Source organism: Streptomyces sp. NPDC038707 (assembly GCF_040636485.1).
In the GTDB taxonomy this organism is placed as follows: Bacteria; Actinomycetota; Actinomycetes; order Streptomycetales; family Streptomycetaceae; genus Streptomyces.
In genome coordinates, this window is record NZ_JBEZUP010000002.1 from 57,672 (window position 1) to 171,522 (window position 113,851).

99 protein-coding genes, 9 tRNA genes, 1 other RNA gene, 3 pseudogenes and 1 riboswitch (2 of these 113 only partly in view) are annotated in these 113,851 nt (G+C 72.6%); of the genes and pseudogenes, 60 read left to right on the forward strand and 52 right to left on the reverse strand.

Annotation, left to right across the window (positions count from 1 at the left end):
- The 3 genes in view from purL to purS are tightly spaced (each overlapping or abutting the next) and all read right to left on the reverse strand, a layout consistent with a single transcriptional unit that may run on beyond the window.
- On the reverse strand, positions 1–902 hold the beginning of the coding sequence (gene purL / locus AB0E62_RS02825; RefSeq protein ID WP_362187081.1) for a phosphoribosylformylglycinamidine synthase subunit PurL. 1,357 nt of this gene lie to the left of the window's left edge; the window shows 902 of its 2,259 coding nt (coding positions 1–902); it begins with the start codon at positions 900–902; its stop codon lies beyond the left edge, outside the window.
- Entirely contained in the window at positions 899–1,579 is a 681-nt protein-coding gene (purQ, locus tag AB0E62_RS02830) for a phosphoribosylformylglycinamidine synthase subunit PurQ (protein WP_362187084.1), read from the reverse strand. The genes purL and purQ overlap by 4 nt, the downstream gene beginning before the upstream one ends.
- Complete coding sequence (gene purS, locus AB0E62_RS02835; protein ID WP_014673609.1) at positions 1,576–1,839, reverse strand: phosphoribosylformylglycinamidine synthase subunit PurS; 264 nt, start codon at positions 1,837–1,839, stop codon at positions 1,576–1,578. Before purS ends, purQ begins: the two co-directional genes overlap by 4 nt.
- Positions 1,840–2,150: 311 nt before the next feature.
- Here purS and AB0E62_RS02840 point away from each other — a divergent pair, with 311 nt between their 5' ends.
- The 8 genes from AB0E62_RS02840 to AB0E62_RS02875 all read left to right on the forward strand — a co-directional run bounded on the left by AB0E62_RS02840 (position 2,151) and on the right by AB0E62_RS02875 (position 6,680).
- Complete coding sequence (locus AB0E62_RS02840) at positions 2,151–2,468, forward strand: Lsr2 family protein (protein WP_030619653.1); 318 nt, start codon at positions 2,151–2,153, stop codon at positions 2,466–2,468.
- A 165-nt stretch (positions 2,469–2,633) separates the two neighbouring features.
- Positions 2,634–2,705 (forward strand) — tRNA-Gly (locus tag AB0E62_RS02845).
- A gap of 80 nt (positions 2,706–2,785) precedes the next feature.
- Positions 2,786–2,861, forward strand: a tRNA-Gly gene (locus AB0E62_RS02850).
- Positions 2,862–2,985: 124 nt separating this feature from the next.
- Positions 2,986–3,930, forward strand: a complete 945-nt coding sequence (locus AB0E62_RS02855; protein ID WP_362187088.1) for an ABC transporter ATP-binding protein — start codon at positions 2,986–2,988, stop codon at positions 3,928–3,930.
- Positions 3,927–4,706, forward strand: coding sequence for an ABC transporter permease (locus AB0E62_RS02860; protein ID WP_362187091.1), 780 nt, complete (start codon positions 3,927–3,929; stop codon positions 4,704–4,706). The genes AB0E62_RS02855 and AB0E62_RS02860 overlap by 4 nt, the downstream gene beginning before the upstream one ends.
- A gap of 16 nt (positions 4,707–4,722) precedes the next feature.
- Positions 4,723–5,970, forward strand: a complete 1,248-nt coding sequence (locus AB0E62_RS02865) for a histidine kinase (protein ID WP_362187094.1) — start codon at positions 4,723–4,725, stop codon at positions 5,968–5,970.
- Entirely contained in the window at positions 5,967–6,581 is a 615-nt protein-coding gene (locus AB0E62_RS02870; RefSeq protein ID WP_362187097.1) for a response regulator transcription factor, read from the forward strand. The genes AB0E62_RS02865 and AB0E62_RS02870 overlap by 4 nt, the downstream gene beginning before the upstream one ends.
- A gap of 23 nt (positions 6,582–6,604) precedes the next feature.
- Positions 6,605–6,680: transfer RNA gene (locus tag AB0E62_RS02875), tRNA-Gly, on the forward strand.
- A gap of 67 nt (positions 6,681–6,747) precedes the next feature.
- Here AB0E62_RS02875 and AB0E62_RS02880 read toward each other — a convergent pair.
- The 6 genes from AB0E62_RS02880 to ffs form a co-directional block, all read right to left on the reverse strand.
- A complete protein-coding gene (locus AB0E62_RS02880) occupies positions 6,748–7,647 on the reverse strand; it encodes a phosphoribosylaminoimidazolesuccinocarboxamide synthase (RefSeq protein ID WP_362187100.1) in 900 nt (299 codons plus the stop codon).
- A gap of 70 nt (positions 7,648–7,717) precedes the next feature.
- Positions 7,718–9,214: a N,N-dimethylformamidase beta subunit family domain-containing protein gene (locus AB0E62_RS02885; protein WP_362187103.1), complete on the reverse strand. Its 1,497-nt coding sequence runs from the start codon at positions 9,212–9,214 to the stop codon at positions 7,718–7,720.
- Positions 9,215–9,506: 292 nt separating this feature from the next.
- Positions 9,507–11,450: a hypothetical protein gene (locus tag AB0E62_RS02890; protein WP_362187106.1), complete on the reverse strand. Its 1,944-nt coding sequence runs from the start codon at positions 11,448–11,450 to the stop codon at positions 9,507–9,509.
- A 279-nt stretch (positions 11,451–11,729) separates the two neighbouring features.
- A complete protein-coding gene (gene purD, locus AB0E62_RS02895) occupies positions 11,730–12,989 on the reverse strand; it encodes a phosphoribosylamine--glycine ligase (RefSeq protein WP_362187109.1) in 1,260 nt (419 codons plus the stop codon).
- Between the two features lie 175 nt (positions 12,990–13,164).
- Positions 13,165–15,453 carry a DNA polymerase III subunit gamma and tau gene (locus AB0E62_RS02900; protein WP_362187112.1) on the reverse strand — a complete coding sequence of 763 codons (2,289 nt, stop codon included), beginning with the start codon at positions 15,451–15,453 and terminating at the stop codon, positions 13,165–13,167.
- A gap of 66 nt (positions 15,454–15,519) precedes the next feature.
- An RNA gene (gene ffs / locus AB0E62_RS02905) (signal recognition particle sRNA small type) lies at positions 15,520–15,618 on the reverse strand.
- A 119-nt stretch (positions 15,619–15,737) separates the two neighbouring features.
- Here ffs and AB0E62_RS02910 point away from each other — a divergent pair.
- A tRNA-Ser gene (locus AB0E62_RS02910) sits at positions 15,738–15,825 on the forward strand.
- A gap of 74 nt (positions 15,826–15,899) precedes the next feature.
- On the opposite strand, the gene AB0E62_RS02915 is transcribed toward AB0E62_RS02910, so the two are convergent.
- Genes AB0E62_RS02915 through AB0E62_RS02935 form a run of 5 tightly spaced genes read right to left on the reverse strand, consistent with a single transcriptional unit; the run spans position 15,900 to position 21,068 of the window.
- Complete coding sequence (locus AB0E62_RS02915) at positions 15,900–16,559, reverse strand: hypothetical protein (protein ID WP_362187115.1); 660 nt, start codon at positions 16,557–16,559, stop codon at positions 15,900–15,902.
- Entirely contained in the window at positions 16,556–16,831 is a 276-nt protein-coding gene (locus AB0E62_RS02920) for a hypothetical protein (protein WP_362187118.1), read from the reverse strand. Before AB0E62_RS02920 ends, AB0E62_RS02915 begins: the two co-directional genes overlap by 4 nt.
- Before the next feature lie 45 nt (positions 16,832–16,876).
- Complete coding sequence (locus AB0E62_RS02925; protein WP_362187121.1) at positions 16,877–17,656, reverse strand: SDR family NAD(P)-dependent oxidoreductase; 780 nt, start codon at positions 17,654–17,656, stop codon at positions 16,877–16,879.
- The gene (locus AB0E62_RS02930; protein WP_362187124.1) at positions 17,653–18,129 is read right to left on the reverse strand and encodes a cupin domain-containing protein; all 477 of its coding nucleotides are present in this window, start codon (positions 18,127–18,129) and stop codon (positions 17,653–17,655) included. The genes AB0E62_RS02925 and AB0E62_RS02930 overlap by 4 nt, the downstream gene beginning before the upstream one ends.
- Entirely contained in the window at positions 18,126–21,068 is a 2,943-nt protein-coding gene (locus AB0E62_RS02935) for a GNAT family N-acetyltransferase (RefSeq protein WP_362187126.1), read from the reverse strand. Before AB0E62_RS02935 ends, AB0E62_RS02930 begins: the two co-directional genes overlap by 4 nt.
- 81 nt (positions 21,069–21,149) lie before the next feature.
- Here AB0E62_RS02935 and AB0E62_RS02940 point away from each other — a divergent pair, with 81 nt between their 5' ends.
- From AB0E62_RS02940 to AB0E62_RS02960, 5 genes are all read left to right on the forward strand, one after another.
- Positions 21,150–21,893, forward strand: coding sequence for a siderophore-interacting protein (locus AB0E62_RS02940; protein WP_362187129.1), 744 nt, complete (start codon positions 21,150–21,152; stop codon positions 21,891–21,893).
- Positions 21,894–21,930: 37 nt separating this feature from the next.
- Positions 21,931–22,530 (forward strand): HhH-GPD-type base excision DNA repair protein, encoded by a 600-nt coding sequence (locus AB0E62_RS02945; protein ID WP_362187132.1) that lies wholly within the window; start codon positions 21,931–21,933, stop codon positions 22,528–22,530.
- A gap of 109 nt (positions 22,531–22,639) precedes the next feature.
- The gene (locus AB0E62_RS02950; RefSeq protein ID WP_362187134.1) at positions 22,640–23,335 is read left to right on the forward strand and encodes an HdeD family acid-resistance protein; all 696 of its coding nucleotides are present in this window, start codon (positions 22,640–22,642) and stop codon (positions 23,333–23,335) included.
- Between the two features lie 325 nt (positions 23,336–23,660).
- Complete coding sequence (locus AB0E62_RS02955) at positions 23,661–23,957, forward strand: type II toxin-antitoxin system VapB family antitoxin (RefSeq protein WP_004943146.1); 297 nt, start codon at positions 23,661–23,663, stop codon at positions 23,955–23,957.
- A gap of 97 nt (positions 23,958–24,054) precedes the next feature.
- Positions 24,055–24,699: a LytR C-terminal domain-containing protein gene (locus tag AB0E62_RS02960; RefSeq protein ID WP_362187136.1), complete on the forward strand. Its 645-nt coding sequence runs from the start codon at positions 24,055–24,057 to the stop codon at positions 24,697–24,699.
- A gap of 94 nt (positions 24,700–24,793) precedes the next feature.
- Here the strand turns inward: AB0E62_RS02960 and upp are convergent, their stop codons facing one another.
- Positions 24,794–25,429, reverse strand: coding sequence for a uracil phosphoribosyltransferase (gene upp, locus AB0E62_RS02965; RefSeq protein WP_030786066.1), 636 nt, complete (start codon positions 25,427–25,429; stop codon positions 24,794–24,796).
- An 80-nt stretch (positions 25,430–25,509) separates the two neighbouring features.
- Here upp and AB0E62_RS02970 point away from each other — a divergent pair, with 80 nt between their 5' ends.
- The 8 genes from AB0E62_RS02970 (at position 25,510) to AB0E62_RS03005 (ending at position 30,239) form a co-directional block, all read left to right on the forward strand.
- Positions 25,510–25,710: a hypothetical protein gene (locus AB0E62_RS02970; protein WP_362187139.1), complete on the forward strand. Its 201-nt coding sequence runs from the start codon at positions 25,510–25,512 to the stop codon at positions 25,708–25,710.
- 302 nt (positions 25,711–26,012) lie between these two features.
- Positions 26,013–26,546 (forward strand): hypothetical protein, encoded by a 534-nt coding sequence (locus tag AB0E62_RS02975; RefSeq protein WP_362188073.1) that lies wholly within the window; start codon positions 26,013–26,015, stop codon positions 26,544–26,546.
- Between the two features lie 89 nt (positions 26,547–26,635).
- The gene (tadA, locus tag AB0E62_RS02980) at positions 26,636–27,097 is read left to right on the forward strand and encodes a tRNA adenosine(34) deaminase TadA (RefSeq protein WP_362187142.1); all 462 of its coding nucleotides are present in this window, start codon (positions 26,636–26,638) and stop codon (positions 27,095–27,097) included.
- 68 nt (positions 27,098–27,165) lie between these two features.
- Positions 27,166–27,250 (forward strand) — tRNA-Ser (locus AB0E62_RS02985).
- Between the two features lie 156 nt (positions 27,251–27,406).
- Positions 27,407–27,586, forward strand: coding sequence for a hypothetical protein (locus AB0E62_RS02990; protein ID WP_362187144.1), 180 nt, complete (start codon positions 27,407–27,409; stop codon positions 27,584–27,586).
- Positions 27,587–27,595: 9 nt separating this feature from the next.
- Positions 27,596–27,889: a Dabb family protein gene (locus AB0E62_RS02995; RefSeq protein ID WP_362187147.1), complete on the forward strand. Its 294-nt coding sequence runs from the start codon at positions 27,596–27,598 to the stop codon at positions 27,887–27,889.
- Positions 27,890–28,073: 184 nt separating this feature from the next.
- Positions 28,074–28,910, forward strand: coding sequence for an RNA polymerase sigma factor SigF (locus tag AB0E62_RS03000; protein ID WP_362188076.1), 837 nt, complete (start codon positions 28,074–28,076; stop codon positions 28,908–28,910).
- A gap of 369 nt (positions 28,911–29,279) precedes the next feature.
- Positions 29,280–30,239: an RNA polymerase sigma factor SigF gene (locus AB0E62_RS03005; protein WP_362187150.1), complete on the forward strand. Its 960-nt coding sequence runs from the start codon at positions 29,280–29,282 to the stop codon at positions 30,237–30,239.
- A 452-nt stretch (positions 30,240–30,691) separates the two neighbouring features.
- Here the strand turns inward: AB0E62_RS03005 and AB0E62_RS03010 are convergent, their stop codons facing one another.
- On the reverse strand, positions 30,692–30,886 hold the full coding sequence (locus tag AB0E62_RS03010) for a hypothetical protein (protein WP_362187153.1): 195 nt from the start codon (positions 30,884–30,886) through the stop codon (positions 30,692–30,694).
- Between the two features lie 205 nt (positions 30,887–31,091).
- Here AB0E62_RS03010 and AB0E62_RS03015 point away from each other — a divergent pair, with 205 nt between their 5' ends.
- The 4 genes from AB0E62_RS03015 to AB0E62_RS03030 all read left to right on the forward strand — a co-directional run bounded on the left by AB0E62_RS03015 (position 31,092) and on the right by AB0E62_RS03030 (position 35,582).
- The gene (locus tag AB0E62_RS03015) at positions 31,092–31,586 is read left to right on the forward strand and encodes a MarR family transcriptional regulator (protein ID WP_030618503.1); all 495 of its coding nucleotides are present in this window, start codon (positions 31,092–31,094) and stop codon (positions 31,584–31,586) included.
- A 13-nt stretch (positions 31,587–31,599) separates the two neighbouring features.
- A complete protein-coding gene (locus AB0E62_RS03020) occupies positions 31,600–34,137 on the forward strand; it encodes an MFS transporter (protein WP_362187156.1) in 2,538 nt (845 codons plus the stop codon).
- 103 nt (positions 34,138–34,240) lie between these two features.
- On the forward strand, positions 34,241–35,062 hold the full coding sequence (locus tag AB0E62_RS03025; protein WP_362187159.1) for a YceI family protein: 822 nt from the start codon (positions 34,241–34,243) through the stop codon (positions 35,060–35,062).
- 49 nt (positions 35,063–35,111) lie between these two features.
- Entirely contained in the window at positions 35,112–35,582 is a 471-nt protein-coding gene (locus tag AB0E62_RS03030) for a PPOX class F420-dependent oxidoreductase (protein WP_362187161.1), read from the forward strand.
- Here the strand turns inward: AB0E62_RS03030 and AB0E62_RS03035 are convergent, their stop codons facing one another.
- The 11 genes and pseudogenes from AB0E62_RS03035 to AB0E62_RS03085 all read right to left on the reverse strand — a co-directional run bounded on the left by AB0E62_RS03035 (position 35,583) and on the right by AB0E62_RS03085 (position 48,064).
- On the reverse strand, positions 35,583–36,341 hold the full coding sequence (locus AB0E62_RS03035; protein ID WP_362187163.1) for a TetR/AcrR family transcriptional regulator: 759 nt from the start codon (positions 36,339–36,341) through the stop codon (positions 35,583–35,585).
- Positions 36,342–37,186: 845 nt separating this feature from the next.
- On the reverse strand, positions 37,187–38,572 hold the full coding sequence (locus tag AB0E62_RS03040) for an MFS transporter (RefSeq protein WP_362187166.1): 1,386 nt from the start codon (positions 38,570–38,572) through the stop codon (positions 37,187–37,189).
- A gap of 62 nt (positions 38,573–38,634) precedes the next feature.
- The gene (locus AB0E62_RS03045; protein WP_362187169.1) at positions 38,635–40,800 is read right to left on the reverse strand and encodes a glycosyltransferase family 39 protein; all 2,166 of its coding nucleotides are present in this window, start codon (positions 40,798–40,800) and stop codon (positions 38,635–38,637) included.
- A complete protein-coding gene (locus tag AB0E62_RS03050; RefSeq protein ID WP_362187171.1) occupies positions 40,797–42,248 on the reverse strand; it encodes a bifunctional glycosyltransferase family 2/GtrA family protein in 1,452 nt (483 codons plus the stop codon). Before AB0E62_RS03050 ends, AB0E62_RS03045 begins: the two co-directional genes overlap by 4 nt.
- Before the next feature lie 56 nt (positions 42,249–42,304).
- A complete protein-coding gene (locus tag AB0E62_RS03055; protein WP_362187174.1) occupies positions 42,305–43,930 on the reverse strand; it encodes a HAMP domain-containing sensor histidine kinase in 1,626 nt (541 codons plus the stop codon).
- Positions 43,927–44,667 carry a response regulator transcription factor gene (locus AB0E62_RS03060; protein WP_362187176.1) on the reverse strand — a complete coding sequence of 247 codons (741 nt, stop codon included), beginning with the start codon at positions 44,665–44,667 and terminating at the stop codon, positions 43,927–43,929. The genes AB0E62_RS03055 and AB0E62_RS03060 overlap by 4 nt, the downstream gene beginning before the upstream one ends.
- Before the next feature lie 122 nt (positions 44,668–44,789).
- On the reverse strand, positions 44,790–45,662 hold the full coding sequence (locus AB0E62_RS03065; RefSeq protein ID WP_362187179.1) for a DUF2797 domain-containing protein: 873 nt from the start codon (positions 45,660–45,662) through the stop codon (positions 44,790–44,792).
- Complete coding sequence (locus AB0E62_RS03070; RefSeq protein WP_362187181.1) at positions 45,662–46,156, reverse strand: NUDIX domain-containing protein; 495 nt, start codon at positions 46,154–46,156, stop codon at positions 45,662–45,664. Before AB0E62_RS03070 ends, AB0E62_RS03065 begins: the two co-directional genes overlap by 1 nt.
- An 11-nt stretch (positions 46,157–46,167) precedes the next feature.
- Positions 46,168–46,302: pseudogene (locus AB0E62_RS03075) on the reverse strand (SAM-dependent methyltransferase); the annotation flags it as partial.
- A 542-nt stretch (positions 46,303–46,844) separates the two neighbouring features.
- Positions 46,845–47,315: an NUDIX domain-containing protein gene (locus AB0E62_RS03080; RefSeq protein WP_362187183.1), complete on the reverse strand. Its 471-nt coding sequence runs from the start codon at positions 47,313–47,315 to the stop codon at positions 46,845–46,847.
- A gap of 2 nt (positions 47,316–47,317) precedes the next feature.
- Positions 47,318–48,064 (reverse strand): XRE family transcriptional regulator, encoded by a 747-nt coding sequence (locus tag AB0E62_RS03085; protein WP_362187186.1) that lies wholly within the window; start codon positions 48,062–48,064, stop codon positions 47,318–47,320.
- Positions 48,065–48,183: 119 nt separating this feature from the next.
- Between AB0E62_RS03085 and AB0E62_RS03090 the strand changes: the two genes are divergently transcribed.
- The 6 genes and pseudogenes from AB0E62_RS03090 to AB0E62_RS03115 all read left to right on the forward strand — a co-directional run bounded on the left by AB0E62_RS03090 (position 48,184) and on the right by AB0E62_RS03115 (position 52,310).
- Positions 48,184–48,414 (forward strand): hypothetical protein, encoded by a 231-nt coding sequence (locus AB0E62_RS03090; protein ID WP_362187189.1) that lies wholly within the window; start codon positions 48,184–48,186, stop codon positions 48,412–48,414.
- Between the two features lie 249 nt (positions 48,415–48,663).
- Positions 48,664–49,107, forward strand: a complete 444-nt coding sequence (locus AB0E62_RS03095) for a hypothetical protein (protein WP_164395672.1) — start codon at positions 48,664–48,666, stop codon at positions 49,105–49,107.
- A 71-nt stretch (positions 49,108–49,178) separates the two neighbouring features.
- Entirely contained in the window at positions 49,179–50,015 is an 837-nt protein-coding gene (locus AB0E62_RS03100) for a protein kinase (RefSeq protein WP_362187192.1), read from the forward strand.
- 735 nt (positions 50,016–50,750) lie between these two features.
- Positions 50,751–51,308 (forward strand): hypothetical protein, encoded by a 558-nt coding sequence (locus tag AB0E62_RS03105; RefSeq protein ID WP_362187194.1) that lies wholly within the window; start codon positions 50,751–50,753, stop codon positions 51,306–51,308.
- A gap of 50 nt (positions 51,309–51,358) precedes the next feature.
- Positions 51,359–51,667, forward strand: a pseudogene (locus AB0E62_RS03110) (DUF2637 domain-containing protein); the annotation flags it as partial.
- A 40-nt stretch (positions 51,668–51,707) separates the two neighbouring features.
- Positions 51,708–52,310: a site-specific integrase gene (locus AB0E62_RS03115; RefSeq protein ID WP_362187197.1), complete on the forward strand. Its 603-nt coding sequence runs from the start codon at positions 51,708–51,710 to the stop codon at positions 52,308–52,310.
- A gap of 107 nt (positions 52,311–52,417) precedes the next feature.
- Here the strand turns inward: AB0E62_RS03115 and AB0E62_RS03120 are convergent, their stop codons facing one another.
- The 4 genes from AB0E62_RS03120 to AB0E62_RS03135 all read right to left on the reverse strand — a co-directional run bounded on the left by AB0E62_RS03120 (position 52,418) and on the right by AB0E62_RS03135 (position 53,731).
- Positions 52,418–52,594, reverse strand: coding sequence for a hypothetical protein (locus AB0E62_RS03120; RefSeq protein WP_344351473.1), 177 nt, complete (start codon positions 52,592–52,594; stop codon positions 52,418–52,420).
- 5 nt (positions 52,595–52,599) lie between these two features.
- Entirely contained in the window at positions 52,600–52,812 is a 213-nt protein-coding gene (locus AB0E62_RS03125; RefSeq protein ID WP_229924281.1) for a DUF2188 domain-containing protein, read from the reverse strand.
- Positions 52,813–53,361: 549 nt separating this feature from the next.
- A tRNA-Arg gene (locus AB0E62_RS03130) sits at positions 53,362–53,434 on the reverse strand.
- A 206-nt stretch (positions 53,435–53,640) separates the two neighbouring features.
- A tRNA-Ser gene (locus AB0E62_RS03135) sits at positions 53,641–53,731 on the reverse strand.
- A gap of 274 nt (positions 53,732–54,005) precedes the next feature.
- Here AB0E62_RS03135 and AB0E62_RS03140 point away from each other — a divergent pair.
- Positions 54,006–54,503, forward strand: a complete 498-nt coding sequence (locus tag AB0E62_RS03140) for an SSI family serine proteinase inhibitor (protein WP_362187200.1) — start codon at positions 54,006–54,008, stop codon at positions 54,501–54,503.
- 243 nt (positions 54,504–54,746) lie between these two features.
- Entirely contained in the window at positions 54,747–59,789 is a 5,043-nt protein-coding gene (locus AB0E62_RS03145) for a PAS domain-containing protein (protein ID WP_362187203.1), read from the forward strand.
- Between the two features lie 16 nt (positions 59,790–59,805).
- On the opposite strand, the gene AB0E62_RS03150 is transcribed toward AB0E62_RS03145, so the two are convergent.
- The gene (locus AB0E62_RS03150) at positions 59,806–60,387 is read right to left on the reverse strand and encodes a TetR family transcriptional regulator (protein WP_362187205.1); all 582 of its coding nucleotides are present in this window, start codon (positions 60,385–60,387) and stop codon (positions 59,806–59,808) included.
- 135 nt (positions 60,388–60,522) lie between these two features.
- Between AB0E62_RS03150 and AB0E62_RS03155 the strand changes: the two genes are divergently transcribed.
- Complete coding sequence (locus tag AB0E62_RS03155) at positions 60,523–61,734, forward strand: MFS transporter (protein ID WP_362187208.1); 1,212 nt, start codon at positions 60,523–60,525, stop codon at positions 61,732–61,734.
- Between the two features lie 364 nt (positions 61,735–62,098).
- Here AB0E62_RS03155 and AB0E62_RS03160 read toward each other — a convergent pair whose 3' ends face one another.
- A complete protein-coding gene (locus tag AB0E62_RS03160; protein ID WP_362187211.1) occupies positions 62,099–63,754 on the reverse strand; it encodes a long-chain fatty acid--CoA ligase in 1,656 nt (551 codons plus the stop codon).
- Between the two features lie 227 nt (positions 63,755–63,981).
- Entirely contained in the window at positions 63,982–64,539 is a 558-nt protein-coding gene (locus AB0E62_RS03165) for a SigE family RNA polymerase sigma factor (RefSeq protein WP_362187214.1), read from the reverse strand.
- Between the two features lie 847 nt (positions 64,540–65,386).
- On the opposite strand from AB0E62_RS03165, the gene AB0E62_RS03170 reads away from it, so the two are divergent.
- Positions 65,387–66,277 (forward strand): bifunctional DNA primase/polymerase, encoded by an 891-nt coding sequence (locus AB0E62_RS03170; RefSeq protein WP_362187217.1) that lies wholly within the window; start codon positions 65,387–65,389, stop codon positions 66,275–66,277.
- A gap of 58 nt (positions 66,278–66,335) precedes the next feature.
- Positions 66,336–66,578: a hypothetical protein gene (locus tag AB0E62_RS03175; protein WP_362187220.1), complete on the forward strand. Its 243-nt coding sequence runs from the start codon at positions 66,336–66,338 to the stop codon at positions 66,576–66,578.
- Between the two features lie 12 nt (positions 66,579–66,590).
- On the opposite strand, the gene AB0E62_RS03180 is transcribed toward AB0E62_RS03175, so the two are convergent.
- The 5 genes from AB0E62_RS03180 to AB0E62_RS03200 form a co-directional block, all read right to left on the reverse strand.
- Positions 66,591–66,995: a hypothetical protein gene (locus AB0E62_RS03180; RefSeq protein WP_362187223.1), complete on the reverse strand. Its 405-nt coding sequence runs from the start codon at positions 66,993–66,995 to the stop codon at positions 66,591–66,593.
- Positions 66,996–67,540: 545 nt separating this feature from the next.
- Complete coding sequence (locus AB0E62_RS03185) at positions 67,541–67,957, reverse strand: hypothetical protein (RefSeq protein ID WP_362187225.1); 417 nt, start codon at positions 67,955–67,957, stop codon at positions 67,541–67,543.
- Between the two features lie 9 nt (positions 67,958–67,966).
- Entirely contained in the window at positions 67,967–68,497 is a 531-nt protein-coding gene (locus AB0E62_RS03190) for a hypothetical protein (protein ID WP_362187228.1), read from the reverse strand.
- Between the two features lie 461 nt (positions 68,498–68,958).
- Positions 68,959–69,045: transfer RNA gene (locus AB0E62_RS03195), tRNA-Ser, on the reverse strand.
- 67 nt (positions 69,046–69,112) lie between these two features.
- Positions 69,113–70,717 (reverse strand): trypsin-like peptidase domain-containing protein, encoded by a 1,605-nt coding sequence (locus AB0E62_RS03200; RefSeq protein ID WP_362187231.1) that lies wholly within the window; start codon positions 70,715–70,717, stop codon positions 69,113–69,115.
- Positions 70,718–70,955: 238 nt separating this feature from the next.
- Here AB0E62_RS03200 and AB0E62_RS03205 point away from each other — a divergent pair, with 238 nt between their 5' ends.
- The 3 genes and pseudogenes from AB0E62_RS03205 (at position 70,956) to AB0E62_RS03215 (ending at position 74,051) form a co-directional block, all read left to right on the forward strand.
- A complete protein-coding gene (locus AB0E62_RS03205) occupies positions 70,956–71,783 on the forward strand; it encodes a glycerophosphodiester phosphodiesterase (RefSeq protein WP_362187234.1) in 828 nt (275 codons plus the stop codon).
- A 90-nt stretch (positions 71,784–71,873) separates the two neighbouring features.
- Positions 71,874–72,449, forward strand: a pseudogene (locus AB0E62_RS03210) (ATP-binding protein); the annotation flags it as partial.
- Positions 72,450–73,088: 639 nt separating this feature from the next.
- Positions 73,089–74,051, forward strand: a complete 963-nt coding sequence (locus AB0E62_RS03215; RefSeq protein ID WP_362187237.1) for a DUF5926 family protein — start codon at positions 73,089–73,091, stop codon at positions 74,049–74,051.
- 295 nt (positions 74,052–74,346) lie between these two features.
- Here AB0E62_RS03215 and AB0E62_RS03220 read toward each other — a convergent pair whose 3' ends face one another.
- Together AB0E62_RS03220 and AB0E62_RS03225 are read right to left on the reverse strand one after the other, a co-directional pair.
- A complete protein-coding gene (locus AB0E62_RS03220) occupies positions 74,347–74,946 on the reverse strand; it encodes a hypothetical protein (RefSeq protein ID WP_362187240.1) in 600 nt (199 codons plus the stop codon).
- 55 nt (positions 74,947–75,001) lie between these two features.
- Complete coding sequence (locus AB0E62_RS03225; RefSeq protein WP_362187243.1) at positions 75,002–75,667, reverse strand: bifunctional DNA primase/polymerase; 666 nt, start codon at positions 75,665–75,667, stop codon at positions 75,002–75,004.
- Between the two features lie 492 nt (positions 75,668–76,159).
- Here AB0E62_RS03225 and AB0E62_RS03230 point away from each other — a divergent pair, with 492 nt between their 5' ends.
- Both AB0E62_RS03230 and AB0E62_RS03235 read left to right on the forward strand, forming a co-directional pair.
- Entirely contained in the window at positions 76,160–77,677 is a 1,518-nt protein-coding gene (locus AB0E62_RS03230; protein ID WP_362187246.1) for a SpoIIE family protein phosphatase, read from the forward strand.
- A 162-nt stretch (positions 77,678–77,839) separates the two neighbouring features.
- Positions 77,840–79,324 carry an aminopeptidase P family protein gene (locus AB0E62_RS03235; protein WP_362187249.1) on the forward strand — a complete coding sequence of 495 codons (1,485 nt, stop codon included), beginning with the start codon at positions 77,840–77,842 and terminating at the stop codon, positions 79,322–79,324.
- A gap of 24 nt (positions 79,325–79,348) precedes the next feature.
- Here the strand turns inward: AB0E62_RS03235 and AB0E62_RS03240 are convergent, their stop codons facing one another.
- A complete protein-coding gene (locus tag AB0E62_RS03240; RefSeq protein ID WP_362187252.1) occupies positions 79,349–79,792 on the reverse strand; it encodes an ATP-binding protein in 444 nt (147 codons plus the stop codon).
- Between the two features lie 206 nt (positions 79,793–79,998).
- Here AB0E62_RS03240 and AB0E62_RS03245 point away from each other — a divergent pair, with 206 nt between their 5' ends.
- The 9 genes from AB0E62_RS03245 to AB0E62_RS03285 all read left to right on the forward strand — a co-directional run bounded on the left by AB0E62_RS03245 (position 79,999) and on the right by AB0E62_RS03285 (position 90,113).
- Positions 79,999–80,850 carry a hypothetical protein gene (locus AB0E62_RS03245; RefSeq protein WP_362187255.1) on the forward strand — a complete coding sequence of 284 codons (852 nt, stop codon included), beginning with the start codon at positions 79,999–80,001 and terminating at the stop codon, positions 80,848–80,850.
- 175 nt (positions 80,851–81,025) lie between these two features.
- The gene (locus tag AB0E62_RS03250; RefSeq protein WP_362187258.1) at positions 81,026–81,781 is read left to right on the forward strand and encodes a YcnI family protein; all 756 of its coding nucleotides are present in this window, start codon (positions 81,026–81,028) and stop codon (positions 81,779–81,781) included.
- Between the two features lie 102 nt (positions 81,782–81,883).
- The gene (locus AB0E62_RS03255) at positions 81,884–82,537 is read left to right on the forward strand and encodes an SCO family protein (RefSeq protein ID WP_362187261.1); all 654 of its coding nucleotides are present in this window, start codon (positions 81,884–81,886) and stop codon (positions 82,535–82,537) included.
- The gene (locus tag AB0E62_RS03260) at positions 82,534–82,998 is read left to right on the forward strand and encodes a copper chaperone PCu(A)C (protein ID WP_362187263.1); all 465 of its coding nucleotides are present in this window, start codon (positions 82,534–82,536) and stop codon (positions 82,996–82,998) included. Before AB0E62_RS03255 ends, AB0E62_RS03260 begins: the two co-directional genes overlap by 4 nt.
- A gap of 13 nt (positions 82,999–83,011) precedes the next feature.
- A complete protein-coding gene (locus AB0E62_RS03265; protein ID WP_362187266.1) occupies positions 83,012–85,084 on the forward strand; it encodes a copper resistance protein CopC in 2,073 nt (690 codons plus the stop codon).
- Between the two features lie 8 nt (positions 85,085–85,092).
- Positions 85,093–86,373, forward strand: a complete 1,281-nt coding sequence (gene efeB, locus AB0E62_RS03270; RefSeq protein ID WP_362187269.1) for an iron uptake transporter deferrochelatase/peroxidase subunit — start codon at positions 85,093–85,095, stop codon at positions 86,371–86,373.
- 183 nt (positions 86,374–86,556) lie between these two features.
- Entirely contained in the window at positions 86,557–87,489 is a 933-nt protein-coding gene (gene pheA / locus AB0E62_RS03275; protein WP_362187272.1) for a prephenate dehydratase, read from the forward strand.
- A gap of 552 nt (positions 87,490–88,041) precedes the next feature.
- On the forward strand, positions 88,042–89,319 hold the full coding sequence (serS, locus tag AB0E62_RS03280; RefSeq protein ID WP_362187275.1) for a serine--tRNA ligase: 1,278 nt from the start codon (positions 88,042–88,044) through the stop codon (positions 89,317–89,319).
- Positions 89,316–90,113 (forward strand): HAD family hydrolase, encoded by a 798-nt coding sequence (locus AB0E62_RS03285; protein WP_362187278.1) that lies wholly within the window; start codon positions 89,316–89,318, stop codon positions 90,111–90,113. The genes serS and AB0E62_RS03285 overlap by 4 nt, the downstream gene beginning before the upstream one ends.
- A 102-nt stretch (positions 90,114–90,215) precedes the next feature.
- On the opposite strand, the gene AB0E62_RS03290 is transcribed toward AB0E62_RS03285, so the two are convergent.
- The 5 genes from AB0E62_RS03290 to AB0E62_RS03310 all read right to left on the reverse strand — a co-directional run bounded on the left by AB0E62_RS03290 (position 90,216) and on the right by AB0E62_RS03310 (position 94,094).
- A tRNA-Ser gene (locus AB0E62_RS03290) sits at positions 90,216–90,302 on the reverse strand.
- 290 nt (positions 90,303–90,592) lie between these two features.
- Positions 90,593–91,312, reverse strand: coding sequence for an ABC transporter permease (locus tag AB0E62_RS03295; RefSeq protein WP_362187281.1), 720 nt, complete (start codon positions 91,310–91,312; stop codon positions 90,593–90,595).
- A gap of 10 nt (positions 91,313–91,322) precedes the next feature.
- Positions 91,323–92,234, reverse strand: coding sequence for an ABC transporter ATP-binding protein (locus AB0E62_RS03300; protein WP_362187284.1), 912 nt, complete (start codon positions 92,232–92,234; stop codon positions 91,323–91,325).
- Positions 92,231–93,139, reverse strand: a complete 909-nt coding sequence (locus tag AB0E62_RS03305) for an ABC transporter permease (protein ID WP_362187287.1) — start codon at positions 93,137–93,139, stop codon at positions 92,231–92,233. Before AB0E62_RS03305 ends, AB0E62_RS03300 begins: the two co-directional genes overlap by 4 nt.
- Complete coding sequence (locus AB0E62_RS03310) at positions 93,129–94,094, reverse strand: ABC transporter ATP-binding protein (RefSeq protein WP_362188079.1); 966 nt, start codon at positions 94,092–94,094, stop codon at positions 93,129–93,131. Before AB0E62_RS03310 ends, AB0E62_RS03305 begins: the two co-directional genes overlap by 11 nt.
- 240 nt (positions 94,095–94,334) lie before the next feature.
- On the opposite strand from AB0E62_RS03310, the gene AB0E62_RS03315 reads away from it, so the two are divergent.
- The 4 genes from AB0E62_RS03315 (at position 94,335) to AB0E62_RS03330 (ending at position 98,990) form a co-directional block, all read left to right on the forward strand.
- Positions 94,335–95,177 carry a M24 family metallopeptidase gene (locus tag AB0E62_RS03315; protein WP_362187290.1) on the forward strand — a complete coding sequence of 281 codons (843 nt, stop codon included), beginning with the start codon at positions 94,335–94,337 and terminating at the stop codon, positions 95,175–95,177.
- On the forward strand, positions 95,174–96,928 hold the full coding sequence (locus AB0E62_RS03320; protein ID WP_362187293.1) for an SDR family oxidoreductase: 1,755 nt from the start codon (positions 95,174–95,176) through the stop codon (positions 96,926–96,928). Before AB0E62_RS03315 ends, AB0E62_RS03320 begins: the two co-directional genes overlap by 4 nt.
- Positions 96,929–97,117: 189 nt before the next feature.
- The gene (locus AB0E62_RS03325; RefSeq protein ID WP_362187296.1) at positions 97,118–98,020 is read left to right on the forward strand and encodes an LLM class flavin-dependent oxidoreductase; all 903 of its coding nucleotides are present in this window, start codon (positions 97,118–97,120) and stop codon (positions 98,018–98,020) included.
- Between the two features lie 100 nt (positions 98,021–98,120).
- Positions 98,121–98,990: an HAD-IIB family hydrolase gene (locus AB0E62_RS03330; protein WP_362187299.1), complete on the forward strand. Its 870-nt coding sequence runs from the start codon at positions 98,121–98,123 to the stop codon at positions 98,988–98,990.
- A gap of 64 nt (positions 98,991–99,054) precedes the next feature.
- Here AB0E62_RS03330 and cydD read toward each other — a convergent pair whose 3' ends face one another.
- Genes cydD through AB0E62_RS03345 form a run of 3 tightly spaced genes read right to left on the reverse strand, consistent with a single transcriptional unit; the run spans position 99,055 to position 105,176 of the window.
- Positions 99,055–102,573 carry a thiol reductant ABC exporter subunit CydD gene (cydD, locus tag AB0E62_RS03335; RefSeq protein WP_362187301.1) on the reverse strand — a complete coding sequence of 1,173 codons (3,519 nt, stop codon included), beginning with the start codon at positions 102,571–102,573 and terminating at the stop codon, positions 99,055–99,057.
- 59 nt (positions 102,574–102,632) lie between these two features.
- Positions 102,633–103,652: a cytochrome d ubiquinol oxidase subunit II gene (gene cydB / locus AB0E62_RS03340; RefSeq protein ID WP_362187304.1), complete on the reverse strand. Its 1,020-nt coding sequence runs from the start codon at positions 103,650–103,652 to the stop codon at positions 102,633–102,635.
- 15 nt (positions 103,653–103,667) lie between these two features.
- A complete protein-coding gene (locus AB0E62_RS03345) occupies positions 103,668–105,176 on the reverse strand; it encodes a cytochrome ubiquinol oxidase subunit I (protein ID WP_362187306.1) in 1,509 nt (502 codons plus the stop codon).
- Between the two features lie 210 nt (positions 105,177–105,386).
- Here AB0E62_RS03345 and AB0E62_RS03350 point away from each other — a divergent pair, with 210 nt between their 5' ends.
- On the forward strand, positions 105,387–105,764 hold the full coding sequence (locus tag AB0E62_RS03350) for a cyclophilin-like fold protein (protein ID WP_362187309.1): 378 nt from the start codon (positions 105,387–105,389) through the stop codon (positions 105,762–105,764).
- 87 nt (positions 105,765–105,851) lie between these two features.
- Here the strand turns inward: AB0E62_RS03350 and hisC are convergent, their stop codons facing one another.
- The gene (hisC, locus tag AB0E62_RS03355) at positions 105,852–106,931 is read right to left on the reverse strand and encodes a histidinol-phosphate transaminase (protein WP_362187311.1); all 1,080 of its coding nucleotides are present in this window, start codon (positions 106,929–106,931) and stop codon (positions 105,852–105,854) included.
- 454 nt (positions 106,932–107,385) lie between these two features.
- Between hisC and AB0E62_RS03360 the strand changes: the two genes are divergently transcribed.
- The 3 genes from AB0E62_RS03360 (at position 107,386) to AB0E62_RS03370 (ending at position 110,961) form a co-directional block, all read left to right on the forward strand.
- On the forward strand, positions 107,386–108,498 hold the full coding sequence (locus AB0E62_RS03360) for a LacI family DNA-binding transcriptional regulator (protein WP_362187314.1): 1,113 nt from the start codon (positions 107,386–107,388) through the stop codon (positions 108,496–108,498).
- A 318-nt stretch (positions 108,499–108,816) separates the two neighbouring features.
- On the forward strand, positions 108,817–109,896 hold the full coding sequence (locus AB0E62_RS03365; RefSeq protein WP_362187316.1) for a metallophosphoesterase: 1,080 nt from the start codon (positions 108,817–108,819) through the stop codon (positions 109,894–109,896).
- Positions 109,897–110,079: 183 nt separating this feature from the next.
- Entirely contained in the window at positions 110,080–110,961 is an 882-nt protein-coding gene (locus AB0E62_RS03370) for a hypothetical protein (RefSeq protein WP_362187319.1), read from the forward strand.
- Between the two features lie 91 nt (positions 110,962–111,052).
- On the opposite strand, the gene thiC is transcribed toward AB0E62_RS03370, so the two are convergent.
- Positions 111,053–112,837: a phosphomethylpyrimidine synthase ThiC gene (thiC, locus tag AB0E62_RS03375; protein ID WP_362187322.1), complete on the reverse strand. Its 1,785-nt coding sequence runs from the start codon at positions 112,835–112,837 to the stop codon at positions 111,053–111,055.
- Positions 112,830–113,007: riboswitch (TPP riboswitch) on the reverse strand. It overlaps the preceding gene by 8 nt.
- A 71-nt stretch (positions 113,008–113,078) precedes the next feature.
- On the opposite strand from thiC, the gene AB0E62_RS03380 reads away from it, so the two are divergent.
- Positions 113,079–113,851, forward strand: partial view of a YibE/F family protein gene (locus AB0E62_RS03380; RefSeq protein ID WP_362187325.1) — the 5' portion only. 673 nt of this gene lie beyond the right edge of the window; only the first 773 of its 1,446 coding nucleotides appear in the window; the start codon lies at positions 113,079–113,081; its stop codon lies beyond the right edge, outside the window.

Sequence of the window (113,851 nt, forward strand, 5' to 3'; positions counted from 1 at the left end):
CCGCCGGAGCCGTTGGACGCCAGCTCGCTCGTCGCGCAGGACAGGCCGGCCGCGCCGAGGTCCTGGATGCCGACGACCAGCTTCTCCCTGAACGCCTCCAGGGTGCACTCGATGAGGAGCTTCTCCTGGAAGGGGTCGCCGACCTGGACGGCGGGACGCTTGGAGGGCTTGGCGTCGTCGAAGGTCTCGGAGGCCAGGATGGAGGCGCCGCCGATGCCGTCGCCGCCGGTCCGGGCGCCGTAGAGGATGACCTTGTTGCCCGCGCCGGACGCCTTGGCGAGGTGGATGTCCTCGTGCCGCATCACACCGATGGCACCGGCGTTGACCAGCGGGTTGCCCTGGTAGCAGGCGTCGAAGACGACCTCGCCGCCGATGTTGGGCAGGCCCAGGCAGTTGCCGTAGCCGCCGATGCCCGCGACCACGCCCGGCAGGACGCGCTTGGTGTCGGGGTGGTCGGCGGCGCCGAAGCGCAGCGGGTCCACGACCGCGACCGGGCGGGCGCCCATCGCGATGATGTCGCGGACGATGCCGCCGACACCGGTGGCCGCGCCCTGGTAGGGCTCGACGTACGACGGGTGGTTGTGCGACTCGACCTTGAAGGTCACGGCGTAGCCCTGGCCGACGTCGACCACGCCGGCGTTCTCGCCGATGCCGACGAGCAGCGCGTCCGACTGGGGCGCCTTCTCGCCGAACTGGCGCAGGTGGACCTTGGAGGACTTGTACGAGCAGTGCTCGGACCACATGACCGAGTACATGGCGAGTTCGGCGCCGGTCGGGCGGCGGCCGAGGATCTCCACCACCCGCTCGTACTCGTCCTTCTTCAGGCCGAGTTCGGCCCAGGGCAGCTCGACGTCGGGGGTCGCGGCCGCGTGCTCGACCGTGTCCAGAGGCGTCCGGCTCATGCGTTGACCAGCTTCTTGAGGATCGAGGTGAAGAACGGGAGCCCGTCGGTACGGCCGGTACCGATCAGCGGCTCGACGGCGTGCTCGGGGTGCGGCATGAGGCCGACGACGTTCCCGGCCTCGTTGGTGATGCCGGCGATGTCCCGCAGCGAGCCGTTCGGATTGAAGTCCAGGTAACGGAAGACGACGCGGCCCTCCGCCTCCAGCTTGTCGAGCGTGTACGCGTCGGCGACGTACCGGCCGTCCATGTTCTTCAGCGGGATGTGGATCTCCTGCCCGGCGCGGTAGTCGCCGGTCCAGGCCGTCTCCGCGTTCTCCACCCGCAGCTTCTGGTCGCGGCAGATGAAGTGGAGGTGGTCGTTGCCGAGCATGCCGCCCGGGAGGAGGTGGGCCTCGGTGAGGATCTGGAAGCCGTTGCAGATGCCGAGGACCGGCAGCCCGGCCTTCGCCTGCTCGATCACGGAGTCCATCACCGGCGAGAACCGTGAGATGGCGCCGGCCCGCAGATAGTCGCCGTAGGAGAAGCCGCCGGGCAGGACCACGGCGTCGACCTGCTTGAGGTCCTTGTCCTTGTGCCACAGGGCGACCGGCTCGGCGCCCGCGAGGCGGATCGCGCGCTGGGTGTCCCGGTCGTCCAGGCTGCCCGGGAAAGTGACGACGCCAATACGAGCGGTCACTTGGCCGCCTCCGCGACTTCGTCGACCCGGACCGTGAAGTCCTCGATCACGGTGTTGGCGAGGAAGGATTCCGCAAGATCGCGGATGCGGGCGAGGGCGGCCTCGTCGACCGGCCCGTCAACTTCCAGTTCGAAACGCTTTCCCTGACGTACGTCCGAGATCCCTTCGAATCCCAGGCGGGGCAGCGCACGCTGGACCGCCTGGCCCTGGGGGTCGAGGATCTCCGGCTTGAGCATGACGTCGACTACGACGCGTGCCACTGGCACTCCCGGTGTGTGGTGCTGAGCAGGTTCCTTCAGACTACCCGCACAAAATTTCTACGCGGGTAGAGTTGGAGGAAAGTACGTGAGGCGCATCACGATCGGGTGTCGAAGCCGCGTGCCCGCGAAAAGTTCTGGGAAAGTTCCACAGTCCGCCCGCCCGCCCCTATTGCGCCCGGACACGCGGACGGATTTAGTCGGGCTTCACATTTCATTGCCGGGCACTGTACAAATGAATTGGCAATAGCCGATACTCGGCACGTCATCGGCGTTGAGCTGTAACGACGTGCCGCACGAAGGGACCGATATTCGTGGCGCAAAAGGTCGTGGTCACTCTCTTTGACGACATCGACGGCTCGGAAGCGGCGGAAACGATCGCCTTCGGACTCGACGGCAAGTCGTACGAGATCGACCTGAACGAAACCAACGCCAAGAAACTGCGCAAGGCGCTCGCGCCGTACGTCGAGGCCGGCCGCAAGCGGTCGCGGTCCGGCAAGGCGTACAAGCAGACGGAGGTCGCCCCCGACCCGGCGGCCGTCCGCGCCTGGGCCCAGGCCAACAAGATGGACGTCCCGGCCCGGGGACGCATCCCGAAGAAGGTCTACGAGGCGTTCACCGCCGCGCAGTGAGCCCGCGAAGGGGCGGTTCTCAGGGCCCGTCAGGGGGCCCTGAGAACCGTGCACTTGGGACATGACGGGCCCGGGAGGGAGCCGACTTGCGCTACCCCCCCGCTGATCGGCTAATGTCTGGGACACGCCGAGGGGCGAGGCCGACAGGCCGGATCCCGAGGACACGCGGGTGTAGTTCAGTAGCAGAACATCCCCCTTCCAGGGGGAAGGCGCAGTGTGCAATTCCTGTCACCCGCTCTGCACCGCCGACATGACCACTCTGGTGGATCAGGTAGGCTGGTGCTCGCACCGGTCGGTGAGAGCCGATCGGGAGCAGTGCGGACGTAGCTCAGTTGGTAGAGCGCAACCTTGCCAAGGTTGAGGTCGCGAGTTCGAGCCTCGTCGTCCGCTCCATGCAGAAGACCCCGGTCCGTTGGACCGGGGTCTTTTCGTGCTCCGGCACGGTGCTGACATTTGTCATGCGCGGCGATGACATCGCGCACTGCCGACGGGCGCGCGCCACCGGGACGCTGGTGTCATGAACATCGACGGACACGAGCACGTGATCGAGGTCACCGACCTCAGGCGTGTCTACGGGGGCGGGTTCGAGGCCGTACGCGGAATCACCTTCGCCGTGGAGCGCGGGGAGATCTTCGCCCTGCTGGGCACCAACGGCGCCGGGAAGACGTCGACGGTCGAACTGCTGGAGGGGCTGGCCGCACCGGCCGGCGGCCGGGTCCGGGTGCTCGGCCACGACCCCTTTCGCGAGCGGGCCGCCGTACGGCCCCGCACCGGCGTGATGCTCCAGGAGGGCGGCTTCCCCGCCGAGCTGACCGTCGCGGAGACCGCCCGGATGTGGGCCGGCTGCACCACCGGAGCCCGGCCGGAGGCCGAGGTGCTGGAACGGGTGGGGCTCGCGGACAAGCACGGCGTACGGGTCAAGCAGCTGTCCGGCGGGGAGCGCCGGCGCCTCGACCTCGCGCTCGCCCTGCTCGGCGACCCGGAGGTGCTGTTCCTCGACGAGCCGACCAGCGGCCTGGACGCCGAAGGCCGCCGGGACACCTGGGAGCTGGTGCGCGCACTGCGCGACCAGGGCACCACCGTGCTGCTCACCACGCACTACCTGGAGGAGGCCGAGGACCTGGCCGACCGGCTCGCCATCCTGCACGAGGGCCGGATCGCCGCCTCCGGCACACCGGCCGAGGTCACCGCCGGCCGCCCCTCCCGGATGTCCTTCGAACTGCCCCCGGGCTTCCTCCCCGGCGACCTGCCGCCGCTCGCCGCCCTCGGCGTCCTGGACCACGAGTACGACGGCCGGACCGTCCTGCTGCGCACCCGCGAACTCCAGCGGACCGCCACCGCCGTCCTGACCTGGGCCGAGCGGGCCGGTGTCGAACTGCGCGCGCTGGACGTGCGCTCGGCCTCGCTGGAGGAGGCCTTCCTCGGGATCGCCCGGGAGCGGGAGGAGGTGGCGGCCGCATGAGCACGGTCCTCACCGCGCCCTCCGTGCGCCGGCTGCGGGCACTGGCCCGGGCCGAGCTGACCCTGCTCGGCCGCAACCGCGGGGTCGTCGTCACCGCGCTCGTGGTGCCGCTCCTGCTGCCGTTCAGCGTGCGGCCGGCCCTGGACCACGTGGACCTGGAGAAGCAGGGCATCAGCGTCGGGGCGGCCATGCTCACCGCCGGGATCGGCTTCTCGTTCCTCTTCGCCGTCTACAGCGCGCTCGTCAACGCCTACGTGGCCCGCCGCGAGGAACTGGTCCTGAAGCGGCTGCGCACCGGCGAGCTGTCCGACACGGAGATCCTCGCCGGAACCGCCCTGCCCACCATGACCGTGGGCTTCGCCCAGGCACTGGTGCTGTGCGCCGGGTGCGCGGCCCTGCTCGGCACCGGGGCCCCCGAGGCGCCGTACCTGACCGTGCTGGGGCTGGTGGCCGGGCTGGTGCTGAGCGCCGCGCTGGCCGCGCTCACCGCGTCCGTCACCCGGACCGTGGAGAGCGGTCAGGTCACCGCGCTGCCCATGGTGTTCGGTTCGATGATCGGCTCAGGGATCATGGTCCCCACCGAGGTCATGCCGGAACCGCTCGCCTCCGTCTGCGAGCTGCTCCCGCTGTCCCCCGCCATCCGGCTCGTCCGGGGCGGCTGGACCGGCCAGTTGAGCGCCTACGAGGCACTGGGCGCGCTCGCGACCGCGCTGGCCTGGACCGTGGTGGCGGTGGTCGCGGTACAGCGGTGGTTCCGGTGGGAGCCCCGGCGCTGAGGAACGGGGGACGCACGTGGTGGGGCCGATACGGCGGTGGCAGCAGCGGCACTGGCGGGAGCGCGCGAAGGCGGACCGGGTGGAGCTGTACACGGTCGTCACCTGGTACGTCACCACCTGGTTCTTCAGCCTGAGCTGGCTGGTGCTGCCGCTGACCGCCCAGCTCGTCCACGGCCGGCCCGCGACGCTCCTCGTCGGCGTCCCGCTGCTCCTCGTCGCCGCCCTGCAGTGCGTCGCCGCCAACCGGCTCACCCGGCCCGCCCTCGACCACTATCTGGGGCGCGCCCGGCTGCCGGCCGGCGCCCACCGCGTCCCGGCCGTCCTGCTGGGCCTCGCCCTGGCGACGGTCGTGGCCCTCGCCGCCGTACGCGGAGCCGACCGGGGAACGATCCGGCTGGCGCTCGGCGCCACCCTGCTGCCGTTCGGGATGCTCTACGGCGTCACCGTCCCGGTACGGGTGTACCTGCGGAACGCGGCGGTGCTCGCGGCACTGCTCGTGGCCGCCCTGGGGATCGCCGACCGGTCCGTCGCCGGACTGGTCGGCACCGCCGCGGTCACCGCCTTCATGGCGGTGTTCGCGCTGCTCGCCTACCGGTGCGGTTCCTGGACCCTGTCCGTGCTGTGGGAGGCGGAGCGCGCCCGTGAGGTGGAGGCCCGGCTCGCCGTCGCCGAGGAGCGGCTGCGGTTCGGCCGGGACCTGCACGACGTCCTGGGCCGGAACCTGTCGGTGATCTCCCTCAAGAGCGAGCTGGCCGTCCAGCTGGCCCGGCGCGGGCGGCCGGAGGCGGTGGAGCAGATGATCGAGGTGCAGCGCATCGCGCAGGAGACCCAGCGGGAGGTGCGGGCCGTCGTGCGCGGCTACCGGGAGGCCGACCTCGGCGCCGAACTCGCGGGGGCCCAGGGCGTGCTGGAAGCGGCCGGGATCGACTGCGAGGTCCGCGCGGAGACCGGCGGACTGCCCGCCGAGGTGCGGTCCGCGCTCGGCTGGGTGGTGCGCGAGGCGGCCACCAACGTGCTGCGGCACGGGGACGCGAACCGGTGTCAGGTGGGGCTGACGGTGTCCGAGGGGCGGGCGGTACTGACGGTGGAGAACGACGGAGCCGCGGCGGCCGGCGGGAGCGGCGGCTCGGGGCTGGCCGGGCTGCGGGAACGGCTGGCCGCCGTCGGCGGAACCCTGGAGGCGGGCCGCACCGGCTCCGGCGGGGACCGGTTCCGGCTGGTCGCGGACATACCCCTGACCACTGTGAGAGGAGTCACCTCGTGAGCACACCGGTACGGCTGTTGCTGGCGGACGACGAGCATCTGATCCGGGGCGCCCTGGCCGCGCTGCTGTCCCTGGAGGACGACCTGCTGGTCGTCGCGGAGGCGGCGAGCGGACCCGAGGCACTGGCCATGGCCCGGGCCCACGCACCCGATGTCGCCGTCCTGGATCTGCAGATGCCGGGTGCCGACGGTGTGAAGGTCGCCACATCGCTGCGCACCGAACTGCCCGGCTGCCGGGTGCTGATCGTCACCGGGCACGGCCGCCCCGGGCATCTGAAACGGGCGCTGGCGGCCGGTGTGCGCGGGTTCGTCCCGAAGACGGTCAGCGCCCAGCGGCTCGCCGAGATCATCCGCACCGTGCACGCGGGAAACCGTTACGTGGATCCGGAGTTGGCCGCCGACGCGATCTCCGCCGGGGACTCGCCGCTGACCGCGCGCGAGGCGGAGGTGCTGGAGCTGGCCGCCGACGGGGCGCCGGTCACGGAGATCGCCGAGCGGGCCGGGCTGTCGCCGGGGACCGTGCGGAACTACCTCTCCTCGGCCGTCACCAAGCTCGGTGCCGAGAACCGTCACACGGCGGTGCGTCTCGCCCGCGAGCGAGGTTGGGTATAGTTGCTCTCGCGCCACGGCGCAACGCGGACGTAGCTCAGTTGGTAGAGCGCAACCTTGCCAAGGTTGAGGTCGCGAGTTCGAGCCTCGTCGTCCGCTCCATGCAGAAGCCCCCGGTTCCGGCCGGGGGCTTCTTCCGTACCCCCGGCTCTCGCCGGGGGTACGCGGGCTACGACCAACTGGTGCCGGTCAGCCGCTCGTACGCCTCCACGTACTTCTGCCGGGTCGCGGCCACGACCTCCTCGGGCAGCGGCGGCGGGGGCTGCTCGCTCCGGCGGTCCCAGCCGGAGGCCGGCGAGGTCAGCCAGTCCCGCACGAACTGCTTGTCGTACGACGGCTGGGCGCGGCCCGGCTGCCAGGTGTCGGCCGGCCAGAAGCGGGAGGAGTCCGGGGTGAGGACCTCGTCGGCGAGGACGAGCGTGTCACCGTCGAAGCCGAACTCGAACTTGGTGTCGGCCAGGATGATCCCCCGATCCCGGGCGATGTCCCGGGCCCGCGAGTACACGGCGAGCGTGGCCTGGCGCAGCTGGGCGGCGGTCTCCGCGCCGACCTGGCGGGCCACCTCCTCGTAGGAGACGTTCTCGTCGTGCTCGCCGACCTCCGCCTTGGCGGCCGGGGTGAAGATCGGGGCGGGCAGCTCGGAGCCGTCGACGAGGCCTTCGGGGAGGGCGAGGCCGCAGACCGTACGGGACTCCCGGTACTCGGCGAGGCCGGAGCCGGTCAGATAGCCCCGGGCCACGCACTCCACCGGGACCATCTTCAGGGACTTGCACACCAGCGTCCGGCCCGCCCAGTCGGCCGGGGCGCCCTCGGGCACCTCGGTGCCGATGACATGGTTCACGGCGAGGTCGCGGAGCTGGTCGAACCACCACAGGGAGAGCTGGGTGAGCACGCGGCCCTTGTCGGGGATCTCGGTGGGCAGGACCCAGTCGTAGGCGGACATGCGGTCGCTGGCGACCATCACGAGGTCGCCCGCCTCGTTCTGGTACAGATCGCGCACCTTTCCGGTGTGCAGGTGCACCAGGCCCGGGACCTCGATCGGCTCGGGCTTTTCTACGAATCCGGACACGGTTCCTCCCCGTGGCTCTGTCCAATGCCCCCGATTCTCCCGTACGGGGCCGATCGGGCGCGCCCGGGGGTCAGTCGCGTTTGCAGATGCGGTCCAGCAGGTTCGCCGTGGCGCGCTGGATCCGGGTGTCCACGTGGCCGGGGCGGTCCAGCGCCGGGGACCAGGCGAAGGTCCCGGAGGCGAACACCCAGGCGCCGGAGGGGGCGCGGTAGAGGGACGTCTCCTGGTGGCGCTGGACGCCGTCGGCGTCGGGGTAGGGGGAGTGGGCGAGCAGGATGCGCTCGTCGTGCTCGGGCAGCGCGGTGCGCGGGAAGTAGCGATCCGCCTCGCCGGCGACCAGGCCCTTGATCTCGTCGCCCTCGTGCGCGCCGGTCGCCTCCCACAGCCAGTGGCCGCCGTTGCGGACGATCAGCGGGCACGGCTCGGGCACCCGGCCCGCGTACTGGATGCCGATCAGCTCCTGTTCCGGCCGGTCGATCTCGCGCCACAGCACCGGCCGGCCCGGGCCCTTGCGCTTGCGGCAGGTCAGCAGCCGGTCCGGGACACCGGACGGGGACGGCGCCAGCTCCACCTGCCAGTACATGGTGTTGGCGGAGAGGAAGACCAGCGAGGTGCCCCGGTCCCGGGCGTCCTCGACGGCCCGGCGCATCGGCCCCGACCAGTACTCGTCGTGGCCCGGGAAGACCAGGCCCCGGTAGCGGGTCGGGTCGATCCGGCCGGCGTGCAGGTCGCGGGCGTCGGCGTAGGCGAGGTCGTAGCCGTAGCGCTCGGCCCAGCGGATGAAGTCGTAGGCGTGGCCGACGTGCAGGGGCAGGCCCGCGCCCGCGTACGGCCGGTCGAAGGAGATGGTGGTGGCGGCGTCGGCCTCGCCGAGGAGGCGGCCGTCCTCGTCCCAGGCGTGGTAGAGGCTGGCACCGGTGTGGCCGTCCTCCGGGTAGAGGTTGTACGCCTGCCAGGTGACGTCGGGCAGCAGCAGGAGCAGATCGGCGGGGTGGCTGTCGCGGACCGTGAAGGGCACGTGGGAGCGGTAGCCGTCGTGCGTGGTCAGGACGGCCACATAGGCGCCGATGCTCCAGTAGGAGGGCACCTGGAGGCGCCAGGACAGCCACCAGTGGTGGCAGGAGACCGTGCGGTCGGCGGTCAGCGGCGGGGGCTGGACGATGCCGGAGAGGCGGGGGCTGGTGGTGATCTTCGCCGCGCCGTCGCCGCCGTAGTGGCCGATGCGGTAGATGTCCACGACGAACTCCTGCGGCGGGTCGACCGTGATGTGGAAGTCGATCGCCTCGCCGGGCGCGACGGCGCCGGTGGAGGTGAAGCCCTTGATCTGGCGGTGCACGTCGTCGGCGGAGCGCGGGCCGGCCAGGGCAGTGCGCGGCGCCGAGGCGCGGCGTCCGGAGCCCTCGGCCACCTGCGGGCAGGCGTCGACGTACCAGGGCATCACCTTGCCGAAGTCGTCGATGTACGGCTCACTGCCGCGCAGCCAGGGCACCGGTCCCTGGCCGAAGGGATCCGTGACGCCATGCGCGAGTGCACCGGACTCCCAGCGGCGAATGCGGTCCGAGGCCATGTCGCTCCCCTCCCTCATCCCCCCGTGCTCAGTGCTCGCTGTGCGGTGTGCTCCGCCGTGTCCGGCCGCGCTGTCGTATGTCGCGCGCCCTTGCCAAAGGCGTGGTCGGTCCCAGCACATCACATTACGCACGGGGCCAGTCACTACTCGTTGCGAATTGACCTGAAGTGGAAACCGCCTTTCCGTTACGGGAGTGACCTTCGGGGGTAGCGCGGCGGCCCGCGGGACCGGGCGCCGGCGCGGGCTCGGCGGCCGCGGCGCCCGGCACGGGCCGCGGGCGGGCCCAGCGGGGTCACACGAGCCGTACGGGCTTCTCCGGGCGTATGCCGAAGGCGGTCAGCCAGTCGCGCAGCGGACCGGGGTCTCCGGCCTCGATCAGGGTGAGCACCTTGGGCGCCAGGTCGGCGGCCCGTTCGCCGTCCAGCAGCAGGGACGGGCCGTCCAGCCAGTCCAGCGCGGGGACCGCGCCGGCGGTGTCGACGGCCGCGCAGCACACCATCGCCGTGACGTGGTCGGCGAGGAGTTCCCGGGCGGTGCGCTGGGGCTGGAGCGGGAAGGGGGGCAGGCCGTAGTCGCCGGGGGCCCACACCACGCCGCCGGGACCCTGGGGGGCGTCGGCGGCGCCTTTGCGGGCCGTGTGGGCGCGGGCCTCCTCGCGGGCCAGCTCGGCGGTCAGGCGGGCGGCCAGGGCGGCGCTGCGGGGCGTACCGGGCTCCGTCTCGGCCTCGCCCTCGGCGTCCACCTCGTGCCCGTCCGAACCACCTGCACGGGTGACGTCGCCGGACACGGGTGGCCCCTCGGGGGAGGAGTACCCGTCGCCGGCGGGGTGGGCGGGGGTGGCCGGCGCAGGGGCCGCTCCGGCAGCGGCCGGTGCGGCGGACTCGCCGTCGGCTGACCGCGGGGCGTCCTCGGACCGGGGCCGGGGCCCGGCGGGGGCGCCCGGTGCCGCGCTTCCGCCGCTGCCGGTGGTGAGGTGGTCCAGGACCCGGGCCAGGGTGGGACCGCCCTGGTCGGAGGTGCCGGGGTGGCGGGCGGGGCGGACGCCCAGCGCGTCCAGGGCCCGGTGCAGGCGGGCCGCGTCGACGCGCCAGGTGCGGTCCACGACCTCCTCCGGGTACGCCTGCCAGTCCACCGGCGCCCAGTCGGAACACGGCAGCGCCGGGCCGCCGTGGAAAAGCCGGGCGGCGAGCAGGGACGCGGCCTCGTCCACCGCGCCGGGCTCCTCCAGCAGGTCGCAGGCCGGCCGCTCACCGAGCCGGGAGGCGAACCCCTCGGCGAGCCGGTCGCGGCGGGACAGCTCGGTGAGCGCCGCCACCACACCCGCGTCCAGCCGGGACGGCCAGCGGCCCATGCGCCAGGCGGGCAGCGCGACCCTGGTCAGCAGCCGGTCCCAGCCGGCGTAGGCGAGCCCGACCTGCTCCTGGGCGACGATCCGCAGGCCGTAGTCGACCGCCTGGGCGCGCTCGGCCGCCGCCGCCGCGACCCCGCGCTCCATCTGGACCGCGTGCTCCCGGCAGCCGCGCAGCAGCAGCCGCGCCACCCAGCCGACGGCCGCGCACAGTCCGCGGGCCGGCAGGCCCCGGCCCGGCGCCGAGGCGACGGCCACGGCCGCGTCCAGCCCGCGCACGAAGCGGCGGGCGGCCGCTATGTCCGGGTGCGCCGAGGGGCCCGTACCCGCGATGACCGGGGCGAGGACCGCGCGCAGCTCGCCGACCCGCATCCACCACAGGAACGGCGAACCGATGACGAGGACCGGCGGCGTCGGCGTCCGGGGGCGGGCCGGGTCCGCCGGCCGGCCGGGTGCCGGACGCGGGGGCGGGCCGTGCGCGGAGTGCGCCCGGTCCTCCAGCCAGCTGTCGCAGTCCGGGGTGAGCGCTATGGCCGACGGGGCCGGCACGTCCAGGCGGTCGGCGAGGTCGCGCACCATCCGGTACAGATCCGGGGCGGACTCTTCCGGGATCGGCACCGTGGGGCTGGTGGCGGGGCGGGCCCGGGCCACGACCAGGCCGACAGCGGCCGCGGCCAGCAGCACCAGCACCGCGAGGACGCCCACGGCCCAGCGGGCAACGTCCCAGCCCGGGCCGGCGAGGAGGCCGGTGGAGGCACCGGTCAGCAGGATCACCGCGGCACCCGCGGGCAGCAGCGCCACGGCCAGCGCCCGGCCCCGGACCCGCAGCACGGCGAGGGCCCGGGAGCGCGCGGCCCGCGCGCCCGCCTCCACATCCGTTCCGGTCACGTGCCGTCCTCGCCCCCTCCCTGCCGCTCGCGTACTGCCCTGCTGTTGCTCACTCCCCCACTGTGGCACCCGCCACTGACATCGCAATGCCGGTGGGCCAAGTGCCGGAACGCTTGCGCGGCACCCTAGTTGGGGCCCGGGCCCCCGTCAGCCGGATAGCCGATCGCTCACTCGATGGAATGGCTTTGGTCAAAGCTGGGTGACAGACAGCAAAGATCAGGCCCCGGATTACGCATCCGGGGCCTGAAGGGCATGAGGGCAGGTCAGAAGGCCATGGGCTCAGGCGCCCGCGGACTGTGCCACCTTCGCCGCGATGTCGGTGCGGTGCTGCGAGCCGTCCAGTCCGATCCGGCCCACCGCCCGGTACGCCCGCTCGCGCGCCTCGGTCAGGTCCTTGCCGGTGGCCGTGACGGACAGCACGCGTCCGCCGGCGCTCACGACCGCGTCGCCCTCCCGCTTCGTGCCGGCGTGCAGCACGTACGCGTGCGGGGCGTCCTCGGCGGCCACCGCGTCCAGGCCGGTGATCGCATCGCCGGTGCGCGGGGTGCCGGGGTAGTTGTGCGAGGCGACGACGACGGTGACCGCCGCGTCCTCGCTCCAGCGCAGCGGCGCCAGGTCGGCCAGGTTCCCGGTGGCGGCGGCCATCAGCACCCCGGCCAGCGGGGTCTTCAGGCGCGCCAGCACGACCTGGGTCTCGGGGTCGCCGAAGCGGGCGTTGAACTCGATGACCCGGACTCCGCGCGAGGTGATCGCGAGGCCGGCGTACAGCAGCCCGGAGAAGGGCGTGCCCCGGCGGCGCATCTCGTCCACCGTCGGCTGGAGCACGGTCTCCAGCACCTCGTCGACCAGCTTGGGGTCGGCCCACGGCAGCGGGGAGTACGCGCCCATGCCGCCGGTGTTGGGGCCCTCGTCGCCGTCCAGGGCGCGCTTGAAGTCCTGGGCGGGCTGGAGCGGTACGACGGTCTCGCCGTCGGTGACGGCGAAGAGGGACACCTCGGGGCCGTCGAGGAACTCCTCGATCACCACGCGCTCGCAGCCGGCGGCGTGCGCCTTGGCGGCCTCGAGGTCGGAGGTGACGACCACGCCCTTGCCGGCGGCGAGGCCGTCGTCCTTGACGACGTAGGGGGCGCCGAAGGCGTCCAGGGCCTCGGCGACCTCCGCCTCGCCGGTGCAGACGTAGGAGCGGGCGGTCGGCACCCCGGCCGCCGCCATGACGTCCTTGGCGAAGGCCTTGGACCCCTCCAGCCGGGCGGCCTCCCCGGAGGGGCCGAACACCGGGATGCCGGCCGCGCGGACGGCGTCGGCCACACCGGCGACCAGCGGGGCCTCCGGGCCGACGACGACCAGCTCGGCACCGAGACGGGTGGCCAGTCCGGCCACGGCGGCACCGTCGAGCGCGTCGACCGGGTGCAGCTCGGCCACCTCGGCGATGCCGGCGTTGCCGGGGGCGCAGTGCAGCGCGGTGACGTCGGGGTCGAGGGACAGGGAGCGGCACAGGGCGTGTTCGCGGGCGCCGCCGCCGATGACAAGGACCTTCACGGGGGTCAGCCTAATGGCAAGGTCGCCGAAGTCCGGGGGCCGGGTTTGTCGGAGCTTCGTCCAAAGAGGGCCGGGAGTGGGTTCCCGGCAGCCGGCTGCAAGGTTCCCGGCCTGGGTGTGGACGGTCAGCCGTGGTCCTCGCTGCATCGGCGGCGGGCCGCACGGCCCCCGCGGGCTACTCGTTGGAGAACTCCTCCACGACCGTCGCGCCCAGCTCGCGCACGATCAGCTCGTGGCCGGAGAGAGCGGACTCGTCCAGATCCGGGTCGTCGTCCTCGGGGATGTCGTCCTCGGGGGCGACGGGCGGCGGCTCGGGGGCGGGGGCCGGCTGCGCCGCCGGTACGGGCCCGGACGAGGCCGGAGCGGTGGGCCGGGCCGGGGCCTGCGCGGAGGTCTGGGGAGCCGCCGGGCGAGGCGCGGCCGGGGCGCCGTAGCCACCGGCGGGGGTGCCGCCGTAGCCGCCGCCTCCGCCGGCCGGGGCCTGCGGGGCACCGCCGCCGGACGGGTCGACGACCGCCTCGATCTTCCACTGCACGTTGAACTGCTCGGCCAGCGCCTGCCGCAGCACGTCCTCGCTGCCGCTGCCCGCGAAGTTGTCCCGGGCGCCGGCGTTCACGAAGCCGAGCTGGAGCGTGGTGCCGTCGAAGCCGGTCACCTGGGCGTTCTGGCTGAGCAGGATCCAGGTGAAGCGGCGGCGGTTCTTGACGGCCTCCAGGATGTTCGGCCAGAGCGCACGGGGGTCGAGGCCTCCGGTGGGAGCGGGCGCCGGGGCCTGCGGCGCGGGCGCGGGCGCGGGTGCCGGCCGCCCGGGCTGCTGCGGCCGGCCCGGGGCCTGTCCCTGGCTTCCCTGCCCGCTCGCCGGCGCGGCGGCCGTGGGCCAGCCACCGGGACGCCGGCCACTGCCGGCGGGAGCGGCGGTGGGCCAGGCACCGGCGGGGGCGGGGGCGGCCGGGGGCTGGGCCGCGGGTACCGGGGCCGCCGGGGCCGGTGCTTCCGGCGCGGCGGGGGCAGGGGCGGGCGCAGGAGCAGGGGCAGGAGCAGGAGCAGGCGCCGCCACGACAGGCGCCGCGGGCTCGACCGGCCCACCGGGACCCGCCGGACCACCCACGACTCCCGGCCCGGCGGGAACGCCGGCACCCGCGCTCGGCCCAGCCGGACCGCCCCCGGACCGGACGGCCGCGCGGGCCGCGGCGGGCCCCCCGCCGGGCGGCAGCGCGCCCGCGGCGGCGCCCGCGGCGGCACCGCCGTGGGCCTCCGGCCCCGGGACGTAGCCCATGGCGGGCGCGCCGCCCCCGCCCGAGAAGCCGATGCCGCGCTCCAGGCGGTCGAGGCGGGCCATGAGGGAACGCTCGTCGCCGTAGGCGGCCGGGAGCAGGACGCGGGCGCAGATCAGTTCCAGCTGGAGGCGGGGCGAGGTGGCGCCGCGCATCTCGGTCAGGCCCTCGTTGACCAGGTCGGCGGCGCGGCTCAGCTCGGCGGCGCCGAACGTCTCGGCCTGGGCCTGCATCCGCTCCAGCACGTCGGCCGGGGCGTCGATGAGGCCCTTCTCCACGGCGTCCGGCACGGCGGCGAGGATCACCAGGTCGCGCAGCCGCTCCAGCAGGTCGGCGACGAAGCGGCGCGGGTCGTTGCCGCCCTCGATGACCCGGTCGACGACCTCGAAGGCGGCGGCCCCGTCACCGGTGGCGAAGGCCTCCACGACGGAGTCGAGCAGGGAGCCGTCGGTGTACCCGAGGAGGGAGGTCGCCATGGCGTACGTCACACCGTCCTCGCCGGCGCCGGCGAGGAGCTGGTCCATCACGGACATGGAGTCACGCACGGAACCGGCGCCGGCGCGCACGACGAGCGGCAGCACGCCGTCCTCGACCGGGATGTCCTCCTTCTGGCACACCTCGCCCAGGTACTCGCGCAGGGTGCCGGGGGGGACGAGCCGGAACGGGTAGTGGTGGGTGCGCGACCGGATGGTCCCGATGACCTTCTCGGGCTCGGTGGTCGCGAAGATGAACTTCAGGTGCTCCGGCGGCTCCTCGACGACCTTCAGCAGCGCGTTGAAGCCGGCCGACGTGACCATGTGGGCCTCGTCGATGATGTAGATCTTGTAGCGGCTGCCCGCGGGGCCGAAGAAGGCCTTCTCGCGCAGCTCACGGGCGTCGTCCACACCACCGTGAGAGGCCGCGTCGATCTCGATGACGTCGATGGACCCCGGTCCGTTCCGGGCGAGGTCACGGCACGACTGGCACTCCCCGCAGGGGGTCGGCGTGGGACCCTGCTCACAGTTCAGACAGCGGGCGAGGATGCGCGCGCTGGTCGTCTTGCCGCATCCGCGGGGGCCGCTGAACAGGTACGCGTGATTGACCCGGTTGTTCCGCAGCGCCTGCTGCAGCGGGTCGGTGACATGCTCCTGCCCGATGACCTCGGCAAAGGTCTCCGGGCGATAGCGGCGGTACAGCGCGAGAGACGACACGCATACGAGGTTAATGGGGCGCACTGACAACGGGCCCCGCCCGCGGTTCCGGACCCCGGCCCCGGGAACGCAAGCGCCCCCCACGCACCCGCCAGAGCCGACCTACCCTTGCTGCCTTCCGGCCCTGGGGGAGTTCAGTCAGATAGCGCCGCGTGAGGGGCTGTGCCCCACAGTACCCGATGACGGCCCGCGGTCCGAACCCGGTCGGCCCGCCGTCCGTACCCGGGGACGGCCTGCGGGAACGGGTTCGCGAGCACTCCCCTCGGTCATGTAATGTTCTCGGCGGAGGATTCGCCTAGAGGCCTAGGGCGCACGCTTGGAAAGCGTGTTGGGGGCAACCCCTCACGAGTTCGAATCTCGTATCCTCCGCCAGCCCGAAGGGCCGGACCGCAGCAGCGGTCCGGCCCTTCGGCGTATGTCCGTCCGAGAGGGCCCGTGGGGAGGGGTCAGCGGGTCGGGGAGGAAGCGGGTGGGGTTGGCGGGAGGGGGCTGATGCCCGGCTCGTAGTGGTCGCGGAGGTAGATGCGGGTGCGGTCCGGGGCGTAGTCGTGGGCGTAGAGGCTGACGCAGCCGGTGTCCGAGGTGCCGTTCGGGTCGGCGAGCGGGTCCGGGCTCGCGGTGGGCCCGGGGTCGGCGCCGGGGCAGAGGGAGCCGTAGCGCATGCCCTTCTTGAACGTCTCCGGTTCCGGCACGCCCAGGTGTCCGAAGTCGTGGGTCCGCACGTCGGTCACGGCGGCCGTGGGCTCCAGCAGCTCACCGGCCGGCGCACAGGCGGCCGGGAAGGCCCGTGCCCGGGATCTGGTCAGGGTGAAGGTGAGCACACCGGTGTCGAAGCGGGGGGTCACCTGATAGCCGGCCCGCGCGTCCTGGGCCGCCGCCGGGATGTCGACGCCCATGTGCCCGCTCATCCACCCCGGCGTGACGCCCTCGACCCACCTGTCGTCCGCGGTCCGCCCGGCGGCGCGGTCACCGGCCGGGCCGGTACCGGAGTCGGGTGCGGAGCAGCCTGTCGCCGTCAGGGCGCCCAGGAGGGCCAGCGTGCCGAGGGCCGCCCCGGCGGCGCGCGTCCGGCGGTGGCCGCCTGTGGTGCCGTGGGCGTCGTTCATCGGACGGCCGCCCTCCCGGGTGACCTGTGCGGCTTGGCCATCCGGCCGTCGGGGATCTTCAACGGTCCCACGTTGGCACCCTTGCCCTCGTCCCAGTTGCAGCGGTCCCGGACGTTCGCCCGGTAGTCGACGGAGACCTCGTTGATGTCCTTGCTGAAGCAGAAGCCGTCGGGCAGCCTCACCTCCACCGGGACGACGGCCGGTTCGCCGCCGTTCCCCCGGAACTGCCGCAGGGCCTGCCGGCGCCGGCTGTTCCGGTGGGGCCGGGCCACGTCAGCTGGTGCGGCCCTCTGGCGTTTGTCCGGCCCCTCGTGTGCTCACCAGGTCGGGCGGGAGGTCACCCCGCCGTCCACCACCAGGTCGTGGCCGGTGATCCAGGAGGCGAGCGGGGAGGCGAGGAAGGCGCAGGCGTCGGCCACGTCCTCGGGGCGGCCCAGGCGCCCGGCCGGGGCGGCGGCGAGCCAGCGGCGCACGCCGTCCGGCCAGGACCCGGCCAGGCCGGGCCGGTCGATCAGGCCGGGCGAGACCGTGTTGACCCGGATGCCGTCGGGGCCGTACTCCAGGGCCGCCGCGCGGGCGTGCATGACCACCGCCGCCTTGGCCGCGCCGTAGTGGGCGTGGCCGGGGGCCGGGTGGGCGGCCTCGATGGAGGCGATGTGGGTGATGGTGCCGCCGCCGTGGGCGCGCATATGGGCGGCGGCGGCCTGGGTGCAGGCGAAGACGCTGGTGAGGTTGGTGTCGACGACCGTGCGCCAGTCCTCTGCCGTCAGCTCCGGGAGCGGCTGGACGGGCTGGACGGCCGCGTTGTTGACGAGCGCGGTGAGGTGTCCGCCGGACCAGGCCGTCGTCTCCTCGACCAAACGCCGGCAGGCGGTCTCGTCGGTCAGGTCGGCCTGGAGCACGACCGCCCTGCCGCCCGCCGCCCGGATCCGGCCGGCGATCTCGGTGGCGGCGGTGAGGGCGGTACGGCAGTGCACGGCGACCGCCGCGCCGTGCTCCGCGAAGCGCAGGGCGATGGCGCGGCCGATGCCGCCGCCCGCGCCGGTCACCAGCGCGGTCTGTCCGTCGAGCAGGCGCGTGGACGGGGGTGCGGTCATGGGCGGCACAGTTCCGTGATCAGGGCGGCCTCGGCCGGGTAACGCGCCGTGAGGTCGTCCGGGTTCCCGTGTTCGTAGTCCGCGTAGGTGAATCCGGGGGCCATCGTGCAGCCGAAGAAGGTCCACGCGCCGCCGGCCACGACCCGCGCGCCCATCCAGGTGCGGGCCGGCACGGTCAGCTGGAGGTGCTGGCCCGCGCCGGGGTCCGGGCCCAGGACGGGGTGCCGGGTGGTGCCGTCGGGGGCGAGGAGGAGCAGCTGGAGGGGGTCGCCGAGGTAGAAGTGCCAGGTCTCGGCGAACGGCAGGCGGTGCAGGGCGGAGAAGTCGTCGGCGGTGAGCAGGGCCACGATGGCCGACCCCTCGGGGCGGCCGTCCGGGCGTTCGGGCCCGGCCCAGGTACGCCGGAACAGGCCGCCTTCGCGGGGGATGGGTTCGAGGCCGTAACGGGCGGTCAGCTCTGCGGGCGTCGTCACCCGGGGAAGGCTACCGCTCGCTCCAGGAACGCGAGTTGGGCGTGCTTCTCGGGCAGGTGCACGTCGGGCAGGTCGACCTCGGGCAGGACGACGGCCGGGCCGCGGGTGAAGCCCTGGCGTTCGAAGCGGGCGATCGCCTTGGCGTTGCGCACGTCCGGGTCGATCACGATGCGCGGGCGGTCCAGGACCCGCAGCACGTACGTCGTCATCGCCTTCAGCAGCCCGGACGTCCAGCCGGGGTGCGGGCCGTCGGGGCCGGCGGGGGCGAGGAGGAGGTGGACGCCGAGGTCGCCGGGGCGGACGTCGTAGCACTCGCCGACCCGGTCGGCGGACGGCTCGTAGGTCTGGAGGAGCGCGGCCGGTTCGCCGTCCTTGGTGACCAGGTGGGCGTGGTGGGTGTCGAGGGTGGCCAGGTGGGCGTAGACCTCGGCGACCTGGTCCCTGGTGAGGCCGTTCATGCCCCAGAACACGGCGCGTTCGTCGCTCACCCAGGCGTGGATCAGCTCCGCGTCGCCCTCCGGGTCGACGGGGCGGATGCGGACGGTGCCGTAGCCGTCGATGTGCTGGACGTGCAGGTCGTTCATCGGGTTCCTCGGGGTGTCGGGGAGGGTCCGCTCGGGGGTGAGCCGGGCCCAGTCGGTGACCACCGGGGCGAGTTCGCCCCGGAGCCACAGGGGGAGCTGGTCGTGGTGGTGGGGGCTGCCGGGGACGCCGTCGGCGCCGAAGGGCACCACCCAGCGGCTGTCCTCCCGGTCGGCCAGGTCCCAGACGTAGCGGGCGGCCGGACCGCGGGCGGCGCGGTCGGTGACGCCGGGGACGGCCGAGGTGCACAGCACGCAGTCGTGGTCGCCGCCGAGACCCGGCTCGTCGGCGCCGGCGGCCGGCTGCCCGGGCAGCGCCCGCCAGGGGGCCAAGCGGTGGGTGGCGGACCAGGGGCGGGCGGGGGGTGCGGCGGCGACCTCTTCGAGGGCCGCGCGGACGGTCTCCGCGCGGTCGATGCCGTACAGCTCCTTCGCCTCCAGGAGATGTTCGAGGGCGAGGCCGATGCGGGGGACGAGGGCCAGCCAGGGGCGCAGGACGTCCGGGCAGGCCGGGGGCTCGGCGAGCGGGGCGAAGACGGGGTGCGCGGCGAGCCGCCGTACGACGGCGTGGCGCAGCGCCGCGAACGCCGCCGCGTCGGTGCTGTCCGCGTCCATCCGGCGGTCCCAGTCGAGCAGCCGGTCGCGGAGGGCCGCGGCGGCGGGGCTGAGGCCGGTCAGATCGGTGAGGCGGGCCAGCAGCGGGGCGGCCGAGCCGAGGTGGGTGTCGGTGTGGATCGCGGCCATGTCGTCGGCCGTCCAGGTGTGGCGGGTGTCGAGCAGGGCGGCGATGCGGGCGGCGCGGTGGGGCGGGGCGAACTCGACGCCGAGGGGGGTGGCGAGACCGCGGGCGTTGGCCATCACCGCGATGCCGTCGGTGGTGGGCGGGTCGGCGTACGGCGTCTCGTGCGTGCCGTGCCAGTCGTGGCCGGGGTGCCAGGCGGGCACCGGGTGGTGGCGGTTGGCCTCGGCGCGCAGGGGGACCTTTCCGGCGACGCGGTGCAGGGTGCCGCCGGCGGTGTCGGCGGCCTGGACGACGTTGACCGGCTCGGTCCAGGCGTCCAGGGCGCGGTCGACGTCGGTGACGGTGCGGGCGCGGAGGAGGGGGAGGAGGGCGCTGAAGCCGAGGTCTTCCGTGACGCGCGGCGGGTAGCGCAAGGCGAGCGCCCCGACTCCGCCGTCGCCCGGGATCTCCTGCCCGCGCGCGTCACCCGGGCGGCTGTCGTCCCCGGCCGCGGGTGGCCCCGGCCGCTCGTCCCCGCCGACGGCCGCGGACGCGTGCGGCGGCTTCTCCCCCGGCCTCCCCGGTTCCCGCCCGGCCTCCGCACCCGCCGGTCCCCGGTCCCCGCCCGGCCCCGGCCCCGCCGAGCCCCGCCCGGACCCCGCCGGCCCCTGCGGAGGCCGCACGGAGTCCGCCCGTACCGCATCGGCGCCCAGCCCCTCCGGGGCTCCGGCTATCACCGGTCCCCGGGGTGTCTCGATCAGCTCTAGCTCCAGGGGCGGTGCGGAGGCGATGTGGACGGTCTCCGTGTGGCGGGTGACGCGACGCCAGGTGCCGTCCGGGCCGAGGGCTTCGACGCCCGCGCCGGTGCGGCGGAGCCGTTCGCGGTAGAGGTCCTGGTAGTCGGCCATGGCGTTGGTGATGGCCCAGGCGACCGTGCCGGTGTGGCCGAAGTGCGGGATGCCGGGCACACCGGGGACGGCCAGGCCGACGACGTCGAACTCGGGGCAGGCGAGACGGATCTGCTGGTAGACACCGGGATCCTCGATGAACCGGTGCGGATCGCCGGCGAGCAGCGCCCGCCCGGTGGCGGTGCGTTCGCCGGTGACCAGCCAGCCGTTGCTGCCCGCGGTGCCCGTCCCGTCGGTGGCGAACAGGCCGACGGCCTCCGGGCCGAGGTGCCGTATCGCCTGCTCGCGCCAGAGTTTGGCGGGGAACCCGGCGAACAGGATGTGCGTGCCGAGCCAGACCGCGAGGGGCGTCCAGGGCTCCCAGCGGCCCGGGGTCAGCGCGGCGCGGGCGAACTCGGGGGCGCGGCGGGCGCCTTCGGCCAGGCCCTCGTTGACGCCGGCGACGTACGCCCGTACCCAGTCGGCCGTCTCGGGGTCCCGGCGCTCCAGCGCGGTGAAGCAGCGCCGGGCGGTGTCCGCCAGTCTGGCCCGGCGGGCGAAGACGTCCCAGGACACGGCCTCGGCGCCGAGGAAGGACGCGGACGTGCCCTGCGCCCGGTGCCGCTCGACCTCCAGTTGCCAAGCCCGGTCGTGCGCGGTCACCAGGCCCTGGGCGCGGGCGAGTTCACGGGTGTCGGACGCGCGCAGGTGGGGGACGCCCCAGGCGTCGCGGTAGATCTCGATGGCCACGAGGGACCCCCTAGGGAATTTTAGGTTAGCCTTGCCTAAGTTTTTTCTGTGGCGGAATCGTACGCGAACGATGGAGGGGGCATGGGACAGGGGCGAGGCTGGGAGGGCGCGGTCCTACGACTGCTGCGCGCCAAGGACTTCGTACTGACCGTCCTCGAGGCGGAGGACGTGACCCCGCACTACCGGCGGCTGCGGCTGAGCGACGGCGGGCTGCTCGCCGCGACCGGCGTCCACCCGACGATGTGGGTCCGGCTGTGGTTCTCCGGCCACGGCCGGCCGCACCAGCGGGCCTACACCCTGGTCGACCCCGACCCGGCCACCGGGACCTTCGGCCTCGAGTTCGCCCTGCACGCGGGCGTGGCCTCCGACTGGGCCCGGACCGCGCGGCCCGGCGACACCGTCGAGGCCACCGTCCAGGGCACCGGCTTCCAGGACCCCGACCCCGTGCCGTCCCACCTCGCCGCGATCGGCGACCCGGCCTCGCTGCCCGCCGTCAACTCCCTCCTCGGCGCCCTGGGTCCGGTACCGGCGACCGTCTGGTTCGAGGGCGACCCGGCGGGCCTGCCCTGCCGGACCGAGCCCGGCCGGCACGAGATCCGGCCGGTGCCCCGCCGGGACGCGGGCGCCCATCTGGTGGACCGGGTGCGCGCCGAGCTGCCCTCCGTCCTCGCCGGCACCCCGCACCCGTACGTCTGGATCGCCTGCGACACCGCGACCACCCGTACCCTCGCGGCTTACGTGCGCAAGGAACTGGGCGTGCCGAAACAGCGGGTGCACGCGCTCGGGTACTGGCGCGCGGAGCCCGCGGCCCTGGGTGCGGACTGAGCGGGCGGGGCGGGCGGGGGCGCGGGATCATCGACGCATGGACGTCACCCTGCACCTCGCCCAGGACCCCGCGGCCGACGCGCTGCTCGGGCGCTCCCCGCTCGCCGCGCTGACCGGGATGCTGCTGGACCAGCAGATTCCGATGGAGTGGGCGTTCAAGGGGCCCCGGACCATCGCCGACCGGCTCGGCACCGACGACCTGGACGCCCACGAGATCGCCGCGATGGACCCGGAGGCCTTCACCGCGCTGCTGTCCGGCAAGCCCGCGGTGCACCGCTACCCGGGCTCGATGGCGAAGCGGATCCAGCAGCTGTGCCAGTACCTCGTCGAGCACTACGACGGGGACGCGGAGGCGGTCTGGCGGGACGCCGGCAGCGGGCCGGAGCTGCTGCGCCGGCTGGAGGACCTGCCGGGGTTCGGCAAGCAGAAGGCGCGGATCTTCCTGGCCCTGCTCGGCAAGCGGCTCGGGGTCGCGCCGGAGGGCTGGCGGGAGGCCGCAGGCGTCTACGGCGAACCGGACTCCTTCCGCTCCGTCGCCGACATCACCGGTCCGGAGTCGCTGGCCAAGGTGCGCGCCCACAAACAGGAGATGAAGGCGGCGGCCAAGGCGGCCGAGGCGGCCGGGAAGAAGAAATAGGCAGAAGTCCCCGGGTCCGCGGCCCCGGTCCCCCGTCCGATCCCCCGCCCGGTCCCCCGTCCGGCCCACCCCGGTGGCCGCCGTCCCCCGCCCGATCCCAGCATGGAGCATGACCGAGGCACCGGGCGGCGGCCCCGCCGGAGACCGTGAGTACGACGACCGGCACGTCCACGCGGCGGAACCGGCCCGGGGACACCCGGCGGCGGACCCGGCCCGCGGCCGTCCGGAACCGGAACCGCCGTTCGAGGGCCCGCTGCACCTCCTTTCCCGGGCCGCCTGGCAGACCGTCCTGCTCACCGGGCTCGGCTCCCTGGTGCTGGGCGTCCTGGTGCTGGCCTGGCCGGGCGCCTCCCTGCTCGCCGTCGGCGTCCTCTTCGGCCTGTACCTGCTCTACAGCGGGGTCCTCCAGCTGGTCTCCGCCTTCGGCACCCACCAGGCGACCTCGCTGCGGGTGCTGGCCTTCATCAGCGGCGCGCTGTCGATCCTGCTCGGGCTGCTCTGCTTCCGCGGGCCCATGCGGTCGCTCCTGCTGCTCGCCCTGTGGATCGGCATCGGCTGGCTGTTCCGGGGGATCACCCAGGTCCTGGCCGCCGCGCACGACCCCCGGACGCCGGCCCGGGGCTGGCAGATCCTGCTCGGCGTCCTCACCTTCGCCGCCGGGATCGTGCTCATCGACTCGCCGTTCGCGTCGGTCGCGGTGCTCACTCTCGTCGGCGGGATCTGGCTGGTGGCGGTGGGTGTCGTGGAGATCCTCACCGCGCTGCGCCTGCGCGGCCGGGCCCGCCGCGTGCCACGGACCGTGTGAACCACCGCCCGCCGCGCCCACGGGATGCGTGAACGCGCGCTCCGCCCGGGGCCGGGCCGCGCCCAGCCTCTCGTACACCGGCTCACGGTCCACAGCCTGTGCACGACCCCGGCTCACAGCCTGTGCACTACGCCGCGGCCTCCGGGCAGCCGATGGGGGCCCGGAGGCCGCCGTCACCCGTCCCCGGCGGCTCCGCCCCTTGTTCCCATAACGGACCGTATGACCGCTTTAAGCGGTCTTTCACCTGTCCTCCCTCCGTCTTTTCCGGCGTCACACCGGGCCGCCATGGCTGCGCCCGGAACGTCTGGGCCGGTAGGCTTTCCGTGTGATCTTCAAGCGCATCGGAAACGGCCGGCCGTACCCCGACCACGGCCGGGAGAGCACCCGGCAGTGGGCGGACGTCGCGCCGCGCCCGGTCCGCCTCGATCAGCTCGTGACCACCAAGCAGCAGCTCGATCTGGAGACCCTGCTCGCGGAGGACTCGACGTTCTACGGCGACCTCTTCGCGCACGTCGTGAAGTGGCAGGGCGACCTGTATCTGGAGGACGGACTGCACCGCGCCGTCCGTGCCGCCCTCCAGCAGCGCCAGGTGCTGCACGCGCGCGTGCTCGAACTCGACTGACCCGGCCGACACGGCCGTTGCCCCTTTCGGGTTCCACTGACCGCCATCGGCTGATCATCTGATAGGCATCGCCGCCCGGGCGCACTACGCTGCGCACATGAGCATGCTGACTCCCCCAGGCATGGGCGGCCAGTACCGGATCACGGGGGACAAGTACCCCCGCATGCGTCCGGCCCGCCGGCGCGGCAGGCTCGTCGCCGCGGCGGTGGCCTCCGTCGCCGTACTGGGCCTGCTCGGCTGGGGCACCGTGCAGCTCATCGACGTCTTCACCGGCGGCAGCGGCACCCCCGCGGCGGCCGGCCGTACGACGGACTGCCGCGCCGAGGCCGCCGGGACCGGCCAGGCCCCCGCCGCCCGGGCGGAGTCCCTGCCCGCGCCCGGCCGGATCACCGTGAACGTCTACAACGCCACCCCGCGCAGCGGACTCGCCAAGAAGACCGCGGACGAACTGCGCCGGCGCGGCTTCCGGATCGGCAAGGTGGGCAACGCGGCCAAGGCGTACGACAAGAAGGTCAAGGGCACCGCTCTGCTGCTCGGCTCCCCCGCCGCCCAGGACACCTCGCTGCGGGTGCTCGCCACCCAGCTCACCGGCGCCGACCTGCGCGCCGTCGCCCGCGAGGGCGCCGACCTGGACCTGATCATCGGGGACGCCTTCGGGTCCCTGGCCCGCCGGCAGACGGCCGACAAGGCCGTGACGACGCTGACGGCCCCGGGCACCGCCCCCGTACGGAAGGCCTGCTGAACAACGCGCCCAAGGGGCGCGGGCAGCGGCGCGGCCGGTCACGGACCGCCCGCACCCGCGAACCGCCCCCGGCGCCGCTCACCAGGCGAACGGACTACTCCGCGGACCCGTACAGCCGGTCCCCCGCGTCGCCGAGCCCCGGCACGATGTACCCCTGCTCGTTCAGGTGGTCGTCGACCGCCGCCGTGACCACGGTCACCGGCGTACCCGCCAGCTCGCGCTCCACCACCGCGACCCCCTCGGGGGAGGCCAGCAGCACCACGGCCGTCACATCGTCCGCACCGCGCTTGATCAGCTCCCGGATCGCCGCGACCAGGGTGCCGCCCGTGGCCAGCATCGGGTCCAGCACGTACACCTGGCGGCCCGACAGGTCCTCCGGCATCCGCGAGGCGTACGTGGACGCCTCCAGCGTCTCCTCGTTGCGGATCATGCCCAGGAAGCCCACCTCGGCGGTCGGCAGCAGCCGGACCATGCCGTCCAGCATGCCGAGACCGGCCCGCAGGATCGGCACCACCAGCGGACGCGGCCGGGCCAGCTTCACCCCCGTGGTGCGGGCGACCGGTGTCTGGATGTCGACGGCCTCGGTGCGCACGTCCCGCGTGGCCTCGTAGGCGAGCAGGGTGACCAGCTCGTCGGCGAGGCGCCGGAAGGTCGCGGAGTCGGTGCGCTGGTCGCGCAGCGTGGTGAGCTTGTGAGCGACCAGGGGGTGGTCGACGACATGGAGACGCATGCTCCTAACGGTACCTGCGCCCCCGGCCGCCCTCACGCTGGCGTCAAACCGGCCGTCCGGGGGAAAGTGGGAAGGACGGAATGGGGTGGTGTGACGTGTCCGACCTGCCTGACCCGCCCGGGACGAACGAGACCGAGACCGACGCCGAACGCCGCAGGCGGCGCGCCCGGTTCCTGCGCGATCTCGCCGAGGCCCGGGAACTGCGCGCCCGGGTGCGGCCCCGGCGCACCAAGGTCGCCCGGCTCCGCCAGGCGCTGCGGATGAGCACGTTCCGCTGGTAGTCCCGCGGGGCCGTGACCGGGGCGGACGAGCGGCGCCCGCACCGGTGTTGGAGAGGCGGCCGTGCGGGAGCGCGGGGAAAAGCCGCGTACGATCCGCAGGTGGCGGCAATGAGCGCGCTGCTGGGCCGATCACGGATCCACGATCGAAACAGCCGGACACAGGGAGCCGAAGACGTCCCCTGAACGCCTTGTTTCTGCCACGATTCCGAGTGGGTGGGGCTCGGAGCCCAGCTCTCTCCGCCCAAGTACCTCCGCCGGGGGGACCCCCAACCGGCACGCCTATGACCAGTGGGAGAGTCACGGTGTACTTCGCCGCACTGCTCGCGCGCACCGAAGACGGGTGGGAAGCGAGCGACACAGAGCTCGACGATGTGGAGACCCTGTCGGATCTGGCCGACCTGGCCCGGGAAGCCTCTCCCGACGAGGACACGGTGCTCGTCCTGATCGAACAGGAGGACTCCTGGTTCGGTGTCGTCCGCGTGGACGGTGAGGACGACCCGCGCATCTACGTCTCGGACGCCGCCGCCGCCCGCCGCAGCGCGTACGGGGAGCTGCTGCTCACCGACGAGCTGCTCGGCCGGGAGCCCGGCACGGACGACGGCCCGGACCTGGACGCCCTGGACCTCGACGGCACCGAGGACGGCGAGTCCGAGGACGACGACGAGGAGGAGAGCGTCACCGCCGACGCGGTGTCGCACAGCCCGGTGGGCGACAGCGGCATCCTCGACGACCTGGGCATCAGCGAGAAGGAGCTGCGGTCCCTGGACGCCGACGACGCGCTGGGCACGATCGCCGAGGCGCTGGGTGCCTCGGAGGTGCTGGAGACCGTCCGCTGACCACGGCACGGAACCCGCAGGACAGCCCGGACCCGGCACGGAGTCCGCAGGGCACTCCGGACCCGGTCCGGGACCGCTGGCGGGCGGCGATGCGGCTCGCCCTGGACCAGGCCCGACTGGCCGCCCGGGGCGGCGACGTCCCCGTCGGCGCCGTCGTGCTGTCCCCGGACGGTACGACGGTGCTCGGCACCGGGCACAACGAGCGTGAGGCCACCGGCGATCCCACGGCCCACGCGGAGATCCTCGCCCTCCGCCGGGCGGCGGCCACCCTGAACGGGGCGGCGGACGCCGGGCGGCGGGCGCGCGAGTGGCGGCTGGCCGGCTGCACGCTCGTGGTGACCCTGGAGCCCTGCACGATGTGCGCCGGCGCGCTCGTCCAGTCCCGGGTGGACCGGGTGGTCTACGGCGCCCGGGACGACAAGGCGGGCGCGGCCGGCTCCCTGTGGGACGTCATCCGCGACCGGCGGCTCAACCACCGCCCGGAGGTGATCGAGGGCGTCCTCGCGGCCGAGTGCGCCCGGCCGCTCACCGAGTTCTTCCGGGACCGCTGAGCGGGACCACCGACCGCTGAGGCCCACCGATTTCTGACCACGCCGGACCGTGCTGTAAGGTCTCCCTCGGTAGCGTGTCCGAGCGGCCGAAGGAGCTCGCCTCGAAAGCGAGTGTGGCGCAAGTCACCGAGGGTTCAAATCCCTCCGCTACCGCTCACCGAGGGGCCCCGTCGACAGGCGGGGCCTTTCGCGTGTTCCGGATCACAACGGGCGGGCGGCGGCGGGCTGCCGGCCCGGTGCGCGGGGTCCGGACGTTACACTCGCGGCCGGCAACAGGGGGCCTCGGGGCCTGGCACAGGGGAGGCCGTGGTGGCGGTGAACATCAAGAAGATCGCCCTGTACGTCGTGGTGGTCTTCGTGCTGTACGTGATCATCACGGACCCGGCCAAGGCGGCCGACTACGTCCAGATAGGCTTCGAGGGCATATCGGACGCGGCCGGGGCCATCGGGGACTTCATGACCTGGGCCGCCAACGGAGGAAAGAGCTGAGGTACCCCCATGATCCGCCATCTGGTCCTCTTCCGGCTCAACGACGGTGTCGGGCGCGACGATCCGCGGGTCGTGGCAGGTGTCGAGGCCTTCCGGGCCCTGGAAGGGCAGATCGAGGAGCTGCGGTCCTGGGAGTGCGCCTGGAACATCACCGACCGGCCGATCGCCTATGACTTCGCGATCAACTCGGCCGTCGAGGACACCGACGCCCTCAAGCGCTACCTGGAGCACCCGGCCCACCAGGCGGCCGCCGCGCACTGGCGCGAGTTCGCCACCTGGGTGATCGCCGACTACGAGTTCTGAGCCCCGCGGCCCCGAAAGCCCCCCGCCGGTCCGATTCCGGCGGGGGGCTTTCGCATGGGCTCCCGCCGGTCAACTTGTCGTTACCGGGCGACAACACGGTGTTATCGGGTGCTTGCGCACCGTGCACATGTCTTGTGATGCTATGACCGCTTTTGACGGATGATTGACGGACGAAGAGGTGGCGTTGACCGTGTCGGCCAGTACTGCGCCCCCTCAGGACGAGGCGGCGGCCCCGACCCCGTCGGCCCCCGGAAAGCGGCGCGGCGCGGACACCCGCGCCCTGACCCAGGTGCTCTTCTCCGAACTGAAGCAGCTGACCCCCGGCACGCCGGAGCACAACCGGGTGCGCGGGGCGCTGATCGAGGCGAACCTCCCGCTCGTACGCTATGCCGCCGCCCGCTTCCGCTCCCGCAACGAGCCGATGGAGGACGTCATCCAGGTCGGCACCATCGGCCTGATCAACGCCATCGACCGGTTCGACCCGGACCGGGGCGTGCAGTTCCCGACCTTCGCCATGCCCACCGTGGTCGGCGAGATCAAGCGCTACTTCCGGGACAACGTCCGCACCGTCCACGTCCCGCGCCGGCTGCACGAACTGTGGGTGCAGGTCAACAGCGCGACCGAGGACCTGACCACGCTCTACGGCCGCTCGCCGACCACCGCCGAGATCGCCGACCGGCTGCGGATCAGCGAGGAGGAGGTGCTCAGCTGCATCGAGGCCGGACGTTCCTACCACGCCACCTCGCTGGAGGCCGCCCAGGAGGGCGACGGACTGCCCGGACTGCTGGACCGGATCGGCTACGAGGACCCGGCCCTGGACGGCGTCGAGCACCGCGACCTGGTCCGCCATCTCCTCGTCCAGCTCCCCGAGCGGGAACAGCGCATCCTGCTGCTGCGCTACTACAGCAACCTCACCCAGTCCCAGATCAGCGCCGAGCTCGGCGTCTCCCAGATGCACGTGTCCCGGCTGCTCGCGCGCAGCTTCCAGCGGCTGCGCTCCGCGAACCGCATCGACGCGTAACCCACGAACGGTACGCACTCCCCCACCACACCGGACCGGAGCGCGCCGGGTGTTCGCCCGATGCATGGCGGGCGCACGGAAGCACGCCCCGGACGGCACTGCATCGCAAACCCGATCGATCGGTAACCGTCGCGAGCGAATCGCTCACCAGGGCGGATGCCGACAGACAGGGCCCGAAACCCCGTCAGACCCCTTCCCTGCAGGGCTGATTCGCCCCTCGCATGTCGACATGTCGGTACAGAGCGTTGCCGACATGTGACATTCTGCGGGAAGCGCGTTTGCCGTGGCTCCGGCTCCGGTATTCAGGTGAAGGCTGCGTTGCTCGAAGACGGCGCCGCCGCGACCGTCCCGCGACCCAAAGGGGGTGGCATGTCCGCAGACCAGGGCAGCTCGAAGGTGCTGACGCCCACGACGAGCGAGGCAGCGCCCAAGGAGCTCGACGCTCTCGACGTCCTCGACGGCTTCGACGGCGTCACGGCCCTCGACGCCGTGCCGGCCCTCGACACCGTGCCCGCCCAGGCCGTCGGCCCGTCCGCCGAAACGCTCCCGGCTCCCCAGGCCGCGGGCAGCATCGACACCCGCACCCTGTCCCGGTCGCTGTTCCTGCGCCTGGCCGCGCTGGAGCAGGACAGCCCCGAGCGGGCCTACGTCCGGGACACCCTGATCGAGCTGAACCTCCCGCTGGTGCGGTACGCGGCGGCCCGCTTCCGCTCCCGCAACGAACCGATGGAGGACATCGTCCAGGTCGGCACCATCGGCCTGATCAAGGCGATCGACCGGTTCGACTGCGAGCGGGGCGTGGAGTTCCCGACGTTCGCGATGCCCACCGTGGTCGGCGAGATCAAGCGGTTCTTCCGGGACACCTCGTGGTCCGTGCGGGTGCCGCGGCGGCTCCAGGAGCTGCGCCTGGCCCTGACCAAGGCCAGCGACGAGCTGTCCCAGAAGCTGGACCGCTCGCCCACGGTCACCGAACTCGCCGCCGTGCTCGGGGTCTCCGAGGAGGACGTGGTCGACGGCCTGGCGGTCGGCAACGCCTACACCGCCTCCTCCCTCGACTCCCCGGCCCCCGAGGACGACGGCGGCGAGGGTTCCCTGGCCGACCGGCTCGGATACGAGGACACGGCCCTGGAGGGCGTGGAGTACCGCGAGTCCCTCAAGCCCCTGCTGGCCAAACTCCCGCCCAGAGAGCGCCGGATCATCATGCTGCGCTTCTTCGCCAACATGACCCAGTCGCAGATCGGCGAGGAGGTCGGCATCTCCCAGATGCACGTCTCCCGGCTGCTGACCCGGACCCTGGCCCAGCTGCGCGAGGGTCTGATCTCGGACTGAGGCCGTCCGCCCCCGTTTCCCGTTCGACGGTCCGTCAGCCCCCTCGTGGGGACGCGGCGTACCGGGTACCGCGCACGACGGCATGTACACACGGCCGCCGGGCTCGCCATGACGGCGGCCCCGGCGGCCGTCGTCGTCCGGTGGGCGGTGGTGGCCGGGAGGCGGTCGCACCGCGGCCGGCGTGGGCGGAGGGGCCGACGGCGGTGACACCGACGGATCCGGTGAGGCTGGTGCCGCTGGTGCCGCTGTACGGGCCCGCGGCGGACGGGACGCGCGAAGGGGGAGACCCCGCACGCACACGGCCGGCTCACCGGCGCGCACGGAGGACGCGGCCGGTCACGCGCGGACCGGCGCGCGGGACGGGCGTACGAGGACGGCGCCGTCACCGCGCCGCCACGGCGGTCCCGCGGTGCGTCGGGGACCGGTGATCCGGCCCCCTTGCGGGCCGGCCCCTACTTCAGCGCCAGCCAGGCGACGCCGGCCACCACGACGAGCGCCACGATGACGCCGACGATGAGACCGACCCGGGGGCCGGAGGAGGCCGCCTGCTGCTGCCGCCCCTGGGGCGCCTCGTCGACGAAGGCGCGGAACATCTGGGTGCTGCCTGCGGGGTCGTAATTGCCCTGGGGGCCCTGGGTGTTAGCCATGCCCCGAGACCCTAGCGAATCCAGGTGACCGGCCCAAGTGCGGGGCCTTCGGGACAGACGGGGGCACCCCACCCGCAGCCACCTGCACATTTACGTTCGCAATACTTGCCTTTGCCAAGTTTTTGCGCTGCCACCCCCATGATTGTTTGCCTTCAGCAACCAAACAGTCCTATGGTTGCCCCAAGCAACGAATACGGGAGGTGTGATGGCCGAGCGGGCGCAGTTTGAGGAGCTGGCGCGTCAGCTCAGTGCCGTCGGAGCCGTGAAACGGGACATGGGGCGGATCCTGCCGCCCGACTGCCCGGCAGGCTCGGCCGCCGTGCTGACCCTGCTCGGCCGCCACGGCGACATGCGCATGAGCAAGCTCGCGGAACTGCTCGCCGTGGACATGTCGGTCACCAGCCGGCACGTCGCGCACGTGGCGGCACGCGGCTGGATCGAGCGGCTCCCGGACCCGGCGGACAAGCGGTCGCGCATCCTGCGGCTGACCCCGGAGGGTCTGGAGCAGCTCGACGAGCTGTCCCGGCGGACCACGCACCTGCTCGCCGAACGGCTGGCGGACTGGACCGACGACGAGGTCGGCCAGCTGATCCGGCTGATGACGCGCCTGCGCGACTCGTTCGGCGACTGCCGGTCCGCCCCGGTCCGGCTCCCCGCCCCCGTAGTCGAAGAGACCACCCGTACACCCGCAAGCACGTAAGTAAAGGAAGCCCATGGCAACGACCACACCAGCCGGTGTGCGGGCCCACGCCAAGCACGGGGGAGGCCCAGGCGACGCCCCGATGACGCACCGGCAGATCATGGAGGCCCTGTCCGGGCTGCTGCTCGGCATGTTCGTGGCGATCCTGTCGTCCACGATCGTCTCCAACGCCCTGCCGCACATCATCGGAGACCTCGGCGGCGGCCAGTCCGCCTACACCTGGGTGGTCACCGCCGCCCTGCTGTCGATGACCGCGGCCACTCCCCTGTGGGGCAAGCTCGCCGACCTGTACAGCAAGAAGGCTCTCGTCCAGATAGCCCTCGTCATCTACGTGGTCGCCTCCATGGCGGCCGGCCTGTCGCAGAACCCGGGCATGCTGATCACCTTCCGGGTGTTCCAGGGCATCGGCGTCGGCGGTCTGTCCGCCCTGGCGCAGATCGTCATGGCGGCGATGATCTCCCCGCGTGAGCGCGGCCGCTACTCCGGCTACCTCGGCGCCACCTTCGCCGTCGCCACCGTCGGCGGCCCGCTGCTCGGCGGTGTCATCACCGACACCTCGTGGCTCGGCTGGCGCTGGTGCTTCTACGTCGGTGTGCCCTTCGCGATCATCGCGCTGATCGTGCTGCAGAAGACCCTGCACCTGCCCGTGGTCAAGCGCCAGGTAAAGGTCGACTGGCTCGGTGCGACCGTGATCGCCGCCGCCGTCTCCCTGCTGCTGGTGTGGGTCACCTTCGCCGGTGACAAGTACGACTGGCTGTCCTGGCAGACCTACGCGATGGTCGGCGGTTCGATCGTCCTGGGCGCGCTGTTCGTGCTGGTGGAGGCCAAGGCGAGCGAGCCGATCATCCCGCTGCGCCTGTTCAGGAACCGCACGATCACCCTGGCGTCGCTCGCCTCGCTGTTCGTCGGTATCGCGATGTTCACCGGCACCGTGTTCTTCAGCCAGTACTTCCAGCTGGCCCGCGACAAGTCCCCGACCATGTCGGGCGTCATGACCATCCCGATGATCGGCGGTCTGTTCGTCTCCTCGACCGTCTCGGGTCAGTTCATCACCCGCACCGGCCGCTGGAAGGCCTGGCTGGTCAGCGGTGGCGTGCTGGTCACGGCCGGACTGCTGCTGCTCGGCGGCATCCGGTACGACACGGACTACTGGAAGATGGCCATCTTCATGGCCCTGCTGGGTCTCGGCATCGGCATGATGATGCAGAACCTGGTGCTCGCCACGCAGAACCAGGTGGCGCCCTCCGACCTCGGCTCGGCCAGCTCCACGGTCACCTTCTTCCGCTCCCTCGGCGGTGCGGTCGGCGTCTCCGCGCTCGGTGCCGTGATGTCCCGCCGGATCACCCACTACGTCCAGGACGGCGTCTCCGCGCTCGACCCGAAGTCCCAGGCCGCGCTGGCCGGCAGCTCCGGCTCGACCGACAGCATCCCGGACATGGACAAGCTCCCGGCGCCCATCCGGACGCTGATGGAGAGCGCCTACGGCCACGGCATCGCCGACGTCTTCATGATCGCCGGCTGCCTCGCCGCCGTCGCCTTCCTGATCACGCTGTTCATCAAGGAGGTCCCGCTGAAGACCAAGGGCGCGCTCGCGCAGTCCGCCGACGGCGACACCCCGGCCGAGGCCACGGCCGCCGCCCAGGCCGCGACCGCCGCCCAGGCCGCCGCGGCTCCCGCCCCGGTCCCGGCCGCGGTCACCCAGGCAACCCCGGCCGCCTCCGACGGCACCGCCGCCGACACCCGGCCCATGGCGGCCGTCGCCACGGTCGCCGAACCCGGCACCGGCCACGGCGGCACCCCGGTGCACGGCTTCGTCCGCGGCGCCGAGAGCGCCCCGGTCCCGCAGGCCGCGGTCACCCTGATCTCGCTGTCCGGCCGCCAGCTGGGCCGCTCGGTCGCCCAGGCCGACGGCTCCTACGCGCTGAACGCCCCGGGCACCGGCAGCTACGTCCTGATCGCCTCCGCCGACGGCTACCAGCCGCAGGCCTCCACCATCGTGGTGGGCGAGGAGCCGGTGGCGTACGACATCCTGCTCAGCGGCACCAGCGGGCTGACCGGTGTGGTCCGGGCCGCCGGGAGCGCGCTGCCGGTCAAGGACGCGATGGTGATCGTCACCGATGTGCGCGGTGACCTGCTGGCCACCACCGCCACCGGGGAGCAGGGCGACTTCGCCCTCACCGAGCTGGTGCCCGGCATCGTGACCGTCGCGGTCAACGCGAGCGGGTACCGTCCGCGCGCCCTGCCGGTCGAGGTCGGCGCCACCGGCGTCACCCGGATCGAGGTCGACCTGGACGCCGGCGCCCGGCTCCAGGGTGTCGTCCGGGCCCCGCACGGCCCGCTGGCCGACGCCCGGGTCACCCTGGTCGACCAGGCGGGCAACGTGGTCGGCACCGCCACCACCGGGACGGACGGGGCGTACGCCTTCACCGACCTGGACGGCGGCGAGTACACCGTCATCGCGACCGGCTACCCGCCGGTGGCCACCGCGCTGACCGTGACCGGCCCCGGTGTGGACGGCCACGACATCGAACTCGCCCACCCCGGCGAGTAGGCACACCCCGGCCCGTGGCGGCGCGCGCCCTGAGCGGAGGGCGCGCGCGCCGCGGGCCGGTCTCGTACGAGCAGTTTTTGAGCCTTTTTCAGGGAGAAACGGGATGGGACTGACCGCGAAGATCCGTACGCGGGACGGGTGGGCCGTGTCGCACGCGGTCGTCACGGTGACCGACATGACCGGTACGCAGGTGCTGCGCGCCGAGGCGGACCACGAGGGAGCCGTACGGGACACGACCGAGCTGGCGCCGGGGGCGTACACCGTGATCGTGACGGCCGTCGGATACGCGCCCGCGGCCTCCTCCGCGATCGTCACCGCGAGCGGCCGGGCCGAGGTCGGCACGGTCACGCTGGCCCGGCAGGGCGGCACCGAGCTGCCGCCGCCCGGACCCTGGACCATCGACCCGGCGCACTCCTCCGTCGCCGCGGTCGCCCAGCACCTGGGCATCTCCAGCGTGCACGGCCGGTTCACGGAGTTCGGCGGCACCATCGAGATCGCCCCCGACGACATCGGCAAGTCCCGGGTGGAGGCGGTGATCCGGGCGGCCTCCATCGACACCGGCAACGGCATGCGCGACACGCACCTGCGCTCCGCCGACTTCCTGGACGTCGAACGGCACCCGGAGATCACCTACCGCTCGACGGGTCTGTCCCAGGCCGGCTCCGACCGCTGGACGGTCCACGGCGAGCTGTCCCTGCACGGCGTCGTACGGCCGGTGGACCTGGACCTCGCCTACCTCGGCACCGGCGCCGACCCCTGGGGCGGCACCCGCGCCGCGTTCCGGGCCACCGCCGAACTGCGCCGCGAGGACTTCGCGATGAACTACAACCAGGTCCTCCAGGCGGGCATCGCCGCCATCGGCACCACCCTGAAGGTGGAGCTGGACATCCAGGCCGTCCAGGGCGACTCGCTCCCCCAGGCGTAGGCACGGCAGGGTCAGCCACGGGGGCACCCGCTGCCCCTAGGCTGCCCCCATGGCACCGAACATCGCTACCAACACCCGTGTACCGCTGGACGAGCTGCTGGACTTCGTACGGCCCCGGCACCGGGCCCTGCTGATCACCCGCCGGGCCGACGGCTCCCCGCAGGCGTCCCCGCTGACCTGCGGGGTGGACGACTCCGGGCGGATCGTGGTCTCCACCTACCCGGAGCGGGCCAAGACCCGCAACGCCAAGCGGGACGAGCGGGTCAGCCTCGTCGTCCTCAGCGACGACTGGAACGGCCCCTGGGTGCAGATCGACGGCACGGCCGAGGTCGTCGACGCCCCGGACTCCGTCGAGCCCCTGGTCGAGTACTACCGGAACATCGCCGGCGAGCACCCCGACTGGGACGAGTACCGGCAGGCCATGATCAAGCAGGGCAAGTCGATCATCCGGGTGACCCCGCGGCGGTGGGGGCCGGTGGCGACCGGCGGGTTCCCGGCGCGGCTGGTCCAGGAGGACTAGTCAGCCCCGGGCGACCATCGCCTCGATGCCCGCGACCAGCAGGTCCAGCGCGAAGGTGAAATCGCGGTCCAGCATCTCGGCCACCGTGTCACCGCCGCGCGCCGCCATGATGTCCTTGGACTCCCCGATGATCTCGGCGGTCCCGGGGACCTCGTCCACCAGGGCCATGGCCTGCTCGAAGTACTCCTCCGGGGACAGCCCGGTGTCCGCGATCCGGGTCAGGAAGTGGCTCTCGACCGTGCCGTAGCCGTACACGAACTGGAAGACGGCCGAGATCGCCCCGGTCACCCCGTACGCGGGCAGCCCCGCCCGGCGGACGACCCGCTGCACCGCGCGGGAGAACGCGAGCGAGTGCGGGCCGATGTTGAGGTAACGCCCGGCCAGCGGCGACAGCCAGGGGTGGCGGACCAGCAGCGCCCGGTAGGCGGTGGCCAGTTCGCGCAGCTGCTCCCGCCAGTCCGCTCCGGTGTCGTCCGGGTCGGGCAGCCGCAGCTCGGCGTAGACCGCGTCCAGGGCGAGTTCCAGCAGGTCGTCCTTGGTGTCGACGTACCAGTACAGGGACATCGCGGTGACGTTCAGCTCGCCGGCCAGCCGGCGCATGGAGAACTTGTCGAGTCCTTCGGCGTCCAGCAGCCGCACCGACGCCTCGGTGATCCGCGTCCGGTCGAGCCCGGAGGGCTGCCCGCCGCGTCCCCCGCGCCGGGTGCCGCGCTCCCGCCAGACACTGTCCCGCGCCGACCGGCCTGCCCGCTTCGTCACCGGCGCACCTTTCTCTTCCTCGGATCGCATCACATGCTAGGGCCGTGACCGGGCCGGCAGGGCGGCGGGCGGGGACGCTGCCCTGCCGCCACCGCGAGTCCGCGACCACGCCAGCCCCCGGGCGGGGCCGCGTGGGCGTCACCAGCACCGACGGCCGACGGCGCCACGACCACGACCGGACCGAGAAGGCAACGAGCCCGGACGCTGCCCAGCCGCCACCACGAGACCCCGACCACGCCAGCACCCGGACGGGGTCGCGTGGACGTCACCAGCACCGACGGCCGACGGCGCCACGACCATGACCGGACCGAGAAGGCGACGAGCCCCGACGCTGCCCAGCCGCCACCACGAGACCCCGACCACGCCAGCCCCCGGACGCAACCACACGGACGCGACCAGCACCGACAACCGCGGCGCCACGACCATGACCGGACCGAGAAGGCAGCGGGCCCGGACGGCGCCCGGCCGCCACCGCGCGGGAGCCGGGCGGGACCACGTGGACGTCACCAGCACCGACAACCGACGGCGCCAGGACCATGACCGGGCCGAGAAGGCGACGGGCCCGGACGGCGCCCGGCCGCCGCCGCGCGGGAGCCGGGCGGGACCGTGTGGGCGTGACCAGCGCCGACGGCCGGCGGCCGGGTCCGCCGGGGCGGACGCCCGCTGCCCCGGGCCGCCAGGCGGAGCGCCGGATCCCGCCGGCGCCGGGGCTGCCGGCCGGCAGCCGCTCCTCCGGGCGTGCCGGGGCCGCCAGGCCGACGCCGCTTCCCCCAACGCCCCGGGCCCGCCGGGCGCGGGCTTCCGGATCGCCGCTCAACACCTCGGGGCCTCGGGGCCCGGGGCCGTCAGGCGGGCACCCGCTCCGCCCGTCGGAGCAGGCCCGCCGCCACGAAGCCTCCGGCCAGTACGGCGACCGCCCCCACGAGCTGGCCCGCGCCCAGGCCGTCGGCCAGGGACCGTCCCGAGGCCACGGAGGAGCTGAGCACGGCACCCAGGACGGCGACGCCGAGGCCGTTGCCGAACTCGGCCAGCGTGCCGTTGATCCCGGCGCCCACGCCCGCCTTCTCCGGTGGGATCGCGCTCATGATGGCGTGCGCCATCGCCGGGTTGGCCACCGCGCAGCCCGCGCCGATCAGCAGCAGTCCGATCAGCGTCCCCGTGTAGCCCCCGGGGGCCACCTTCGCGATGGAGACCAGGCCGGCCGACATGCAGACCATCCCGAGCGCGATCGACACCGGCGTGCCCAGCCGCGCCGACCACTTCGCGGACAGCCCGCTGAAGTTGAGCACCACGACCGTCAGCGCCAGCGGAGCGGTCCGCAGCCCGGCCTCCAGCGGCTCGTAGCCGAGGACGAACTGCAGGTGCTGGGTGAGCAGGAACAGCGCGCCGCCCATGCCGAACACGATGAGCACGGCCCCGGCGACCGCGCCCGTGAACCGCCGGTCCCGGAAGAAGTGGATGTCGAGCATCGGCTCGTCGACCCGGCTCTCCCACCAGGCGAAGACGCCCAGCACCAGGACCGCGACGGCCGCCGTGAGGAGCACGCGGGCCGAGGTCCAGCCATGGCCGGGGCCGGAGATGATCGCGTAGACGAGCGAGGCCATGCCGATGGTGGACAGCACCGCGCCGAGCAGGTCGGGCCGGTCGCCGCGCCGGTTCTTGGACTCCGGGACGAGGGCCGCCACCGCGACCAGCGCCAGCACCGCGACCGGGAGGTTGACGAGGAATATCGCGCCCCACCAGAAGTGGTCGAGCACGAAGCCGCCGAGCAGCGGGCCGCCGGCGAAGCCGAGCGCGTTGACCGCGCTCCAGATGCCGATCGCCTTCGGCTGCTCCTCGGGGGTGAAGATCTGCATCGCGACCGCCAGGGTGGTGGTCATCAGCAGCGCGCCGCCGATGCCCATCCCGGCCCGCGCGGCGACGAGCTGGCCGGTGCTGCCGGCGAGTCCGGCCACCAGCGACCCGGCGCCGAACAGGGCAAGCCCGGTCATCAGCATCTTCTTGCGGCCGTAGCGGTCGGCGGAGCTGCCCGCGGTGAGCAGCAGGCCGGACTGGACGAGGGAGTACGCGTTGATCATCCACTGGATGTCGGAGGTGGTCGCGTGCAGCTCGCGGGTGAGCGAGGGGATGGCCACGTTCAGGACGGTGTTGTCGAGCACCACCGTGAGCTGGGCGAGACAGATGACGCCGAGGATCAGCCAGCGCTGGGGATGGCCTTGGGGTGTGGACATGCCGTACACCGTATAGCGTTCACTATACGGCGTACAGCACATTTTCCGGTCGGCTGCCGCCCTCAGTCGCCCGCCTTCCGCGTGAGGTCGTAGAACGTCGCCGAGCCCACCGTGACCTTCGTGAACGTGCCCTGCACCCAGGTGCTGATCCGGGAAGCGGTGCCGTTGCCACCGCCGCCGCCCATGCCGCCGCCCGCGATGAAGTAGTGGATACGGCCTTCCTCGACGTACTTCTTGAACTCGTCGAGCGTCGGGGACGGGTCGGTGCCGTTGAAGCCGCCGATCGCCATGACCGCCTCACCCGAGGCGAGCTGGTAACTCGCCGCGTTCTGCGAGCCGATGGAGGCGGCCGCCCAGGTGTACTCCCCGGCGTTCTTCTCCAGCAGCTTCCTGGCCTCGGCCGGCACGTTCGCGCCGTTCAGCAGGCCGCCGGCGCCGCCCGTGCCGCCCTCGCGGGTCCGGCCGCCGGGCCCGCCCCCGGGGAAGCCGTTGCCGTCCGGCTGGTTCCCGCCCGGCACGCCGCCGGGGAGGCCGCCGCCCGGGAAGCCGCCACCCGGGGAGCCGTTGCCCGGGGAGCCGTTGCCCTGCCCGCCGGGTCCGCCCTGCTGGTTCCGCCGGCCCTGCTGGTTGGACCCGCCCTGACCGGGCATGCCCTCGAAGAAGCGGGCACCGCCCGGGCCGCCGCCCCGGCCGCCCATCATGCTCGCGCCCGCCGGTCCGGCCGTGACGATCGACCCGGTGTGGCCCTGCCGGACGGTGCTGAGGGTGTACGCGGCCGGGCCGGCCAGTGCGGCCACCAGGCCCACGGCCGCCGTCGCGAGGGCGAGCCGCCGGGAGAGCCGGCCCGCGAAGACCAGGCCGAGCGCGGCGGCCAGCCCGCCGACCAGCACCAGCCACCTCACCCAGGGAAGATAGCCGGGGGTACGGTGCAACAGGACGTACCCCCAGGCCGCCGCCGCGACGAGGGACGCGGCGAGCGTGACGCCGGCCCAGCCCTCGCGCCGCCGCTCCCACAGCAGCCCGGCGCCCATGCCGGTCACGGCCGCGAGGTAGGGGGCGAGGGCCACCGTGTAGTACTGGTGGAAGATGCCCGCCATGTAGCTGAACACCACCATGGTCGTCAGCAGCGAGCCGCCCCACACCAGGAACGAGGCACGGGTGACCGACGTCCGGCGGGCCTTGCGGGTGGCCACCAGGCCGGCGGCGAGCAGGATCAGCGCGGTGGGCAGTAGCCAGGAGATCTGGCCGCCGGTCTCCGAGTCGAACATCCGGTCCCAGCCGGTCTCGCCCCACCTGCCGCCGCCCGGCCCGCCACCGCCGCCGACGCTGCCGGTCTCCTCGCCGTTCAGCCGGCCCAGACCGTTGTAGCCGAAGGTCAGCTCGAGGAAGCTGTTGTGCTGCGAGCCGCCGATGTACGGGCGGGAGGAGGCCGGCCACAGCTCGACGACCGCGACCCACCAGCCGCCCGAGACGACCAGCGCGAGCGTCGCCGCGGCCAGCTGGGCGAAGCGTTTGCGCACGGACACCGGAGCGCACACCGCGTAGACGAGCGCCAGCGCCGGCAGGATCAGGAACGCCTGGAGGGTCTTGGCCAGGAACGCGAGACCGATCGCGGCCCCGGCCCACACCAGCCACTTCGTACGGCCGTCCTCCAGGGCGCGGACGACGAGGTAGCAGGCCACCGACATCAGCAGGGCCAGCAGCGCGTCCGGGTTGTTGAACCGGAACATCAGCGCCGCGACCGGGGTGAGCGCCAGCACCGTACCCGCGACCAGGCCGGCCACCGGGCTGAACCGGCGGCGCACGGCCGCGTGCACGACGGCGACGGTCGCCACGCCCATCAGCACCTCGGGCACCAGGATCGCCCAGGAGTTCAGGCCGAACAGGCGCACGGACAGCGCCATCGGCCACAGCGCGGCCGGCGGCTTGTCGACCGTGATGGCGTTGCCCGCGTCCAGCGAACCGAAGAAGAACGCCTTCCAGGAGGTGCTGCCCGCCTGGACGGCCGCCGAGTAGAAGGAGTTGGCGTAGCCGGAGGCGCTTAGGCCGTACAGGTAGAGCAGGAGGGTGACGGCCAGCAGGACCAGCAGGGCCGGGCGCGCCCAGCGGGGGTCCTCGGGCCGGCCGCGCCACAGCCGCCGTACGAACGGCTGCCCGGCACCGGCGGCCGGCTCTCCCGCGGGCGGGGCGCCGGGCACGGTCGTCGGCGGGTCGTGGTGGGTGGTCATCGGGTGTCCCCCGGGTCGGTGGAGTGCGGGCGCACCGGCTGCGGCCGCGGGACGGTGTCCGCGGTGTCGCCGGCGCGGAGGTGGGCGGTGGCCTGGTGCGGCCACAGGTACGGGAGCTGGGCGGGCGCGGCGGCCGGGGCAGCCGGTGTGGCCGGGGCGGGCGTGGTGCCCAGCGTCGGCGTGGTGGCCGGTGTGGCCGGGCCGGTCGCCGGCCGGTCCGGGAAGACCCAGGCGCGGAACAACAGGAACCGCAGCACGGTCGCCGCGAGGTTGGCGGCGATGAGCACCGCCAGTTCGGTGGAGTGCGCCGGGCTGCCGCCGGCCGCGTCCAGGGCGACGAGCGAGCCGCTGGTCAGTACGAGGCCGATGCCGAAGACGACGAGGCCCTGCGCCTGGTGGCGGACCGCGCCGCCCCGGCCGCGCACCCCGAAGGTGAGCCGGCGGTTGGCGGCCGTGTTGGCCACGGCGGAGACCAGCAGCGCGAGCGCGTTGGCGGTCTGCGAGCCGACGCCCTGCCGGAAGGCGCTGTACAGCAGCAGGTAGAAGAGGGTGGACAGGCCGCCCACCACGCAGAAGCCGACGAGCTGGCGGGCCAGGCCGTGCGGCACGCCGGTCAGGTCGCGGTCGCGCGGGTCGTCGCCGAAGGGCCGGGCCAGCCGGTCCAGCGGCAGCGATCCGGTGGCCAGGGCCTTGCCGACCCGCCACACCCCCTTGAGGTCGTCGGTGGCCGTCCTGACGATGTGGACGGTGGAGTCGGGGTCGTCGACCCAGTCGACCGGCACCTCGTGGATCCGCAGGCCCGCCCGCTCGGCGAGCACCAGCAGCTCGGTGTCGAAGAACCAGCCGGTGTCCTCCACCAGCGGCAGCAGCACCTGGGCCACGTCCCGGCGGATCGCCTTGAAGCCGCACTGCGCGTCCGAGAAGCGGGCCTGGAGCGAACCGCGCAGGATCAGGTTGTAGGCCCGGCTGATGAACTCCCGCTTGGGACCGCGTACGACCCGGGAGGCGCGGGCCAGCCGGGAGCCGATCGCCAGGTCGGAGTGGCCGGAGATCAGCGGCGCGACCAGCGGCAGCAGGGCGTTGAGGTCGGTGGACAGGTCGACGTCCATATAGGCGAGGACCGGCGCGTCGGAGGCCGACCACACGGTCCGCAGCGCCCGACCCCGGCCCTTCTGCTCCAGCCGTACGGTGCCCACCTCGGGAATCTCGGCCGCCAGCCGGGCCGCCACCAGCGGGGTGGTGTCCGTGGAGGCGTTGTCCGCGATGGTGATGCGGAAGGCGTACGGGAAGGTGCGCGCGAGGTGCTCGTGCAGCCGGCGGACGCACGGCGGGAGGTCCTTCTCCTCGTTGTAGACGGGGATCACTACGTCCAGGACAGGCGTACCGGCGTCTCCGGCCGGGAGGTGCTCCCGGGCCGGCAGGGGGCCGGGAGAAGAGTCGGTTCGCATGGCACCGACTCTTCTCAGGCCCCCTGTCGTGCCCATGTGGTGGCGCTGTGCCGGGGCTATGAGTGCGGTCGCGGGTGCGTTGCCGGCGCGGGGGCGGCAAAGGCCCGGTGGGCCGGGGGGACCGCCTCGGTGGCGGCCGGGGTGGCGAGGACGGGCAGGTGCAGCGTGAAGACGGTACGGCCGGGGGCGCTGTCCACGGTGACCGCGCCCCCGTGCGCGGCGGCCACGGCCTGCACGATGGCGAGCCCGAGGCCCGTGGACCCGGTGGCGCGCGTGCGCGCGGAGTCGCCCCGGGCGAACCGCTCGAAGACGTGCGGCAGCAGCCGGGCGGGGATCCCCGGCCCGTCGTCCTCCACGTCCACGCACAGCCACGGCCCACGCCGGCGCACCCGCGCGGTGACGGTCGTACCGGCCGGGGTGTGCTTGCGGGCGTTGCCCAGCAGGTTGACCAGCACCTGCTGGATACGGGCCGGGTCCGCCGGGACCAGGGCCGGCGCGTCGGGCAGGTCGAGCCGCCAGCGGTGGTCCGGGCCCGCCGCGCGGGAGTCGCTGACGGTGTCGACGACCAGCGGGACCAGATCGGTGGGCTCGCACCGCAGCGGCCGGCCGGCGTCCAGCCGGGCGAGCAGCAGCAGGTCCTCCACGAGCAGGGTCATCCGCCCGGCCTCGGACTCGATCCGGCCGAGGGCGTGCCGGGTGTCGGGCCCGATCTCCTCGTGCCCGCGCCGGGTGAGTTCGGCGTACCCGCGGATGGAGGCGAGCGGGGTGCGCAGCTCGTGGCTGGCGTCGGCCACGAACTGCCGTACCCGTGTCTCGCTCTGCTGCCGGGCGTGCAGGGCGCCGTGGACGTGGTCGAGCATCCGGTTGAGCGCGGCGCCGACCCGGCCGACCTCGGTGTGCGGGTCGCACTCCGCCTCCGGTACCCGCTCGCTGAGGATCACCTCGCCCGTGTGCAGCGGGAGTTCGGAGACCCGGGTGGCGGTGGCGGCGACCCTGCGCAGGGGGCGGGTGGCGACGCCCACGAGCACACAGCCCGCGATGACGGCGGCGAGGAGACCGGCGGCGGTGACGCTGATCTCGACCAGGATCAGGGTGTTGATGTTGTCGTCGGTGTCCTTGGTGGGCAGCCCGACGTAGAAGGCGTCACCGCCGTTCTGGCTCGCCATGTACCGCACGCGGTAGTCACCGAGGCCCGGGATCCGTACGGTGTGCGCGGCACCGTCCCGCGGCACCGTGCCGAGCGCCGACTTCTGCGCAGCGGTCAGGCCCTCGGCCCGCGACTGCTTGAAGAAACCGTTGTCGTCGTTCTGCCGCCGGGCGACGGCCGCGCTGCCGACCGAGGAGCCGGGCGCATAGGCGGCGACGGCGCCGAACGGAGTCGGCCCCTTCGTCAGCAGGTTCTCCACCTTGGTGTCCGGGGTGGACGCGACCGGCATCCGGGGCAGCCCGGGGACGGCTCCGGCGCCGGGTCCGGGGTGCCCCGCTCCCCGCAGGGCGATCTCGGTGACCTTGCCGTCCAGCTGCTCGTACAGGTGCGAGCGCAGCGCCAGCGTGGTCACCGTGCCGATCACCGCGCACACCACCGCGATCAGCGTCACGGAGGCGACGACGAGCCGCGTCCGCAGGGTGCGCGGCTGACCCGCCCGGCGCCACCGCGGACCGGGCCGCCACCGCCCGCTCACGCCGTGGCGGGCTTGATCAGATAGCCGGCTCCCCGCCGCGTGTGGATCATCGGCTCGCGACCGGCGTCGATCTTCCGCCGCAGGTAGGAGATGTACAGCTCCACGACATTGGCCTGGCCGCCGAAGTCGTACGACCACACGCGGTCCAGGATCTGCGCCTTGCTGAGCACGCGCCGGGGATTGCGCATGAGGAAGCGCAGCAGTTCGAACTCGGTGGCGGTGAGGTGGATCGACGCCCCGCCGCGCGTGACCTCGTGACTGTCCTCGTCCAGGGTCAGGTCCCCCACAACCAGCACGGAACCGGACCGGCGGTCGGCGGCGCCGGACCGGCGGATCAGCCCGCGCAGCCGGGCGACGACCTCCTCCAGGCTGAACGGCTTGGTGACGTAGTCGTCGCCGCCGGCGGTGAGTCCGGCGATACGGTCCTCCACCGCGTCCTTGGCGGTGAGGAAGAGCACGGGCACGTCCGGCAGTTCGCGCCGCAGCCGCCCGAGCACGGACAGGCCGTCCATGTCCGGCAGCATCATGTCGAGCACGACGGCGTCGGGCCGGAACTCGCGGGCCGCCTGGAGGGCCCCCTGTCCGTCGCCCGCGCTCCTGATCTGCCAGCCCTCGTAGCGCAGGGCCATGCTCAGCAGTTCGGTGATCGACAGCTCGTCGTCCACCACAAGCACCCGGACCGGGCTCCCGTCCGGCCTCAGCAGTTCGGTGCGCCCCTGGGGCGAGGTCGTGGTCATGACGGTCACCCTGTCGGCGCGCTCTGAGAAGACGCTTTCCAGAGTCTGTGATTTCTCTGAGAAACCCCCCCGGACCGGAGGGGAGTTGGGATGCGGCGGGAAGGGCAGCGCGCCCGGCCGGATCAGAACAAACCGTCCGGCTCCCTGCCGAACTCCCGGACGGGAAAGGCGCACCCGTCCCCCTCCGGCCCGGCCGGCACCAGCTCCCACCCCGTCATCAGCCGGGTGTCCAGGACGACGACCCCGCGTCCGCCGACCGCCAGATGGAGATCCGGCCCGGCGGCGGCGACCAGCTCCCCGCCCACGCTCCCGCCCGGCACCAGCTCCAGCACCTCACCGAACGCCCCGGGCACCTCCCCGAGCCCGAACACACCCACGTGATCCACGACACGGCAAGGCTCGGGCCGCAACGACTCCGGCCACCCGTCGAGCGCGACGGCCCGCGCGTGCAGCTCCCGCACCTCGGCCGCACGCTCCGCCTCCGTGCCCGGCAGCGCCGACCGCACCGCCCGCTTCTCGGTGTACGGAACCCGGTCCGGCACGCGCAGCGCGGCCCGCAACAGCTCCTCGGTGCGCCGCGCGGCCATCAGCGGACCGGTGCCGAGCCAGGTGAAGCAGACGGCACCCTGTTCGAGCAGCCGGGCCGGCCCCCGCTCCACGGCGGTGATGCCGACCTTCACCCTGCCCGGCCCGAACCAGGCCAGGTAGACCCGGTACGGCCGGGGATCGCCGGCCACCGTGTCGGCGGCCACCGAGTGCGCCCGCTCCAGCCGCGCGCACTCCTCGCACCGGCCGCCCGTACTCCGCCCCGGCACCACGGCCCGCACCGGACAGTCGTTCCCCCGCGCCCCCGCGCACGCCCGCACACCCCCCTCCGGCACGGCGAAGGCGACCCGCTTCCCGCGGGCCGGCGCGCTGCGCCGCCCCCCGTCCCACACCAGCACCGGCCCGCCCGGCGACCAGCGCAGCCCCGTGCATTTCCAGACCCGTGCCATCACTCACGAGCGTAAGGGCAGGGTCTGACAAGGACGTGGGGCACGGTTGCCGACAGGAAGTGCCGGACACGGAGCCGCTGCGTATGGTGCACCGGCAGCCGGTCGACCTCCTCCGGCTGGACGAACCGCAGCTCCGTGGACTCGTCCGAGATCACGAGCCGGCCCCCGACCACACGGGCCGTGAAGCAGACGTTGAACTGCCTGCGCACCTCACCGTCCGAGTAGGCGATGACGTGACGAGGGTCGGTATACGTCCCCACGAGCCCGGTGATCTCCACATCCAGCCCCGTTTCCTCCTTCACCTCGCGGACAGCCGCTCCCGGAAGTGAGTCGGTCATCTCCATGCCGCCGCCTGGCAGCGCCCAGAGATCGTTGTCCCGTCGCCGCTGAAGAAGAACACGCCCTTCGTCGTCGGTCACCACGGCGGACGCGGCGACCACCAGAGTGTTCGGCTCCGGTGCCGCCGGGTCGTCGTAGTACTCGGTCCGTGCCACGGTCCCCCCTGGAGCGGGCCGACATGCCCGGGCCGCGGCGCGTGGAGGATCCGCGCGTCGGCCGTGGCGAAGCCGGCCCGGGTGAGCAGGCGCTCCCACACGGCCGGACGGTAGCTGTAGCGGTAGGTGAACATCGCTTTGCCCGCGACCTGCCCAACGGTCTGTGCGGGCCCGGCGCTCCGCGCCGGCTGACGCGGTTACTGTACTTCGCTGCTGTACGCCCCTGAAACGCAAGAGGCCCCGGAGTAAATCCGGGGCCTCTTGTCTGTGTGCACTCGGCAGGATTCGAACCTGCAACCTTCTGATCCGTCCAATCGTCCGCCCGGTCTTATACGGCACTTCGCCATAAATATCAGGTTGAGATCGGGTTGCTCTCAAAAGACATCGACTGGAACGAGGCGCAAGGTTTGCTGCGCTCTCTAAATTCCGCCTACGAGCAGATCATTGCTACCGATGTTCCCGTGCCGAACCGCGCCTTCGCTCTTGCCCGCAAGAGGATACAGCAAGGACTGGCTTCATAATCCCTCATAAGCTAGGCACCTCTTGCCTCCATAGCAACAGGATAAGAATGGAGGAGCTAAACCTCGAACCTGCGTGAGGGCCCATCATCAAGGTGATGGGCCCTCACGCAGGTTCTGGATAGGTGTATCGTCACTGTCACTATTGTTGCTTCATGCGGCACACAGCATTAGCCGAGGTATGGCCGCTCCCGATGCTCCATAAAGTGTTGAATCCGTAGTCGCTGCGTGTGGTGCATGGGCAGCTTGGCAAGCTCATCAACCGGGAAGAAACGCAGATCCGTGGACTCGTCAGAGATCGCGAGTCGTCCGCCGACCACTCGGGCAGTGAAGCAGACGTTGAACTGTCGGCGCACTTCACCGTCCGTATAGGCAATGACGTGACGCGGGTCGGTATACGTCCCAACGAGCCCGGTGATCTCCACGTCCAGGCCCGTTTCCTCCTTCACCTCGCGGACGGCTGTTCCCGGGAGTGAGTCGGTCATCTCCATGCCGCCTCCTGGCAGCGCCCAGAGATCGTTGTCCCGCCGGCGCTGGAGGAGAATGCGTCCTTCGTCGTCGGTCACCACGGCGGACGCGGCGACCACCATGCTGTTCGGCTCCGGTGCCGCCGGGTCGTCGTAGTACTCGGTCCTGGCCATGGTCATCCTTCTTCGCTTATCGGCGTCGCGGTTTCCCACACCGCGTCGAAGCTGCTGGCGTAGGTATCGAACATGCCACCCTCCCCGCTGCGGCGCAGATGCCACACGGGAGCACCGTAGGCGTTCACGCCCCAGACGTGGGCATTGACCAGCGCCTGGTCGTCCGCGCGATAGATCGAGTTGTAGAGCGTGGTGGCATGGGTCCGGACCTCGATACCAGCGACCTCGGCCAGCGGGCGGTAGTGCATGAGGGCGAGTCTGCAGCGGGACTCGATCCCGTGCCCGAACTTCTCCTCCTTACCGCGCTGCTGAACGTTCGTGCTGTCCGGGTCGCCGACTGCGATGCGGATCGCGCACCCATCGGCAGCTCGTTCTCGCAGCAGGTCATTGAGCCGCGGGTACGCCTCGTGCAGGAAGACAGCGGCGTACACCAACACGTCGATCCGCTCGCGGGCCTGGGTCAGCATGTCCACGAAGGTCGACACGGGGATGTCTGCCCGCTGGTCGTAGAGGGCCACAAGTTCCGGGCTGACGGCGCGGGCGGGGCGTGCCTGCCGGAGCGCAGGCCATAGAGCGTGCACGTCTTCTCCTAGTGTTTCCGCTGCCAGCATGGCCGTGGCTCGACGCGGCGTACGCCCCAGATTGACCCACCGTTCGACGGACTTGGGATCGACCTCGACCTTGTCCGCGAGGGCGGCGTACGTCCATCCGCCGGCCGCCATGGCAGCACGTAGCCTCTCGTTCGGCATCCCAATCTCTCCTAATACGCAGGGACGGCACTAGGGACGTTCTACCCGACGCAGGACGTCCCAAAGTGGGGTGCGTCGGGGGTTCTGGCGTCCTGCTGGGCGGCGGGATGCTCTGCCGCATGGCGAGCAACCAGCAGACCAGACCAGGCATCGGTGAACTGGCGAAAGACACTGCCAGTGGACGGATCGGCGTCGTCATGGATGAGGTCGGCGCCAGGGTGCAGATAAGGCCCATCGGTGGCGGTGTCGAGTGGGACGCCCTGCCGAACAACCTTGTGGCGCCGACCGCGCGGGAGGAACTGAGCGCCCGCCTTGCCATCAAGAACGGCAACAGCCGGGGTGGCCTGTGATGTGCGCCATCGGCCGGTTCGCGAGGGGTCTTTTCGTCATCGTGGTCAGTGAGTCCTGCGGCCTGGTGATCGGTATGGCCCTCGGTATCAGCCAGTAGACCGGCCACCCCGAACGGGATGACACCTTCCTCGGCTCCCTCTTCCCCGTTCGGGGCCGGCCTTCCAAACCCCCGGTGGCCCGTGGTCTCCGCCTCGGTGACCGGCGCGGGCGCAAGTGCCAGAACACAGCGACACTCAAGGAGTATTCGCATGACGGCAACGGCCAACGACCAGAAGACCGGTCGTGCGGTGGCTGGTGAGGAACTGCTCGACAGCCTCAGCCACTTCATGATGGTCCACAACGGACAGACGCGCGAGCGCGCCGAGCGGATCGCGGACCAGGCGGTGGCCTTCGTGGTGACCGCGGCGACCGCCACCGTGCCCATGGTCCCGTCGGACGACGTGGACCTCGGCCTCCACGCGCTCATCCTGCACACCAAGGAGTACGCCGAACTGTGCGATCGGTTCGCGGGCCGCTTCCTCCACCACAACCCCAAGCCGGGTGGAGGGGCGCGTGACCCGAAGAAGGTCGCCGCCTCCGCACACGCGATGAAGGCGGCCGGGTTCATGGTCTTCGACGACCTCTGGACCGTGGACGGCACGAACCTCGCGCAGTGCGACGCGGATTGCGGCCGTCCGTACGGTCAGGCGTAGCGACACGACACCAGCGACGCGGCCGGCCTCGGGTACGGCGTCGGCCGCGTCGCTCGGAAGGAGAACAGACGTTGCCTGGGACACCCCCCGAACTGCCGATCGTCGTGCTCGACGCACTCATGCCCACGGCTCAGCGCCTGGTCCTCAATCGTCGGGGCTCCATGGTCTGGGAGGTCGAGAGCCATCGTGGCCACTACGCCGTGAAGGTCGGATACCCCATCGAGGCAACGGCCGACTGGCCGGCCCAGCCCTGGACGGCGCTCGCACCCGCACGCGAGGGCGCCGTGCTGTACCGCCTCGGCTTCCACGACTTCGCGTACGGCGAGTGGGACGGCGGTACCTGGAACTTGCAGCCGTGGCGCGAGGGGCTCGACCTCTATCGGCTGTGGGAGCCCTGCCGCGATCCGGAGTCGCGCATCGAACCGGACCCCAGCGTGGCTCTGTGCTGTGTGGAAGCCCTGGCCGAACTGCACGCGAAAGGCTGGGCCCATGGCGACATACAGCCCGCACACTTCATCATCGGTCCGGATCGAACTCACCTGATCGACCTGGCGTTGGCGAGTGGTGGTCGCGTACCCGAGGGGTACGACTTCCCGTTCCGCGGCTGCCTCGTTCACTACGAAGCACCGGAGATCGCGCGCAGCGTGCTCGCGACCGGAGAGGCCGAGCCCACGCAGGAAGCCGACATCTACGCGCTCGGCGCCTCACTACTCATCTCCGCCACGGGTTGGCGGGCGGTCGACTACCCGGACGACGCACCACGCCCCGTGCAACGGCAAGCCGTGGCGGACGGCAAGCGCCGACCCGTCAAGGTGCAGGGCGAGATGGGGGAGCTGATCGAGGCCATGCTCAGCCACGCGCCCGGGGACAGGCCGACGATCTACGAGGTCGGCAAGGCCCTGAGCTGAATCCAAGGCCAGGCGCTCCCCAACGCCGCCATTCCACAACGAGACCCAGTCGCCCAAAGACCGGACCACCCCTCAGCCTGGACAGCATTCCGGGTGGTCCGGTCGCGGAAGCCCTGATCAGGACCCCGATGCCGATCGGTACCGGGGCGGTTGGCGCGCTCGGATGCGGGCGCCGCCGCACCCCCGGCTCCCTGTCAATGCACTGGAGAGGGGCCTTGACATGAGCCACCGAAAGTCAGCCACGGCGGCGGGTGCGCCGAACGAACACCCGTCACGTGTGTCTCCAGCAACCCCGTGCCGGCCTCAGCCACGCTTCTTTCGTGCGTCGCGGCCCGTACTCCGCTCCGTCCTGGGCGTTGGTGACGCGACAGGGCAACAGGTCCGAACTGTGGTTCGCGGACCCTGCGATCCCGAATCGGCGAGCCGCTGGGAGGGTGATCGCGCCTGGCGCAAGGTCGGCTTGTTCCTGGTGCTCGGACTGGTCGGGTTGCTTCCTGAGCTGGTCGTCCGCCTCGGCGATGCCGCGCGCTGAGCGGGTGGGGCCGCCGGAGCGGGGCGGCAGACAGGAGCGGCGGCGGCCCGTGGCCGCCAGCGCGCGCGGCCCGCTAAAGAAACTCTGAACAGCTCCGCCGTGCCGGGCCTCTGCCGGTCGTGCGGCCAAGCCCTGATCTCGTCTTCCCAGCCGCTCGCAGCTTTCTACGTCGATTATTCCGCTACACCCATATAAGAGCCTATTTGCTCTGGTGGTCGCCGAACTTTAGCCACAGGCAAGGGCTTGCAGGATGCCGTTGCGGGACCGGTCGGGACCTTCCCGGCCATCCCGTTGGACTGATTTTTGGGGAGGCGCACACCTTCGTCCGCGATCACAAGGGTTCCGACAAGGAGTCGAAGCAGCTCGCTGCCCTGGCGGCTCAGAACGCCCGCCTCCTGGAGGAACTGGTGAAGATGGGGCGCTCGGCGGGCATGATCGTCATCCTCGTCTTCCAGAAGACCACCGGGGACGCGATCCCCACCTTCATCCGCGATGTGTGCCCGGTCGGTCTGTCCTTCGCGCAGAAGACCATCGAGGCTGCCGTGGCTGCCCTCGGTGACGACATCAGGCTGTGGCCCGACGCCAACCCGACCGTGTTGCAGGAACCGGCGTACGTCAGCGAAGCCGATTCCGCCGGCATCGCCGCTCGGACCGCTCACCTCACCGCTGACCCGGCTGACCTGCTCGCCACCCAGCTCCCCGGTATCGACCTCATGAAGGACGACTCGGACGACGACGCCATTCCGCCGCTTGCCGCGTGATCCGCTGGTCCCGACCGCTCACCGTCAGACCCGGAAGGAGGTGAACACACATGACAGAGGACCGGATCACTCAGCGCACCGTGACCGTGGTCATGGGCATCATCGCCGGGCTCGCGTTCGTCTTCTCCTTCGGCAACGTATGGACCCTGGCCCTGCGCCTGGGCGTCCCCGCCCCCATCGCGCCCCTGATCGCCCCCATGGTCGACCTGTCCGTGGTCGGTCTCCTGGTCGCCCTGCGCTATCTCTCCCTGCGCGGCGTCCCGCCCGAGCAGATGACGGCGGCCACCCGGCTGATGCACGTCTCCGGCCTGCTGACCCTGGCCCTCAACATCGCCGAACCCATTGTCACCGGACACTATCGAACCGCTCACCGCCAAGGAAGGGCGCCAGCTCCTGGCGGTGGCCCGTGACAACCGGCTGTGGGCCGTCTACGAGCTGGCGGTCCGCGTCGGCCTGCGTCGGGGTGAGCTGCTGGGGTTGCGCTGGTCGGACGTGGATCTTCATGAAGGTGTCCTCACCGTCCGGCAGGCCCTACAGCGGGTCGGCGGCGAACTGCTGATCGTCGCGCCGAAGACTCAGCGCTCGGCCCGCCGCGTGGCTCTGCCGGCCGAATGCGTGACGGCGCTCCGTGCCCAGCGCGCGCAGCAGATAGCCGACCGGAAGGCGGCCGGTGCCAGCTGGAAGGGGACAGGTCAGGGCCTCGTCTTCACCACGAAGAACGGGACCCCCATCGAGCCGCGCAACCTCAACCGGTCCTTCGAGGCGCTGTGCGCTCGCGCCGGAGTCCGTAAGGTCCGCTTCCATGACCTGCGCCACACCTGCGCGTCCCTGCTCCACGAACAGGGCGCCGACGCCCGAATGATCATGGAAGTCCTCGGCCACAGCTCCATCCGCGTGACCATGGACATCTACACCTTCGTACGACTCGACTCCCAGCGGTCTGCTTTCGACCGCGTGGGCCAAGCCCCTACGGGAGGACGACGACACGAAGTGAGTGAGTAGATGGAGGCGAAACCGAGGCCCTAACTGCAACCCAGTGGTTTCGCACATCCCGAGACGGAGCCCTCGCCGCGCTGGCAGGGGCTCCGTCTCAGCACGGCCTACCTGGGTCAGCCACTGACCAGGTCAATCGTCTCTACCCGAGCGGACCGGATTCGGAGCGTCACGACGATGTCACCGTCTCCATCGACCGTGTAGAAGTCGATGAAGTCGCCAACGGTCTTGAAGCCAGCGGCTTCGACCTCACGCTGCCCGCTGAAGTCCTTATTGATCACGTACTTGCCCATCGCGATCAGCCCTTCGACTTCTTCGGGTCCCTGCCCGGCGGAACGGTGTTCTGCTCCCGCACCTGCCCGTTCTTACCGCGAACGCGAAGCTCTCCGCCGCCCTCGTTGGCCAGGATCTCTTTGGCCCGAGCAACTGCCGCCGCCTGAGTCGGCAGAAGTGCACTGGCTCTCTCGGCCCCAGGCTTCGTCACCGCCCAGCCATCGTCGCGCTTGGACACATCCCGGGTGTTGGGCCGGCCTGTCATGGCACATCCGTTTCCGGAGTCGGACGCGCGGTGCTGCCCGTCTTGGAGGAACCAAGAGAGGGCGATAAGGTCCCAAGGCGCGACCAACGCATCAGGCCCCATTGCCGTGTGCCCAACCCCAAGTTGGGCCCCGGCTGGGGCCTGTTTTGGTTTGGCGGATCAAGTGAAGCACCCCGACTGGCCCAGCAGCAAGCAAGACACCACAACATGTGCCATGACCCAATAGGCACACCACAACATCTAGTGTTCGCGACGGAGCACAACACCAGGCTACCGGCACCCACCGACACCTCAGAGGGCTCAAGGGGAGCTAAGGGCTGGGCAGCCGCACCAACCTCCACCTGCGTCGCCATCGGGCGCAAGCGTCAGCCCCGCGACGGGCGCGCGTCGGGTTCGTGGTCCGCGGTTCGCATCGACAGACGCCCTCGCCGATCGGGGACAGGAGCGGTTGCCGTCAAACACTGCCGTCAAGGCAAAAGCCAGAGGCCCTGTGGATTGCTCCACAGGGCCTCTGGTCTGCTGTGCACTCGGCAGGATTCGAACCTGCAACCTTCTGATCCGTAGTCAGATGCTCTATCCGTTAAGCTACGAGTGCTTGTTCTTTTGTCTTGCCTTCGCTCCCGGTCCTTTCGGCCCGCTCGCGGCGACAGGAAGAACATTACATGACTGCCGCCGTCATGTGAAATCCGCTCCCCGCACCCCTTGTGACCTGCGGAAACGTCCTGAGAGCCGGGGTAGGACGGGAGTAGGGCGGGGGGAACGACGAAGCCCCGATCCTGGGGACCGGGGCTTCGGTGGGAGCGGAGGCGGAGGGATTTGAACCCTCGATGGGCTTTAAGGCCCAAACCGCATTAGCAGTGCGGCGCCATAGACCGGACTAGGCGACGCCTCCAGCACAACCGCTCACGCGAGCGCGCGAATGGTGCGTGCAGATGATGACACAGGCGAGTGCCCTGTCACCAATCGCCCCCCACGGTACTAGGCAGGCGGGCCGCAGGGCAAAGGGCTTCCCGGCGGTGCGCGCGTCGACCCGGCCGACGGTGATCAGGAACCGGCCGGGCGGGCGGGGGCTCCGGTTCCGTACGGCCTCGCGCGTCCGGTGCGTACGGCCGTGAAACCGGGCCCGCGCGGCCGCAACGTCTCGGCCCGTCCCGCGTTGACAGGGCATGGTCTCTGTCCTGCCGGTCACCGCGCGGCGCCGCCTCCTGGGCTTGCTCGCCGCCGCCGCTTGCGTCGTCCCGCTCACCGCCGTACCCGCTGCCGCGGCCGGTGCCATGCCGCCGCCCGTGCGGCCCGAGGACCGGGGTGATCACCTCACCGTCGTGGTCCGGCACGCCGGTGCCGGGCGGGACGGGCGGTACGAGGTGTACTGCCACCCCGAGGCCGGCCGGCACCCGGACGTCGCCGGAGCCTGCCGGACGCTCGACGCGCACACCCGGTGGGGACGCGACCCCTTCACGCCGGTCGCCCCCGGCACCGTCTGCACCATGGTCCACGGCGGCCCGGCCACCGCCCGGATCACCGGTACCTGGGCCGGCCGCCCCGTCGATGCCTCGTACGACCGCGGGGACGGGTGCCGGATCGCGCGGTGGGACCGGATGGTGCCCCTGCTGCCGCGGATCGACGGCCCCGCCCAGGCCGGACCGGTGACGGGTGACAGGTGACGGGCGAGGGGCACGACGTGCCGGTTCGGCGGACGCACCGGTTCCGTAAAGGACCCGGGAAGGTATCGCGGAGCCGGGGTACCGGACAGGCGTTCGCCGTCACTTCCTCGTGGGACCTCCCCCTCATCCGGCGCCGCGAGCACCACCCGTGCCCTTAGACTCCCTCGCGTGACACGTAGCGGGCCCCTTGGCAAGATGGCCCGAGCGGTCGGCAAGGTGCGGTAACAGGGAGGAAGGCGTCTCGTGAGCAGCAGGCCATCCCGAGGCGCTGCTCGCCTCGCAGCCATACTCGACGCGCTGCCGGACGCGTTGGTCCTGGTCAACGCCAACGGAACCGTCGTCAACGCCAACACGATCGCGCTGGAGGCCTTCGAGACGCCCGGTACGGCACTCGTCGGCCGTGGGCTGCTCGATCTGCTCCCGCAGTTCGACTCGCGGCTCATCCCCGGCTCGATGCGGCGGCCCGACCACATGGCCCCCCAGGGGCGGACCAAGCCCACCCGGATGGTCGCGCGGCGCACCGACGGGACCGAGTTCCCGGTCGAGGTCACCAGCGCGAGCCTGGAGAACGGGCAGCAGGCGTACGACGGTTACGGCTACACCGGCGACGAGCTGCTGATGATCGTGGTCCGGGATCTGTCCGGGACCGTCGACACCGAGGCGGAGCTGGCCCGCTCGCAGCGGCAGACCGAGATGATCCTGCGGGCGGCCGCGGAGGGTGTCGTGGGCACCGACACCGACGGGCGGATCGTACTGGTCAACCCGGCCGCCGCCCAGATACTGGGATACCGGGCCGGTGAGCTGGGCGGCAAGGAGCTGCACACCCTCGTCCTGCACTCGCGCGCCGACGGTTCCCCCTTCCCGTACGACGAGTCGCCGCTCGCCGACACCCTGCGCTCCGGGCGCAAGCACCGGGTGCGCGGCCAGGTGCTGTGGTCCAAGGGCGACCGGAAGGTGCCGGTCGACCTCACCACCGCGCCGGTGCGGGACGGGGACCAGCTCGTCGGCGCCGTGATGACCTTCACCGACCGGCGGCCGTACGACGCCCTGGTGGAGGAGAAGGCCGCGCTGGAGAAGGCGCACGCCGAGGAGCTGGAGCGGCTCTCCGAGGAACACGCGTCCGATCTGACCGCGCTGCGCCAGCGGCACGTCACCGAGATCGAGGAACTGCGCGAGCAGCACGCGGAGGAGCTGGCGGCCGGCGAGGACCGGTACGCGGCGCTCGCCGAGCGGGAGAAGGACCGGTACGAGGCCCTGTCCGGGCGGCACGAGCAGTTGCTGACCCTGCTGGGGCAGTCGCTGCGCGGCCCGCTGGACGAGCTGCGGCGCGAACTGTCCGCGCTGGCGGCCGACGACGCCGGCCAGCTGTGGCCCGAGGCCAACCAGGTCCTGCACCACCTGTCCGCCGGGTACTCCCGGATCACCACCCTCATCGACAACGTCCTCGGCTACCAGCGGCTGGACGCGGGCAGCGAGGACATCACCCGTACGAAGGTGATGCTGGACGCCGTGGTCGCCGCCGGGGTGGACGGGGCCGTCGAGCTGATCGGGCCGGGGCGGGTGCAGTTCGCCGTGCACGCGCCGCCCATCGAGGCCGAGGTCGACCCGCGGCGGCTCGCCGTCGCGCTCGCGCACCTCGTCGCGGATGTCGCCGGGGTCGACGCCACCGGCAACACGCCCGTGTCTGCGGGCGGTTACCTGGGCAGCACCGTCGTGGTCGCCGCCGCCCAGCGCGGCGAGGTGGCCCGGATCGAGGTACGCGGGCCGTACGCCGGGGGAGACCCGGTGCACGAGCCGATCGTGCGCGGGATCGTGCGCGCCCACGGGGGTGTGCTCCAGACGCACGAGGTGCCGGGCATGAGCGGCAGCGCGTACGTCCTCGAGGTGCCCCTCGGAGGCGGCGCGGGGGCGGTCGCGGTCGCCCCGCAGGTCCCGCAGGCGGCAGAGGCCCCGGAGGCCGCCCCGGTCGGCGCGGGTGCGCTGACGGCGGGTGCCGTGGCCGGCGGGCCGCTGCCGCAGGTGGGCGGGCCGCTGCCGGAGGCGGTGGCCGGCGTGCCGTTGCCGGACGCCGGTGAGTTCGTCGCGGACGAGGCCGGCGCGGCCGGGCAGGACGGCGCCGGCGGCCGGCGGCGGGCCCGGCGGGGCTCCACCGACGCGTTCCTGGAGAGTGATCTGGCCGGTGCCGGCGACACCGGTGAGATCGGGGCGCCGGCCCCGACCGGACGGCGCCGGCGGCGGGCCGCCGCGCCCGTGGAGGAGACCGTCTCGGTACCGGCCGAGGGCGCCCCGCACGCGTCCGGCGGGACCGGGCGGCGCCGGGCCCGGCCGGCCGACGGCGCGGGCGGAGACGAGAGCGGGGGCGACGGCGTGGCCGAGGGGTCCGTCGTGACCTCGGCCGAGCAGAGCGCGGGGGCCGCCGCCTCGGGTACGGGACTGGGCGGCACCGTGCCGCCGCAGGGCGTACCCGTGGGCACGGGCCGGCGTGCCCGTCGCGAGGTGGAGGCCGCACCGCAGGCCGCCCTGCCCCCCGCCCTTCCGGCGGCGGAAGGCGCAACCGGGGCCGCGTACGGGACCGGGACCGCGACCAGGACCGGTGGCGGAGCGGCGCCGGGTACGCGGGCCGTCGCGGTCCAGGGCGACCCGGCGGTTCCGGCCCAGGGTCAGGCGGGTGGCGCCCCGGACGGCGAGGACGCGCAGCCGGGCGGGCGGCGCCGGCGGGCGCTGGCCGCCGCCGCGGAGCGCGCCGCGGCGCAGGAGGCGAGCGGCCCCCGTACGGTGTTCGCCCTGCCGCCGGCCGAGGCCGACCGGGCCCCCGAGTCCGCTGGGACCGGCGAGGCCCAGGAGACCGGGGCGACTCCGGTCCCTGCGGCCGGTACGGCTCCGGGCCCGGACGCGGGTACGGCCGTACCGGTGGCTCCCGGGGCCGACGCGGAGGCAGCCGTACCGGCCGTGCCGGTGGCTCCGACGGGCCCCGGTGTGCCGGTCGGCCCGAGCGCCGGGACGTCCATGGCTCCGGGCGCGGGTGTGCCCGTCGGGCCGGGGGCCGGGGCCGGCGAGGAGGGCCGGCCGCGCGTCGGCGGTACCGGTCCGCTGCCCGGTCAGGCGCAGGTGCCCGCCCAGACGCCGGTGTCCGTCGAGGGGCTGCCGGGTGCCGCCGCGCGGCACGACGCCGTACCGCCCGACCAGTCCGAGGACCACACCCCGCCGCAGCCCCACCCCACCAGCGCGCCGACCGGCCGCCGGCGCCGGGCCGTGGCCCAGCCGGCCACCGCCCAGCCGGCCGAGGCCGCCCAGGCGGTGGCGCCGGGGACCGTACCCGGCCAGTCCCGGCCGCTTCCGGCGCCGGGCGCTCCCGGCCGGCTGCCGCAGGGGGCCGCCGTACCACCGGTGCCCGGGCCGCACACCCCCGCGGCGGGCGTCCCGGCGCAGGGCACGGGCACGACCGCGCAGGACACGCTCGGACACGGCACGGACGTGCACGGTCCGCTCGCACAGGACACGCCGGCCCAGGGCACGCCGGAGCAGGGAGCGTCGGCGCAGGGCACGATCGGGCAGGGCATCCCCGTCCAGGGCGGTCCTGTCCAAGGCGGTCCCGTGCAGGGCGGTCCCGTGCAGGGCGGTCCCGTCGCCCCCGGTGCCCAGCCGGGTGCCGCCGTGCCCGCCCGGGGCGCGGCCGGACAGCAGGCCGCCCCCGCGGCACCCAGCCCGGCGGGACCGGCCCCGGCCACGCCCGCCCAGAGCACTCCCGCCCATGGCACGCCCGCGCAGGCGCCGCCATCCCCGGCTGCCGTGCCGCCGGGTACCCCGCCCGCCGGTACTCCGGTGGCGGGCCCGGGTCCGCTGCCGTTGCCCGCCGAGGCCCCGCCCGGTCAGGCACCGGGGGGCCGGCCCGCGCCCGTGCCGCCCGTCGGCCCGCCCGCGGCCGGCGCCCCGCCGCAGTGGCCCGGTGCCGGTGACACCGCCGGCGCGGGAACCCCGCTCCCGGCTCCCGGCCCCACGGCCCCCGCCACCCCGCCCCAGGGCACCCCGGCGCCCGGCGCACCCCTTCCCACCGGGGCCGCAGGGCCTGCCGGAGCCGACGAGGCCGCCGCCCCCCGCACTGCGCAACCGCCGCGTGCCGCGCAGCCGTTGCCCGCCGAGGCAGCGGGCGGCGGGCCGGTCGACCCGGACTCGACACAGGGTCGGTCGATCTCCGTGCGGACGCTCGGTCAGGGCGTGCCGTTCGCCCGGCAGGCCGCGCAGGTGCAGCAGCCGACGGCGACCCCGCCGCCGCACGCGCCCGGCGGTTCCGGCCGCCGGCGCAAGCTGGGCACGCCGCCGGACCCGGCCGCCCGGCCGCACCCGGCGGCCGAACCGCTGCCCGGGCACCCGGCGCCCGTGGGCCGGCCCCCGGTGCCGCAGCCCGCGCCGGGGCGGCCGGCCCCGGGTACCGAGGGGGCCGGGCGGTCGTACGCCATCGGCGCCCCGGGGCCCGACGCCGCCGAAGGGCCGGAGCCGCTGGACGGTCCCGGCGGCGCCGTGGAGGTGGCGGACACCCCGCGCCCGCAGCCACTGGACGACGAGCTGCCCCCCGAGCCGCTCGACAACCCGCGCCGGCTGCTGGTGTGGCCCGCGCCGGACGTGACGACGCAGCAGGCGCTCAGCGACCGCGGCTACCGGCCGGTCATCGTGCACTCGCGCGAGGAGGTCGACGCGCAGATCGCGGCCTTCCCCGCCGCGCTGTTCGTGGACCCGCTGACCGGGCCCATCACGCGGACGGCCCTGCAGTCGCTGCGTCAGGCCGCCGTGGCGGCCGAGGTGCCGGTGCTGGTCACGGCCGGGCTCGGCCAGGCGTCGCGCGAGGCGGCGTACGGCGCCGATCCCGCCGTCCTGCTGAAGGCGCTGGCGCCCCGGGACAGCGAGCAGCACCCGCCGCGGGTGCTGCTCATCGAGGAGCACGCGGAGATCGCGCTGGCGCTGACCACGACGCTGGAGCGGCGCGGGATGCAGGTGGCGCGGGCCGCGAGCGACAACGACGCGGTGACGCTGGCGGGACAGTTCCGGCCGAACCTGGTGGTGATGGACCTGATGCAGGTGCACCGCCGACGGGCCGGGATCGTGGACTGGCTGCGCGCCAACGGGCAGCTCAACCGCACCCCGCTGGTCGTCTACACCGCCGCCGTCGACCAGGCCGACCTGCCCCGGCTGGCCTCGGGCGAGACCGTGCTCTTCCTCGCCGAACGGTCCACCAGCACCGAGGTGCAGAGCAGGATCGTCGACCTGCTGGCCCGGATCGGCACCAACTGAGCGCCGGCGGCGGCCGCTAGCGCGCGACCAGTCTGCGGGCCGCCTCCTTCACGGAGGCCCGCAGACGGTCGTGGTCGCCGTCGCCCGTGCCCGCGAGGATGCGTCGCATCTGCGGGACCGCGGACACCCAGTTCGTCAGCGAGATCAGCAGGATCAGCAGGTCGCCGGCCGGGATGGCGTCCGTGATGACGCCCCGCTCCTGGCCCTCCCGGACCGCGGCGACCTTGCGGGCGTAGTGCTCCTGGCGGGCCTCCTCGTCGGGCAGGTCGGCGGTGCCGTACTCGATGCCCTCCCAAAAAAGCAGGCGCAGCAGCTCGGGGTGGGCGGCGTGGTAGTCGAGGAGGCGGTCCACCCAGCCGTCGACGTCGTCGGGGTCGACGGGTACGGCCGAGGCCAGGTCGACCATGCACGTGCCGAGGACCTGGGTGAACAACTCCGCCTTGTTCCCGAAGTAGGCGTAGATCAGCTGCTTGTTGGCCTTGGCCGCGGCGGCGATGCGGTCGATGCGCGCGCCCGCGATGCCGTGCCGGGAGAACTCCCCGACCGCCGCCTCGAAGATCCGCGCCTTGGTGGCCTCGGGGTCCCTCACTGTTGCCATGCGGACAGGGTAGGCGCCCGGGGGCCGGTAACCAACTGTTTGGTTGACGGGAATGCGGACCGTGTCGCACGCTGTTGGAGCCTTTCAACCAACCAGTTAGTTGTGCGAGTCGGCTCTAAGGAGAAGCTCCCCGCCATGCCGTCAGCCACCACCACCCGCCAGGCACCGCCCGTCCCGGACCCCGCCCGCGAACGCCCGGCCTCGGGCACCCTCTTCCTCCTGCTCATCGCCGTCTGCACCGCCGTCACGGCCGCCAACATCTACCTCGCGGCCCCGCTGCTCCCGCTGATCTCCCGCGACTTCGGAACCACCGCCTCGGCCGTGGCCTGGATCGCCTCGGTGGCCCAGCTCGGCTACGCCGCCGGGCTGCTCTTCTTCGCGCCGCTCGGCGACCGCGTCAACCGCCGCTCGCTCGTCGCCTGGCTCTCCGTCGCCACCACGGTCGCGCTGCTCGCCGCGGCCGTGGCGCCGGGCACCGCGGCCCTCGCCGCCGCCGTCTTCGTCGCCGCCGCGGCGACCGTCATCCCCCAGCTGCTGGTCCCGCTGGTCGCCGCGCGCGCCCCGGCCGACCGGCGCGCCCGGCATGTCGCCGCCGTCGTCGCCGGGCTGTTCACCGGCATCGTCGCGGCCCGGGTGCTCGGCGGGCTCGCCGGGCAGGGCCTCGGCTGGCGCTGGGTGTTCGCCGGGTCCGCCGTCCTCACCCTCGCCCTGGGGCTGGCCACCGCGTTCGCCCTGCCGGCCGAGCGGCGGGCACAGCAGGGCCGGCTGTTCTCCGGCATAGCCGAGCTGCCGGGGCTGCTGCGCCGCTCACCCGAGCTGCGGCGGGCCTGCGTCCGGCAGGCGGGGATGTTCGGCGCCTGGAGCGCCCTGTGGACCTCGCTGTCCCTGCTGCTGACCGGGCCGGCGTACGGCCTGTCCACCGCGACCGCCGGGCTGTTCGGCCTCTTCGGGCTGACCGCCAGCGCGGTGGCGCCGCTCGCGGGCGGCCTGGTGGACCGGTTCGGTGCCGCGCGGGTCGTCGGTACGGCGTTCGCGCTGGCCGCCGTCGCCGTACCGCTGTTCTGGCTCGGCGGGCACGTGCTGCCGGCGCTGTTCGCCGCCGCGATCGCCGTCCACGCGGCCCTGGTCGCCTCCCACGTGGCCAACCAGACCGTGGCACTCACCACGACCGCCACCCCGGCGACCGCCAACACGGCCTATGTCGTCTCGGGCTTCGCCGGCGGCGCCCTCGCCTCGGCCGCCGCGGGCCCCGCCTTCGGGCACTGGGGCTGGACCGGGGTGTGCGCGGTGGCGGGCGTGTGGCTGACGCTGGGCTGGGCGACGACCATGCGGACCGGGCGGCGGTGACACGGGGGAGCGGCCAACGGTGACACGGGGGACCGGCCGACGGGTGACACCCGGGGGACCGGCCGACGGGTGACACCCGGGGGGCCGGCCGACGGGTGACACCCGAGGGGCCGGCCGACGGGTGACGCCGGGGACCGGGGCCGGGGCCCCCTCCAGGGGGGCGCGCGGGCTCCGTTCCCGGGCCCGGCCTCGCGGCCTCCGGTACGGCCGGAGGGCCCCTACGCCGTCACGGCCTGCTCGGTACGGGCGTCACAGCCCGGCCGGTGCGGGCGTCACAGCCCGGCCGGTACGGGCGTCACAGCCCGGCCGGTACGGGCGTCACAGCCCGGCCGGTACGGGCGTCACGGCCCGGCCGGTGCGGGCGTCACAGGTGGGTGATCTCCAGCTCCCCGTCCGCGTACCGGCGGCGCAGTACCTTCTTGTCGAACTTGCCCACACTCGTCTTCGGCACCGACTCGACAGTGGTCCAGCGCTCGGGGAGCTGCCAGCGGGCGATCCGGGCCTCCTCCGCGAGGAAGGTGCGCAGGGCCTGGAAGTCGGCGCGCGCGCCGGGCCGCAGGACGACCGTGGCCAGCGGGCGCTCGCCCCACTTCTCGTCGGGTACGGCGACCACGGCGGCCTCGGCGACGTCCGGGTGGGACATCAGCGCGTTCTCCAGCTCGACCGAGGAGATCCACTCGCCGCCGGACTTGATGACGTCCTTGGCACGGTCGGTGAGGGTGAGATAACCGTCGGGGCTGATGGTGCCGACGTCACCGGTCTTCAGCCAGCCGTCCGCGCTGAACTTGTCGCGGGGGCGCAGGGGTTCGGCGTCGGGGCCGTTGTAGTAGGCGCCGGCGATCCAGGCGCCGCGGACCTCCAGCTCGCCCGCCGACGCGCCGTCCCAGGGCAGCCGGGCGCCGTCGGGGCCGGTGAGGCGGGCCTCGACGCCGGCCGGGAAGCGGCCCTGGGTGACTCGGTAGCGGAACTCCTCCTCGGTGCCCACGGCGTGGGCCGGCGGGCGGGCCACCGTACCCAGCGGGGAGGTCTCCGTCATGCCCCAGGCGTGGCAGACCCGCATGCCCAGCTTGTCGAAGGCCGTCATCAGGGACGGCGGGCAGGCGGCGCCGCCGATGGTGACCTGGGTGAGGGACGAGACGTCCCGGGGGCGCGCGGTGAGTTCGTCGAGCAGGCCCTGCCAGATGGTCGGGACGGCCGCCGCGTGGGTGGGCCGTTCGGACTCGATCATCCCGGCGAGCGGGACCGGCTGGAGGAAGCGGTCCGGCATCAGCAGGTTCACGCCGGTCATGAAGGTGGCGTGCGGCAGCCCCCAGGCGTTCACATGAAACTGCGGGACTACCACCAGGGAGGTGTCCTGGTCGGTCAGGCCCATCGACTGGGCCATGTTGACCTGCATGGAGTGCAGGTAGATCGAACGGTGGCTGTAGACCACGCCCTTGGGGTCGCCGGTGGTACCGGAGGTGTAGCACATGGCGGCGGCCTGGCGTTCGTCCAGCTCGGGCCAGTCGTAGTGGTCGGGCCGGCCGGCGATCAGCTCCTCGTAGTCGTGCACCCGGGCGGCGGCGCCGGCCAGCGGGGCGCGGTCACCGGGGCCGGAGACGACGATGTGCTCGACCGTCGGCAGCCGCGGCAGCAGCGGCGCGAGCAGCGGGATCAGCGAACCGTTGACGAGGACGACCTTGTCGGCCGCGTGGTTGACGATCCACACCAGTTGCTCGGCGGGCAGCCGCAGATTGAGCGTGTGCAGCACCGCGCCCATGGACGGCACGGCGAAGTACGCCTCGGTGTGCTCGGCGTTGTTCCACATGAGGGTGGCGATCCGGTCGTCGCCGGTCACGCCCAGCTCGTCCCGCAGGGCGTACGCCAGCCGGGCGGCGCGGGCCCCGATCTCCGCGAAGGTGCGCCGGTGCGGCTCGGCCCGGCCGGTCCAGGTGGTCACCCGCGACGCTCCGTGGACCGTGGACCCATGGGTCAGGATCCTCGAGATCAGCAGCGGTACGTCCTGCATGGTGCTCAGCACGGAGTCCTCCCGGGCGACATTGCCTACGCGGTGGTAGAGGTTGCGCTGATTCTGCGCACATACCACGCGGTATGTCACTAGGGGGTGGGTCACGCTCCGGTCACCGCGGACCCCGGGCACCGCAGGCGGGGGCGGGGGCGGTTCGGCGGGGGCGGTTCGGCGGGGGCGGTTCGGCGGCCGGGGGAGGTTCAGCGGGCCGGGCGGTCGGCGGGCGGGGCGGGGGCGGTTCAGCGGGCCGGGGCCAGTTCCGGGTCCTCGCGGAGCTTGCTCAGGGCCCGGGAGACCGCCGACTTGACCGTGCCCACCGACACCCCGAGCAGCTCGGCGGTCTGTGCCTCGCTCAGATCCTCGTAGTACCTGAGGACCACCATCGCCCGCTGGCGCGCCGGGAGCCGCAGGATCGCCCGCCACATCGCGTCGCGCAGCCCCTGCCGCTCGGCCGGGTCGTCACCGCAGGGCAGGGGCTCGGGCTCGGGCAGTTCCTCGCAGGCGAACTCGTCCACCCGGCGCTTGCGCCACTGGGAGGTACGGGTGTTCACCAGCGCCCGGCGCACATAGCCGTCCAGCGCCCGCTGGTCCTCGATCCGCTCCCAGGCGACATAGGTCTTGGCCAGCGCGGTCTGCAGCAGGTCCTCGGCGTCGCTCGGGTTCGCGGTCAGCGAGCGCGCGGTGCGCAGCAGGACCGGCTGGCGGGCCCGCACGTACGCCGCGAACGTCGGATAGAGGGGGGTCTGCCGCCTGGGTGCGGCGGCGGCCGAGGCGCTGGTGCAGACGGGTGTGGTCATGGCTCCACGCTAGGAGCGGGGTACCCCTCCGAGTATCGGCCGCAGGTCCTGAAGGCGAGTCCCCCTCAGGTTGTAGGGGTAGGGCTGCCTCCACCTCCTGAAGGTGGAGCAGGGGCCGCCCGGTCTACGGGTACGACCCTGAGGGCTACCCGGGTACGGCCCCGAGGACCCACGGGCTACGACCGGACTACGACCCCGCGACCCCCATGGGCGCGACCCCGAGTACCCGGCGGTACGACCCGTAGACCCGGGTTCAAGGACGCTCCCCCAGCCGCCGTATCGCCGCCGCGATGCCGCTCCTGCCGTACGGGCCGCCTCGCCGGGCCGCCCCCCATGGACGTATCCAAGTCGGCGGACACGGCTGCGCGGCGGCACCGGAGCACCGCCGCGCAGCCGTGTCACGACCCTGAAGCACACCCCACGAGACCCCTCCCCACGAAGGGCCTCAGCCGGGGCTCACCCCCACAGGGGGGTGATGTCGACGGACTCGTTGTCGTTGCCCTGCTGGACGGCGGACCACGCCGACCGGCTGACCTGCATGTAGTACCTCCAGAACCGAGCAGTGAACGACGTCGCGCAACCAGAGTTGCCCAGCGATCACCGGTGAACCACTTCGGAAGCCACGATTCGCACTCAAGCGTGATGACAAGTCGATAAACCCCCTGTCGGCATCTTCAGCCGTTCACCACCCGAGGCAGCCCCGACACGACTGTCCGCCCCCTCCGCCACCACAAGGGGTGAATCGTTCCGGCACATATCCGGCCGCTTCCCCGCCACCGACGCCGTCACCGACGCCCTCATCGAGCCCGCCCTTCCCTTCCTCGAACACATGTACGACGATAGACCCATGGCCATCCCCGACCGGCAGGCCACGACCCTGGCCCTGGCACACGCCCTGTCCGCCGCCGAGCGCGGCCTGGCCGTCATCCCCCTGTCCCGGACGAAGCTCCCGGCCCTGCGCTCACCCCACCGCGACGAACCGGAACCGGCGGGACCGCCCTGCCACGGCGCCTGCGGCCGCTTCGGCCACGGCGTGTACGACGCCTCCGCCGACCCCGGGCACGTCCGCGCCCTGTTCGCCGCCGCACCCTGGGCCACCGGCTACGGCATCGCCTGCGGACTGCCGCCGTACCACCTGATCGGCGTCGACCTGGACACCAAGTCCGGCACGGACTCCTCGGCCGCCCTGCGCGAACTGGCCCTGCGCCACCTGTTCACGGTCCCGGAGACGGTCGTCGTCCTCACCCCGAGCGGAGGCCACCACCTGTGGCTGACCGGCCCGCCGGACACCGTGGTCCCCAACTCGGCCGGCCGGCTCGCCCCCGGCATCGACATCCGGGGCGCCGGCGGCTACCTGGTCGGCCCCGGCTCCCGCACCGACCACGGCGTCTACACCACCGCCCCCGGCACCGCCCGCCTGCCCCCGGCCCCCTGCCCGCCGGCCCTGCTCCGTCTCCTGGTCCCCCCGCCCCGGCCCCGCCGCCCGGCACCGACCGCCCCCGGGGACGACGGCCACGGGGACGACGGCCACGGCCTGGTCCACTTCGTCCTCGGCGCGCACGAGGGCCGGCGCAACACCCGCCTGTTCTGGGCGGCCTGCCGCGCCTACGAGAACGGCATCGGCCCCGCCCTCGCGGACGCCCTGACCGAGGCGGCCCGTACGACGGGCCTGTCCGAGCGCGAGGCCCGCGCGACGATCGCCTCGGCGGCCCGCGTGACCGGGCACCGGGCCCCCTGAGCGACGGCTCCGGCCCGCTGGGCAGGCGCGGCGGCCCGAACCCTCTTACGATCCGAACGTGACGGACATACCGGATGAACTGATCAGGCTGGAACGCACCGCCGAGGAGGAACGCGCCCGCCTGGCGGGCCTGACCGGCGAGGCGTACGACGAGCAGCGGCGCCGCTTCTGCGCGGCCTCGGACGCGGTGCACGAGGCGATCGCCACCCGCGCCGAGGCGACGGGCGCCGACCGCCGCGAGGTCGAACAGGCGGTACGCCGCGCGGTACGGCAGTCCCAGGAGGACCCGGCGGTGGAGTAGCGGGCGGCCGGGTCAGCCGGTGCCCCAGATGACGATGTCGAACATGGTGCGGTTCTCGCTGCCGCTGCCGCCCGAGCCCAGCTCGGTGAGCCGGAGCCGGGCGATGTTCCCGGCGCTGGTGCGTACGCACAGCACCGTGTTCTCGGTGAGCCGCTGCTTCGCGGTGCCTTCCGCGTCGACGGTGTCCGCGCACTCCTCGTAGCTCGGCAGACCGGTCCTGTGTCCGGACCAGAGAGAGATCACGGTGCCGTTCCACCCCTCGATCTCGTCACCGGGCAGCAGGTACACGTCTCCCTCGGGGGAATAGCCGGCACCGACGGGGTGCTCGGCGTCGAGGTCCTTGGGCTCGTCGCCGAGCAGCAAGGAACCCCGCCAGCGTTCGCTTCCCGCGGCGCTCGGGGACCTGTGGTCCGTCACGGGCGCCTCGGCCTCCTCCGACGGTGCGGCGGAGGGGGGCATCGACGTGGGTGCCGCGGCGGAAACCGATGGGGTCGGCACGACAGGCGGGGCGGCTCCGTCCGCCTTCTCGTCACCGGAGGAGCCGAGCAGAGGCACCAGGACCGTGATGAGGGCGGCGAGGACCGTCGCCCCGGCAGCGATCCACGCCGCCTGCTGATGCCGGCTGAACCACCCTCCGCCCGCCCCACCGTCCGGGTCCGCCGGCGGCGAAGGCGGGACCGCGGGGGCCGACGGCGGATCGGCCGATGGCAAGGGCGGGACCACGGGCGCGGAAGGCGGGCCGGCCGACGGCAAGGGCGGGCCCGCGGGCGGTCGCGCACCCTCCGCCCGACTGCCGTCCTGGCCCGGCGTGTTCGCATCAGATCGATCATCGGCCACCGTGCTGAGCACCCCCGCTGCTGCCGCTGGTCCACGCGATTCGCGCAGAGGCTAGCAGCCGACGCGGGCCCTGTGCCCTGGGCCCGCGAAAGAAGAGCGTTGCTCCGCACTTCTCAGGTCAATGTTTATTGCAGGTATTGCCGCATCAGCGCGACATCGCGCTGATCCTTTTCGCGACGCACACCATTGGCCATGAATTTCATCTTCCACTCGAGCACCCACCGAAGAGGCATAAATCTAAAGCCTTCGATTATTTCAGCCTCAGGAATCAAACGATCCGCAGGGTGACCGAACCAGCTGTCCAGGATTTCGACAGCCCCGTCAAACAAGACAATATGCTGCGCGTACCCCAATGGAGCAGCCTTTGGATGACCCAACTCGAGCGCCTTACCCCAGGCCGCACCCCCCGCCACCACGTCGACATCTCCAATATCCCGCCTGAGACCGTGCGCGAACAAAGGACCACTTCCGGCAATCACGTAGTCATCCGCCGGAAGATTCAAAGACAACAATTGCCGAAAGAAAAGATGCTCGCGCACCATGCGGATCTCCTAGAGAGGCGATAGGCCCAGCGCCATCCTCGTAATACTGGATGCAGTAAGGGAAGCCGCCACACTCACCAATGTACCGATCAGGTAGTAATCCCCGATCAACTTGCCGCCTTCTCGGGCACCAGGGGCGCGTGCGAACGACTTCGCCGTAACCACTAGCGCCGCAGCCTCCGGGCTTCCTACAACCAGAAACGAATACAGAAGCAACCTTTCGATCCAACCAACGTGAGCCCCGACTTTGACAAATTCCTCGACATTGCTGGGAAGGTGTCCGGATGAGATTTTCGACCTAATATCCCGGACGAGTGGACCAACAGCCGAGCCAATAACGAACTGGAATCCGAAGACGGCCAACAGCAAGCCCGAAACGGTGATCATAAATCGATCATCACCGCGCACAACCGTCCGTAAATAATCCAAGGCCGCATGCCGCCCCGGATACAGCAGAACAAACGACGCCGCGACAGCGCCGACGGTTGCCAAATACCTTACCGGTGTCATATCAGGCACAGGAATCCGGCTCCAGTCCACGGAGGAGCCACTCCACGGCCTCATGAATATAGCCACACATACGGCAAGCAAAGTGAGACCGCCCAAGACGAGCCATACATCAGCATTACGGCTCTCTGGAAGTAAGACCAAAGCCCCATAGAGACCCGTGAAAGCGACTGCACATAGGGGCATCTTTTTGAACCAGCCCAAGCCTGCTGGCACCGTCAAGGCAGCAAGCATGCCTATCGACGTGCGGGCTAACTCCACAGGAAGTCCCTCCATCTGGCTATGCCGCTCGGGCCCCGCCTGCCTCCGAACTTCTGGCCACTCCCTGACCATCCGACAGACTAGCCGGTACTGACCGCGATCAAGGCACCACTGACTGTAGGAAGCTGGTCCGCACCGCGACAGGACCGGATCGCGGTGAGACAGGCGCCCATGCCAAAGGGGCGCCCCTCACCGAGGAGCGCCCCTTCTGACCTGCGTACTTACAACTTCCGCGGAGGCGGTGGGATTTGAACCCACGGTGACATCGCTGCCACGACGGTTTTCAAGACCGTTCCCTTCGGCCGCTCGGGCACACCTCCCCGCGCCGGCGGAGATCGACGGCGCGGGTACAGATTACCGGCCCGTCGGCCGCGGTGGGCCGCCCCGTCAGCTGTCGCCCTGGCGCGCCCCCAGTGTCAGGTCCACCGTGTGCTCCTGGCCGCCGCGCTTGTAGGTGATCGTGACCTTGTCGCCGGGCTCGTGGGTCCAGATCTCGCCGATCAGGGTGGGGCCGCTGTCGATCACGTGGTCGTCGAGCTTGGTGATGACGTCACCGGGCTTGAGGCCGGCCTTGTCCGCCGGACCGCCCGACTCGACCGCGGCGGCACCGCTCGCCCCCTGGTCGGTGATCTTCGCGCCGTCGGAGGAGTCCTCCAGGGAGACGGACGCGCCGATCTTGGCGTACACCGGCTTGCCGGTCTTGATCAGCTGCTGGGCGACGTACTTCGCCTGGTTGATCGGGATCGCGAAGCCCAGGCCGATCGAGCCGGACTGACCGGAGCCGAAGCCGCCGCTGCCCGTGGACTGGATCGCGGAGTTGATGCCGATGACCGCCCCGGAGGCGTCCAGCAGCGGGCCGCCGGAGTTGCCCGGGTTGATGGACGCGTCGGTCTGCAGGGCGCTCATGTAGGACGCCTTGCTGGAGGAGCTGCCGTCGCTGGAGGCCACCGGCCGGTCCTTGGCGCTGATGATGCCCGTCGTCACCGTGTTCGACAGGCCGAAGGGCGCGCCGATGGCGATGGTCTCGTCGCCGACGGCCACCTTGTCGGAGTCGCCGAGGGCGAGCGGCTTGAGGTCGGAGGGGGCGTTCTTGAGCTTGATGACCGCCACGTCGTAGCCCTGCGCGTGGCCGACGACCTCGGCGTCGAACTTCTTCCCGCTCGGGAAGGTGGCCGTGAGCCGGCCCCCGTCCACCGCGTCCGCGACCACGTGGTTGTTGGTGACGATGTGGCCCTGGGTGTCGAAGACGAAGCCGGTGCCGGTACCGCCCTCGCCGTCGCTGCTCTCGGCCTGGATCGTGACCGTGCTGGGCAGCGCCCTGGCGGCCACGTGGGCGATCGTCCCCGGCGCGCGCTTGACCTGCGTGGCGCTGTCGGAGGCGGAGACGGTGGTGGAGCCGCGGTCGTCCCGGTCCTTGGCCAGGGTGTAGCCGAGGCCGCCGCCCAGGCCGCCCGCGACCAGCGCGGCCACCAGGACCGCCGCCACCAGGCCGCCGCGTCCGCCGCGCGGCTTGGTCGCGGGCTGCTGCCAGGAGGCGCCCCAGCCGGTGCCCGGAGCCCCGGCACCGTGCGGGCCGCCGGCGTCGCCGCCGTAGGACGGACTGCCGCCGTAGGACGGACCGCCGCCATAGACACCTCCGTCGCCGTAGGACGGGGTGGCCGGGGGCGGGGGCGGCCAGGAGCCGTCGGGGGCCGGTCCGGCCGGGGCCGCGCCGTGGCCTGCCTGGGTGCCGTGGCCTGTCGGGGGTACGTCGTGCCCTTCCGGTGCCGCGCCGTGGCCCGCCCGGGCCGTGCCCTGGGCGGCCGGGGGCCGCTCGGCCGCGGGGGCGGCGGGCTGGGCCGCCGGGTTCTCCCGGGGTACGGGCGGCAGGGGTGCCGCCGGAGCGTTCCCCCCGGGCGCCGCGCCCTGCGGGGAAGCGTCGGGAGAGGCCACCGGCACGGGAGGTGCGGACGGCGCCGGGGGTACCGTGTTGCCCTCGTTCTCGGTGCTCACAGCTCTTCTCCTCGGTCCACGCCTGTTGTCGTCGTTCGCGCTGGTCTTGCGGTCAGCTTTTCCCACGGGCCGTCAGAGCACCATAAGCCGTGGCTGTGGGTCCGGCGGTCCTCTTTATATAGGATCTGTCGGGGCATTCACCGTAAAAGTTATATAAGCGGCCAGGGGCACCGCTCGTTCGCCGCCGGGAAGCCTCCATCCCGTCCCGTCCGCCCGGTGACGATGGCACCATGACGCGGTGACCCACGCACCACAGCGCTCCCTCCAGGTCGTCGCCCACCGGGGCGCCTCCGAAGACGCCCCCGAGCACACCCTCGCCGCCTACCGGAAGGCCATCGAGGACGGCGCCGACGCCCTGGAGTGCGACGTACGGCTGACCGCGGACGGCCATCTGGTATGCGTCCACGACCGGCGGGTGAACCGTACCTCCAACGGCCGCGGCGCGGTCTCCGCGCTGGAACTGGCCGACCTGGCCGCGCTCGACTTCGGCTCCTGGAAGAACCGCGAGGCCTGGCACGGGCGGGACGAGGAGCCCGACTGGGAACACCGGCCGGAGGACCGCGAGGCGACCTCCGTCCTCACCCTGGAGCGGCTGCTGGAGCTGGTAGCGGACGCCGGGCGGCGGGTGGAGCTGGCCATCGAGACCAAGCACCCCACGCGCTGGGCGGGCCAGGTCGAGGAGCGGCTGCTGGCCCTGCTGGACCGTTTCGGCCTGGCCGCGCCGGCCTCCGCCGCCGAGTCGCCGGTCCGGATCATGAGCTTCTCCGCCCGTTCGCTGCACCGGGTGCGCGCGGCGGCCCCGGCCCTGCCGACCGTCTACCTGATGCAGTTCGTCTCGCCCCGGCTGCGCGACGGCCGGCTCCCCGTGGGCGTGGGCATCGCGGGTCCCTCGATCCGCATCGTGCGCAACCACCCCGCCTATGTGGAACGGCTGCGGCGGGCCGGCCACCAGGTCCACGTGTGGACCGTGAACGAACCCGAGGACGTCGACCTCTGCGTCGAGCTGGGCGTCGACGCCATCATCACCAACCGCCCGCGTGCGGTGCTGCGCCGGCTGGGCCGCTGAGCGGCCGCCCCTGGCACCGGGAAACGGGGCACCGCCGGGCCCGTCACCGGGAGTGCACCGGCGCGCTCACCGCATGTCCACCCGTGTCGAATGCGTCACCGGAAGAGGACTGGCCGGTTTCCGGTCCAGGCCAAAAGGGCATCCACACCGTGGCGTGGGGCGAAGGAGGTCTCGGGGGTGGCGTTGGTGGTGGCACAGGAAGTGCCCACGTCGTCGAGCATGGCCGTACCCCATGGCCCTGCGGGCGTGGGGAAGGCGCGGCACCGGATGCGGGCGCAGCTGCGCAGCGGGGGTGTGGCGGAGTCGGTCATCGACGACGCCGTACTGATCCTCTCCGAACTGCTGAGCAATGCCTGCCGGCACGGGCGGCCGCTGGGGGACGCGGCGGCCGGGGACGGCGACGTCCGTGCCGCCTGGCGGGTCGACGCGCGCGGGCGGCTCCTCGTGGAGGTCACGGACGGCGGCGGCCCGACCCGCCCGGCACCGGCGACACCGTCGGTGACCGCGCACGGCGGACGCGGGCTGAACATCATCACGGCCCTCGCCGACGACTGGGGCGTCCGGGACGACGTCGAGGGCGAGGTGACGGTCTGGGTGCTGGTCCACGGGGACGTCCACGATCCCGATGCGGGCCGCTGCCACGACCCGTTCGCTACGCGCGTCACCCGGTCCGCGAGACGGAGGACACCGCTGACGGACCTGGCGCTGCCGGCCGTGACACCGGCCTCGGGAGTGGAGCTGCCGGCCGTGGCGGCGGCCCCCGGCAGGGAACTGGGCGTGGCGGCGGCCACGGAGGCAACGCTGCCGGGTGCGGCGGCTGGTGACGGGCCGTTGCCCCGTCGTCCCGCCGCGAACGGGACGTCGCCGGACGCGCCCGGCCCGGTCACGCCGTCGACGGACCTGCCGGAGGCCGCGCTGACGGGCATATCGGACACGAGACTGACGGGCAGGACCTCCCCGGACGTGCCCTTGTCCGGACTGACCGCCCCCGGGCTGACCGCCCCCGGACCGCCGCTGCCGGACCTGTCCGGCCTGGACTTCGCCGACGCGTTCGAGGACCTGGACTGACCGCGGACGGCGCGAGCGGCAGCGGACACGGGCAGACACCGACGCGCGCGCCGGCCGGCACGCACCGGCGAGCGGACGAAGGCACCGCGAGCGCACCCGGGAACTCGCCTCCCCCGGCCCCCCGTTCCCGCCCCATCCCTCGATCGCCCGTACGTTGTCCACAGGTTCCCGTCGCTCACGGCCCGAACGGCTAGGCTCCCGACGTACGAGAAGAGCCGTAACCGGGAGACACCCACCATGGCCAAGAAGCGACCCCAGACGAAGGCCAAGCCTCAGCCGATCGACGGGGAGATCCCGGTTGTCGGCGCCCGCGAACCCTGCCCCTGCGGCAGCGGCCGGCGCTACAAGGCCTGCCACGGCCGGGCCGCCGCGCACGCCGTGACCGAGCTGGTGCAGCGTCCGTTCGAGTCACTGCCCGGCGAGTGCGACTGGGTCGCGCTGCGCGAGCTGGTCCCGGCCGCGACGGCCGGACTGACCCTGCGGGACGGCCTGCCCGAGGGCGTGCCGTCGGTCACCCTCGCCACGGTGCTGCCGATGGCCTGGCCCGCGCTGCGCCGGGACGACGGCTCGGTCCTGCTCGGCCTGCAGAACGACACGGCGTCCGGTGACATCAGCCGCGACCTCGCCGACACCCTGCTGCGCGCCCTGGAGGCCGAGCCGGGCACCCCGGTGCAGGGCCGCCGCGCTCCCGCCGAGGGCCCGCGGCTGCAGGACCTGCTGGACCCGGAGGGCGTTTTCGAGCCGGTCGTGCACAGCGGTTTCGAGTTCTGGGTGCCGGACGCGGAGAACGCCGCCCCGGAGGTGGCCGCCTCCCTCGAGCGGGCCAACGCCGCCGCGATCCCGACCGTGCGGCTGTCCGGCGTGGACGCCGCGTACTGGTGCGAGACCCCGGAGAAGAACCACCTGCGCTGGGTGATGCCGCACCCGGAGGAGCAGCTTCTGGACGCTCTCGCGCGGCTGCACGCGCAGGGCCGCTCCAGCCTCGGCGAGGGCACCCGGCTCGTGGGCTCCTTCCGTGCTCACGGCCTCACCGTGCCGGTCTGGGACCTGCCGAGCGGCGTCTCGGCCAAGGACGTGGAGCGGCCGGCCGCCGAGTTCGCCGAGCGCCTCGCCGCCGCCCTCGCCGTCGCGGAACCGCTCACCCCGGAGGAGCGCCGGGCGCGCGGCGGACTGACCAACCGGCAGGTCACGCTCAGCTGACGCGCCGGACCCGGAGGGCACGGCCGGCCCGTCGGCAGGCCGTGCCGACGGACCGCGCAGAGGGTGACTCGTGTCACAACTCGGCGCTTCTCCCGGAAAATCGGTGTCCGAATCGGCAAGACCGAATTTGCGAACCGCCGATCTCTTGTTACCGTTCCTGTAGCCCGGTTGCTGGTGCATCCCCCGTCGCCAGCAACCGGGCCTTTCCATGCCCTGATCCGGGCGCGCGCCGCACCCGTGGCCGTGTCCGCGCCGGTGTACGGAGCGCGGCGCGGCGTCAACCGGCCGGTGTCCCTCAGGAGTTGCTGCCCGAGCGGAGGAGCAGCGCCCCGTCCCCACCGTGCGCGGCGAACTCGGTGACGGCCGTGCAGGCGTCCGGTACGCCGCGGACGCGCTCGCGCGGCGTCTCGCAGGTCGCGGGCTCGTCACCGGTGCCGGTGAGGCAGTGCGTCAGGACCGTCCGGCCGTCCGGTCCCATCAGGCTCAGCAGCGCGTCCAGCGGCCTGCCGGTGGCGTTGCGGTAGTAGGTGCGCGCCCAGGTGTCCTCGCCCTGGGTCAGCACACAGGTCTGCGCCTCCACGCCCTCCGGCGAGGTGAGCGCCGGGCCGCAGCGGACGGCGGTGGCGACACCGGCGCCGAGCGGGACGCGGGTGCGGCGGGCGCCGTGCGCGCCGGTCGTGGCGCCGGCCCGGGAAGCGGCCGGTACGACGCTCCGGCCGGCCTCGGCCGCCCGCCCGGCGGACGCCTCGCCCACCTGCCCCGCGGACGCCACGGTCAGCGGCAGCGCGGCCACGGCCGCCACGAGGGTCCCGAGGGCGAGCAGCCGCGGCCCGCGCGGGCGCCGCCCGCCGTGACGCGGCTGTGGGGCGCGGTGGCCGCCGGGATGACGCAGCATGCCCGGAAGATAACGAGCGGGCGGGCCCCGCCCGCCCCGGCCGCGCCCGACACCCCTACAACTCCGGCGCGCTCACACCCGTACGAGTGAGGGCGTCGACCACGGCGTCCACCACGGCCTCCACATCGGGCACCCAGGGCGCGGCCGAGCCGGGCAGCGGGGCGCGCTCCCAGCGGACGGCGCCCTGGCCGGTCTCGGACGGGGGCAGCGCGAGATAGCCGCCCGTGCCGTGGAAGCGCAGGGAGCCGGGGACGAAGTCCTTGGCGTAGAGCAGTTCGCCGAGTTGCTCCATGGAGTACGGCTTCACCAGCAGCGCCCAGCGGGTGGGCGAGGCGATGACCGGGCCGAGCCGCATGCCGCGCCGGTCGAGCAGGGCGAGGGCGCGGGAGGCCGCGAGGGCCGGCAGGCTGACCGCGCAGGGCGCCCGGCCCCCGGTCGCCAGGATGATCGGGGCGCCCGGCCGGTCGGTCCACCACCAGCGCACCATGCGCGCGTCGGTGGTGGCGGCGAGCAGTCCCGGGTCGAAGGGGTGGGCACCGGGCACCGTGCACTCCGGGTCGGGGCAGGCGCAGCGGGCCCGCCCCTGCGGGTCCGGCGCCACACCGGGGAGTACCGGCCACTGCCATTCCGTCGCGAAGGACAGGGCCGCGCCGATCAGCTCGGGCTTCCCGCCGTTCCGCCTGGACAGGAGCCTGCGTCGCCTTCCGAGGATCTCGCGCATGAGCGCTCGTTCCTTTCCGTTGCACCGCTGGCAACACCGTGGGCTACATCACACCATGTGTCGATCACTTCACTGTGCGTACCTGATGGCGCATCACACCCCGCGCACGGCAGGGAAACCCCAGGGGGTCGAGCGTGGGCCGCGTCCGCGTCCATAGTGCGTCTATCAAAAGCACGGTCGCGGCGCGGGGGTGGCGAAGTCTGGCGTTTTGCCGTCGCGCGTGTTTCTCTCCGCCTCCGCCACGGGAGGATGGGGCTCGGCCGTCGGTGGCTATGACGCCCGGGTCCGTCGCCAGGTTCCGGGTGGCCCCCAACCACCCCTGGCCTTCTCCGAGTACGTACCCATCACGACCGATGTGACGCTCCGTGGAGCAGGGCCAGTCGACCGCAATGCACCGATACCTAAGGCAGTTTTAAGCCAACTTGGCGGTAAGGCAAGGGGTTAGGACAAAACCTCTCCAGCCCCCTGGACACCAGGAATCCCCGCAGGACAATGCTGGACATCCCCTCACGAGTGCGTGTACATGTGGAGACACTGCTAGCGGCGCAGAATGACATGGGGGTTTGCGATGCTTTCCAGCAATACGCGCCGGTCTGGAAGCCGGACGCCATGAACGCCCCGCACCCTCCGAAAGTGGCCGGAATCGATTCAACAGTACCCACGCCCGCCCACACTGCGACGCCTGTCCCACCGGCCTCTGGGACCCCTCAGGTCCCGGGCACCACTCCCGTCCCGGCGCCGAACACCCCCGCCCCCGGCACCCTGCTCCAGGACCGGCTGGCCGGCTGGGTCTCCGATCTGACGACCCTCCACGAACTCACCGAGCGCCTCTCCCGCACCAGCGCGCTCGACGCCGCCCTGCATGAACTGCTGCGCGCCGGCGCCGCCCTGGTCGGCGCCCGCCGCGGCCTGGTCGCCCTGGAGCCCGCCGACGGGCTCGGTCCCCGCACCAGCCTCGGCCTCGGCCTCGGCCGCGCCGACCTCGGTCACCTCGAGACCGTGCCGCGCGCCTCGCTGCCGTACGACACCGGCGGCGGCGCCGAGCTGGTCCATCCCGACCTGCTCGCCGAGGACGGTCTCGACCCGCGCCACCGGGAGGTGGCCGTCCGCCTCGGCTACGCCGCCAGCTACGCCCTGCCCCTCGCCACCGAGTCCGCCGGCCGGCTCGGCGCCGTCGTGTGGTTGTACGACGAACCGAGCGAGCCGCACCCGCGCCGCCGCCACCTCGCCGGGCTGTACGTCCGGCACGCCACCGAGCACCTGGCGCGGCTGCTGGAGGTGGAACGCACCCGCTCGTGCGTGGCGGCCCTCACCGACGGGCTGCTGCCCTCCCGGCTGCCCCGGGTGCCCGGCGTCCGGCTCGCCGCCCGGCACCGCGCGGGCCCGCGCGGCGGCGGCGACTGGTACGACGCGCTGCCGCTGCCGGACGCCGCGCTCGGCCTGTCCGTCGGCTCGGTCACCGGCTCGGGGCCCGGCGCGGTGGCCGCCATGGGCCGGCTGCGCGCCTCCCTGCGCGCGTACGCCGTGATGGAGGGCGAGGACCCGGTCGCCGTCCTGTCCGACCTGGAACTGCTGCTGCGGCTGACCGAGCCCGCCCGCTCGGCCACCGCCCTGTTCGCCTACTGCGAGCCCGCGCTGCGCCGGATCACCCTGGCCGGCGCCGGGCACAGCCCGCCGCTGCTGATCGGCGAGCGGCGCACGGAGTTCGCCGAGACCTCCGTCTCCGCGCCGCTCGGCATGCTCGCCTGCTGGGAGGCGCCCAGCGCCGAGGTGCAGGCGGAGGCCGGGGAGACGGTCCTGCTCTACACCGACGGACTGCTGCACCGTACCGGCGAGCCGATGGACCGCGCCTTCGCCCGGCTGCACGCCGCCGCCGCGGGCGTCCCGCGCGCGCTGCGGCACGACCCGGGGGCCGTCGCCGACCACGTCCTGCGCACGGTCCTGCCGGACGGCCTGGACACGGCCGACAGCGAGGAGGACGTGGTCCTGCTGGCGGCCCGCTTCGACTGACGGGCCCGGCGACGGTTCCGGCCGGCCGGTATGACCGGGCATAACAGGTCATCCGGCCCCGCCCGCTTCCGGTACGACCGTACGATGATGGAGGCCCCGCTCGGCCACAAGCAGGAGCGCACGGGCCCCGGGGGAGATCACTGGCGTATCGAGGAGGATCACGTGTCCGACGAGCTCAACCCGGCTGTGCCCGACACCGCTACCGCGGAGGGCCCGGAGACCGAGCCCGAGGAGCCGGTCAAGCAGCGGAAGAACGGCCTGTACCCGGGCGTCTCCGACGAGCTGGCCGAGAACATGAAGTCCGGCTGGGCCGACACGGAGCTGCGTGACCTGGAGCCGGTCGAGCAGGCCGCGCACACCGCGCGCCGCCGCGCCGCGCTCTCCGCCCGCTTCCCGGGCGAGCGCCTGGTCATCCCGGCGGGCAACCTGAAGACCCGCTCGAACGACACCGAGTACCCCTTCCGCGCCTCCGTCGAGTACGCGTACCTCACCGGCAACCAGACCGAGGACGGCGTCCTGGTCCTGGAGCCCAAGGGCGAGGGCCACGAGGCGACGCTCTACCTCCTGCCCCGCTCGAACCGCGAGAACGGCGAGTTCTGGCTCTCCGGCCAGGGCGAGCTGTGGGTCGGCCGCCGGCACTCCCTCACCGAGTCCGAGGCGCTCTACGGCATCCCGGCCGCCGATGTGCGCGAGCTGGCCGGCAAGCTCCGCGAGGCCACCGGTCCGGTCCGCGTGGTGCGCGGGCACGACGCCGGCATCGAGGCGGCCCTGACCGACAAGGTCACCGCCGAGCGCGACGAGGAACTGCGCGTCTTCCTCTCCGAGATGCGCCTGGTCAAGGACGCGTTCGAGGTCGGCGAGCTGCAGAAGGCCGTCGACTCCACCGTGCGCGGCTTCGAGGACGTGGTGAAGGTCCTCGACAAGGCCGAGGCGACCTCCGAGCGCTACATCGAGGGCACCTTCTTCCTCCGCGCGCGCGTCGAGGGCAACGACATCGGCTACGGCTCCATCTGCGCGGCCGGCCCGCACGCCTGCACCCTGCACTGGGTCCGCAACGACGGCCCGGTCCGCTCCGGCGACCTGCTCCTGCTGGACGCCGGCGTGGAGACGCACACCCTGTACACCGCCGACGTCACGCGCACGCTGCCGGTCGACGGCACGTACAGCGAGATCCAGAAGAAGATCTACGACGCCGTGTACGACGCCCAGGAGGCCGGGATCGCGGCCGTCAGGCCGGGCGCCAAGTTCCGCGACTTCCACGACGCGGCCCAGCGCGTGCTGGCCGAGCGGCTCGTGGAGTGGGGGCTGGTCGAGGGCCCGGTCGAGCGCGTCCTGGAGCTGGGCCTGCAGCGCCGCTGGACCCTGCACGGCACCGGGCACATGCTCGGCATGGACGTCCACGACTGCGCCGCCGCGCGGACCGAGACCTACGTGGACGGCACCCTGGAGCCGGGCATGGTGCTCACCGTCGAACCGGGTCTGTACTTCCAGGCCGACGACCTGACCGTGCCCGAGGAGTACCGGGGCATCGGCGTCCGGATCGAGGACGACATCCTCGTCACGGAGGACGGCAACCGGAACCTCTCGGCGGGGCTGCCGCGCCGCTCCGACGAGGTCGAGGCGTGGATGGCCGCGCTCAAGGGCTGATCCGGCGGCACGGACCCCTCGCGCTCACGCGGTGAGCAGCGAGGGGTCCTTCGTCCATTTGAGGATCTTGTCGAAGCTGACCACCGTCCCGCCCCGGCCGGGCTTCGCCCCGATGTGGACGTGGTCGGTCAGCTCCTGGATCAGACACAGGCCGCGTCCGTGCTCGGCGTCCGCACGGGCCGGCCGGAAGTCCTGGGCGCGGGGCAGGCCGGGCCCGGAATCGGCCACCTCGATACGGCACTTCTCCCCGTCGAGGTACGCCGTCACCCGGTAGGCCTGCGAGGCACCGGGCGCGGCGTCCCCGCCGTGCTCGACGGCGTTCGCACAGGCCTCGGAGAGGGCCACCGACAGGTCGTAGGAGATGTCCGGGTCGACGCCCGCCGTCTCCATCGTGCCGATCAGCAGCCGTCGCGCGAGCGGCACGCTGGCGGCCTCGCGCCGCAGATGGAGTGACCACCAGATGCTCATGCTCCAGCCTCCTGGCCGCGGCTCGACATACCGTTACGTATTGCCGCGCGTGGGCTGCCATAAGCACTCCGTCGGGGTTACCGGGCCCGGATGGCCGATGCGCCGGGGCGGGAATCGGTGTATGGGCCGGTCGAACCGGTGAACGACGGCGGCTCGGCCGACCTGCCGTAGGCGGATGACAGGGGCAGTGGGATGATGAGCCCGCCATGACTGCCCCCCACCCGCGCACGGCGCGTCCCGGAGCCGGGCTCCGGATCCTGCGGGCCGCGGTGTTCGCCGCGGCCTGTGTCGCGCTGGCCGCGGGCGGGCACACCCTGGCCTCCTGCGCGGGCGTGCCGCTGTGGACGCTCGCGGCGGGCTTCGCCGGCTGTCTGCTGCTCGTGGCCCCGCTCACCGGGCGGACCCGCTCGCTGCCGGGCATCGCCGCACTGCTCGCCCTCGGCCAGACCGCGCTGCACACGCTGTTCGGGCTGGGCCAGCACGGGGCCGCGATGGCCGGGCCGGCCGCGGCGACGACCGGCGGGTCCACCGGCCCGGCGCTGCACGACCGGGCGCTGGTGGAGCAGGCCACCCGGCTCCTGTGCGGGTCGACCCCGCCGTCCCTCACCCCCGGGCACGCCTACCGGCTGCTGCTCGACGCCCGGCTGATCGACCGGTCGGGCCGGCCCACGTCGGCCCTGGGCACCATGGAGCACGCCCACGACGCCGCGGGCGCCTCGGCCGGCCTGCTGCCCTCGCTGCCGATGCTGCTCGGCCATGTGCTCGCGGCCGTGGCCGCCGGCTGGCTGCTGCGCCGCGGGGACCTGGCCGTGCTGCGGCTGATCGACCTGTCGGCGCACGGAGCGCACGAGGTCGCCGAGACGGCCCTCGTACGGTCCCTGCGCGCCGCGCTCGCGCTGGCGCGCGCCCTGTGCGCCGGGCTGCTGCCGGACGCCGGGGCCGGCCCTCGCGGCCGCCGCCCCGGCCGGGACGACACCCCGGCCCCGCACACCGCCGTACTCCAGCACACGGTGATCCGGCGCGGCCCGCCCGCCGCCGCCTTCCGCCTCGCCGCCTGACACGACGGGACGACCACCACGACCGGATCCGAGAGAGCCGGACGGGAGGCGCCGCCGTCGTGCGGCACGCGCGCGTGCGCGACCGGTACCGGCCCCCTCTACGAGTGGCACGGTCACGCGCACGCGTACTCCCGATCACCACGGACATCTCACCCGGAGTGGAGTACTCCCTGCCATGAAGGCTTCCCGCATCACCGCCGCCGCCCTCGTCGCCGGCTCGGCCGTCCTCGCCCTGTCCGCCCCCGCGTTCGCGCATGTCACCGTGCAGCCGGAGGGCACCGCGGCCAAGGGCGGCTACGCGGTCGTGGACGTCAAGGTCCCCAACGAGCGCGACGACGCCTCGACCACCAAGGTCGAGATCAGCCTGCCGGCCGACCACCCGATCGCCTCGGTGATGCCGCAGCCGGTGCCCGGCTGGAAGGCCACCGTCACCAAGTCCAAGCTGGACAAGCCGCTGACCATGCACGGCGAGAAGATCAACGAGGCCGTCACCAAGGTCACCTGGACGGCCGACGGCAAGGGCATCGAGCCCGGCTTCTTCCAGAAGTTCCCGCTCTCCCTGGGCGCCCTGCCCGAGGACAGCGACCAACTGGTCTTCAAGGCCCTGCAGACCTACTCCGACAAGGAAGTGGTGCGCTGGATCGAGGTCCCGCAGGAAGGCCAGGACGAGCCGGAGAACCCGGCCCCGGTGCTGAAGCTGACCGCCGCCGACGAGGACGGACACGGCTCGGCGAGCGCCGCCAACGCCACCGGCAAGGCCGGGCAGACCGAGAAGACGGCCGCCGCGGACTCCGGTGACTCCGGTGACTCCGGTGACTCCGGTGACGACACCGACACCACCGCGCGCGTGCTCGGCGTGGCCGGCATCGTCGTCGGCGTCGCGGGCGTGGCCTTCGGCGTCCTCGCCGGCCGCCGCCGCACCGCCGCCTGACCTGATTCCACGGCGCGTACCGGGCGTCGCGCGGGGCCGTCCCCGCACGGCTTCGCGCGACCCCGGTGCGCGCCGGAGTTCACACATCTGGGACATTTTCCTATGCGCAAGAAGACGTTCGCCGCGGCGGCGCTGCTCGCCGCCGCCACCCTGACCCTCTCCGCCTGCGGCAGCGGGAACGACGACAACGCACCGATCGCCGTGGTCTCCGGCGGCTCCGACGCGAACAGGCCCGCCACCGTGCTGGACCAGCCGTTCGACAAGCCGGCCCTGGTCCTCACCGACACCCACGGCAAGAAGTACGACCTCCGTAAGGAGACCAAGGGCCACCCGACCCTCGTCTACTTCGGCTACACCCACTGCCCGGACATCTGCCCGGCCACGATGAGCAACATCGCCGTCGCCAAGAAGGCGCTGCCCAAGGCCGAGCAGGACGACCTGAAGGTCGTGTTCATCACCACCGACCCCGGCCGCGACACCCCCGCCGAGCTGGGCAAGTGGCTCAAGGGCATCGACCCCGCCTTCATCGGCCTGACCGGCGACTTCGCCAAGGTCCAGGCCGGCGCCCGGGCCCTCGGCATCGCCGTGGAGCCGACGAAGAAGGACAAGAACGGCAAGCTCGTCTCCATGCACGGCACCCAGGTCGTCGCCTTCTCCCCGAAGACCGACGCCGGCTACGTCCTCTACGGCGAGAACGCCTCGGCCGACGACTACACCAGGGACCTGCCCAAGCTCGTCGAGGGAGCCAACCCGTGAGGCGCGGCGCCGTCCTGGCCGCCGGCGCGCTCGCCTCCGCGCTGGCGCTCACCGGCTGTTCGGACTCGGCGCGCGCGGACGCGGGGACGGCGGACCTGTCCGTCAGCTCCCCCTACATGCCCCAGCCGGTCTCCGCCGACATGGCCGCCGGGTTCCTGACGATCACCAACGAGGGCGGGGCCGGCGACGAGCTGACCTCGGTCAGCAGCGATGTCGCCGGGCAGGTCACCATGCACAGCACCGACGGCGGGGCCATGGCGGAGGAGTCCTCCTTCGGCATACCGGCGCACGGCCGGCTGGTGTTCCGCAGCGGGGGCAACCACCTGATGTTCGAGCGGCTGAAGCGGGCACCGAAGCAGGGCCAGACGGTCACCGTGAAGCTCACGTTCGCCAAGTCCGGGCCGCTCACCGTCGAGATGCCGGTGAAGTCCGCGACGTACAACCCGTCGACCGGCCACTGAGGGAGGGACCACCGTGACCCGGACCACCGCCCCCCGTCTGCGGACGCTGCTGCTGCTCCTGCTCGCCGTCACCGGCGCGCTGCTGGCGGGCGCCTCGCCCGCCTCCGCCCACGCGGCGCTGACCGGCAGCGACCCCGCGCAGGGGGTGGTGGCCGGCCGGGCGCCCACCCAGGTGTCGCTCACCTTCTCCGAGAAGGTGGCCATGGGCGACGACTCCGTGCGCGTCCTCGACCCCCGGGGCACGCCGGTGCAGACGGGCGCGCCCGCCCACGTGAGCGGGACGACGTACGCAGTGAAACTCAAGAACGGCCTGGCCAAGGGCACCTACACCGTCACCTACCAGGTGGTCTCGGCGGACAGCCACCCCGTCGCCGGCGCCTACACCTTCTCCGTCGGCGCGCCCTCGCCCACCGTCGTGGCCGGCACCGCGCCGGCCGCGGGCGGCGGGGCCGTGGGCGGGCTCTACGCGGTCGGCCGGTATGTGTCGTACGCCGGTTTCCTCGTGCTCGTCGGCGGCGCGGCCTTCGTGCTCGCCTGCTGGCAGCGCGGCGCCGGGGTGCGGGCCGTGCAGCGGCTCGTCGTCGGCGGCTGGATCGCGCTGACGGCGGCCACCCTGTGGCTGCTGCTCCTGCGCGGCTCGTACACCACCTCCGGGAAGTTCGCCGACGTCTTCGACCTCGATCTGCTCGGCCAGGTGCTCCAGACCAAGACCGGGGCCGCGCTGGTCTCCCGGCTGCTGCTGCTCGCCGCCGCCGCGCTGTTCGTCGCCGTCCTCTTCGGCACCTACACCCGGCGTACGGACCTCACCGAGAAGCGCGACCTGACCTTCGGGCTCGCGGTCGGCGGGGTGGTCGTCGCGGCGGGGCTCGCCACCAGCTGGGCCATGGCCGAGCACGCCTCCACCGGGCTCCAGCCGGGCCTGGCCATGCCGGTGGACGTCGTCCACCTGCTGGCCGTCGCCGCCTGGCTGGGCGGGCTCACCGCCCTGCTGACCGCGCTGTACCGGGCACCGGCCGAGCAGCCGGTCGAGGCCGCCGCCGTCCGGCGCTTCTCCCGGCTGGCCTTCGGCTCGGTCCTCGCGCTCGTCGCCACCGGCGTCTACCAGTCCTGGCGGCAGCTCGGCTCCTGGTCGGCGTTCACCGGGACCCGGTACGGGCAGCTGCTGCTGGCCAAGATCGCCCTGGTGGTGGTGCTGGTCGGCATCGCGGGCCTGTCCCGGCGGTGGACGGGACGGCTCACCGACGGGACGGCGGATGCCGGACAGGAGCGGCAGAAGACGGAGGCCCTGGCCGCCGGCACCGAGCGCGAGCGGCGGACGGAGCAGGCCACGGCCGCCGATGCCGGGCAGTCCGAGTCCGTCCCGGCCCGGGAGGAACGGGTCGCGGGCGCGGACGTCCGGGAGCGGGTCTCCGCGACCGGCACGGCCCGCGGTGCCGCCGGGGACGGAGACCCCGGCGGCACGGGCGGAGACCCCGGCGGCACGGGCGGAGACCCTGGTGACGCCCGGCGGGCCGCCCAGCTCGCCCGGCAGCGCGCGGCCGTCGACGCCGCCCGGCAGAAGCGGCTGCGCGACGCCGACGAGAACCGCTTCGGACTGCGCCGCTCGGTACTCGCCGAGGCCGGTGTCGCCCTCGTCCTGCTCGCCGTCACCACCGCGCTGACCCAGACCGAGCCGGGCCGCACCGAGCAGGAGGCCAAGGCCGCCACCTCGTCCCCGGCCGGCTCCGGCACCTCGGCGGCCTCCGGCACGCTCACCCTGGACATGCCGTTCGACACCGGCGGCGCCGACGGCAAGGGCGTCGTCCGTGTCGGCCTCGACCCCGCGCGCGTCGGCGGCAATGAGATGCACCTCTACGTCCAGCGCCCCAATGGCCGGGCCTTCGACGTCCCGGAGGTGAAGGTCTCCTTCACCCTGGAGGCGCAGAAGATCGGCCCGCTGCCCGTGAACCCCGACCACATCACCACCGGCCACTGGTCGGCGAGCGGGGTGCAGCTCCCCGTGGCCGGCGACTGGAAGATCGCCGTCACGGTCCGCACCTCCGACATCGACCAGGCCACCGTCTCCAAGAACGCGCAGATCGGCTGAACCCCACCATGCCCGACCAGTCCCTCTCCCAGGTCCGTACCCCCGACACCCCGGCGGCGGAGCCCGGCACCCGCGCGAGCGGCGTCTCCCGGCGCGCCCTGCTCGGCACCGCAGGCGCCACCGGGCTCGTGCTCGGCGCGGCCGGCGGGGCCGTGGGCTATGCCGCCGCGCCCGCCGGGGCCACCCCGCTGACCGCGCTCGGTTCCGGCCGGGCGATGTTTCACGGGAAACATCAGCCCGGCATCACCGAGGGACTCCAGGCGCGCGGCCATCTCGTCGCCTTCGACCTGGCACCGGGCGCGGGCCGCAAGGAGGCGGCGGCCCTGCTGCGCCGCTGGTCGATGACGGCCGAGCGGCTGATGGCGGGCGAGCCGGCCCCGCACGGCGACACCGATGTGGCGCGGGACGCGGGCCCGTCCTCGCTGACCGTCACCTTCGGCTTCGGGCACGGCTTCTTCGGGAAGACCGGGCTGGAGAAGCAGCGGCCGAGCGCGCTGGACCCACTGCCGGACTTCTCCTCCGACCGGCTCGACAAGTCCCGCAGCGACGGCGACCTGTGGGTGCAGATCGGGGCGGACGACGCCCTGGTGGCCTTTCACGCGCTGCGCGCGATCCAGAAGGACACCGGGTCGGCCGCGCGGGTGCGCTGGCAGATGAACGGGTTCAACCGCAGCCCGGGGGCCACCGCCCACCCCATGACGGCCCGCAACCTCATGGGCCAGCTCGACGGCACCGGCAATCCGAAGCCGTCCGACGCCGACTTCGAGAAACGGGTCTTCGTGCCCGCCTCGGGCGAGCCGGCGTGGATGGCGAACGGCTCCTACGCCGTCGTCCGCCGCATCCGCATGCTCCTGGACGACTGGGAGAAGCTGTCGACCACGGCCCAGGAGCAGGTCATCGGGCGCCGCAAGGCCAACGGAGCGCCGCTGTCCGGCGGCGACGAGACGACCCCGATGGACCTGGAGAAGGCGGACGCCAAGGGCGACTACCTGGTCCCGCTCAACGCGCACGCCCGCATCACCCGGCCGGACCGGAACGGCGGCGCGGCCATGCTGCGGCGGCCCTTCTCCTACCACGACGGCATCGACGCGGACGGCACCCCGGACGCCGGTCTCCTCTTCATCTGCTGGCAGGCCGATCCGCTGCGCGGCTTCGTCCCGGTGCAGCGCAAGCTCGACCGGGGCGACGCGCTGTCGTCGTTCATCCGGCACGAGGCGAGCGGCCTGTTCGCGGTGCCGGGCGGGGCGGCAAAGGGCGAGTACGTCGGTCAGCGGCTGCTCGAAGGATGACGACGCCTGTCCGGGGAACGGCAACCCCGTTCGAGGAACGGAAACTCCGTTCGAGCAACGGCACCGGCTGCTCGAGGAGCGGCAACGGCCGCTTGAGGGATGAACCGGGCTCAAACCACCCGGTCGAGTGGCATTCCTGAGACACCTGTCTCGGGCGCCTCTACGGCCATTAGGGTGAGGACCATGCCAGCGAGCTATGCCTATCTCGGCCCGGAGGGCACCTTCACGGAGGTCGCCCTGCGCACGCTTCCGGAGGCGGCCACCCGGGAGCTGATCCCGTACGTCTCGGTGCAGTCCGCGCTGGACGCGGTCCGGACCGGCGAGGCCGAGGCCGCGTTCGTGCCGATCGAGAACTCCGTCGAGGGCGGCATCACCACCACCCTGGACGAGCTGGTCGCGGGCGAACCACTGATGATCTACCGCGAAGTGCTGCTGTCGATCACCTTCGCGCTGCTGGTCCGGCCCGGCACGCAGCTCTCGGACATCAAGACGGTGTCCGCCCACCCGGCGGCCCAGCCGCAGGTGCGCAACTGGCTGCGCGCCCACCTCCCGGACGCGGTCTGGGAATCGGCGGCCTCGAACGCGGACGCCGCCCGCCTGGTCCAGGAGGGCCGCTACGACGCCGCCTTCGCGGGCGAGTTCGCCGCCGCCCGGTACGGTCTGGAGGCGCTGGAGTCCGGGATCCACGACGCGGAGAACGCGCAGACCCGGTTCGTGCTGGTCGGCCGTCCGGCCCGGCCCGCCGCGCCCACCGGTGCCGACAAGACCTCGGTGGTGCTGTGGCAGCGGGACGACCACCCCGGTGCGCTGCGCGACCTGCTCGGCGAGTTCGCCTCGCGCGGCATCAACCTGATGCTGCTCCAGTCCCGGCCGACCGGCGAGGGCATCGGCAACTACTGCTTCTGCATCGACGCCGAGGGCCACATCGCCGACCGGCGGATGGCGGAGGCGCTGATGGGACTGCGGCGGATCTGCCTCCAGGTGCGCTTCCTCGGTTCCTATCCGCGCGCGGACATCGCACCGGGCGAGGCCCGGCCGACCCCGCCGGGAACGTCGGACGAGGAGTTCATGTCGGCGGCGGACTGGGTGGCGCGCTGCCAGGACGGCCGGTTCTGACCGGTCATACGGCCTGACGAACGTTATCCACAGAAGTTATCCACAGGTGCCCTTCTCGACCTGGGGACAAGTCGACAGGGCGCGGGCACAGGGTCGACAAATCGCCCTGTATCCCCGAGCCGGGGCCACCGCCCTCCAGCTCGCCCTTCGTCCACCTGTTTCCTGCGGTTCATCTTTTGGGGCGACCGTTTTCCACCCGAAAGTGGACGTCGACGACGTTTGGCCCAGGAATTCCTCGCCCGGACGCAACTTTCCCCAGTGATCAATTCCGAAGTCCACAGACCTTCCCCACAGCCTGTGGATAACTCTTGGCAGGGTGTGGATTTCTGTGGACAACCGGCTCGCCAAATCCCCTTCTCCACAAGGGAGTCGAGTCAACCGGGCGCCCGGGACCTGCTCCGTCCCAGGGAGTGAGACACTTTCACCTTGACCTGCGGCGGGCGAGAGGGAACACCCCGCGCAATTACCGCATAACGGAACGTACGCCGCGAATGCGAACTCACCGTAATAGTGATTCGTGAGCCGCGACCCGGCACCGGTAGCCTTGGCCGCGTGATTGACCTTCGCCTGCTTCGTGAGGACCCCGACCGTGTGCGCGCGTCCCAGCGCGCCCGTGGAGAGGACGTCGCGCTCGTCGACTCCCTCCTGTCTGCCGACGAGCGGCGCAGGTCCTCCGGCGTCCGCTTCGACGAGCTGCGCGCCGAGCAGAAGCAGCTCGGCAAGCTGATCCCCAAGGCCGCCGGTGAGGAGAAGGCCGAGCTGCTCAAGCGGGCCGAACAGCTGAAGGCCGACGTCAAGGCCGCCGACGCCGAGCGCGACGCGGCCGACGCCGAGACCCAGGAACTGCTGCTCCGCCTCGGCAACCTCGTCCACCCCGACGTGCCCGTCGGCGGCGAGGAGGACTTCGTCACGCTGGAGACGCACGGCACGATCCGCGACTTCGGTGCCGAGGGCTTCGAGCCCAAGGACCACCTGGAGCTGGGCCAGCTGCTCGGCGCGATCGACGTCGAGCGCGGCGCCAAGGTCTCCGGCTCCCGCTTCTACTTCCTCACCGGCGTCGGCGCCCTGCTGGAGCTGGCCCTGGTGAACGCGGCGATCGCGCAGGCGACCGCGGCCGGCTTCACCCCGATGCTCACCCCGGCGCTGGTCCGCCCGCAGTCCATGGCCGGCACCGGCTTCCTCGGCCAGGCCGCCCAGGACGTCTACCACCTCGACAAGGACGACCTGTACCTGGTCGGCACCTCCGAGGTCCCGCTGGCGGCCTACCACATGGACGAGATCATCGACGCCGACCGGCTGCCGCTGCGCTACGCGGGCTTCTCCCCGTGCTTCCGCCGCGAGGCCGGCTCGCACGGCAAGGACACCCGGGGCATCTTCCGCGTGCACCAGTTCGACAAGGTCGAGATGTTCTCGTACGTCGCCCCCGAGGACTCCCAGGCCGAGCACCAGCGCCTGCTCGAGTGGGAGAAGCAGTGGCTGACCTCGCTGGAGCTGCCGTTCCGGGTCATCGACGTCGCCTCCGCCGACCTCGGCTCCTCGGCCGCCCGCAAGTTCGACTGCGAGGCGTGGATCCCGACCCAGGGCAAGTACCGCGAGCTGACCTCGACCTCGGACTGCACCGAGTTCCAATCCCGCCGGCTGTCCATCCGGGTCCGCGACGGCAAGCAGGTCAAGCCGCTGGCCACGCTCAACGGCACGCTGTGCGCCGTACCGCGCACCATCGTGGCGATCCTGGAGAACCACCAGCAGGCCGACGGCTCGGTCCGCGTGCCCGAGGTGCTGCGCCCGTACCTGGGCGGCCGTGAGGTCCTGGAGCCGGTGTCCCGGTGAGCTTCCCGTACGGGCTCATCGCCACCGACCTCGACGGGACGCTGCTGCGCTCCGACGAGTCGGTCTCGCAGCGCACCCGTGACGCGCTCGCCGCGGCCACCGCGGCGGGCGCGGCCCACATCGTCGTCACCGGCCGCGCCGTCCCGTGGACCCGGCACATCCTGGACGACCTCGGCTACGACGGTCTCGCCGTCTGCGGCCAGGGCGCCCAGGTGTACGACGCCGGCGCGCACCGCCTGCTGACCTCGGTCACCCTGGACCGGCAGCTGGCGGGCGTGGCCCTGGCCAAGATCGAGGCCGAGGTGGGCCCGCTGTACCTGGCGGCCAGCCGGGACGGCCTGGACGGCGAGGTGCTGGTCGGCCCGGGCTACGCGGTCACGGGACGGCTCCCCGGCACCCCGTTCACGGACGTCTCCGATCTGTGGGCGGCCCCGCTCAACAAGATCTACATACAGCATCCGACGCTGAGCGACGACGAGCTGGCGGAGGCGGCCCGGCAGGCGGCCGGCGGTTTCGTCACGGTGGCCATGGCGGGCGCGGGCGTCGTCGAACTGCTTCCGCTCGGCCTGTCCAAGGCCACGGGCCTCTCGCTGGCGGCCCGCCGGCTGGGCCTGAAGGCCGCCGACACGATCGCCTTCGGCGACATGCCCAACGACATCCCGATGTTCGCCTGGGCGTCCCGGGGCGTGGCCATGGCCGACGCCCACCCGGAGCTGAAGGCGGTGGCCGACGAGATCACCGCCTCCCACGAGGAGGACGGCATCGCGGTGGTCCTGGAACGCCTGCTGGTGTAACCAGCCAAGTGCCGGCTCCGCCGCGTGGGCCCGACGGGCCACACCGAACCCGCACCAGGCAGCGAACCCGGTCAACGCGGCCGACCCAGCGGCAGCGAATCGCGGAGGATGCACGGATCGAACGTGCGCGGGCTTTCCAGCCCGACCACGGCTCAGCAAGCCGGTGCCTTGCCACTCGGCCAATCCTCCGGGTGGGCGGCCTCACGCGAGCGTGGTGCTCACGTGCTCGAAGCGGCCGCCCCGGGCGGTTCCCTGGCTCCACGGAGCGGTGGCGACTACTCCGGAGCCGGCCTCGGGCCGCCCTGACGGGAGCCGGGCGTACTGCCGTGCATGGACATCGCCCGCCTCCACTCCCGGTATGTGACGCCGGGACGATCCCGGCGGTCGGGGCACGACCACTGTGCCCCGCCGCCGCATCGGACGCCATCGAATAAACGGTGCGCGGAGGCGAGCCGTCGTACAGGGAAACCAGGACCGCGTCACTCCTCGCCGGCGAGCGTCAGCGACCGCAGCTTCTGGCCGGCGTACCAGGTGGCCAGGACGGTGACCGCCACCAGCAGCACGGTGGCCGTCGGCAGGCCCACGTCGGAGGTCACCAGCGGCCCGTCGGCGACCTTGTGGGCGACGGCCAGCGACCACTGCTGGACGCTCAGCGTGCGCGCGCCCGGCACCAGGGAGCCGAACAGCGCCTCCCAGACCAGGGCGTAGACGAGCCCGAACACCACCGCGTGCCGGGAGACCGTGCCCAGCAGGAGGAACAGCGCGGAGTAGGCGATGGAGGAGACCAGCGCGGCGACCGTGTAGGCGACGGCGACCTGCTGGCCGTTGCCGTTCAGGATCAGGCCCGCGATCAGGGTCGGCACGGCCGAGAAGACCATGGTCACGGCGATGGCGACGATGAGCTTGGTGAAGATGATCGCGGGCCGCTTGAGCGGCTTGGACAGCAGATAGACGACGGAGCCGTCGTCGATCTCCGGGCCGATCGCGCCCGTGCCCGCGATGACACCGATGATCGGCACCATGGTGGCGAGCGCGAAGCCGCCGAGGACGTCGGACGCGGTCTGGTCGTCGGCCCCGGTGAGGGCGCGCACGACCACGGAGATCACGATCAGCAGCAGCGGGAGCGCGCCGAGGATGAGGGCACGGCGACGGCCGAGCAGTGCCCGGTAGGTGAGCCGGGCCACGGTGGGGTCGTACATCTTCGGCCTCCTACGCCGTGACCAGATACGAGAAGACGGACTCCAGGGACTCGTCGGACGGCGAGACCGTGAACAGCCGGATGCCGTGGTCCTTCGCGACCTTCGGCAGCAGGGCGGTGAAGCGGCCGAAGTCGACGGCCTGGATGCGCAGGGCGCCCTCGGCGTGGTCGACCTCGATGCCGGCCGTGGAGGGGTCGGCGATCAGCGCCGCCGCGAGGGCGCGGTCGTCGCTGGAGCGCACCAGGTAGCGGTGCGGGCGGTCGGTCATCAGGCGGCGGATGCGGCGGAAGTCGCCGCTGGCCGCGTGCCGTCCGGCGACGACGACCTCGATGTGCCGGGCGAGCTGCTCGACCTCTTCGAGGATGTGCGAGGAGAACAGCACCGTGCGGCCCTCGTCGCCCATCCTGCGCAGCAGGTCCATCAGCTGCATGCGCTGGCGCGGGTCCATGCCGTTGAACGGCTCGTCCAGCAGGAGCAGCGACGGGTCGTGCACCAGGGCGCTCGCCATCTTCACGCGCTGCCGCATGCCCTTGGAGTACGTGGCGATCTTCCGGTCCTGCGCGTACTCCATCTCCACCGTGGCCAGGGCACGCTGGGCGGCCTTGGCGTCGAGGCCGTGCAGTTCGGCGTTGGCGACGACGAACTCGCGGCCGGTGAGGAAGTCGTACATCGCCTCGCGCTCGGGGACGATGCCGATGTGCCGGTAGATGGCCTCGTTGCGCCACACCGGCTGACCGTCGAGGGTGACCGTGCCGGTGGAGGGGGCGAGGAAACCGCCCATCATGTTGATCAAGGTGGACTTCCCGGCGCCGTTGGGGCCGAGCAGCCCGGTGACGCCGGGGCCGATGGTCATGGTGATGTCGTTGACGGCGACCACGTTGCCGAACCAGCGGGAGACGTGGTCGATGTTCAGCGTGGTCACAGTCCGGCCTTCCGGTAGCGGCGGATCAGGAGGCCGTAGCAGGCGGCGATGAGGCCCAGGACGAACAGGACGTGGACCACGCCCTGGCCGCCGGAGGGGCCGGTGCCCCCCGGATAGGCGGAGGTGCCGCCCAGGAACGCGGACTGCACCCCGTCGATCAGCGTGATCGGCGAGAACAGCCCGAGCCACGGCACGGCGGAGCCGCTGCCCTGGGTGTCGGCGATGGCCTGGAGGGTGGAGACCGCGCCGTAGGAGATGGTCAGGACGGCGATCACGGCGGCGATGCCGAAGCCACGGCGCGGGGTGAAGGCCGCGATGACCAGGCCGATGCCGGCGAAGAGCAGCGAGAGCAGGGCCACGGAGACCAGTCCCTGGGCGAATTCCTTGGTCTGATGGGCGAAGTCCATCTTGGACAGCAGCGCGCCCACGTACATCACCAGCAGCGGGGCGCCGGTGAGGATGAACAGGGCGGAGGCGAGCGCGGCGAACTTGGCGCGGACGTAGTCGGCGGTCTCGATGGGCCGCGAGAAGTACAGCGGCACGGTCTTGAAGCGCAGATCCCGGGAGACCGCCTGGGGTGCCTGCGAGGCGACGTACAGGCTGATCACGGCCTGGGTGACGATCGCGTACCGGGTGTAGGACACCGGCAGTTCGTGCGCCTTGGTGACGACGGCGACGGCCACCATGATGGCGGCCGGGACGCACATCACCGCGAACAGCAGCATGGGCAGCACCTTGGACTTCGCCGAGCGGCCGAGGCCGTAGGCGCCGCGCAGGGACTGCGAGTAGAGCGAGCGACGGGCGTAGGAGCGGCCGAGGCGGGGGCCGTCGTAGCCGCGGTAGCCGATGTCGTGGATGCGGCTCCGGTCGCCGGAGGGCGTGGTCAGGGGATGCTCAACCGCCATGGCCGACGGCCTCCTTCCGCTGTTCGTCGCTGCTGGTGAAGACCTCGGAGATGTGGTGCCGGCGCTGTTCCATGCGCACCAGGCCGAGGCCGAGGCCGGCGACCACGTCCCGGACCAGGTCGTAGGTGTCCTCGCCGGTGGCGGTCAGCAGCAGGATGTGCCCGGCGCCGGGGAGCCCGCCGGCCTCCGCGTGGGTGTCGACACCGCGCGCGTGCAGCGCCTCGCGGACCGCGTGGGTGCCGTCGGGGTGGGCGTCGCTGTCGGTGACCTCGATCGCGAGGGTCGTCGTGGTCTGGGTGAAGTCGGTGGTGGAGCTGGAGCGCAGCAGCTTGCCGCCGTCGATGACGACGACGTGGTCGCAGGTGCGCTCCAGCTCGCCCAGCAGGTGCGAGGTGACCAGGACCGAGATGCCGAAGTCGCTGTGGATCCGGCGGATCAGGCCGAGCATCTCGTCGCGGCCGACCGGGTCGAGTCCGTTGGTCGGCTCGTCCAGGAAGACCAGCTGCGGGTCGTGCACCAGGGCCTGGGCGAGCTTCACGCGCTGCTTCATGCCGGTGGAGTAGCCGCCGATGGGGCGGTAGCGCTCCTCGTACAGCCCCACGTGGCGCAGGGTGTCGGCGGTGCGCTCGCGCGCCGCGGTGGGCGGCAGGCCGGACATGCGCGCCATGTGGACGACGAACTCGGTGGCCGAGACGTCCGGCGGGAGGCAGTCGTGCTCCGGCATGTACCCGACGCGCTCGCGGATGGCGGCGCCCTTGGCGGCGACGTCGAGGCCGAGCACCTCGGCCCGGCCCTCCGTGGCGGGGGACAGCCCCAGCAGGATCTTGATCAGGGTGGACTTGCCGGCGCCGTTGGCCCCGACGAGTCCGGTCACACCGGGTCCGATGTCCACGGACAGCCGGTCGAGCGCGGTCACCCGGGGGAACCGCTTGCTCAGGCTTTCGGTCGCGATCACAGTCACGTCTTCGACAGTAGTGATCCGGACCACGTCCGTCGTCAGACCACAGAGCCGTTTGCTCGTCCGCCCCAGGTATTACGGGACCCTAAGGGTCGCCCACCCAGGGGCGGGCACGGGCGCGGCGGACGGCCGGTGTCCCCCGCCGTCGATCCGGCCTATTGACGCCGCCTCTAACAAGTGCCAGATTCGCGTGTGTCAAGTTACGGACGCGTAGCGCGCTCGACGGGACGGGGCGGCATGACGACGGCAGTGAGCAGCGGACCCTCCGCGGACCTGCGGGGATTCAAACGGGTGCAGCGCCTGGCCTACGAATGCGCGGAGGCGGTCGCGGCCCGGCTCGCACCGGGCGTGACGGAGCGTGAGGCGGCGCGGATGCAGCGGGAGTGGCTGCGCGAGCGCGGGGTGCGGGACTGGTTCCACCTGCCCTTCGCCTGGTTCGGCGACCGCACGGCCTTCGCGGACTTCCGCGTCCCGCTCCAGTTCTTCCCCACCGACCGCGCCCTGGAGCCGGGGATGCCCTTCATCCTGGACCTGGCGCCGGTGTACGAGGGATATCCGGCGGACGTCGGCTACTCCGGATCGCTGGGCGTGAACCCGGTGCAGGACCGGCTGATGGCCGATCTGGAGGCGCACCGGGAGCTGATCCTGCTCGAGGTGCGCGAGCGGCGCCCGCTGCGGGAGATCTACCAGGACGTGGACCGGCTGATGGTCCGCCAGGGTTACGCCAACCGGCACCGCGCCTACCCCTTCGGGGTGATCGCCCACAAGGTGGACCGGGTGCGGCCGCGCCGCTGGTCCCCCCATCTGTTCGGATTCGGCACCCAGTCCCTGCGGGGCCTGGTCTCCGACGCGCTGCACGGCCACCGCGAGGGCTGGTCGCCGCTGTGGTCGCCGTACCGCTTCTCGGACCACCCGCCGCGGCCCGGCCTGTGGGCGGTCGAACCGCATCTCGGCTTCCGGGGCACGGGCGCGAAGTTCGAGGAGATCCTGGTGGTCACCGACTCCCGGGACGCCGAGGAGAGCGCGTTCTGGCTGGATGACGATCTGCCGCACGTGCGGCGCTGGGCGAAGGAGAAGTGACCGTGGAGGGTGCACGCGAGCGCCGGGTGCGCACGGGCGGGGTCGAGCTGTGCGTCGCCGAGCTGGGCGACCCGGCACAGCCGACCGTCGTGCTGGTGCACGGTTACCCGGACAGCAAGGAGGTCTGGTCCGAGGTCGCCGTCCGGCTGGCCGACCGCTTCCACGTGGTGCTCTACGACGTCCGGGGCCACGGCCGCTCCACCGCGCCGAAGCCCCTGCGCGGCGGCTTCACGCTCGCCAAGCTCACCGACGACTTCCTGGCCGTCGTGGACGCGGTCAGCCCGGACCGGCCGGTGCACCTCGTCGGGCACGACTGGGGCTCGGTGCAGTCCTGGGAGTTCGTCACCGTCGGCCGCGCGGAGGGCCGTATCGCCTCGTTCACCTCGATCTCCGGGCCGTCCCTCGACCACTTCGGGCAGTGGATCGACGCGCGCGTGAAGCGTCCGACGCCCCGGCGGGTGGGCCAGCTGCTCGGCCAGGGCGCCAGGTCCTGGTACGTGTACCTGCTGCACACCCCGGCCCTGCCGGAACTGGCCTGGCGCGGCCCGCTCGGCAAGCGCTGGCCCGGGATCCTGGAGCGGGCCGAACGGGTGCCGGCCGGTGACTACCCGACCGCCTCCCTCCCCTCGGACGCGGCGCACGGCGCCTGGCTCTACCGGGACAACGTCCGCGCCCGGCTGCGCAGGCCTCGTCCCGACGCTTACGCCCACGCGCCCGTGCAGCTCATCACACCCCAGGGAGACGTGTTCCTCTCGCAGCGGCTGTACGACGACCTGGACCGGTGGGTGCCCCGGCTGACCCGCCGCGCGCTGCCCGCCGGGCACTGGGTGCCGCGCACCCGTCCCGATCAGCTGTCGGCGTGGATCGAGGAGTTCGTCACCTCCGTGGAGGGCGGCCGGCCCGCCCCGCGGCCCACCGGCCGCCACGCCGAGCGGTTCGCCGGTCAGCTGGTGCTGATCACCGGCGCGGGCAGCGGCATCGGCCGGGCGACGGCGTTCGCGTTCGCGGAGGCCGGCGCGCGGGTGATCGCCGTCGACCGCGACGCCGAGTCAGCGGCCCGCACCGCCGAGCTGTGCCGGCTGGTCGGCGCGCCCGAGGCCTGGGCCGAACCGGCCGACGTCTCCGACGAGCAGGCCATGGAGAAGCTCGCGGAGAAGGTCCACCGCGCGTACGGGGTGCTGGACGTGCTGGTCAACAACGCGGGCATCGGCCTGTCGGGCTCGTTCTTCACCACGACGACCGACGACTGGCGCGCGGTGCTGGACGTGAACCTGTGGGGCGTCATCCACGGCTGCCGGCTTTTCGGGGCCCGCATGGCCGAGCGCGGCCAGGGCGGCCACATCGTCAACACGGCGTCGGCGGCGGCCTACCAGCCCTCGCGCGCGCTGCCGGCCTACAGCACCTCCAAGGCGGCGGTGCTGATGCTCTCCGAGTGCCTGCGCGCCGAGCTGGCCCCGAAGGGCATCGGGGTCACGGCCGTCTGCCCGGGCATCGTCAACACCAACATCACCGCCACGGCCCGCTTCACCGGCGTGGACGAGACCGAAGAGCGCCGCCGCCGGCAGCGGTCCGCCCGCCTGTACGGCCTGCGCAACTACCCGCCGGAGAAGGTGGCCGACGCGATCCTGGACGCGGTCGCCCGGGACAGGCCGGTGGCCCCGGTGACCCCGGAGGCCAAGGGGGCCCACCTGCTGTCCCGGTTCGCCCCGGGGCTGCTGCGGAGGATCGCACGGGTGGAACCGAGGCTGTGAGAAGTGGCCTGTCTGCCGCGGTTGTCCACAGTTCCGCCGCCCCGGCTGTGGATAACCGCCCGTCGTTGTGGATCAAACCTCCGGCCGGGCAGACCCCGCGTGATCTGCGTCTCTCTCCTTCGGCCGGGGCACGCGCGCGTTCGGTGAGCGCTTCCTTCCCCGGCCCCGGTCCCGCTTACTCTCGGACACATGAGTCTGCGTCTGAGCACCGTGATCCTTCCGTACCGCCGCTGGCACGAAGGCGCCCGTTCGGCGTGGGTGCGCGCCGAACAGCTCGGCTTCCACACGGCGTACACCTACGACCACCTGTCCTGGCGCAGCTTCCGTGACGGTCCCTGGTTCGGCGCCGTACCGACCCTGACGGCCGCCGCCGCGGTCACCGACCGGCTGCGTCTGGGCACGCTGGTGACCTCGCCGAACTTCCGCCATCCGGTGACCCTCGCCAAGGAGCTGATCTCCCTGGACGACATCTCCGGTGGCCGGATCACCCTGGGAATCGGCGCGGGCGGCACCGGTTTCGACGCGACCGCCCTCGGCCAGGAGCCCTGGACCCCGCGGGAGCGGGCGGACCGGTTCGCCGAGTTCGTGCCGCTGCTCGACCGGCTGCTCACCGAGGACACGGTGACCTGCGAGGGGCGGTTCTACTCGGCCCACGAGGCCCGGAACATCCCGGGCTGTGTGCAGCGGCCCCGGCTGCCGTTCGCCGTGGCGGCCACCGGCCCGCGCGGTCTGCGGCTCGCCGCGCGGTACGGCCAGGCCTGGGTGACCACCGGCGACCCGAAGCTGTACGAGACCGGTACGCCGGAGCAGTCCGTCGAGGCCCTGCGCGGGCAGATCGGCCGGCTGTCCGAGGCGTGCGAGGCCGCCGGGCGGGACGTGGCCGGACTGGACAAGGTCCTGCTGACCGGCTTCACCCCGGACCGCGGCCGCCCGCTGTCGTCACTGGACGCCTTCGTGGACTTCGCCGGCCGGCACCGGGAGCTGGGCTTCACGGAGCTCGTGATCCACTGGCCCGTCCCAAACTCCGTCTTCGCGGCGGAGGAGAAGACCTTCGAGCGGATCGCCATGGAGGCGCTCGCCCAGCTGGGCTGACCCGAAGACGGTCCCCTCGGAGCCGCTCCGGGGCGTCGCCCGTGTCTCATCCGTGCACGGCCCCGCACGGCCGTGCGGGGGTCTGCGCGAGAATGGCCGGGTGACCTCAGCGACCAGACAGCCCGGAACCCCTGCCGCCGCCCTGCCGGCGCGGCTGATCGCCACCGACCTCGACGGCACTCTGCTGCGCGACGACAAGTCGGTCTCCGCGCGGACCGTCGCCGCACTGGCCGCCGCCGAGGAGGCCGGCATCGAGGTCTTCTTCGTCACCGGCCGGCCGGCCCGCTGGATGGACGTGGTCAGCGACCACGTCCACGGCCACGGCCTGGCGATCTGCGGCAACGGCGCCGCCGTGGTCGACCTGCACGGCGGCCCCGGCGCCCACCGGTTCGTGAAGGTCCGTGAGCTGGCCCGGGAGAACGCCCTGGCCGCCGTACGGCTGCTGCGCGAGGCGGCCCCCGGCACGGTGTTCGCGGTCGAGCAGACCTACGGCTTCCGCCAGGAGCCCGACTATCCCAAGCTGCACATGGAGATACCGGACGCCGTCCTGCCCGCCGAGGAACTGCTCGCCCCCGACGGACCGGCCGCGGGCCAGCCCGTGCTCAAGATCCTCGCCTACCACCCCACCCTGGACCCCGACGCCTTCCTCACCCTGGCCCGGCTCACGGTCGACGGCCACGCCAACGTCACCCGCTCCAGCCCCAGCGCCCTGCTGGAACTGAGCGGCCCCGGCGTGTCCAAGGCCAGCACCCTCGCCCTGTGCTGCGCGGAGCGCGGCATCTCGCACGAGGAGGTCGTGGCCTTCGGCGACATGCCCAACGACGTGGAGATGCTGACCTGGGCCGGCCAGTCGTACGCGATGGGCAACGCGCACCCGGACGCCGTCGCCGCCGCGTCGGGCCGTACGGTCGCCAACAACGACGACGGCGTGGCGGTGGTGATCGAACAGCTCCTCGCCGGCCGCGGCTAGCCGACGGCCGCGCCGCTCGCCCGACGCACGGCAGGCGAGCGCCCGCGGCGCGTGGCGGCGGGCCTCAGCGCGCCCCCGCCAGGGTCTCGGCCGCGGCCTCCCGGGCGGCCATGTCCCGCAGCGGACCGTCCTCGGCCAGCAACCTCCGGTACGGCCCGCGCTGCGCCACCCGGCCCGCGTCGAGCACGATCACCTCGTCCACCGCGTCGAGCCCCGCCAGCCGGTGGGTGATCAGCAGCGTGGTACGGCCGCGCGTCGCGGCCAGCAGGTCGGCGGTCAGTGCGTCCGCCGTCGCCAGGTCCAGATGCTCCGCGGGCTCGTCCAGGACCAGCACCGGGAAGCCGGCCAGCAGCGCGCGGGCCAGCGCCAGCCGCTGCCGCTGCCCACCGGACAGCCGGGCCCCGTGCTCGCCGACAAGCGTGTCCAGACCGTCGGGCAGCGACTCCGCCCAGTCCAGCAGCCGGGCCCGGGCCAGCGCTCCGCGCAGCTCGTCCTCGGTCGCGTCCTTCCTCGCCAGCAGCAGGTTCTCGCGCACCGAGCTGTCGAAGAGATGCGCGTCCTGCGCGCACAGCCCGACGAGCCGCCGCACGTCGTCCCCCGCCACCGCGCACGCGTCCACTCCGGCGAGGGTGTACGAGCCCGCCTCCGGATCCAGGAACCGCAGCAGCACCTGCGCGAGGGTCGTCTTACCGGAACCGGAGGCACCCACCACCGCGATCCGGTGCCCCCGCTCCAGGGTCAGGTCCAGCCCGGCGAGCGCCTCCCGCCGCTGTCCCTCGTACCGGGCGGTCACTCCCTTGAGGACCACGGGGAAGGGCGACACGGGCGCCGGCCGCGGCTGTTCCGGCTCGCGTACGGGCTCGGCGGCGTCCAGGATCTCGTACACCCGCTCCGCGCTGCGCCGCACCCGCTGCCGGTACCGCACGGCGAGCGGCAGCCCCAGGACGGCCTCGAAGGCGGCCAGCGGGGTCAGCACGACCACGGCCATCGCCACGCCGCCCAGCCGGCCGGCCGCCACCGCCTGGGCGCCGAACACCGCGGTGCCCGTGACGGTCAGCCCGGAGAGCAGCGCGGTGAGGCCGTCGCCGAGCCCGGTGACGGCGGCGGCGCGCGCGGCGATCCCGGTGAGGATGCCGTCGGCCCGCCGGGCCGCGTCCGTACGGGCCGGCAGCGCGCCCGCGACGGTCAGCTCGGCGGTGCCGGTGAGCAGGTCGGTCACCCGGGTCGCGAGCGCTCCCCGGGCGGGTGCCAGCCGCCGCTCGGTCCGCCGGGCCGCGGCCGCGGTCAGCAGGGGCACGCCGACGCCCGCCGCCAGCAGGCCCGCCGCGAGGACGGCGCCGGCCGCGGGCAGCAGCCAGGCCGTGAAGGCGACGGAGCCGGTGGAGACGGCGAGGGCGACTCCGGCGGGCAGCAGCCAGCGCAGCCAGTAGTCCTGGAAGGCGTCCACGTCCGCGACCAGCCGGGTGAGCAGATCGCCGCGCCGGGTACCGCGCAGCCCCGCGGGGGCGAGGCGTTCCAGCCGCCGGTACACCGCGACCCGGGTCGCGGCCAGCATCCGCAGGACGGCGTCGTGCGACACCAGCCGCTCGGCGTAGCGGAAGACGGCCCGCCCGATCCCGAAGGCGCGGGTCGCGGTCACGGCCACCATCAGATACAGCACCGGCGGCTGCTGCGACGCCCGCGAGATGAGCCAGCCGGAGGTCGCCATCAGCCCTACGGCACTTCCCAGCGCCAGACTGCCCAGCACCAGGGCCCCGGCCAACCGGCTCCGGGCCCCGCCGCCCAGCTCGCGAACGCGCGCCAGCACGCTCCGCTCGCGGCGGATCGCCTTCCTCTGGTCCGTCGCGCTAGAGCGCTCCGGTCCACCGAGCCGGGTCGCGGATGGGCGAGGGTGGGGGTCCAGAGGGCTGAGCGCCGTGGGAGTCCGGCCGTCTCCCGGGTGCTCGGCGGCTTCCGCGCCACCGAGCCGTACGACCCTGTCGGCCGCTTCCAGCAACGCCGGCCGGTGCACGACCAGAAGCACGGTCCGGCCGGCGGCCAGCCTCCGCACCGCCGCCACGACCTCCGCCTCGGTCGCCCCGTCCAACGCGGCCGTCGGCTCGTCCAGCAACAGCACGGGCCGGTCCGCGAGAAACGCCCGGGCCAGCGCGAGCCGCTGCCGCTGCCCCGCCGACAGCCCCGTCCCGTCCTCCCCGAGCACGGTGTCCGCACCGTCCGGCAGTGCCGCCACGAACTCCCACGCGCCCGCGTCCCGCAGCGCCTGACGTACGGCCCCGTCGTCGGCCCCGGGCCGGGCCAGCCGCACGTTCTCCGCGATGGTTCCGGCGTACAGATGAGGCCGCTGCGGCACCCATGCGATTCGCGACCGCCACTCCTCCAGGTCGAGGCCGGCGAGATCGGCTCCCCCGATGCGCACCCGCCCTCCGGTGGGCCGTACGAACCCCAGCAACACGCTCAGCAGCGTCGACTTGCCCGCCCCGCTCGACCCGACCAGCGCCACGGTCTCCCCGGGCTCCACCTGGAACGACACCCCGGTCACCGCGTCCGACGAGCGCCCGGGGTAGCGGACGCTGACCTCCTCGAAGGCGAGCGCGCCCGCGGGTACCGCGCCGGTGCCCGGCACCGGCACCGGCGTCTCCAGCACGGAGAAGATCTCCTCTGCGGCGGCCAGTCCCTCCGCCGCCGCGTGGTACTGCGCCCCCACCTGCCGCAGCGGGAGATACGCCTCGGGCGCCAGCACCAGGATCAGCAGCCCGGTGTACAGGTCCATGTCGCCGCGCACGAGCCGCATCCCGATCGTCACGGCGACCAGCGCGACGGACAGCGTGGCCAGCAGCTCCAGCGCGAAGGAGGAGAGGAAGGCGATCCGCAGGGTGCGCAGCGTGGCCTGCCGGTACTCCCCGGTGATCCGCCGGATGGACGCGGCCTGTGCCTTGGCCCGGCCGAACACCTTCAGCGTCGGCAGGCCCGCGACGACGTCCAGGAAGTGGCCCGACAGCCGGGACAGGAGCCGCCACTGACGGTCCATCCGGGACTGGGTGGCCCAGCCGATCAGCATCATGAACAGCGGAATCAGCGGCAGGGTACCGACGATGATCGCCGCCGACACCCAGTCCTCGGTGACGATCCGCGCCAGCACCGCCACCGGCACGACCACGGCCAGTCCCAACTGCGGCAGACAGCGCGAGAAATAGTCGTCCAGGGCATCGACCCCGCGCGTCGCCAGGGTGACCAGCGATCCGGTCCTCTGCCCGCTCAGCCACCCCGGGCCGAGCGCCGCCGCCCGGTCGAGGAGACGCCCGCGCAGCTCGGACTTCACCGCCGCGCCGGCCCGGTGGGCCGCCAGTTCGGTGAGCCACGCGACCAACGACCGCCCCACGGCCACGGCGGCCAACAACAGCAGGGGAGTGCGCAGTCCGGCGGCCGACTGACCGTGCTGAAACGCGCCGACGACGATCTCGGCGACGAGCATCGCCTGCGCGATGACCAGTCCGGCTCCCACGGCTCCGAGACCGACGACGGCCACGAGGAAGAGTCGGGTGGCGCGGGCGTACCGCAGAAGGCGTGGGTCGATTGGTTTCACGTGAAACAGGCCCTTCGGTCCAGAGGGTGTGTTTCACGTGAAACACACCCTCGGCGGACTCAGTGAGCGGTGCCGGCAGCAGCGTCGGGAGCGATGTGCTGGGTACCGATCCGCTTGCGGAACACCCAGTAGGTCCAACCCTGGTAGAGCAGGACGAGCGGGGTGGCGATCGCCGCCAGCCACGTCATGATCTTGAGGGTGTAGGGGCTCGACGAGGCGTTGGTGACCGTCAGACTCCAGTCCCCGTTCAGCGTGGACGGCATGACGTTCGGGAAGAGCGAGAGGAAGATCATCGCCACGGCGGCCACGATGGTGACCCCGGACAGCGCGAACGCCCAGCCCTCCCGTCCGGCCTGGTTGGCCACCAGCGCGGCGACCAGGGCGACGACGGCCACGATCAGGGCGACCAGGCTCGCGTCGTCACCGCTGTCGGCCTGCGTCCACAGCAGGAAGGCCAGCGCCACGAGGGCCGCGGCCAGTCCGGCCCATCGGGCCAGCTTCCGCGCCCGCACCCGGATGTCCCCGACGGTCTTGAGCGCGGTGAACACCGCTCCGTGGAAGGTGAACAGCGTGAGCGTCACCAGGCCGCCGAGCAGGGCGTAGGGGTTGAGCAGGTCCCAGACGTCGCCGACGTACTCGAAGTGCTGGTCGATCTTCACGCCCCGCACGATGTTCCCGAAGGCCACGCCCCACAGGAACGCCGGGAGGAGCGAGCACCAGAAGATCGCCGTCTCCCAGTTGCGCTGCCAATTCTCCTCGGGCCGCTTGGCCCGGTACTCAAAGGCGACGCCCCGGACGATCAGGCAGACCAGGATGAGCAGCAGCGGCAGGTAGAAGCCGGAGAAGAGGGTGGCGTACCACTCGGGGAAGGCGGCGAAGGTCGCGCCGCCCGCGGTGAGCAGCCACACCTCGTTGCCGTCCCAGACCGGCCCGATGGTGTTGATCAGCACCCGGCGCTCGGCCCGGTCCCGGGCCAGCAGCTTGGTGAGGATGCCGACTCCGAAGTCGAAGCCCTCCAGGAAGAAGTAGCCGGTCCACAGGACGGCGATCAGGACGAACCAGACGTCGTGAAGTTCCATGACTGTTCCCCCGGCCTAGTAAGAGAAGGCCATCGGCTTGTCGGCGTCACGATGGTCGCCGCCGATCTGCGTGGGCGGGTTGAGGTCGGCCTCGGTGAGTTCGGGCGGGCCGGCCTTGACGTACTTCGCGAGCAGCTTGACCTCGACCACGGCGAGGATCGCGTACAGCGCGGTGAAGACGGCCATCGAGGTGATGACCTCACCCTGGGAGACACCGGGGGAGACCGCGTCCCGGGTCTGCAGGACGCCGTAGACGACCCACGGCTGGCGGCCCATCTCGGTGAAGATCCAGCCCCAGGAGTTGGCGATCAGCGGAAAGGCCATCGTCCAGGTCGCGATGCGCCAGTACCAGGGGGTGAGCTTCGGGCCGAGCGCCTGGTTCTTGAACAGCACCAGGTGCGGCACCTCGTCCTCACCGACCCTCAGGTGCTGCGGCAGCATGAACTTCTTGCGGGTCAGCCAGAGCCCGGCCAGGCCGATGGCGAAGGAGGCCATGCCGAAGCCGATCATCCACCGGAAGCCCCAGAAGGCCACCGGGATGTTGGGCCGGTAGTCACCGGGTCCGAACTTCTGCTGCTCGGCCTTGTTGACGTCGTTGATGCCGGGGACGTACGAGGTGAAGTTGTCGTCGGCGAGGAAGGACAGCAGACCGGGGACCTCGATGGCCACGCTGTTGTGGCCCTTCTCCACGTCGCCGTAGGCGAAGATCGAGAACGGGGCGGGCTTCTGGCCGTCCCAGAGCGCCTCGGCGGCGGCCATCTTCATCGGCTGCTGCTTGAACATCACCTTGCCGAGGGTGTCGCCGCTGATCGCGGTGAGCAGACCGGCGATGACCACGGTGATCAGACCGAGTCGCAGCGTGGTCTTCATCTCGCGGATGTGCTTCTTGCGGGCCAGGTGGTAGGCGGATATGCCGACCATGAAGGCGCCGCCGGTCAGGAAGGCCGCCGAGAGCGTGTGGAAGGCCTGGCTGAGGGCGGTGTTCTGGGTCAGCACGGCCCAGAAGTCGGTCAGCTCGGCCCGGCCCCGCGCCTTGTCGATCTTGTAGCCGACCGGGTGCTGCATCCAGGAGTTGGCCGCGAGGATGAAGTACGCCGACAGGATCGTGCCGATCGAGACCATCCAGATGCAGGCCAGGTGGATCTTCTTCGGCAGCTTGTCCCAGCCGAAGATCCACAGGCCGATGAACGTGGACTCGAAGAAGAACGCGATCAGGGCCTCGAAGGCCAGCGGGGCGCCGAAGATGTCACCGACGAAGCGCGAGTAGTCCGACCAGTTCATGCCGAACTGGAACTCCTGCACGATGCCGGTGACCACGCCCATGGCGATGTTGATCAGGAAGAGCTTGCCCCAGAACTTGGTCGCTCTGAGGTACTTCTCCTTCTCCGTGCGCACCCAGGCCGTCTGCAGCCCGGCCGTGAGCGCGGCCAGGGAGATCGTCAACGGAACGAACAGGAAGTGGTAGACGGTGGTGATGCCGAACTGCCAGCGCGCCAGTGTTTCCGGCGCCAAAGCCAGGTCCACGTCGTCACTCTCCTTACTACGGCGTGGTCAGCGGCGGTTTGCCCCTGTTTGTTGCCCGCATACAGGAGCAAACGGGACGCGCTTGTGAACGCGTTCACATTCACAAGCCATTATGACGCACTGATTTTCGGCCGCACCAGGGGGGTCCCCTCTATCGCCGACGTGTCAAGACCTTGGCAGCGACTTCAACATCTTGTTGAATTGCCCGCCATGCAGATACGCATTTCGTGGCCCGCGGGCCACATCACCGCGACCCTGGACGCAAGCACCCCGACCGCGCAGGCCCTCGCCAAGGCCCTGCCCCTCGCCTCGACGGCGAGCACCTGGGGTGAGGAGGTGTACTTCGACACCGGTGTCTCGGTTTCACGTGAAACGGACGCCCGCCAGGTCGTGGACCCGGGCACGGTGGCCTTCTGGACGGAGGGCGACTCCCTCGCCCTCCCCTACGGACCCACGCCGATCTCACACGGCGAGGAATGCCGCCTCGCCAGCCCGTGCAACGTCCTCGGCGGCCTGGACGGGGACGCCGGTCTCCTCGCGACCGTACGCGCCGGCGACCCCATCCGGGTGGAACTGATCGAGGACTGATCCTGCCGCAAACACCCAGCTCCTTGCGGCGCTCCGGTGCCGCCCGGGAGTCACAGCTTCCCGCGGCGCCCCGGTACTACCGCCGAGTCACAGCTCCTTGCGGTACGCCCCCGCCACCTTCAGGAAGATGTCGTTCGCCTCGGCCTCGCCGACCGTCACCCGCACACCCTCGCCCGGGAACGGCCGGACCACCACCCCGTGCTCCTCGCAGGCCTGCGCGAACGCGACGGTGCGCTCTCCCAGTCGCAGCCACACGAAGTTGGCCTGTGTCTCCGGCACCGTCCAGCCCTGGCCACGCAGCGCGTCGACCACACGCGTGCGCTCACACACCAGCGAGCCGACCCGGCCCAGCAGCTCGTCCTCGGCCCGCAGCGAGGCGATCGCCGCCTCCTGTGCGAGCTGGCTCACCCCGAACGGCACCGCCGTCTTGCGCAGCGCCGCCGCCACCGGCTCATGGGCGATCGCGAAGCCGACCCGCAGCCCGGCCAGCCCGTACGCCTTGGAGAAGGTCCGCAGCACACACACGTTGGGCCGCTCCCGGTACAGCTCGACCCCGTCGGGCACCTCAGGGTCGCGGATGAACTCCCGGTAGGCCTCGTCCAGCACCACCAGCACATCGCCGGGCACCCGGTCGAGGAACCGTTCCAGCTCCGCGCGCCGCACCACCGTGCCGGTCGGGTTGTTGGGGTTGCACACGAAGATCAGCCGCGTCCGGTCGGTGATCGCGTCCGCCATCGCGTCCAGGTCGTGCACATCGCCCGGCGTCAGCGGCACCCGCACCGACCGTGCGCCACTGATCTGCGTGATGATCGGGTACGCCTCGAACGACCGCCAGGCGTAGATCACCTCGTCACCGGGGCCGCTGGTGGCCTGGACCAGCTGCTGGGCGACCCCCACCGAGCCGGTCCCGGTCGCCAGGTGGGACAGCGGCACACCGAAGCGGTCGGACAGCTCGTTCATCAGCCCGGTGCAGGCCATGTCCGGGTAGCGGTTGAAGTCGCAGGCCGCCGCGGTCACGCTCTCCAGCACGCCCGGCAGCGGCGGGTACGGGTTCTCGTTGGAGGACAGCTTGTAGGCGACCGGACCACCGGCCGCGGCCGGCTTGCCCGGCTTGTAGGTGGGGATACCCTCCAGCTCGGCGCGCAGCTTGGGGCTTGTCTCGCTCACCGCAGTCCTCCTCGCGACCACCGGCGGACCGTCGACGCCGCCGGCTTCCAATACTCCTCACCTTAAGAGGATTCGGTCCCGCTGCGACAGGTCCCGCACTGCCGGCCCCGCGGGCCCCCGGCCCCGGGGCGGCAGGGGACGCGCGGCTCCCGTCGGCATCAAGGGCATCACCGCACGAAGGCGTGCGATTCGGGGGGCGCGTCATACATATATCTACGCGCCGGTGGCTTGCGCCCTGGCGCGCGTCGCCCGTGCAGGTGAGTTGAGACCTCTTCGAAACATCGAGCGCTTGGCAGGTCCACACGCCTCGACGCACCACGTCTTACCCTTGGATCGTGCAACGGCCTTTGTTTTCAAGGCATTTGACGCCACATAGCCATGCAGAAACGTGCCTCTCAAGGTGCGCATATGCGACCGCGCTACCCCACCGCATGGGCCCTACTATCGGCTCGCCATGACAGCAGCAGGGAAGCACCAGGTGAGCCGCGCGGAAACCTCACGTCGAGGCAGCCGGCCGGGCCGGGCGGGCATCAGAGACGTCGCCGCCGCCGCCGGGGTGTCCATCACGACCGTGTCCGACGCCCTCAACGGCAAGGGCCGGCTCCCGGATGCCACCCGGCGCCACGTCCGCGAGGTCGCCGACCGTCTCGGGTACCGCCCCTCGGCGGCCGCCCGCACCCTCCGTACCGGCAAGTCGGGTCTGATCGGCCTGACCGTGACGACGTACGGGGATGAACCTTTCACCTTCACCGAGTTCGCGTACTTCGCGGAGATGGCCCGGGCCGCCACCTCGGCCGCGCTCGCCCGCGGCTACGCCCTGGTCATCCTGCCCGCGACCTCACGCCACGACGTCTGGTCCAACGTGGCCCTGGACGGCACCGTCGTCATCGACCCCTCCGACCAGGACCCGGTCGTCAGCGAACTCGTCCGGCAGGGACTGCCGGTCGTCTCCGACGGCCGCCCGGCCGGCGCCCTTCCCGTCACCGCCTGGGTCGACAACGACCACGAGGCCGCCGTACTCGGCATCCTCGACCATCTCGCCGACGCCGGCGCCCGCCGCATCGGCCTGCTCACGGGCACCTCGACGGACACCTACACCCACCTGTCCACCACCGCCTACCTGCGCTGGTGCGAACGGGTCGGCCAGGATCCGGTCTACGAGGCGTACCCGGCACACGACCCGTGCGCGGGCGCCGTCGCCGCCGACCGGCTGCTGGCCCGCCCGGACCGGCCCGACGCGGTCTACGGACTGTTCGACCCCAACGGCACCGATCTGCTCGCCGCCGCCCGCCGCTACGGCCTGCGCGTCCCCGACGACCTGCTGCTGGTGTGCTGCAGCGAGTCGACCATGTACGCCAGCACCGAGCCGCCCATCACCACGCTCTCGCTGAAGCCGCGCCGCATCGGCACGGCCGTCGTCCAGCTCCTCATCGACGCCATCGAGGGCGTCGAGTCCGAGCAGCCGGTCGAGCAGGTGATACCGACCGAGCTGATCGTGCGCACCTCCTCGCAGCGGCGGTCCCCGCGCACGACGGTCAGCCCGCCGCGGACACCGGACGACCGGTAGCCCCTTGGGCCGGCCCATGCGGCCCAAGGGCCGACACGGCCCGGCGGACGCGGCACGGAGGCCCGGCGGGCGCGGCACGGGGCGCGTCCGGTGCGGCACGAGAACGGCCGGCCGAGGGATCAGTCGGCCGCCAGGTAGTCGAACATCTGCCCAAACGGGGCGAAAGCCGCGATGAACCGGAGTCTTGGTCCGATTCACCACCCCTGGGTCATCACACGGCGCGACGCGCATTCCTATGATGGGCCCCACGACACCGCGGACCGCTGCGACCAGGCAGTCCGAAGCGGTGCAGATGCGGCGCGATGGTGGAGGGGTCTGATGACTCAGGGGGCCGGTCAGGGACCCGAGGCGGAGCGGACGGCGACGCTGCGCGACTTCCGGGTACCCGCGTACGTGCACGAGACCGGTCCGTACACCGGTGGCACCCACCCCGGCAACGCGGTCCCGGCCGACGACGAGGCGTACCCGGAGGGCTACACCCCCACCCAGCGCGACCTCCCGGTCATCAACCGCGGCGACACCCTCCAGGTCCCCGTGGAGCCGGTCCCCGCCGCCCCGGCGCCGCAGCCCGCGACCGGGCCGGGACCGCTCTACGTCGTCGGCGACGTCCACGGCTATCTGGACGAACTGGTGGCCGCCCTTCAGGAACAGGGCCTGATCGACGCCTCGGGCCAGTGGTGCGCCGGTACCACCCGGCTCTGGTTCCTCGGTGACTTCACCGACCGCGGTCCGGACGGCATCGGCGTCATCGACCTGGTCATGCGGCTGTCCGCCGAGGCCGCCGCGGCAGGCGGCTACTGCAAGGCCCTCATGGGCAACCACGAGCTGCTGCTGCTCGGCGCCAAGCGGTTCGGCGACACCCCCGTCAACTCCGGGGCGGGCACCGCCACCTTCCAGGCGGCCTGGCTGCTCAACGGCGGCCAGAAGACCGACATGGACCGCCTCCAGGACCACCATCTGCAGTGGATGGCCCGTCTCGACGCCGTGGAGGTGGTCGACGGCTATCTGCTCGTCCACTCCGACACGACCGCCTACCTGGACTACGGCGACTCCATCGAGGCGGTCAACGACACCGTCCGCGAGACGCTGACCCGTAACGACGCCGACGAGGTCTGGGACCTGTTCCGCAAGTTCACCAAGCGCTTCTCCTTCCGCGACGAGGGCGGCGCCGACGCCGTGCGTTCCCTCCTCGACACGTACGGCGGCACACGCGTCGTCCACGGACACAGCCCCATCCCCTACCTCCTCGGCGAGGTCGGCTCCGAGGACGGCGAGGAGGGCACCGGCCCGGCCGTCGAGGGCCCGCACATCTACGCCGACGGGCTCGCCATCGCCATGGACGGCGGAGTGACCATGGCCGGGAAGCTGCTGGTCCAGCAACTTCCCCTGAACAACTGACGCTTCCCCCGGGCAGGCGTCCTCCGAGACCGCGTACGCGCAGGCCGGAGCGCAATTTCCGGCAATCCCCTGTCACCGTGCGCCGTCACGGCTCTACCATCGGCTTGTCCGTAGCAGGCTCCCCTCCGTTTCTGCCCGACGGCAGGCGACGCGCGAGCCCCAAGCCCTACGGAGCATCGGGGGATGCAGATGAACAGCGTTCCGCAGCATCTGAAAAGCGAGGAACTCCGGGAATTCGAGCGACTGCTCGACGAGGTGCTGCACTCCGCGCCGCACCGACCGGAACTGGCCGCCGTCGCACGGCGGCTGACGATCACACAACTGCGCGCCATCGCGCTCGACGCCTCCGCCCTGATCACGGCGGCGGCCGCGGCCGAGTACCGGCACTACGCCGAACTCCGTGACGCGCGGGGCCAGGCGGCGCTGTCCGCCCCGGCGAGCGGCATCGACTCCGCCACTCCGGGTCCTGGTTCCCCCGCGCGGGACCAGTCCGGCGCGACCGGCGCAGCCGCGGAGGACACCGGCGCGGGCGCCGCCGCGGTCATCGCCGTGCTGGCACCCGTCCTCTCCGGGACGGCGGCGGCGATCTTCCTGCTCGTCGGCTACGTCCTGCGGGCGCTGAGCTCCGGGCACGCCCTCGCCCGCACCCTGCTCGCCACCGGCTGGGTGTTCGGCGCGCTGACCGCGGCGACGGCCCTCGTCGCCGCCGCGGGACTCCTGCTCGCGGCCCTGCGCCACCGCACTCCGGCGGACGCCCGTGCCCGGGACACGGCGGGCGAGAAGCAACTGGAGGATGCCAGAGAGGCCTGGCGGAACGCCCTGCTGGAGCGGGGCATCCTGCCCTTCCTCCAGGAGGCCCTGGCCGACTCCGGCCCGGCCGGCGCACACCATCCGGCACCGCCGGCACCGACCGGCCGCATCCCGCACCTGGGCTACGGCCGGCCCGGCTTCAGCAGCCCCGGCGACGGCACGGGACCCGGCCGCCCCAGTTACACCAGCCCCGACTACACCAGCCCCGACTACACGAGCCCGGACTTCGGCGGCCCGGAACACCGGCCCGAATAGCCGGCCGCACACCGGCGCGGCCGGGCCGCGCACAGGAATCCGGCCGCGCACCGCGTCAGTCCGGACGACGCGGTGCGCTCATGGCGGCGGTTCAGTCGGCGATGGGCAGATACACCCGGTTGCCGGCCGCCGCGAACTCCTTCGACTTCTGGGCCATGCCCTCCTCGATCTCGGCCCGGTTGCCACCGTGCTCCCGCCTGATGTCCTGCGAGATCTTCATGCTGCAGAACTTCGGACCGCACATGGAGCAGAAGTGGGCCGTCTTGGCGGGCTCGGCCGGCAGGGTCTCGTCGTGGAACTCCCGCGCCGTTTCGGGGTCCAGGGCGAGGTTGAACTGGTCCTCCCACCGGAACTCGAAGCGGGCGTCGGACAGCGCGTCGTCCCACTCCTGCGCACCGGGATGGCCCTTGGCAAGGTCCGCCGCGTGCGCGGCGATCTTGTAGGTGATGACGCCCGTCTTGACGTCGTCCCGGTTGGGCAGACCCAAGTGCTCCTTGGGCGTGACGTAGCAGAGCATCGCCGTGCCCCACCAGGCGATCATCGCGGCACCGATGCCGGAGGTGATGTGGTCGTACGCCGGCGCGACGTCCGTGGTCAGCGGGCCGAGCGTATAGAACGGAGCTTCATCACAGATCTCCTGCTGAAGGTCGATGTTCTCCTTGATCTTGTGCATCGGGACGTGCCCGGGGCCCTCGATCATCGTCTGTACGTCAAAACGCCTGGCGATCCGGTTGAGTTCCCCGAGCGTCCGCAACTCCGCGAACTGGGCCTCGTCGTTGGCGTCCGCGATCGAACCCGGCCGCAGGCCGTCACCCAGCGAGTACGTGACGTCGTAGGCGGCGAGGATCTCGCACAGCTCCTCGAAGTTCTCGTACAGAAACGACTCTTTGTGGTGCGCCAGGCACCACGCGGCCATGATGGAGCCGCCGCGCGAGACGATGCCGGTCTTGCGGTTGGCCGTGAGCGGGACGTACGCCAGCCGGACACCCGCGTGGACGGTCATGTAGTCCACGCCCTGCTCGGCCTGCTCGATGACCGTGTCCTTGTAGATCTCCCAGGTCAGTTCCTCGGCCTTGCCGTCGACCTTCTCCAGCGCCTGGTAGAGCGGCACCGTGCCGATGGGGACGGGGGAGTTGCGCAGCACCCACTCACGGGTGGTGTGGATGTTGCGGCCGGTGGACAGGTCCATGACCGTGTCGGCACCCCAGCGGGTCGCCCAGGTCATCTTCTCGACCTCCTCCTCGATGGAGGACGTCACCGCCGAGTTCCCGATATTGGCGTTCACCTTCACCAGGAACCGCTTGCCGATGATCATCGGCTCGATCTCCGGGTGATTGATGTTGGCCGGCAGCACGGCCCGCCCCGCCGCGATCTCTTCGCGGACCACCTCGGGCGACACGTTCTCCCGGACGGCCACGAACTCCATCTCCGGGGTGATCTCGCCCCGGCGGGCGTACGCGAGCTGTGTCACCGCCTGACCGGGACGTCCCCGTCGCGGCTGACGCGGGCGTCCGGGGAAGACCGCGTCCAGGTTGCGCAGTCCGCCGCGCGGTGAGGTGTGCTTGATCCCGTCGTCCTCCGGACGGACGGGGCGGCCCGGGTACTCCTCCGTGTCGCCGCGCGCGATGATCCAGTTCTCTCGCAGCGGCGGCAGGCCCCTGCGGACGTCGGTCTCGACAAGTGGATCGGTGTACGGGCCCGATGTGTCGTACAGCGTGACCGACTGCCCGTTGGTGAGGTGCACCTGACGGACCGGCACCCGGAGGTCGGGGCGCGAGCCCTCGACGTACGCCTTGTGCCAGCCGATGGACTTCCCGGCCTCCGTGGACTTCTCGTCCTGAGCGGAGACAGGCGTGCGTGCGTCCTTGTTGGTCATGAGACCTACTCCCTACGCCGGCATTACCCGGTAACAGGTTCGGCGGTCGACGCAGCGGTGTCCGTCGGTCGATGTTTCCCGCGGAACATCGCTCGTTCCACGTGAAACATCGCGTCCACGGAGGTCAGCGCCCTCTCAGCCCGGTGCTCCGAGCTCCCGCGTGTGCAAAGGTGCCTCCACGCTAGCGCCATGTAGGGCGCGGTGAACAGTGGGCCCCCTGCGTTCTTGGGATGATCGGGCGGTGACCAGCATGGAGCAGCACCCCTACCAGCCCCCCGAGCCGCACCGCGCGGCCGGCTCCGAACAGGGCACCGGGCGCGGCCACGAGGCGCCCGGAAGCGGTCAGGAGGCCGCGCCGGAGCACGGTCACGCGCACGGTCACAGCCACAGCCACAGCCACGGCCCGGCGGCTCCCGTCTCCCAGCATCTGCGCAAGGTCATCGCGGCGATCCTGGTCCCGTTCACCGCGGCGGTCCTGGTCGGCCTCGTAGTGCTCTGGCCCGGACAGGCCCCGGCCCACAAGCGCACCGGCGTCGGCTTCGACCGGCAGACGCAGCAGGCCACGGTCACCCGAGTCGTCGAGCTGAGCTGCGCCTCGGCGAACGCCTCCGGTGTCCCCCCGACCGGCGACACCTCCACCGCAGAGGGCAGTTCGGCACAGCAGCGGGCCGACGGCACGTGCAAGAAGGCCACCATCCGGGTCGACACCGGCAAGGACCAGGGCCGTACCTTCACCGAGATCGTGCAGCCGGACCAGTCACGCCAGCTCCACCAGGGCGAGAAGGTCGTGGTCGCCTACGAGCCCGCGGCCCCGAAGAACCTGCAGTACGCGGTGACCGATGTGAACCGGCAGTTCCCCATGATGCTGCTCGCGGGGGTCTTCGCGGTCGCCGTGGTCCTGGTGGGCCGTCTCCGCGGTGTCATGGCGCTGGTCGCGCTGGCCGTCAGCTTCCTGGTGCTGACGCTGTTCATCCTGCCCGCGATCCTCGAGGGTTCGAACCCGCTGCTGGTGGC

Excerpts from the sequence above, each read along its gene's own strand:
- AB0E62_RS03220 (WP_362187240.1), bottom strand. The coding sequence starts at position 74,946 with ATGCTGCGTCATCCCGGCGGCCACCGCGCCCCACAGCCGCGTCACGGC.
- AB0E62_RS03155 (WP_362187208.1), top strand. The coding sequence starts at position 60,523 with ATGCCGTCAGCCACCACCACCCGCCAGGCACCGCCCGTCCCGGACCCC.
- AB0E62_RS03255 (WP_362187261.1), top strand. The coding sequence starts at position 81,884 with ATGCGCAAGAAGACGTTCGCCGCGGCGGCGCTGCTCGCCGCCGCCACC.
- AB0E62_RS02950 (WP_362187134.1), top strand. The coding sequence starts at position 22,640 with ATGACCGAGGCACCGGGCGGCGGCCCCGCCGGAGACCGTGAGTACGAC.
- AB0E62_RS03370 (WP_362187319.1), top strand. The coding sequence starts at position 110,080 with ATGCAGATGAACAGCGTTCCGCAGCATCTGAAAAGCGAGGAACTCCGG.
- AB0E62_RS03170 (WP_362187217.1), top strand. The coding sequence starts at position 65,387 with ATGGCCATCCCCGACCGGCAGGCCACGACCCTGGCCCTGGCACACGCC.
- AB0E62_RS03360 (WP_362187314.1), top strand. The coding sequence starts at position 107,386 with ATGACAGCAGCAGGGAAGCACCAGGTGAGCCGCGCGGAAACCTCACGT.
- AB0E62_RS03165 (WP_362187214.1), bottom strand. The coding sequence starts at position 64,539 with ATGACCACACCCGTCTGCACCAGCGCCTCGGCCGCCGCCGCACCCAGG.
- AB0E62_RS03015 (WP_030618503.1), top strand. The coding sequence starts at position 31,092 with ATGGCCGAGCGGGCGCAGTTTGAGGAGCTGGCGCGTCAGCTCAGTGCC.
- AB0E62_RS02915 (WP_362187115.1), bottom strand. The coding sequence starts at position 16,559 with ATGAACGACGCCCACGGCACCACAGGCGGCCACCGCCGGACGCGCGCC.
- AB0E62_RS03120 (WP_344351473.1), bottom strand. The coding sequence starts at position 52,594 with ATGGGCAAGTACGTGATCAATAAGGACTTCAGCGGGCAGCGTGAGGTC.
- AB0E62_RS03365 (WP_362187316.1), top strand. The coding sequence starts at position 108,817 with ATGACTCAGGGGGCCGGTCAGGGACCCGAGGCGGAGCGGACGGCGACG.
- AB0E62_RS03230 (WP_362187246.1), top strand. The coding sequence starts at position 76,160 with ATGCTGGACATCCCCTCACGAGTGCGTGTACATGTGGAGACACTGCTA.
- AB0E62_RS03185 (WP_362187225.1), bottom strand. The coding sequence starts at position 67,957 with ATGGTGCGCGAGCATCTTTTCTTTCGGCAATTGTTGTCTTTGAATCTT.
- efeB (WP_362187269.1), top strand. The coding sequence starts at position 85,093 with ATGCCCGACCAGTCCCTCTCCCAGGTCCGTACCCCCGACACCCCGGCG.
- AB0E62_RS02860 (WP_362187091.1), top strand. The coding sequence starts at position 3,927 with ATGAGCACGGTCCTCACCGCGCCCTCCGTGCGCCGGCTGCGGGCACTG.
- AB0E62_RS03225 (WP_362187243.1), bottom strand. The coding sequence starts at position 75,667 with ATGCGCGAGATCCTCGGAAGGCGACGCAGGCTCCTGTCCAGGCGGAAC.
- AB0E62_RS03050 (WP_362187171.1), bottom strand. The coding sequence starts at position 42,248 with ATGCGAACCGACTCTTCTCCCGGCCCCCTGCCGGCCCGGGAGCACCTC.
- AB0E62_RS03080 (WP_362187183.1), bottom strand. The coding sequence starts at position 47,315 with ATGGCCAGGACCGAGTACTACGACGACCCGGCGGCACCGGAGCCGAAC.
- AB0E62_RS03005 (WP_362187150.1), top strand. The coding sequence starts at position 29,280 with ATGTCCGCAGACCAGGGCAGCTCGAAGGTGCTGACGCCCACGACGAGC.
- AB0E62_RS03040 (WP_362187166.1), bottom strand. The coding sequence starts at position 38,572 with ATGTCCACACCCCAAGGCCATCCCCAGCGCTGGCTGATCCTCGGCGTC.
- AB0E62_RS03065 (WP_362187179.1), bottom strand. The coding sequence starts at position 45,662 with ATGGCACGGGTCTGGAAATGCACGGGGCTGCGCTGGTCGCCGGGCGGG.
- cydB (WP_362187304.1), bottom strand. The coding sequence starts at position 103,652 with ATGGAACTTCACGACGTCTGGTTCGTCCTGATCGCCGTCCTGTGGACC.
- AB0E62_RS03025 (WP_362187159.1), top strand. The coding sequence starts at position 34,241 with ATGGGACTGACCGCGAAGATCCGTACGCGGGACGGGTGGGCCGTGTCG.
- AB0E62_RS02995 (WP_362187147.1), top strand. The coding sequence starts at position 27,596 with ATGATCCGCCATCTGGTCCTCTTCCGGCTCAACGACGGTGTCGGGCGC.
- AB0E62_RS02945 (WP_362187132.1), top strand. The coding sequence starts at position 21,931 with ATGGACGTCACCCTGCACCTCGCCCAGGACCCCGCGGCCGACGCGCTG.
- thiC (WP_362187322.1), bottom strand. The coding sequence starts at position 112,837 with ATGACCAACAAGGACGCACGCACGCCTGTCTCCGCTCAGGACGAGAAG.
- AB0E62_RS03030 (WP_362187161.1), top strand. The coding sequence starts at position 35,112 with ATGGCACCGAACATCGCTACCAACACCCGTGTACCGCTGGACGAGCTG.
- AB0E62_RS02960 (WP_362187136.1), top strand. The coding sequence starts at position 24,055 with ATGAGCATGCTGACTCCCCCAGGCATGGGCGGCCAGTACCGGATCACG.
- AB0E62_RS03060 (WP_362187176.1), bottom strand. The coding sequence starts at position 44,667 with ATGACCACGACCTCGCCCCAGGGGCGCACCGAACTGCTGAGGCCGGAC.
- upp (WP_030786066.1), bottom strand. The coding sequence starts at position 25,429 with ATGCGTCTCCATGTCGTCGACCACCCCCTGGTCGCTCACAAGCTCACC.
- AB0E62_RS02885 (WP_362187103.1), bottom strand. The coding sequence starts at position 9,214 with ATGGCCTCGGACCGCATTCGCCGCTGGGAGTCCGGTGCACTCGCGCAT.
- tadA (WP_362187142.1), top strand. The coding sequence starts at position 26,636 with ATGCGGCTCGCCCTGGACCAGGCCCGACTGGCCGCCCGGGGCGGCGAC.
- AB0E62_RS03240 (WP_362187252.1), bottom strand. The coding sequence starts at position 79,792 with ATGAGCATCTGGTGGTCACTCCATCTGCGGCGCGAGGCCGCCAGCGTG.
- AB0E62_RS03085 (WP_362187186.1), bottom strand. The coding sequence starts at position 48,064 with ATGCCGAACGAGAGGCTACGTGCTGCCATGGCGGCCGGCGGATGGACG.
- AB0E62_RS03090 (WP_362187189.1), top strand. The coding sequence starts at position 48,184 with ATGGCGAGCAACCAGCAGACCAGACCAGGCATCGGTGAACTGGCGAAA.
- AB0E62_RS03250 (WP_362187258.1), top strand. The coding sequence starts at position 81,026 with ATGAAGGCTTCCCGCATCACCGCCGCCGCCCTCGTCGCCGGCTCGGCC.
- AB0E62_RS03325 (WP_362187296.1), top strand. The coding sequence starts at position 97,118 with ATGAGTCTGCGTCTGAGCACCGTGATCCTTCCGTACCGCCGCTGGCAC.
- AB0E62_RS02940 (WP_362187129.1), top strand. The coding sequence starts at position 21,150 with ATGGGACAGGGGCGAGGCTGGGAGGGCGCGGTCCTACGACTGCTGCGC.
- AB0E62_RS03150 (WP_362187205.1), bottom strand. The coding sequence starts at position 60,387 with ATGGCAACAGTGAGGGACCCCGAGGCCACCAAGGCGCGGATCTTCGAG.
- AB0E62_RS03045 (WP_362187169.1), bottom strand. The coding sequence starts at position 40,800 with ATGACCACCCACCACGACCCGCCGACGACCGTGCCCGGCGCCCCGCCC.
- AB0E62_RS03295 (WP_362187281.1), bottom strand. The coding sequence starts at position 91,312 with ATGTACGACCCCACCGTGGCCCGGCTCACCTACCGGGCACTGCTCGGC.
- AB0E62_RS03140 (WP_362187200.1), top strand. The coding sequence starts at position 54,006 with ATGGTCTCTGTCCTGCCGGTCACCGCGCGGCGCCGCCTCCTGGGCTTG.
- AB0E62_RS02925 (WP_362187121.1), bottom strand. The coding sequence starts at position 17,656 with ATGACCGCACCCCCGTCCACGCGCCTGCTCGACGGACAGACCGCGCTG.
- pheA (WP_362187272.1), top strand. The coding sequence starts at position 86,557 with ATGCCAGCGAGCTATGCCTATCTCGGCCCGGAGGGCACCTTCACGGAG.
- AB0E62_RS03020 (WP_362187156.1), top strand. The coding sequence starts at position 31,600 with ATGGCAACGACCACACCAGCCGGTGTGCGGGCCCACGCCAAGCACGGG.
- AB0E62_RS03315 (WP_362187290.1), top strand. The coding sequence starts at position 94,335 with ATGACGACGGCAGTGAGCAGCGGACCCTCCGCGGACCTGCGGGGATTC.
- AB0E62_RS03095 (WP_164395672.1), top strand. The coding sequence starts at position 48,664 with ATGACGGCAACGGCCAACGACCAGAAGACCGGTCGTGCGGTGGCTGGT.
- AB0E62_RS03245 (WP_362187255.1), top strand. The coding sequence starts at position 79,999 with ATGACTGCCCCCCACCCGCGCACGGCGCGTCCCGGAGCCGGGCTCCGG.
- AB0E62_RS03215 (WP_362187237.1), top strand. The coding sequence starts at position 73,089 with ATGGCCAAGAAGCGACCCCAGACGAAGGCCAAGCCTCAGCCGATCGAC.
- AB0E62_RS03010 (WP_362187153.1), bottom strand. The coding sequence starts at position 30,886 with ATGGCTAACACCCAGGGCCCCCAGGGCAATTACGACCCCGCAGGCAGC.
- AB0E62_RS03350 (WP_362187309.1), top strand. The coding sequence starts at position 105,387 with ATGCAGATACGCATTTCGTGGCCCGCGGGCCACATCACCGCGACCCTG.
- AB0E62_RS02970 (WP_362187139.1), top strand. The coding sequence starts at position 25,510 with ATGGGGTGGTGTGACGTGTCCGACCTGCCTGACCCGCCCGGGACGAAC.
- AB0E62_RS03305 (WP_362187287.1), bottom strand. The coding sequence starts at position 93,139 with ATGGCGGTTGAGCATCCCCTGACCACGCCCTCCGGCGACCGGAGCCGC.
- AB0E62_RS02855 (WP_362187088.1), top strand. The coding sequence starts at position 2,986 with ATGAACATCGACGGACACGAGCACGTGATCGAGGTCACCGACCTCAGG.